Source organism: Pseudomonas sp. B7(2017) (genome assembly GCF_002112745.1).
GTDB lineage: Bacteria > Pseudomonadota > Gammaproteobacteria > Pseudomonadales > Pseudomonadaceae > Aquipseudomonas > Aquipseudomonas ekonensis.
In genome coordinates this window covers 335,305-438,630 of the sequence record NZ_NEIP01000005.1, presented here as the reverse complement: position 1 = coordinate 438,630, position 103,326 = coordinate 335,305, and the positions used below count along the sequence as shown (strand labels likewise).

Sequence of the window (103,326 nt, the reverse complement as noted above, 5' to 3'; positions counted from 1 at the left end):
GGTTTCGGGTGGGTTGGGGGTGGGTTTGAACATGCTTGCATCTCCAGAGTCATGGAGCCGCCTCGATTCGCTGCGATACGAGAGGGTGGCAGCTATACGCGGGTCGCAGACCGGGACTCTAGAACCGGCAGGCCCGAAGGCCTCCCACGTACAGCCGCCATGACAGGCATGGAGGAGATTGTGCGTCCAGAGATCGACGGGCTGCGAGACCCGATCACTGATTCGTCAGTGACCGCCAAACGATAGAACCCGCCCCCCAGGCGCACAAGCCGGCGGATTCTGGCGTAGTTGTAGGCAATGGCGCAAGGCGATGTGGGTGTATGGAAACTGTGATCAACATGTTTAAACATGTCTCGCTGCAGATTAGTCAATGCAATAATCTAGAAGAGGAAATGAGGACGGATAAACACATCCATCCTCATCTCTTCGTTAACTTCAGAACTGAAAAAAATCAAAAAAACAACGCATAAATGAATCCGTCACCATTTTCATTATGGCTGACTAACTCCATCTTAGATTGTCTAGATCTACTCCTCCGCGAATATCTTTTATGACGATTTTGCTAAGGCCGGCCTGGTCGGTATGGCTGCCAGGTCTGAATGAACTTCCAGATGGCGATAGGGTGATTTCTTTGACAGCACCATCAAGGTTGAAAAAACTTATTGTTGCTGCGTTGTAGTAGATGTACTCATAGTTAAAATTCTTAATTATGCCGTCAAATGTCAGTTCTACTGTGGCGTAGTATGTTACTGACATGTATTTGGGAGATTCCTTCCATAGAATAACGCCATAATATAAGGGGTTCGGAACGGACTTCACATAGAAAGTCAATCCGCTTTGGCACCGTTTCGACTGCCCCGCGGCGAACGTTCCATGTGGTTCTGTTTCCCAATTTTCTGAACCTGAAACCCAACGCACAACTTTAAAGGTTCTGGAATCAGAAACAGGCTCGGTTCCATAGCGCGCCTTGGCCGTAAAACTGTGCGCCGCCACGCTCAGGCCCGACGCTGTCAGTGTCCACACACCCGAGGTCGCATTCGCCGTGACCTCGCCCTTGGACACATTGCCATCGAACACCTCGACCTTCTGCCCTTTCGCTGCTGCGCCGGTGAGCGTGACGCTGGTCTCAAGAGTCATACCGTCGTGCGGAATGTCCACACCCTTCGGATCTTTCACCGAGGTGATGGTCGGCGCTGTCGCCGCCGTCACGGTCAGGGTTCTGGCCGCCGACACCGGACTGGCGCCGTACAAGGCTTTCGCCGTGAATCTGTGTGCCGCGACGCTCAACCCCGATACCGTCAGCGTCCATACGCCCGATGTCGCATTCGCGGTCACTTGGCCCTTGGACACGGTGCCATCGAACACCTCGACCTTCAGGCCTTTGGCCGCCGTGCCGGTGAGCGTGACGCTGGTTGCGACCGTGATGCCGCCGTTTGCGATCTCGACGCCCTTGGGGTCCTTCACCGAAGTGATCGTCGGCGCGACCGAGGTCACTACCGTCAGCAGCCGCACATTCGAATAGGTCGCCGTGCTGTGGTACAGCGACTTGGCATACAACCGCCGCCCGCCCACGGGAACGGTGATGCTGAGTTCCCACGCACCCGTCGTTGCATGAGCCGTCACCGTGCCCTTGGACACCGCCGTCGAGCCGTTGCCGTCGAAAATCTCCACCTTCTGCCCTTTGCTCGCCGTGCCCCGCAGCTTCAGCGTGGTGCTCACGGTGCTGGTGCCTTCCGGAACCTCCACGTTGTTGGCGTCCAGCACATTGCTCAGCGTCGGCTTGATGAGCGCCACCACCGTGAAGCTGCGCGGCGTCGATACCAGTCCGTCGCCGTACATTGCCTTGGCGGTGAAGGTGTGCACCGCCGCGCTCAGCCCGCTCACGGTCAATGTCCAGCGGCCGGTCGCGGCATCGGCGGTGGCTTGGCCTTTGGATGTGACGCCATCCAGCACATCGACTTTCTGGCCCTTGCTGGCGGTGCCGCTCAGCACTACCGAGGTTTCGACGATGAGGCTGCCGTCTGGAACCTCCACGCCGCTGGGCGAGCCCTTGACGGAGTCGAGCGTCGGCGGGTCGAGCGATATCGGTTGGCCGATCAAGAACGTCAACGGATTGGAATAGCTCACCTTGCCCGTCTCGGCCCGCCGGATGCTGTAGCTCGCCGTCAGCGTCTCCCCGCGCCGGGCCTCGAAGTGCTGCTGCACGAACGCGGCGCTGAGGGTGAAGACGACGTCCTTGCCGGCGCTGAGGGCGTTGAGGGTCTTGCTGTCTTCGTGGAGCACGCCGCCTGCGGCGTCGCGCAGCTGCCAGGTGACCACGTCCATGGGCTTGGTCGGGGTGGCGAGCGGGTTGGGGCAGGTGACCGCGCTGGTGCCGCCGGCCAGGTCCTTGGGTTCGAGGGCGCCGTCCTTCTCGCCGAGGACGGTGGGCTTGACCAGCTCCAGCTGCGGCGCGCCGACGTTGAGCAGCGCGGCGTGCAGGGAGCCGCGGCTGACGATGGTGCCGTTGTCGTCGGCGAGCAGGTTGTAGGACAGGTCCAGCGTGCCGCCCTCCAGCGTCTTGAGGTGCCGGCCCTCGACCGTCACCGTGAAGCCGGCCGGGTCGTCGGCCTCGGCCTTGCTGGGGAAGTACCAGTCCAGCACCGGGTCGTAGGTGGTGGTGTCGGGCCGGGTGCCCAGCCACTTGAGCTCGATGGCCATGCCTTCCTGGATGAGCGGGTCGTAGGGGATGCGCACGCGCACGACCGGCAGGTCCGGGTCGAGGGCGCCGTCCTGGGCGTCCTCGGCGACGGGCGCGGCCAGGCGCTTGGGTTCGCCGACGAGGTTGACGAAGCGGCCCTTGGAGAGCAGGTCGGGCGAGCCGCCGCGCTCCACGCGGTAGCTGAAGATCGCCTGGGTCTTGGCCAGGTCGCGCACCTTGAGGTTGGGCACCTTCAGCTCGACGATGCTGGGCAGGTTGGCCAGCGGCTGGCCGCGCACCTCGACGGCCACCGCCTCGCCTTCCAGGGTGGTGCCCTTGAGCACGGCGACGATCACGTCGCCCAGCTTGAAGTCGGGGGCCAGGGCGATGATCTGCACGGTCGCGTCGGCGTCGCCCAGGGCGTCCAGGTCCAGCGTGTTGTTGACCGCCTCCTTGACGATCGGCGCGCCCAGCCGCGAGTGGCCGGTGTCCACCACGATCCGGGTCTCCCGGCACCAGTCCTCGGCGGCGTTGTCGACCCGGTCATGCAGCGTGAAGGTCACGGCCAGGCCTTCGGGGCCCGAGTCGCCGGCCTCGAGGATCACCGCCTCGCTGACGTGGACGGTGAGGGGGTTGGCGTCCGGGTCGTCGACCTGCGCCTGGGTCACCGGCGCCGACCTCACCAGCACGCCGCCCCAGCTCAGGGTCACCACGTCGCCCACGGCGATGTTGGGGTAGACGGGCTTGGCCGGGCGGCCGGGCTTGGCCTTGATGGTGACGTCCACACCCTGGGCGGCGGTGTCCTTGTCGATGCCGCCGGCGACCAGTTCGGGGTCGATGTACTGGAAGAGTTCGGAATGGGCGCCGTCCTCCGGATCCAGGTCCTGGCCGCCGGGCAGCTCCAGCTTGACGTGGAGCTGCACCGCCGGGGCGAAGGGCTCGGGCAACTGGCTCAGGCGGGTGACGATGTAGCCCAGGGTGTGCGCGCCGCTGGCGATGCGCCCCGGCGCCACCCACAGGGTCACGCGCTCGTTGACCTCGCTGTCCTGGGTGAGGGTGTGCTGGTCGACCTTGCCGTTGTCGAACAGCAGCTCGACCTTGTCGCCGCGGCTCATGTTGGCCCAGGGCAGGATGTGCACCTTCAGGCCCTTGCCTGGGAAGTTGTCCAGGGCGGCGGCGCGGTTGATGCCCCATGAGCCGTCAGGCAGCTGGGGTTCGGTGCGGCCGGGGATCTCGGGCTCGCGCAGGGCCAGGGGGGCGACGGCTCGCAGGGGCTGGATGAGCATGGCAAAGACTCCGGTGCGGGTGGGCGACGGGGTCATTGGAAGCCGGAAGGGGCAGGGTGGCTACTGTCAGATCTGACAGGGGCGGGCGGGTTTGCGACCGGCGGTCATGCGCCTGCGGCGAGGGAGCAAGCGCCCTCGCCGCAGGTCAGGTTTTTTTCAGGGTCTTCTGCCGCAGGATGTAGACCGTCACCAGCGTTGCGCTGGTCAGCATGAACCCCCGGGCCCAAGGCAGCGGCACCAGATAGCACGACAGCAGGATGCTCGCCCACATCAGCCCGATGGCGTAGACCTTTCCCTTGAGTGGAATGCCGTTGCCGTCGAGGTAACCGCGGATCCACGGGCCCAGCTTCGGATGCTCCACCAGCCAGCGGTAGAAGCGCTCGGAGCTGCGCGCGAAGCAGGCCGCCGCGAGCAGCAGGAAAGGCGTGGTGGGCAGGACGGGCAGGAAAATCCCGATCACCCCCAATGCCACGCTGAGCCAGCCGACGGCCAGCAGGAGGTAGCGCAGCATCAGGGGGCGGTTGCCTATGGGGTTGTCCATAGGCGGGAACTCAGTGGTGGCGAGGCTTGAGGATCGCCGGTTTTTCGTCCGGCGCCTGGCACAGCAGGTACAGCGCGGTCAGGGCTTCCGGGATCTGCACGATCATGTCGTCCATCAGGTTGGCGTCCTTGGCGATGTCCTCGAACTCCGGCTGCTCGTCGAACAGGCCCGAGCCGACCATGATCGGCAGGAGCATTTCGCTGACTTCGTCTTCGGCGGTCTCGAACCAGGCCTCTTCACGCAGGAACACGCCTTCCATGAAGCCGATGCACCAGCCGCGCAACTCGGAGTCGTCCGGCTCGTCGCCCAGGTCCAGGTCGCACGGCAGCTCGAACTCTTCGTCGGAGGCCAGTTGGCGGGCGATGTGGGCCTTGAGGCCGATCAGCGTGGCTTCGATCTCTTCGCGCTGGGCGTCGCTGGTGTAGTGCGGCTCTTCGGCGAACAGCGCGTCGATCCATTCACGGTCCGGCACCACGTCCGAGCAGATCGACAGGGCGGTGAGGTAACCGTGGGCGGCCACGTAATCCAGCGCCTCTTCATGCAGCTCGTCGGCGTCGAGGAAGACTTGCAGGCGGGTCAGTTGCTCAGCGAAGGACATTACGGGGCTACCTTGGGGGAATAAACAATGCGGGAATTCTAGGCCTTCTTGAGCCCTCAAGCCAGCCGCACGGCAGATTTGCCTGAAATCCCGGTTCACGGTACAGGCCCTGTGGGAGCTGGCTTGCCAGCGATAGCGGTGGCAATGTCGGAATTGATGTTGAAGGTGCCGACGTCATCGCTGGCAAGTCGAGTCGTCGCACCGCAGCTCCCACAGGTTTTGTGTTATCCCAAGGTTTCGTGCAACCGGCTTCTCAGCGGCGCCCTGCGCAGGGAGACGCTCGGGTATACTGCCGCGCTTTGCGATCCCTGCCGGCATGACGATGATCATGCAATGCGCCCTTACGTTTTGTTTAAGCAGCCTCGGCTGCCCTGAACCAGCCTGTGCAGGGATGTTTCGGTGATTTTTGGAGTTTCTATGCTCGAACAGGCTCAGCGCGTCCTCAAGGACATCTTCGGCTACGACAGTTTCCGTGGCCGCCAGGGTGCGATCATTGAGCGCGTGGCCAGCGGCGGCGACGCCCTGGTCCTGATGCCCACCGGCGGCGGCAAGTCCCTGTGCTTCCAAGTGCCGGCGCTGCTGCGCGAAGGCTTGGCGGTGGTGGTGTCGCCGCTGATCGCGCTGATGGACGACCAGGTCGCCACCCTCGAGGAACTGGGCGTGGCCGCCGCCGCGCTGAACTCCACCCTGAGCGCCGAGCAGCAGCGCGACCTGGCGGCGCGGATCCGCCGCGGCGAAGTGAAGATGCTCTACCTGGCCCCCGAACGCCTGGTGCAGCCGCGCATGCTGAGCTTCCTGCAAGGCCTGGACATCGCCCTGTTCGCCATCGACGAAGCCCACTGCGTGTCGCAATGGGGCCACGACTTCCGCCCGGAATACCTGCAACTGGGCCAGTTGGCTGAAATGTTCCCCCACGTGCCGCGCATCGCCCTGACCGCCACGGCCGACAAGCGCACCCGCGAAGAGATCGTCACCCGTCTGCACCTGCAGAACGCCGAGCGTTTCCTGTCGAGCTTCGACCGGCCGAACATCTTCTACCGCATCGTGCCCAAGGAGCAGCCGCGCAAGCAGTTGCTGGCGTTCCTCGGCGAGCGGCGCGGCGATGCCGGCATCGTCTACTGCCTGTCGCGCAAGAAGGTCGAGGAAGTCGCGGCGTTCCTCACCGAGCAAGGGTTCCCGGCGCTGCCGTACCACGCCGGCCTGCCCAACGACCTGCGCGCGTACCACCAGCAGCGTTTCCTCAACGAGGAAGGCCTGATCATGGTCGCCACAGTGGCGTTCGGCATGGGCATCGACAAGCCCAACGTGCGGTTCGTCGCCCACCTGGACCTGCCCAAGTCCCTTGAGGCCTACTACCAGGAAACCGGGCGCGGCGGCCGTGACGGCCTGCCGGCGGATGCCTGGATGGCCTACGGCCTGCAAGACGTGGTGATGCTCAAGCAGATGCTGCAGAACTCCGAAGGCGACGAGCGCCACAAGCGCCTTGAGCAGCACAAGCTCGACGCCATGCTCTCGCTCTGCGAAGAGACCCGCTGCCGCCGCCAGGCGCTGCTGGCCTATTTCGACGAAGACATGCCCGAGCCTTGCGGCCATTGCGACAACTGCGTCGACGGCGTGCAGACCTGGGACGCCACCGAACCTGCGCGCCAGGCGTTGTCGGCGATCTACCGCACCGGCCAGCGCTACGGCGTCGGCCACCTGGTGGATGTGCTGCTGGGCAAGGACAACGAAAAGGTGCGCAGCTTCGGCCATCAGCACCTGTCGGTGTACGGCGTCGGCAAGGCGATGAGCGAGGGCGAATGGCGCTCGCTGTTCCGTCAGTTGGTGGCCCGGGGGCTGGCCGACGTCGACCACGAAGGGTACGGCGGCCTGCGCCTGAGCGACACCTGCCGGCCGCTGCTCAAGGGCGAGGTGACCCTGGAGCTGCGCCGCGACCTCAAGCCGCAGGTCAGCGCCAAGGGGCTCAGCAAGAGCCCGGCCAGCCAACTGGTGCGTGCCGAAGAGCGCGAGCAGTGGGAAGCCCTGCGCACCCTGCGGCGCAAGCTGGCCCAGGAGCACGGCGTGCCGCCTTACGTCATCTTCCCCGATTCGACCCTGGTGGAAATGCTGCGCAGCCAGCCGACCACGCTGGCGGAAATGGCCCGGGTCAGCGGCGTCGGCGCCCGCAAGCTGGAGCGCTACGGCGAGGCCTTCCTCGAAGTGCTTGGCGGCGAGGCCGAAACGCCGAAGGCCGTGGCCGACGTGCGGCATGAGCTGATCACCCTGGCCCGCGCCGGCATGACGCCGCTGCAGATCGCCGGCCAGCTGCAGTGCTCGGAAAAGAACGTCTACAGCATGCTGGCCGAGGCCATCGGTCAGCAGCAGTTGTCGCTGGAGCAGGCGCTGGATCTGCCGGAAGAACTGATGGGCGAAGTCCACGACGCCTTCCTCGACGGCGAAGGCGAACTGCCGTCGGTGGCCGAAGTGGCGGCGCTGTTCGGCAGCCGGGTGCCGGAAGGCGTGCTCTATTGCGTGCGCGCGGCGCTGCAGTCGGAATTCGAGATGTGAGCCTGGGCTTACACGACCCGTTGCTTTGATGTAACGATTCAGTGCAAGACATCCTCTTGCCTATAGCCAAATGTCATGCTTAGCTGACTAATAATTAGTTTTTTTCTATTTCTTCAGTCTAACCATGAGTGTTTTATGCCGTTAACCGATCAACACCGCTTTGGCATGCAACTGGCGCAGATGTCCCGTGGGTGGCGTGCCGAACTGGATCGCCGGCTGGCCGGCATGGGCCTGTCCCAGGCGCGCTGGCTGGTGCTGCTGCACCTGGCGCGCTTCGACGAGGCGCCGACCCAGCGCGAGCTGGCGCAGAGCGTCGGCGTCGAAGGGCCGACCCTGGCCCGCCTGCTCGACAGCCTGGAAAGCCAGGGGCTGGTGCAACGCCAGTCCGTGATGGAAGACCGCCGGGCGAAAAAGATCGTGCTGTGCCCCCCGGCCCGGCCGTTGATCGACCAGATCGAAACCATCGCCACGCAATTGCGCCACGAACTGTTCGAGGGCGTGGACGACGCGGATCTGAAGGTCTGCATGCGCGTTCACGCGCACATTCTGGGCAACCTGGAAAAATCCTGAGGCAAAACCCCGTGCCGTTTTTTTGAGGGATCGCGCTGGGCCGACTATAAGAACTACTGGGCAATATCGTGTTCGTACCGGATGTGCGAACGCATAGAAGTCGGTTTTGCTTATATAAGGGATGCTCATGCTCGGAAGTCGGCACGTGGTACTGCGTTGCGCCCGCCCGCTGGTGGTGGCCGGCGTGCTTGTCTGGTCAACCGCCTCCTTGGCGCTGGGGCTCGGTGACATCACCGTGCATTCGGGCCTCGATCAGCCGTTCAAGGCCGACATCGCCTTGCTGGACGTCGGCGGGCTCAGCCAAAGCGAACTGTCGGTCAGCCTGGCCACGGCCGACGAGTTCAGCCGGGCCGGGGTCGAGCGGGTGTTCTTTCTCAATGACCTCAGGTTCACCCCGATCCTGCGGGGCGAGCGCAAGCTGATCCGGGTGACCTCCGGCAAACCGGTCAACGAACCCTTCCTGAATTTCCTGGTGCAGGTCAATCAGCCCAACGGCCGCTTGCTGCGCGAGTACACGGTGCTGATCGACCCGCCGGGCTCGCCCGGCATCGTGCCGGCCACCGACGAACCGGACGTGCGCGCCCAGGACTCCGGTTTTCCTACCCCCGAGGCGCCTGCGCCCACCGCCCCCGGCAAGCCTGCCGCCCAACCGGCCGCCAGCGCGCCGGCCACGCCTGCGGCACCTGCCAACGACGCGTTGGCCGAACAACTGGCGGCCAGCGTCCTGCAGAACCAGCAGTTGCAGAAATCTCTCGATGAGCTGAACGCCAGGCTTCAGGCCCAGGATGTCCAGATCGCCGACGGCAAAAAGCAGGTCAGCGACCTTCAAAGCCGCCTGACCGAGCTTCAGCAGGCTCCGCCACCGCCGGTGGCGGCACCCGCGCCGGCGCCGGTCGCCGCCCCGGTCGAACCCCGGGAGGCGTCGAGCGATTGGCCGTTGTACGGCGGATTGCTGATGCTGTTTGTCGCGCTGGTGGCCGGCCTGTTCGTGCTTCGCCGGCGCCGGCAGACGACGCAAACCCAGGCTGCGCGGCCGGCCCCGGCGCTGCGCAATGAGCCCCAGGTTGAAGGGGCCGGTACATCCCCGCTCGCTGCGGTTCACCACGCCGCCGAACACCGCGAGGAATCCGGCGCCGGCCAGGTGCTGGAGGCGGTCGGCATCTATCTGGCCTACGGGCGGCTGGGCGAAGCGGCCGGCCTGCTGCGTGACGCGTTGGGCAAGGAGCCGGAGCGCACCGACCTCGGTCTGCAATTGCTTGAGGTGCTTGGCCGGCAGGGCGATGGCGCCGCCTATGACGAACAGGAAAGCCACCTGCGCGGGCAGGGGGTGACGGAGACGGCGCTGCAGGAGATCCGCAGCCGTTGTCCGAAACTGGCCCCTGTCACGCCGCTACTGCCGGTCTTGCCCGTGACGGCGGCAGCACCGCTTGTCACGGCTGCGCCACCGGTGGCATCGGAGGACAGCTTCGAGCTGAACGAAGGCGATCTGTCGATGGATTCGAGCTGGGACCTGAACGATGAACGGCCCGCTGATGCGCTTGCGCAGGAGGCGTCCACGCTGGGCGACAGCCTGGAGATTCTGCCTCAGGATTTCGAACTGCCCCAGGACGCCGAGGCCGAAGCGGCGGAGCTGGAATGGATCGCCGAACCGCAGGAACCCACGCTGGACGAAGAATTCCTCAACGCGTTCGGCGACCCCGGCAAACCGCCCGGGCCGCAGGCCGGTGCCGGGAAACTGGAGCAGGCCCAGACCTGCATCGACGACGGTGACATCGACAGCGCCATCGCCTTGCTCAACGAGTTGCTCAAGGAGGGCGACGAACCTCTCAGGCAGACGGCGCGGACGCTGTTGGCGGGGATCCGCTGAGACGTTTGGGATCTTGCCCTGCGGTGCCTGAGCTGGCGCCATCGCCAGCAGGCTGGCTCCCACAGGTATCGCGGCTGAACGCAGAATCCGTGAACACCTCGGACACTGTGGGAGCGAGCCTGCTCGCGATAGCGGTCTGTCAGCCAAACCACTGGGACTGACACTCCGCCATCGCGGGCAAGCCCGCTCCCACAGGTATTGCGGGCGAATGCCGAATCTGTGAACCCCTCGGATACTGTGGGAGCCAGCCTGCTGGCGATGGCGACAGGTCAGGCGCCGCAGAAAATCCAGGCCGGCCTCAGAACGTCTGCCCCAGATTCAGGTAAACCGCCTGCTCATTCGCATCGTTCAGCCCGTAGCTGAAGTTCAGCGGCCCCAACGGCGTGTCGAACCCGATGAACACGCTGGCCGCGTTGATGTAGCCGCTGTCGAACTCGTTGTCGTTGTTCCACGCCCGGCCGCGCTCCAGCGAGGCGCCGGCGTACAGCGGGAAGTCCAGCGGCAGGAACGAGCGCGGGGTCAGGCGGCGGTAATACACGGCGCGCATCAGGCTGACGTTCTGGCCGGAGACCGCATCTTCGCGGAACCCGGACAACTGCCGGGCGCCGCCGAGCAGAAAGCTGGAGACCACCACGTTGGCATCGTCCAGGGTGCGGCCGTAACGGCCGCCGAGCACCAGGGTGTCCGGGCCGCGGCTCATGGCCTTGTCCAGTTTGAACTCCCATTGCCGGTAGCGGGTGTCGGAGCCCAGGCCCGGCTCGAACTGCGCCAGGGTCAGGCCGATGTCCTCGCCCTCGTGGGGGAAGTACACGTTGTCCAGCGAATCGAACGAGTACTTGAGCGCATAGAAACCTTCGTTGAATTGCTCGCTGGGCTGGTTCTGATCGCCGATGCGCACGTCGGCCTTGCCCCAGGCCTCGCCGATGCCCAGCCGCACCTCGCCGCTGTTGCCGATCTGTCGGCCGACATTGAGGCCGAAGCCGTAGCGCTCGACGCGGTACTGGGCGATCGGGTCGTTGTCGAGCACCGAGTCGACGTTCTGCGCCGCGAACGCCGCGTAGGGGGCGAGGAAGTAGCGCGAGCCGACATCCAGCGGCTGATAGAACTCGGTGTACAGCTCCTGCTTGTCGCCGATCTGCGCCCGGGTCAGCCATTCGGCGCCGAGGCGGTTGATGCCGTTGACCCGGTAACTGGCGCCGAGATTGAAGGCGCTGTCGCCACGCATGTCGTCGGACAGGTTGAGGCCGATGCGCAGGTAGTCGGTGCCGCTGCGCTTGCCCCGGGCGCTGATCACCAGCGTGTGGTCCGGGCCCTTGTGCACCACGCGGTACTGCACCTGCTCGAAGTAGTCCAGGCCGTACAACGTGCCCATGTCGGTCTGCAGGCGGCCCAGGTCCAGCGGTTCGCCGATGTGCTGGCGAATGTAGTAGCGGATCACGTCGTCGCCGACCTTCGAGTCGTTCTCGACCCGGATCGCCGTGATCACCGGCGTACGTTGCCCCGGCGAGCGGGCGGCGGCCAGTTCGGTGTCCTGGGGTTGGGAGGGCTTGAGGCGGGCCAGGCGGGCGTCGAGGATCCGGGTGGCGCGGTAGCCGGCGTCGATCATCTCCTGGGCGCGGCCGAAATCGGTGACGCCGAAGCTCGCCAGCGGCGGCTGGATCAGCACGTCGTCGGGGTGCAGCGCCGCCAGTTGCTCTTCGGAATTGCGCCGGGTCATCAGGGTGATGGACTGGTTCAGCACGTCGACCACCGTGGCCAGTTGCTTGCGGTTGCGCAGCGGGGTGCCGATGTCGACGACGATGGCGACATCGACTCCCATCTCCCGGGCCACGTCGAGGGGAATGTTGTCGGTCATGCCGCCGTCCACCAGCAGGCGGCCGTCCAGTTCGACCGGGGCGAACACCGCCGGGATCGACATGCTGGCGCGGATCACCTGGGGCAGGTGGCCCTTGCGGAACACCACTTTCTCGCCGTCGGCGATGTCGGTGGCCACGGCGCGGAACGGGATCGGCAGTTTGTCGAAGTCGCGGGTGTCGCTGGTGTGGGCCAGCAGGCTTTCGAGCATCAGCGCCAGGTTCTGGCCCTGGATCACCCCCAGCGGCAGGCCGAGGCTGCCGTCGTCGCGGAAGCTGAGCTTCTGTTTCACCAGGAAGTCGCGGTCATCCTGCTTGCGCCGGAAGGGCACGTCCTCCCGGGGCGGGGCGTCGGACAGCGCCTGCTGCCAGTCGATGGACAGGGCGAGCTTCTCCAGTTCGTCGATCTTGTAGCCCGAGGCGTAGAGGCCGCCGACCACCGCCCCCATGCTGGTGCCGGCGATCGCGTCGATCTTGATGCCTTGCTCTTCCAGGGCCTTGAGCACGCCGATGTGCGCCAGCCCCCGGGCGGCGCCGCCGGACAGCACCAGGCCGACCTTGGGCCGCGCCGTTTCATCGGCATGGACGAGCAGCGGAAGGAAACCAAGCAGCAGGCAGATCAGAAGGCGACGCATGGTGAGTCTCGGGGCGAGCGATAAAGCCGGCTATTATAGCGGCGCCCTCTGCCTCAGGAGTTTCAGCGAACATGTCCGCCCCAAGACCGGAAATCGTCATCACCTATTGCACCCAATGCCAGTGGCTGCTGCGCGCCGCCTGGCTGGCGCAGGAACTGCTCAGCACCTTCGCCGACGATTTGGGCAAGGTGTCGCTGGTGCCGGGCACCGGCGGGGTGTTCCACATCGCCTGCGACGGCGTGCAGATCTGGGAGCGCAAGGCGGACGGCGGCTTCCCCGAGGCCAAGGTGCTCAAGCAGCGGGTGCGCGATCGGATCGACCCTGACCGCGACCTCGGCCACAACGACCGCACTCAGTGAGACGGCGCCTGGGCCCCGACGGTATTCTTGCCGGAACCGCCTGACAACCGGCTCGACACCACGATGGCGACGATGATCAACGCGCCGCCGGCCAGCATGCGCAGGGTCGGGTCTTCATCGAACAGCAGCCAGGCGACGGTGATGCCGTACACCGGCTCCAAGGCGAACACCACAGCGGCGGTGCGGGCTTTGATCACGGCCAGGCTGGCCACGAACAGGCTGTGGGCGACGCCGGTGCAGAACACCCCGAGCAGGGCGATCCACAGCCAGTCGATGGCCCGCACGCCGCCCAGCTGCGGCGCCGCCACCGGCAGCAGACACAGCCCCACCACCACGTTCTGGCACAGCGCCGCCTGCACCGCGGGGATGCGCCCGGAACTGGCGCGGTTGGTCAGCGACAGCAGGGAAAACAGCAGGCCCGACAGGATCGCCCAAAGCAGGCCGGCGGTGGCGCCGCTGGCCAGGTCGAACGCCGGCGTCACCAGCACCAGGCCGACGCTCACCAGCGCCACCAGCACGATTTCGTTGGTGCGGATACGTTCGCGGAAGACTAGCCCTTCGAGGATCACGGTGAACGCCGGGAAACTGGCGAAGCCCAGGGTCGCGATCGCCACCCCGGCGACCTTCACCGCCAGGAAGAAACTCACCCAGTGCCCGGCCAGCAGCACGCCGCCGAGGGCGAGGCGGCGCCAGTCCGCCGCCTGGAGCCGTTGCCAGGCGTTGTGGCTGGCGAACCGGGCGAAGAACGCCAGCGCGAGGACGGCGAAGGCGGCGCGTCCGAACACGATGACCGCAGGCGTCGCGGCGGCGAGTTTGCCGAATACGCCGGTCAGGCCGAACATCAGTGCGCCGATGTGCAGGGCGCCGAGGGCTGTGCGGGGAGTCATTGCGATCCTTGGGAATCGGGTTCAACACAACGACAGTTTAGGGACACCGCGCCCGGGATGTCTGTCGGCAGACTATTGTCCTTTGTCGCCGGCCTCGCGGCGCAGGGTGCCGGGCGAGGCGCCGAACTCGCGCAGCATGGCGGCGGCAAAGGCGCTCTGGGAGCTGTAGCCGACCCGGCTGGCGATTTCGCCGATGGGCAGGGCCGTTTCGCGCAGCAGGTCGGCGGCCTTGTGCAGGCGGCGGCTGCGGATGTAGTCCATCGGCGTCTGCCCGCATTCGGCGACGAAGCGCGCGTGCAGGCGGGCGCTGGACAGGCCGGCGATCCGCGCCAGGTCAGCCACCTGCAACGGGTAGGCGGCGTACTGATCGATGTGCGCATCCAGCGCCGCGTAGGGCAGGCGCCGTGCGGCGAGTTCGGCGGGGCGGGCGCTGTTCAGGCTGGCCAGCAGCAGAACCGCGCCCTGGCGGGCGATCAGGGGATCGCCGATCGGGCTGTTGGCCAGCCAACTGACCAACTGGCTTTGCCCGCTGTCCAGCGTCAGGCGCCCGGGACGTTCGAGCAGGCGGCGGCTGGCGTCGGCGTGGTCGCCCAGCGAGTCCGCGACCCACGGCCCCTCGGGCACGTCCAGCACCAGGCAGCGGCTGCCGTCGGGGCTGCCGCAGGCGTGGCGGGCACCGCCGGGGACCACCACGAAACTCTGCTGGCGCACCTGGCTGCCGCAGCCTTCGACCTCGAAGTCCAGCGCGCCGGACAGGCCGAACACCAGTTGCGCGTGGTCGTGGCTGTGGACGATCAGATCGTGTGTGTAGTGGCGCAGGGTCAGGATCGGTCGCATGGCCGCAGGTCTCCGAAGTGGCGTTCAGTCTACACCGCCCGGGCGTTTGTGCGCTGTCACGGGACTGACGCACGGTTGTCATGGTCGGTTCACCGCGCAGGCGCAAGCTTTGCAAAACATTGCAGAGGGTTGTCCATGACCAGCGCCGAGCTCGCCAGACCCAGCCGTAAACAACGGGTGCGCACCTTGTGGATCTCTGATGTGCACCTGGGCACGCGGGATTGCCAGGCCGAGCACCTGTCGCAGTTCCTCAAGGGCTACCATGCCGATAAGGTCTACCTGGTCGGCGACATCATCGACGGCTGGAAACTGCGCGGCGGCATGTACTGGCCCCAGGCGCACACCAACGTGATCCGCCGCCTGCTGACCATGAGCAAGCGCGGCACCGAGGTGATCTACGTCACCGGCAACCACGACGAATTCCTGCGCCGCTATTCGAAGCTGATCCTGGGCAATATCCAACTGGTGGACGAAGCGGTGCACGTCACCGCCGATGGCCGGCACCTGCTGGTGATCCACGGCGACCAGTTCGACGTGATCACCCGCTATCACCGCTGGCTGGCGTTCCTCGGCGATTCGGCCTACGAATTCACCCTGACCCTCAACCGCTGGCTCAACCATTGGCGGGCGAAGTACGGCTACGGCTACTGGTCGCTGTCGGCCTACCTCAAGCACAAGGTGAAGACGGCGGTGAACTTCATCAGCGACTTCGAGGAAGCCATCGCCCACGAATGCGTCAAACGCGAGTTGCACGGAGTGGTCTGCGGCCACATCCACCACGCCGAGATCCGTAAGGTGGGCGAGGTGGATTACCTCAACTGCGGTGACTGGGTGGAATCGTGCACGGCCCTGATCGAGCACTGGGACGGCACCATCGAGCTGTACCGGTTGGCGGATGCGCAGGCGCGGGAGGCGCAGTTGAAGGCGGCCAAGGTGGCTGAGCTGGCCTAGCTAGCTGCCCGCACTGACGCCATCGCCAGCAGGCTGGCTCCCACCGGGTTCAGGGTTGAAGGCAGAATCGGTGGTCGCCGCCAATCGAAGTGGGAGCCAGCCTGCTGGCGATGAACCGCGCAGCGGTTCCCAAGGTCACTCAGGCCGGGGTGTGTTCCTGCATCGCCGCCTTGTAGATCGAATTCTTCGGCGCGGCGAACACCCGCTCCAGCATCGGTTCGAAGAAGCTCAGCGGCAGCGTGTCATAGGCCGGGTCGAACGCGGCGGCGTCGTAGCGGGCACAGAATTCCACCGTCGCCTGGTACTGCGCGTGTCCCTTGAACTGCTCGCGCAGGTGCCGGTCCATCCCCAGATGATGGAAGAAGTAATAGCCCTGGAAAATGCCGTGCTTCTCCACCATCCACAGGTTCTCGGCGCTGACGAACGGCTTGAGGATCGCCGCCGCGATGTCCGGGTGGTTGTAGGAGCCGAGGGTGTCACCGATGTCGTGGAGCAGGGCGCAGACCACGTATTCCTCGTCGCGGCCGTCGCGCCAGGCGCGGGTCGCGGTCTGCAAGGAGTGGGTGAGGCGATCCACCGGGAACCCGCCGAAATCCCCCTCCAGCAATTTGAGGTGCGCCAGGATCCGGCCGGGCAGTTGGCGGGCGTAGGCGCTGAAATCGGCGGCGATGATCGCCCAGTCTTCCTGGGTGCCGTCCTTCATGTGGGTGAAACGGGCATTGGCGTTCATCGGCCGTCCTCGTTTGCTGGGTTCTAGAACGGCACGCGGCCCAGGATCATGTCGCGGTACATGACGAAGTCGCCGAGCAGGCTGTAGAACGGGTGCTGGAAGGTGGCGGGGCGGTTCTTCTCGAAAAAGAAATGCCCGACCCAGGCGAAGCCGTAGCCGGCCGGCGGCAGTGCCAGCAACAGCAGCCATGCGCCCTGGGCGATGGCCAGCGCCAGAATGAACAGCACCAGTGTGGTGCCGGCGAAGTGCAGGCGCCGGCAGGCGCTGTTGCTGTGCTCGCTGAGGTAATACGGATAGAACTCGGCGAAGCTGCTGAAAGGCTTGAGCGTGTCCACGACTGCGATCTCTGTGGTTATTGTTCTGATGGCGAGTTGTTCGGCGGGTAGCCTATTTGAGTCTAGAGTGATCGTCGGTGCTGGCCAGTGACAATCGGCGCCACTTTACTATCCTTGGAAAATCCGCCGTAGTATGCGGCCCGTCATGTCATTTAAGAATAAACGCCATGAGCGAACGAACGACTTCATCAAGCTGGGCGATGGGGATTGTCAAGGCACTGGAAATGGACGGCCTGGATTGCCGGGTTCTGTTCAGGCAACTGGGGCTCGACTACGCGGCGCTGGACGATCCGGACGCACGCTTCCCGCAGGACTCCATGACCCGTCTGTGGCAGCGGGCGGTCGAGCTGTCGGGCAATCCGGCGATCGGCCTGAACATGGGCAAGGTGGTGCGCCCGGCCTCCTTCCATGTCGCCGGCTACGCGCTGATGTCCAGCAACACCCTGGCCGAAGGCTTTCAGCGCCTGGTGCGTTATCAGCGGATCATCGCCGAAAGCGCCGACCTGAGTTTCCGCCTGCTCGATGAAGGCTATGCGCTGATCCTGACGGTGCACGGCGACCACCTGCCGCCGACCCGCCAGAGCGCCGAGGCCTCGTTGGCCTGCGCACTGAGCCTGTGCGGCTGGCTGACCGGGCGCACCCTGCATCCGCGCAAGGTGCTGGTGCAGGGCGACGAGCCGGACGACCTGGAGCCCTATCGGCAGGCCTTCCACGCACCACTGGTGTTCAACGCGCCGTACGATGCGCTGATCTTCGAGCGCGCCGACATGGAAGCGCCGCTGCCCACCGCCAACGAAGCGATGGCGCTGCTGCACGACCGGTTCGCCGGGGAGTACCTGGCGCGGTTCTCCGAAAGCCGCGTGACCCACAAGGCGCGCCAGGTGCTGTGCCGGCTGCTGCCCCAGGGCGAGCCCAAGCGCGATGCGGTGGCGCAGACCCTGCACCTGTCGCAGCGCACCTTGCAACGCCGTCTGCAGGAGGAGGGCACCAGCTTCCAGCAGTTGCTCGACGACACCCGCCGCGAACTGGCCGAGCAGTACCTGGCGCAGCCGAACATGACCTTGCTGGAGATTGCCTACCTGCTGGGTTTCGCCGACCCGAGCAACTTCTTCCGCGCCTTCCGGCGCTGGTTCGACACCACCCCCGGCGACTACCGCGCGCGCCTGCTGGACGCGCCGAGCGCGGTCAGTGACGCCAGAACGCCGGAATGCACAGCACAAACACCGTGATGATCTCCAGCCGGCCCAGCAGCATGCCGAACGACAGGATCCATTTGGCCGCATCCGGCAGGCTGGCGAAGTTGCCGGCCGGGCCGATGGTCTCGCCAAGGCCGGGGCCGACGCCGGACACGGTGCTGGCGGCGCCGGTCAGCGCCGTCATCCAGTCGACGCCCAGCAGCGACAGCAGCAGGGCGATCACGCAGATGGTGATGGCGAAGAAGAACGAAAAGGTCAGGATCGAGCGCACGATCTCTTCGTCGAGGCGGTGGCCGTTGTATTTCTGCTTGATCACCGCCCGCGGGTGAATCAGCTGGTTGAGGTTGGCCTTGAGCAGGATGTAGGCGACCTGGAAACGGAAGATCTTGATCCCGCCCGCCGTCGAGCCGGAGCAGCCGCCGACGAAACCCAGGTAGAAGAACAGCATCAGCGAGAAGTTGCCCCACAGGCTGTAGTCCCCCAGCGCGAATCCGGTGGTGGTGACCACCGACGTGACGTTCAGCGCCACGTGCCGCAGCGCGTCCAGCCAATGCAGGTTGGTGGTCCACCAGTACCAGGTGCCGAGCACCAGCCAGGTGACCAGCAGCATGCCGAGCAGGCCCTGCACCTGTTGGTCCTTGATCAGGGCCCGGCGGTTGCCGCGCAGGGTCGCCACGTACAGGGTGAACGGCAGGCTGCCGAGGATCATGACCACCACCGCCACCCAGTGCACCGCCGGCTGTGTCCACTTGGCCAGGGACTGGTCGGAGGTCGAGAAACCGCCGGTGGAGATCGCCGACATGGCGTGGTTGACCGCATCGAACGGGCTCATCCCGGCCCACCAGAACGCCAGGCTGCCGAGAATGGTGATGCCCACGTAGGCCGCCACGATCAGCCGCGCGACCATGTGCGAGCGGGGCATGACCTTTTCCGAGCGGTCCGAGGATTCGGTCTGGAACAGGCGCATGCCGCCGATGCGCAGCATCGGCAGGATCGCCACGGCCATGCCGATGAAGCCGATGCCGCCGATCCAGTGCAGCAGCGAGCGCCACATCAGGATGCCGGGGGACATGCTGTCCAGGCCGGTGAGCACGGTCGAGCCGGTGGCGGTGATGCCGGACATGCTCTCGAAGAACGAGTCGGTGTAGCTGATGTGCTGGGTCAGCAGGAACGGCAGCGCGGCGAAGATGCACACCACCAGCCAGCTGCTGACCGTCAGCAGGTACATGTCCCGGGGGCGCAGGTGAACGTGCTCCGGGCGGCCGGGGATCACCAGCGCCAGGCCGGCGACGAAGGTGATCATGCTCGACCAGAGGAACGACGGCATGTCGCCGGTGCGGTCGAAGATCACCAAGGTGGCCATGGGCACGATCATGGCGATGGCCAGGGTGATCAGGAAGATGCCGATGATGAAACCAATGATCCTTAAGGTCGGCAACGCCATGAAATCCACTCGGGCTGAAGGGGGAAGGGCGCCATTCTACCCGCGGGGCAGGGCATGTAAACCGGCATCGAGCGGGCACTTGCCGCTAGAATAGCCCGACATTTTTGACAGGAGGTGGCCGATGCAGGCTCTCGACGCTTTGCTCAACCGTGTTTCCGTTCCGCGACTGACCGACCCGGCCCCGACCGCCGCACAGCGCGAGGCCCTGTTCGGCGCCGCCCTGCGCGCGCCGGACCACGGGCACTTGCAGCCGTATCGTTTCCTGACCGTCGAAGGTGCCGCCCGCGAGCGGATGGGCGAGCTGCTGGCCGAGGCGGCGCAGATGCAGGACGGCGAAGTCACCGAGGCGGCCATCGACAAGGCGCGCAACGGCCCGCTGCGTGCGCCGCTGGTGGTTGTGGTGATCGCGAAACTGCAGGATCACGTCAAGTACCCGAAATCCGAGCAACTGCTGGCGGCGGGCTGCGCGGCCCACGGAATCCTGCTGGCGGCCTATGCCCAGGGAATCGGTGCGGTTTGGCGCACCGGTGAGCTGGCCTACTCGAAACACGTCGCCAAGGGCCTGGGGCTGACTGAGGACGAACAGGTGATTGCCTTCCTGTACCTGGGCACCCCGTTGAAAGAGCCGCGGGTGGCGGAGAAGGTCGAGCTGACCGAATTCGTCAGCGCCTGGCCGGCCGAGGCCTGAGCCCCGGCATCCCCGGCGCCTTGGCCGGCGCCATCGCCAGCAGGCTGGCTCCCACAAGGGATCTCGGCTGAACACTGAACCCGTGAACACCTCGGACACTGCGGGAGCGAGTCTGCTCGCGATAGCGGTCTGTCAGCCAAGAATGATGGGGCTGATGCACCGCCATCGCGGGCAAGCCCGCTCCCACAGGTATCGCGGGCGAATGCAGGATCTGTGAACCCCTCGGACACTGCGGGAGCGAGTCTGCTCGCGATAGCGGTCTGTCAGCCAAGAATGATGGTGTTGATGCACCGCCATCGCGGGCAAGCCCGCTCCCACAGGTATCGCGGGCGAATGCAGGATCTGTGAACACCTCGGACACTGCGGGAGCGAGCTTGCTCGCGATAGCGGTCTGTCAGCCAAGAATGATGGGGCTGATGCACCGCCATCGCGGGCAAGCCCGCTCCCACAGGTATCGCGGGCGAATGCAGGATCTGTGAACACCTCGGACACTGTGGGAGCGAGCTTGCTCGCGATGGCGGTCTGTCAGGCAGAAGTCATGGGGCTGATGCGCCGCCATCGCCAGCAGGCTCGCTCCTGCAGGGGGTCAGGGTTGGGTGATGGCGCCGGGCACGAGGGGCAGTTCCAGTCTGGCGATGAAGCCGCCCTGCGGGTGATTGGCCAGCACCAGCGCTCCGCCGTGCCGTTCGGCCGCACGGCGGGCGATAGCCAGGCCCAGGCCGTGGCCGGCGGCGGTCTGGCCTGGGGCGCGGTAGAACGGCTCGCCCAATTGGCTCAAATGTTCGTCCTGAACCCCCGGCCCGTGGTCGCGCACACTGACCACGATTCGCTCGCCCTGGCGCGCCGCCTGCAATTCGATCGGCTGGCCTTCTGGGTTGAAGCGCTGGGCGTTGCGCAGCAGGTTGTCCACGGCCCGTTCGATCATGGTCGGCCAGCCGGTCAGCGCCAGGTGCGGTTCGGCCTCCAGGCGCACGACCTGCTCCGGCGAGCCGAGCTGCGCATCCTTTTGCAGGGTGCCGAGCAGGGCGTTCAGGTCCACGTCTTCGGCGCTGGCGTTGTCGGCGTCGACCCGCGCCAGCACCAGGATCTCACTGATCAGCGCCTCCAGCCGGTCGCATTCGCGGGCCAGGCGCGGCCACAGCCTTTCCCGCTCTTCGGGGCTGGCCCGTTCGGCCAGCGCCAGGGCGATGCGCAGGCGGGCCAAGGGTGAGCGCAACTCATGGGAGACGTCGCGCAGCAGTTGCCGCTGACTGCCGATCAGGCTTTGCAGGCGTGCGCCCATGCGGTTGAAGTCGTTGGCCAGCACGCCGAACTCGTCGCGGCGGTTGGCCAGTTGCGCCAGGCTGTTCTGCTGATAGGTCGTCTGCCCCAGGTCGTGCACGGCGCCGCGCAGGCGGTTGAGCGGCCGGGTGATGGAAAACGTCACCAACAGGCTGAACAGGGTCAGCACCACCAGCGCGATGCCCAGCGCGCTCAACGGCCACAGCAGGCTTTCGCGGTGCCAGGCGTCGAGTTCCGGGTGCGGGATGCGGTAGATGAACAGGTAAGTGTCGCCGCTCTTGGCGCTGGTGTATTCGTCGGTCAGGCGCCGCCAGGGCAGGCGGCGGTCGTCGTTGTTCTGGCGGGCCTCGAACGCGGCGGCGCGGCGCGGGAAGGTGCCGCGCACCACCGGATCGCCGCTCTCGTTGAGCACCTGCACGTCGATGTGGTACTGGCGCTTGCGCTGCTGAAGGATGTCCTGGGCGGCGTCTTCGCCTTGGCTTTCGTAGGTCTGCGTCCACTCGGCGGCCAGGGTGTTGAGGCCCGGGTGGCGGCTGAGGATCCACGCGTCCTGGTTGAGCATGTGCCCCATCAGGATGGAGAGCCCCGCCACTAGAGCGATGGCCAGCCAGAAGCTGGCCAGGATACGCCAGAACAGTGAACGCACGGAAAATCCTCGGTCAGACCTACATCCCTGCAGTTGCGAGCCTGCTCGCGATAGCGCTGTTACAGACATGGATATGTCGAACGACACGACGCCATCGCGAGCAGGCTCGCTCCCACAGGGGAACAAACAAGACAGACCCGACGGGGGAGGCCGTCGGGTCCGGGGTTCAGGACATTATTGCGCCTTTTGCGGCTGTTGCGCTTTCCAGGCCTTGAATTCGGCCCATTCGGCGCGTCGCTCGGCCTGCTTCTTCTGGATCTCGTCGAATTTCTTCTGCTGATCCGGCTTCAGCACGGCGCGCACGTCGGCTTCGGCTTTCTTGTGGTTGGCCGCCATTTCATCCTTCATGGCTTTCTGGTCGGCCGGCGACAGCTTCTCCAGGTACTTGTCGACCACTTGACGGCGCTCGTGCATCTGCTCGCCCATGATCTTGCGGATCTGCTCGCGCTGTTCGCGGGACAGGTCCAGTTGGCTGTACGGGCCTTTGCCGTGCATGCCGTGCATCTGGCCGTGGTGCGGGCCTTCCTGCGGGCCGCCCATCGGGCCTGCGCCTTCCGGCATGGCCATGGCGACGGTCGGCAGGGCAGCGGCGAACATCAGAGCGATGAGGGTCTTGCGCATGGTGTATCTCCTTGTCTCGTTCCCGGTACGTTCCGGATGGGTACAGATTACGGAGATCAAGGTCAGCGGCGGTCAGCGCTGGGTAAAGCTTGAGTAAAGACGTTCCGGCGCCGGCCTGACAAAACTGACGCAGCGTCAGAGGCTGTAGTAGTAGCCGCGGCTGCGCAGGGCCACGATGCGCGGGCGGCCGTCGGGGTGCGGGCCGATCTTTTTGCGCAGGTTACTGACGTGCATGTCCAGGCTGCGGTCGTAGAGGGTCAGCTTGCGGCCGAGGGCGATCTGCGCCAGTTCCTGTTTGTCCAGCGGCTCGCCGGGCTGCTTGAGCAGGGCTTCGAGCAGGCGGCTTTCGGAGACGGTGAGGGTGAGCTCTTTCTCGTTGATGCTGACCACGCCGCGCACCGGGCTGAAGCTCAGGTCGCCCAGCTCAAGCTGGGTCGATACGGCGGCCGGATGGCTGCGGCGCAGCACGGCGCGCAGACGGGCGGTCAGCTCGCGGGGGTCGCAAGGCTTGGCCAGGTAGTCGTCGGCGCCCAGCTCCAGGCCGAGGATGCGGTCCAGCGGCTCGCCCCGGGCCGACAGCATCAGCACGGGCAGCTCGGCGTGTTCGCTGCGCAGTTGCTTGAGCAGTTCCAGGCCGCTGCCGTCGGGCAGCATCACGTCCAGCACCACCGCCGCCGGCGCGGATTCGGCCAAGGCCTTGCGGGCGCTCTGGCCGTCGTGGCAGGCGTGCACCTGGAAACCTTCCTGGCTCAGCCAACTGGTCAGGAGTTCGCACAACTCCTGGTCGTCATCAATCAGTAACAGCTCGCTCATGACTCACTCAATTTAGCCATTGCCGACGCGTTCTGCGTCCTCCACCGGCAAAGATACCGCACAGCAGCGCCAATAGCGCAACGGCGGCCCCAGTGACAAACCATTGCTGCTGCTCGGTCAGCAGACGCGGCAGCGGGCTGGACTGGGCTTCCTTGAGCTGCAGTTTCAGGCGCTGGTTCTCCTGACGCAACCGGGCCAGCTGCGGGCTTTCGCGTTCGCTGTCGGCATTGTGCAGCTGTTTGCTCAGTTCTTCCCGCTGCTGCTCGCTGGCCTTGAGACGCTGCTGCAACTCGGTGATCTGCGTGCCGGCGCTCAGCGACAGCGGCGTGGAATTGCCGTTTTCGACGCTTTCTTCGCCATGGGCAGGCGCCATGACCGACAGCGTGACCCACATCAGACACAACGGACCCTTGCGCATCGCGACTCCTGTTTCCCATTGGATAGTGGGCAGGTTGTCGGCCGGCAAACGAGAATAATGAGCGATTGAGAACGCGATGAACCGGGAAGGTTCATCGCGTGGGGACGTCGGAGGGAAAAGTTACGGCAGGACTTGCTTGAACGGCTTGACGATGACGCTGGCGTAGACGCCGGCGGCGATGTACGGGTCGGCGTCGGCCCAGGCCTGCGCGGCGGCCAGGGAATCGAATTCGGCGACGATCAGGCTGCCGGAGAAGCCCGCTGCGCCCGGATCATTGCTGTCGACCGCCGGGTGCGGGCCGGCCAGCACGATGCGGCCTTCGCCCTTGAGCGCTTGCAGGCGCTCCAGGTGTGCAGGGCGCGCGGCCAGGCGGGCATCCAGGGAGTTGGCGACGTCGGTGGCAATGATGGCGTAAAGCATGTCAGTCCTCGGTTTTTGGCGTTGTGGTATCGGCGTCGTGCAGGTGACGGGACAGGTAGATGCCCTGGCCGACCAGGAACAGCACGGTCATGCCCAGGCTGCCGAACACCTTGAAGTCGACCCAGATGCTCTGGAAGGTGAAGGCGACGAACAGGTTGGCGGCCCCGCAGAACAGGAAGAACGCGATCCAGGCGATGTTCAGGCGCAGCCACACCGGTTCCGGCAGGCTCAGGGCGTGGCCCATGATGCGCTTGATCAGCAGGCGGTCGCCGATGAAATGGCTGCCGATGAAGGCCAGGGCGAAGAGCCAGTTGACCACCGGGGCTTTCCATTTCAGGAAGGTCTCGCTGTGGAAGGCCAGCGTCAGGCTGCCGAACACCAGGCAGGCGACGAGGGTCAGCCACTGGCTCTTCTCCAGCTTGCGCTGCTTGATGAACAGCGCGCCGTAGACCACCAGGGAGCTGACGATCAGCATCGCGGTGGCGCTGTAGATGCCGCCTACGGTCAGCTCGTGGCCGGCGACGTCGACGGTGCGCGGATCGAGTTTGTAGACGATGAAGAACAGCAGGAGCGGGATGAAATCGATGAATTGTTTCACAGTGAGAGCCAGAAGCTGGATGTGGCGGCATAATAACAAACATACGGGCGCGCGATAGCGCCAGCTGATTTGAGGTTACACATCCCCGTGAATGTCGATTTGCACTGCCACAGCACAGCCTCCGACGGCGCCCTGGCGCCGGCGGCACTGGTTGCGCGAGCGTTCGAGAACGGCGTGCGGATCCTGTCCCTGACCGATCACGACACCCTGGAAGGCCTGGCCGAAGCGCGCACCGCCGCCGAAGGCCTGGGCATGCAACTGATCAACGGCGTCGAGCTGTCGTGCACCTGGGGCGGGGCGACCATTCATGTGCTGGGCTACGGCTTCGACGTCGACGCCGCACCGTTGGTCGAGGCCATCGCCAAACTGCGCGACGGCCGCTGGCTGCGTTCCGAGGAGATCGGCCGCAAGCTGGCCCAGAAGGGCATGCCCGGCGCGTTCGAAGGCGCCCGGCAGATCCAGCAGGCGCTGGGCGACAGCGGCAACGCGCCGGCCCGTCCGCATTTTGCCGACTGGATGGTGCGCGAAGGTTTCGTCAAGGATCGCGCCGAGGCGTTCCGCAAATGGCTGGGCGCCGGCAAGCTGGGGGACGTCAAACAGCACTGGCCGACCCTGGAGGACACCGTCGCGACCCTGCGGGACGCCGGGGCCTGGGTCAGTCTGGCGCATCCCTGGCACTACGATTTCACCCGCAGCAAGCGCCGCCGGCTGATTGCCGACTATATTCAAGCGGGCGGACAGGCGCTTGAGGTGGTCAACGGCCACCAACCGGCGGAGCAGGTGGGCAGCCTCTCGATCCTGGCCCGCGAATTCGGTCTGCTGGTCACCGCCGGCAGTGATTTCCATGGCCCTGGTGGCTGGTCCGAGATCGGCCAGTACCGGCCGGTGCCGGAGGACCTGCCGCCCCTGTGGCGCCGGTTCAAACATGACCCAGTTATCGCGGCCGTCTGAACAGGAAGAGAATGTGAGTCAATTTTTCCAGATCCATCCGGAAAACCCGCAGGCGCGCCTGATCAAACAGGCGGTCGAGATCATCCGCAAGGGCGGGGTGGTGATTTATCCCACGGACTCTTCCTACGCCATCGGTTGCCAGATCGGCGACAAGAGCGCCATCGAGCGCGTCCGCCGTCTGCGCCAACTGGATGACAAGCACAACTTTGCGCTGATCTGCAGCGATCTGTCGCAACTGGGCAATTACGCCAAGATCGACACCGGCACGTTCCGCATCCTCAAGGCCCACCTGCCGGGGCCGTACACGTTCATCCTCAACGCCACCCGCGAAGTGCCGCGCCTGCTGCTGCACCCCAAGAAGCGCACCATCGGTCTGCGGGTGCCGAGCCATCCGATCGCCCTGGCGCTGCTGGACGAGCTGGGCGAACCGCTGATGAGCGTGACCCTGATCATGCCCGGCGACGAAGATCCGTTGAGCGATCCCTACGAGATGCGCCAACTGCTTGAGCACCAAGTGGACCTGATCATCGACGGCGGCTTCGGCGGCATCAAGGCCTCCACCGTGATCGACCTGACCGGCGACGATCCGGAAGTGATCCGCGTCGGCTGCGGCGACCCGACCCCGTTCATGGTCGAGGCCTGAATGTCCGCCGTCGAAACCGTCGATCCCCAAGCCGGAGCCCAGCAGGAACTGCCGTTCGCCATGGTCTATGGCCAGGCCGTCACGCAGTTGCCGATTGACCTGTACATCCCGCCGGACGCGCTGGAGGTTTTCCTCGAAGCCTTCGAGGGCCCGCTCGACCTGCTGCTGTACCTGATCCGCAAGCAGAACATCGACATCCTCGACATCCCGGTGGCGGAGATCACCCGCCAGTACATGGGCTACGTCGAGCTGATGCAGTCGGTGCGCCTGGAACTGGCCGCCGAGTACCTGGTGATGGCCGCGATGCTGGCCGAGATCAAGTCGCGGATGCTGCTGCCCCGGGCCGAGACCGTCGAGGACGAGGAAGAAGACCCCCGCGCCGAGCTGATCCGCCGCCTGCAGGAGTACGAGCGCTTCAAGTCCGCCGCCGAAGGCATCGACGAGCTGAGCCGGGTCGGCCGCGACGTGATCGTGCCCAAGCTCGATGCCCCCCAGGCCCAGGTGCGCAAGCTGCACCCGGACGTGATCCTGGATGAGCTGCTGATGTCCATGTCCGAGGTGCTGCGCCGGGGCGACATGTTCGAAAGCCACCAGGTCAGCCGCGAGGCGCTGTCCACCCGCGAACGCATGAGCGATGTGCTCGAACGCCTCAAGGGCGGCGGGTTTGTGCCGTTCGTCGAGCTGTTCACCGCCGAGGAAGGCCGGCTCGGGGTGGTGGTGACCTTCATGGCGGTCCTTGAGCTGGTCAAGGAATCCTTGGTCGAGCTGGTGCAGAATGAGCCGTTCGCCGCGATCCACGTGCGAGCCCGAGCCGAATAACGAGTCGAAACATGAACCTGACTGAACCCCGCGAGCTGGCCCCCCTGCTTGAAGCCTTCCTGTTGGCTTCGGGAAAGCCGCAATCCCTTGAGCGCCTGTTCGAACTGTTCGAGGAGGGCGAACGGCCGGAGCCGGCGGTCTTCAAGAAGGCCCTGACCCTGCTGGGCAAGTCCTGCGAAGGCCGGGCGTTCGAGCTCAAGGAGGTGGCCTCCGGCTACCGCCTGCAGATCCGCGAGAAGTTTTCGCCGTGGGTCGGCCGCCTGTGGGAGGAGCGCCCGCAGCGCTATTCCCGTGCCTTGCTGGAAACCATGGCGCTGATCGCCTACCGCCAGCCGATCACCCGTGGCGAAATCGAGGACGTGCGGGGCGTGGCGGTCAACAGCAACATCGTCAAGACCTTGATCGAACGCGAGTGGATCCGCATCGTCGGCTACCGCGACGTGCCGGGCAAACCGGCGATGTTCGCCACCACCAAGTTGTTCCTCGATCACTTCAACCTCAAGAGCCTCGACGAACTGCCGCCGTTGGCCGAGCTGCGCGAGATCGAGCCGGAACCGATGCTCGACTTCGACGACGCCCCGGTGCCGCCGGGCCTCCAGGAACAGGCCGACGCCAGCGCCGAGCCGGAGGAGCCGAAGGAGGAAACCAGCTTCCACACCCTGCTGCTGGAGCTGGACAGCATGGAGGAGGGGATCAAGACCGACTTCGACGACCTGCTGCGCGACGGACTGGAAGAGGGCGGGGCGCCGGACGGTTTCGAAGACGTGCCGGAACCTGAGTCGGCGTTTGAGCCCGAACCTGAACCTGAGTCGGTGTTTGAGCCAGAGCCAGAGCCCGAAGAGGACATCCTCGGCGTCGCCGAAGCCCGGGAAAAGCTGCTGGCCGCCGTCGCCGCCCTTGAACAGCCGGAGCCCGAACTGAGCGACGAAGAAGCCGAAGCCCGCGCCCTGGCCGAAGCCATCGAAGCCGAGCGCCTCGAACGCGAAGACTGACGCCAACCCCCTGTGGGAGCGAGCCTGCTCGCGAAGGCGGCGGTCCATTCGCCATTGATGTGTCAGGCAGACCGCCATCGCCAGCAGGCTGGCTCCCACAGGTTTGCCTGCATCATGACCCTTGTGGAATGGCATTGAAGGGAGATGTTCATGAGCTCAACCAAAGACCCCTGCATCGATGTCTGCAAGTTCAGCGACGACATCTGCCTGGGCTGCGGCCGCAGCAAGCGCGAGATCAAGGCCTGGAAGAAACTCGACAAGGACGACAGGCGCACGGTGCTGGCCGAGGCCGCGTTGCGCCTGGCCCGGTTGGGCGGCGCCGGTCGGCGGAAAAAGAAATGAACGGGCGCGCGTCAGCTAGTCTCTGATGCGCGAACGGCCAGATCCGCGTATGATTCGCGACCCTTCGGCGAACCCTTCGCCCGAACACACTGTTTCCAATGCTTCAGGGCACCCGTTCCGGGGCCCTGGACAGACCACACCGGGAGGTGCCCAGATGAGCGACATCGAACAGCAAGACGATCAGCCAACCCCACCTGCAGGCGAAAAGCTGCAGAAGGTCCTCGCCCGCATCGGCGTGGGCTCGCGCCGTGACGTCGAGGCCTGGATCAGCCAGGGCCGGATCAAGGTCAACGGCAAGGACGCGACCCTCGGCGTGCGGGTCGACCTGCACGACGCCATCACCATCGACGGCAAAGTGATCAAGCGCGAAGAGTCCGCCGAGTCCGTGCGCCGCGTGATCATGTACAACAAGCCCGACGGCGAGATCTGCACCCGCGACGACCCGGAAGGCCGCCCGACCGTGTTCGACAAGCTGCCGCGTCCGAAAGAAGGCCGCTGGATCAACATCGGCCGCCTCGACATCAACACCACCGGCCTTCTGATGTTCACCACCGACGGTGAGCTGGCCAACCGCCTGATGCACCCGTCCTACGAGATGGACCGCGAATACGCGGTACGTGTGCGCGGCGAGGTGGACGACGAAATGATCGACCGGCTCAAGGCCGGCGTCATGCTCGAAGACGGTCCGGCGAAGTTCACCGACATTCAGCAGGCACCGGGCGGTGAAGGCTTCAACCACTGGTATCACTGCGTGGTGATGGAAGGCCGCAACCGTGAAGTGCGTCGTCTGTGGGAATCCCAGGGCCTGGTGGTCAGCCGCCTGAAGCGCGTGCGTTTCGGCCCGGTGTTCCTCAACTCCGACCTGCCGATGGGCCGCTGGCGCGAAATGAGCCAGTACGAAATCGACATCCTGAGCGCCGAGGTCGGCCTGACCCCGGTGGCGTTGCCGCAGTTGAACGCCAAGAGCAAGGACAAGATGGAGCGCCTGCAGCGCAAGTCGTCGCGGCCGATGGCCCGGGCCGACCGGGTGCGCACCCTGCGCCCGGCCAACGGTGCGCCGGCCACGCCGCGCACGGGTCGTGAGCCGCAGCTGGAAGGCGAGCGTCCTGGCCGCAAGCCGGCCGCCCGTGGGGACGGTGAGCGTGCTCCGCGTGGCCGCAGCGAGCGTGGCGAAGGCCGCGGTGCGCCAGCCGGCCGCGGTACGCCGGTGGCCGAGCGTCCGGCCGACACCAAGCGCCCGGCCAAGCCGGCGGCGAAGCGTCCGGGGATCAAGCTGACCGACGGCGACAAGCCAGCGGGCAAGCGCCGCAGCACGCCGAAGCCGCGTTAAGCTCCAGCCGATGCAATAAACGAAAAACGCCAACCTCAGGGTTGGCGTTTTTTTTGCCCGGCGTTCAGCCTTGTGGTGTCCGCAGATTGCGCATTCACCCAAGATCCCTGTGGGAGCCAGCCTGCTGGCGATGACGGCGGCACATCCGGCATCGATGCGTCAGGCAGACCGCTATCGCCAGAAGGCTGGCTCCCACAGGTTGTCCTCCAACAGCCGGGTTCAGAGCACAAACCGCCCGTCGAACACCGGCTTGTCATCCAGCGCCAGCACGCCGCCGGAGAAGATCAGGTCCAGGTGATGGCTGCCCTTGGCGCCGCCGCCCAGGCCTAGGTGCAGGCCGCAATGGCGTTCCTCGAACCCGGCGTTGCGCGCATACAGCGACTTCACGCCTTCGTTGGTGCCGATGCCCAGCTCCTCGATCCGCCGGTTCGACGGGTTGGCGTCCAGGTACTTGTTGAAGTCGTGCTGCAGGCCCGGCACGTCGGTGGCGATGCGCTGGATGGTCGAGTTCTCGATCCACAGTTCCAGCGGCGATTCCAGCACGCCGTACTTGCGGGCGAACGGAATGGTGCTGAGGAAGGTGCCCTTGAACTTCACGTGGCCGTTGATGGCCTCGCTGTGGGTGGCGATCTCGCCGGGGGCCAGGTCGAAGTTGCCGACGCCGTTGATGTCGGTCCACTTCTTGATGCTGCTCAGGGGCGTTTCGAACCACGAGCCGTGCTCGTCGCTGAAACTCAAGGTGGTGGCCTGGGACATGCGCTGGATCAGGTGGCTGTTGAGACCGGCGATCCGTTGCGGCGCGATGCTGAAGGTGTCGTAGAAATAATCGCCGTAGTCCTTGAACAGCAGCGACTTCTTCCAGTTCTCCGCCATCACCCCTTGCAGGGCGCGCACGAAGTCCGGGCCGTCGGGGCGCGGGTTGGGCAGGGTGGAGGAGTCGTAGAAGAAAATGTAGAGATCGGTGTCGGCGATCGCCGAGGCCAGCACGGCGGTGGATTCCAGGTCCAGGCGCATGGCGTTGAAGCTGAAGCGCAGGTGGTCGCCGGCCTGTTCGGCGATGGCGCCGGTCAGCGCTTCGTAGTCGGCGGTGTGGCCGAGCAGTACCTTCGCCGATTCGAGGCCGGCAAGGGCAGGATGATGTTCGAGGTAGTACAGGAAATGCGCTATCGCGCGTGGCTTGTCCATGAATGCTCCCTGACAGACCGTGTGGAATGCGGCGGGCACGACCGGCCGATCGTGCCCGCCCGGGAATGGCTTACAGAGGCCACATCGCCGTGCCGAACGGTACGACCGCGTCGGCTTGCATCATTTCCACGGCGGCTTCATGGGTCGGGGCTTCGAACCATTCGTCCAGTTGCAGTTCGGAGTCCAGGTCTTTTTCGATCGCTTGCATGGTCTATCTCCTAGATAACGTTCACGGTGGGAGCAACAGTACGGCCCAAGGGCGGGTCACGCACTGACTCGCCGGTCGATGCGGCTCGGCGAGACGTGAAGAACGTAGACCAGCGCTTTTTGCATTGCAAAAAATCCTCTATTTAATTTTTAAATGGACTTTTTATTCCATTTTTCCGGGTGAATCTTTCTCATTGCAAAACAGTGACTAAATCGATTCACCTGACCGTTAGCCTCCTACCGTCAATTTGCAGACGGCTGTCGGAATTTTCTGAAATGGAATTTTTTCGTTACGGCTTGTACAGAAATATTTACGCAAATACCGAGGAAACGACCTGAGTGCCGCGTGTTTTTCGGGGTGTAAGGAAAACCTGCCGAAGTGCCCGCCCCCGGGGGCTTCCCAAGGCTCTGGCGTGCTTGTTTCAGGGGCGTTTGGCAGGTGAGATGCGCCCCATGCCTGTCGTGCAGGTGCATAACAAGAAGGAGGCGCAATGAACGCCGCAATCCGTTTTTTCTCACCCCGTGGGACGTGTTTTCCGACGTCCGCGCCGATGGCCCGCAAAGGCCTGACCCTTCTTTTGCAGCCGCCCGGGCCTCCCGTGGAGGACACGTGCAATCCCGGCCCAAGGCAACGCTGATCCAGTGATGTCTGGCAGCAGGGGGTTGGCGGTGTACAATGCGCCGCGTTTGAACTGTGACTCCCTGCGTAATCGCGCAAACCTCAAGGCTATCCGCCTTGTTCACTCCGTCGCGCCACAAGCGTGCCGGGTTCGATTTCGTCACAGACAAGAACAAACAGGTGACGCATGAGTGTTGTTAAAGAGCTTAATTCCTGGTGCCTGCGCTGGGGTTTGATCGGGGTCGCCTGAAAATCGCGACCGTGCAGCAACGTCTACTGACCAACATCAAACCCTGCGTGAGACCCTTTTCATGAGTGGACAAAACCCGCAATCAGGCGAACTGAAACGCGGCCTGAAAAATCGCCACATTCAACTGATCGCCCTCGGCGGCGCCATCGGCACCGGCCTGTTCCTCGGCTCGGCCGGGGTGCTGAAGTCCGCCGGCCCGTCGATGATCCTCGGTTACGCCATCTGCGGCTTCATCGCGTTCATGATCATGCGCCAGCTGGGCGAGATGATCGTCGAAGAGCCGGTGGCCGGTTCCTTCAGCCATTTCGCGCACAAGTACTGGGGCGGCTTCGCCGGCTTCCTGTCGGGCTGGAACTGCTGGATCCTGTACATCCTGGTGGGCATGTCGGAGCTGACGGCGGTCGGCAAGTACATCCATTACTGGGCGCCGGAGATCCCGAGCTGGGTCACCGCAGCGGCCTTCTTCCTGCTGATCAACGCGATCAACCTGGCCAACGTCAAGGTCTTCGGCGAGGCCGAGTTCTGGTTCGCGATCATCAAGGTCGTGGCCATCGTCGGCATGATCGCCCTGGGCAGCTACCTGCTGGTCAGCGGCCACGGCGGCGAACAGGCCTCGGTGAGCAACCTGTGGTCCCACGGCGGGTTCTTCCCCAACGGCGTCAGCGGCCTGGTGATGGCCATGGCGATCATCATGTTCTCCTTCGGTGGCCTGGAGATGCTCGGTTTCACCGCAGCCGAAGCCGACAAGCCGAAGACCGTGATCCCGAAAGCGATCAACCAGGTGATCTACCGCATCCTGATCTTCTACATCGGCGCCCTGGTGATCCTGCTGTCCCTGACCCCGTGGGACACGCTGCTGGCGACCCTGAACGCTTCCGGCGACTCCTACAGCGGCAGCCCGTTCGTGCAGGTGTTCTCGATGCTCGGCAGCAACACCGCCGCGCACATCCTCAACTTCGTGGTGCTGACCGCCGCGCTGTCGGTGTACAACAGCGGCACCTACTGCAACAGCCGCATGCTGCTGGGCATGGCCGAGCAGGGCGACGCGCCGAAAGGTCTGGCCAAGATCGACAAGCGCGGCGTGCCGGTGCGTTCGATCCTTGCCTCGGCCGCTGTGACGCTGGTGGCGGTGCTGCTCAACTACCTGATGCCGCAGCACGCGCTGGAGCTGCTGATGTCGCTGGTGGTGGCCACCCTGGTGATCAACTGGGCGATGATCAGCTACTCGCACTTCAAGTTCCGCCAGCACATGGACAAGACCGGCCAGAAGCCGCTGTTCAAGGCGCTGTGGTACCCGTACGGCAACTATGTCTGCCTGGCGTTCGTCCTGTTCATCCTGGGCGTGATGCTGCTGATCCCTGGCATCCAGGTGTCGGTGTACGCGATTCCGGTGTGGGTCGTGTTCATGTGGGTCTGCTACGTGATCAAGAACAAGCGCAGCGCGCAGCACGCCGTGCCTGCGGCGGGCATCGCCAAGTAAGCGTCAGATGCAGAAACGACAAACCCGGCCCCGTGCCGGGTTTGTCGTTTCTGGCCTTTGCGCAATGGATTGGCGGCAAGGGCGGGGCGGTTTCGCGGTATCCTGCGCGCTCTGAATCCGGACGCTTTTCCATGCTGGCGATTTCCAACAACGTGCACCTGCCCGACGCCGAGATCGAGCTGACCTACATCCGCGCCCAGGGCGCGGGCGGGCAGAACGTCAACAAGGTCTCCAGCGCCGTGCACCTGCGCTTCGACATCCCGGCCTCGTCGTTGCCGGAGTTCTACAAGGAGCGCCTGCTGGCGCTGCGCGACAGTCGCATCACCGCCGACGGCGTGCTGATCATCAAGGCCCAGCAGTACCGCACCCAGGAGCAGAACCGCGCCGATGCGCTGGAGCGCCTCGCCGAGCTGATCCAGGGCGCCGTCAAGGTCGAGAAGAAACGCCGTCCGACCAAGCCGACCCTGGGTTCCAAGAAGCGTCGGCTGGAGTCCAAGGCCAAGCGCGGCAACATCAAGGCCGGACGGGGCAAGGTGGACTTCTAGTCCTGCGGATATTTGCGCGTGTGCCGGTACAGGTAGACGCTCAGCGCCAGGCCGCTCAGCGCCGCCAGCGCCGCGAACAGAAAGATCGAAGCGAAGCCGAACCCTGCCGCGATCGCCCCGGCCAGCGGCCCGGTGATCCCCAGCGACAGGTCGATGAACAGCGAGTAGGCGCCCACCGCCGCGCCGCGGCTGGAGGCCGGTACGAGGTTCACCGCCTCGACGCCCAGCGCCGGGAACACCAGCGAGAAACCGAAGCCGCTGAGCGCCGCCCCGGCCAACGCCCAGTGGGCGTCCGGCGCCAGCCACAGCAGCAACAGGCCGAGGGTTTCCACCGACAGGCAGGCGATCGCCACCCGGAAGCCGCCGAGGCGGTTGATCAGGTTGCCGAACAGCAGCCGCGCGCCGATGAAGCTGGCGCCGAACAGGCTCAGGCACAGCACGGCGTTGTCCCACTGGCGGGTGGCGTAGTACAGGGTGATGAAGGTGGCAATGGTGCCGAAGCCGATCGAGCCCAGCGCCAGGCCGCAGCCGTGGGGAAAGACGCGCCCCAGCACATGCATGAACGGCAGGCGTTCGCCGGCGACGATAGGCGCGGCGGTCTTCGGCCAGGCCAGCAGCAGCCCCAGCGCCGCCAGCAGGATGATGCTCACGCCCATGCTCCACAGGCCCAGGCGGCTGACCAGCCACACCCCCAGCGGCGCGCCGACCGCGAGGGCGCCGTAGCTGGCGATGCCGTTCCAGGAAATGACCTTGGCGGTGTTCGCCGCGCCGACCCGGCCTATTCCCCAGCCGATGGAGCCCGAGCCCACCAGGCTTTCCGCGCTGCCCAGCACCAGCCGGCCGATGAACAGGCTGATCAGGCTGAGCAGCGGCAGATGGGGCGTCCACGCCGAAATCAGCATGAACACGCCGCTCAGGCCACAGCCCGCCAGCCCGATCATTACGGCACGCTTGCTGCCCTTGTTGTCGATGATCTTGCCGGCATAGGGGCGGCTGAGCAGGGTGGCCAGGTATTGCACGCTGATCACCAGGCCCGCGATCACCGCACCGAAGCCCAGGTCGCTGTGGACGTAGCCGGGCAGCACGGCGAGCGGAATGCCGATGTTGAGGTAGCCGATGAAGGTGAACAGGACGATGGAGACGACTTGCAGCGTGACCGCCAAGGGGCGCCGGGTTTCTGACATGGGGAACGATCCACGGGACAGGCAGGATAGATAGGCTGCTTATGATACCGGCGTGGATGGGGCAGGGGCGTGCAAAAGTAAAACTATTTGTCGGGTGCGACCAGTTGCGTGGTGACCAATGCGGCCAGGGCGTTCTCTTCGCTGCCGAAGCGGGCGAGCAGGGCGGCCTGTTTTTCCGGCGGCAGACGGCTCCAGATCTCGATCATGCGCTCGGTGGCGTCGATCAGGACGGCGGCCTGCTGTTCGTTGAAGGATTCGTCGGTCATGGCGGAGTCGGCTTTCAGGCAGTGTGGAAAGCGCATGTTAGCGCTTTCCACACGGTCTGTACGGCGGGGTTTACTCTTCGCTGTCGGCCGGGCGGCCTTCGGCGGCTTCTTTGGGCTCGGGCTGTTGGGCGCCGGCCTGTTGCGTGGTCGTCTGCTCAGGTACGTGCAGGCTTGGGAAGGGGAGATTCGGAATCTCGTGCATGGTTGCGCTCCTCGCTAAGTCTGTTGATAGATCTGGTAGATCCGCGCTTTGAAAAAGCCTGGGAAGGATACAGCACTGAAAATGACAATCAGGCTTTTATGTCCGTTTATTTCGACGGGCGGGATTGTCTAGACAGGTCAATGGCGGGAGTGTGGAAGCCGATGCCTGGATCCTGTTCGGCGGTGCCTGGGCTGACGTCATCGCGGGCAAGCCCGCTCCCACAGGTATTGGTGGCGCATGCAACGCTTGTGAGCGACAGGGGAGGTTGCGAACCCTTGCGGGGGCGGATTTTTCCGCCCCCGCAAGGGTTTTAGCGGCAGACCTTGGCGATGGCCTCGGCCAGCAGGACCAGGCGGGTGGCGTCGATGCCGGCCACGTTGGCCCGGCCCGAGCTGACCATGTACACGCTGTGGTGGTCGCGCAGCTGCTTCACTTGCTCCGGCGACAGGCCGGTGTAGGAGAACATCCCGCGCTGCACGCCGATGTGGGCGAAGCGCTCACGCAGGCCATGGGGCTCCAGTGCCTCGACCAGGCCGCTGCGCAGCTGGGCGATGCGCAGGCGCATGGCTTCCACTTCGTCGGCCCAGCGGCGTTTGAGCTCCGGGTCGTCGAGGATGGTCGCCACCACCGCCGCGCCATGGTCCGGCGGCGTCGACCACAGGTTGCGGGCGATGTGGGCCAGTTGGCTGCGCACGTCGGTCAGCTTGTCGGCGGTTTTCGCGCAGACGATCAACGCGCCGGTGCGGTCGCGGTACAGGCCGAAGTTCTTCGAGCAGGAACTGGTGATCAGCAGCTCCGGCAGTTCGGCGGCGAACAGCCGGGTCGACCAGGCGTCCTGCTCCAGGCCGTCGCCGAAGCCTTGGTAGGCGAAGTCGATCAGCGGCAGCAGGTCGCGGCTGCGCACCACCTCCAGCACCCGGTGCCAGTCGTCGTGGCTCAGGTCGAAGCCGGTCGGGTTGTGGCAGCAGGCGTGCAGCAGCACCACATCGCCCTTCGGCGCCTGGTTGAGCGCGGCGATCATCGCGTCCACGTCGAGGCGGTTGTCGGCGCCGACGTAAGGGTAATGGCTGATCTTGACGCCGGCCGCCGCGAAAATGGTCTCGTGGATCGGCCAGGTCGGGTCGCTCAGCCACACACCACGGCCCGGCAGGCAGTGGGCGATGAAGTCGGCGGCCAGGCGCAGGGCACCGGTGCCGCCCGGGGTCTGGGTGGCGCCGGCGCGCTGCTGGGCGATCAGGGCGGAGTCTGCGCCCAGCACCAGTTCATTGATGACCTTGCCGAACAGCGGGTTGCCGTGGCCGCCGATGTAAGTCTTGGTGGTCTGGCTGTCCACCAGGCGCGCCTCGGCGATCTTCACTGCTTCTGGGATCGGCGTCAGGCCCTGGGCATCCTTGTAGACGCCCACGCCGAGGTCGAACTTGCGCGGGTTGGGATCCTGCGCGTAGGCCTCCATCAGGCCGAGGATCGGGTCGCCGGGCACCCGGCCGATGGCGTCGAAGTGCATCACTTGCGTCCTTCTGCGGTCTTGGCCACGTCGTCGGTGCGGGCGGCCATGATGAAGTCGTTGCGGTGCAGGCCTTTGATCGAGTGGCTCCACCAGGTCACGGTGACCTTGCCCCATTCGGTCAGCAGGCCAGGGTGGTGGCCTTCGGCCTCGGAGATGTCGCCCACGGCGTTGGTGAAGGCCAGCGCGTGCTTGAAGTTCTTGAACAGGTAGACCTTTTCCAGCTGCATGATCCCGTCGCGCACTTCGATGTTCCAGTCAGGGATCTGCTTGATCAGGATCGGCAGCTCTTCGTCGCTGACTTGTGGCGCATCGGCACGGCAGGCTTCGCAATGGGCTTGGTTCAAACTGGACATGGCATGTTTCCTGAAATCGGGTGTGTGTTTTTTTTATGGGGCGTATCGGTCGTCTGTGTCGCCACGCTAAACCAAAGCGGCGGCGACGGACAGACTCACTTGCAAGTCAAAGCTGCGGGTCACGCGGCCTTGGGCTTGGGCGGAAACTTCGGTGCGTGCAGGCCCAGCTCCATGCCTTGCTTGACCATGGCCATGATGTCTTCGTGGGCCAGGTCGAACAGGCGCTTGAGGTTCGGCAGGACGAAGTACAGCGGCTGCAGGATGTCGATGCGGTAAGGGGTGCGCATGGCTTCCAGCGGGTCGAAGGCCTGGTGCTCCGGCTCGCCCGAGAGGCTGTACACGGTTTCCTTCGGCGAGGACAGGATGCCGCCGCCGTAGATGCGCTTGCCTTGCGGGGTGTCCAGCAGGCCGAACTCGATGGTCATCCAGTACAGGCGCGCCAGGTACACGCGCTCTTCCTTGGTGGCCTGCAGGCCGAGCTTGCCGTAGGTGTGGGTGAATTCGGCGAACCACGGGTTGGTCAGCAGCGGGCAGTGGCCGAAGATCTCGTGGAAGATGTCCGGCTCTTGCAGGTAGTCCAGCTCTTCACGGGTGCGGATGAAAGTGGCCACCGGAAACTGTTTGCTGGCCAGCAGTTCGAAAAAGGTCTGGAACGGGATCAGCGCCGGCACGCGGGCGACCTGCCAGCCGGTGGTCTCGCCGAGCACCTTGTTGATTTCGCCCAGCTGCGGGATGCGGTCGTGGGGCAGGCCGAGCTTTTCGATGCCGTCCAGGTATTCCTGGCACGCGCGGCCCTCGATCACTTTCATCTGACGGGTGATCAGCGTGTTCCACACCGCATGCTCTTCGGCGGGGTAGTCGATAAAACCGTTCGCATCGGGCTCGCGGGCCACGTATTGCGTGTGCTTCATACTGCTCTCCTGCGAGGGGAATTCGTTCTTGTTATGTCCTGCGATGGACTCAGAATTAGCGCAGGCGGGGCGGGAATGCAGCAGGTCGGCACGGGTTTGTCGTAGGAAAGGTCTCCATAATTCGTAAACTATTCGTTACGCTTTGTGGGGCGCGTCGCGTTTGCGGTGGTTTTCGGGTTTGAAAGCGCGCCCGTGTGTCACATAATCTTGACGACTGTTTTCGCCTCCCGACAGAAATCCAGGGCGGTGCCGCCCTCTGTAGGGGCCAGCAGGCTGGCTCCCACAGGGTTTTGCATCGGGCATTCCATCCATTCACCGCTATCCGAGCTTCCTATGCGTATCAAAGTCCACTGCCAGAACCGCATCGGCATCCTGCGCGACATTCTCAACCTGCTGGTGGAGTACGGTATCAACGTCGCCCGCGGCGAGGTGGGCGGGGAGCACGGCAACGCGATCTACCTGCATTGCCCGAACCTGATCAACCTCCAGTTCCAGGCGCTGCGACCCAAGTTCGAGGCCATCGCCGGGGTGTTCGGGGTCAAGCGGGTCGGGCTGATGCCCAGCGAGCGCCGGCACATGGAACTCAACGCGCTGCTCGGGGCCCTGGAGTTCCCGGTGCTGTCGATCGACATGGGCGGCTCGATCGTCGCGGCCAACCGCGCAGCGGCGCAACTGCTCGGGGTGCGGGTGGACGAGGTGCCGGGGATTCCCCTGTCGCGCTACGCCGAGGACTTCGACCTGCCGGAGCTGGTGCGCGCCAACAAGTCGCGGATCAACGGCATGCGGGTCAAGGTCAAGGGCGACATCTTTCTGGCCGACATCGCGCCGTTGCAATCGGAGCATGACGACAGCGAGGCCATGGCCGGGGCGGTGCTGACCCTGCACCGCGCGGACCGGGTCGGCGAGCGCATCTATAACGTGCGCAAGCAGGAGCTGCGTGGTTTCGACAGCATCTTCCAGAGTTCCAAGGTCATGGCGGCGGTGGTGCGCGAGGCCCGGCGCATGGCGCCGCTGGATGCGCCGCTGCTGATCGAAGGCGAGACCGGCACCGGCAAGGAATTGCTGGCGCGGGCCTGCCACCTGGCCAGTCCGCGCGGGCAGTCGCCGCTGATGGCGCTCAACTGCGCCGGCCTGCCGGAGTCGATGGCCGAGACCGAACTGTTCGGCTACGGCCCTGGCGCCTTCGAGGGGGCGCGGGCCGAAGGCAAGCTCGGGCTGCTGGAGCTGACGGCGGGCGGCACGCTGTTTCTCGACGGCGTGGGCGAGATGAGCCCGCGCCTGCAAGTGAAGCTGCTGCGCTTTCTGCAGGACGGCTGCTTCCGTCGGGTGGGCAGCGACGAAGAGGTGTACTTGGATGTGCGGGTGATCTGTGCGACCCAGGTGGACTTGTCCGAGCTGTGCGCCCGGGGCGAGTTCCGTCAGGACCTCTACCATCGCCTCAACGTGCTGTCGCTGCACATTCCGCCCCTGCGCGAATGCCTCGACGGCCTGACGCCCTTGGTGGAGCACTTCCTCGACCAGGCCAGCCGGCAGATCGGCTGCCCGCTGCCCAAGCTTGCGCCGGCGGCGATGGATCGCCTCAGCCATTACCACTGGCCGGGCAACGTGCGGCAACTGGAGAACGTGCTGTTCCAGGCGGTTTCCCTGTGCGACGGCGGGACGGTCAAGGCCGAGCACATCCGCCTGCCGGATTACGGCGTGCGTCAGCCGCTTGGCGATTTCTCGCTGGAGGGCGGCCTCGATGAAATCGTCGGGCGCTTCGAGAAGGCGGTGCTGGAGCGGTTGTACGCCGAGCACCCGAGCAGCCGGCAACTGGGCAAGCGGCTGGGCGTCTCGCACACCACGATCGCCAATAAACTGCGCGTGTACGAGGTGGGCAAAGACCCCGAGGCCTGAGCGAGCCCCGGAGTGGCGCGGGAGCCTGCTCCCGCTTGAGCGCAAAGCGCTCACATCCTTGGGGGACGCTGCGCAGTCCGGCGGGAGCCAGTCTCGCCACAGGTCATCTCGCCACACATTGCCGCCAAGCGGCAGGAGCGCGCCGGTTTTTCGTCTTCGATCCATTCCCCCGATTCCCCGCTGAATCCCTCAAGCCCTTTGTTTACCGGGCTGTCGGCCGCCAGAAAAAAGTTGGTCTGCAAATTGCTTATGGCTTCGCAGTACAGCAGTGGGCGGCAAACGTCCGGCAGGCAGAGGAAACAGCGTGGACAAGTACCTTTATGTGGCAATGACCGGCGCCAGCCAGAACGCACTGGCGCAGAAGGCCCATGCCAACAACCTGGCGAACATCTCCACCAACGGCTTTCAGCGCGACCTGGAACAGGCGCGTTCGATGCCGGTGTTCGGCGACAGCTTTCCGGCGCGTGCGTTTGCCATGAGCGAACGGCCTGCCACGGATTTCAGCCCGGGCTCGCTGGTGCAGACCGGGCGCGACCTGGACGTGGCCGTGAGCGGCAACGGCTGGATCGCCGTGCAGAACCCCAACGGCGGCGAGAGCTACGTGCGCACCGGCAGCCTGAACATCGACGCCCTGGGCGTGCTGCGCGCCGGCAACGGCATGCCGGTCATGGGCAACGGCGGACCGATCGCCGTGCCGCCGGAGCAGCAGGTGGAAGTCGGCGAAGACGGCACCATCAGCATCCGCGCGATGGGCGAGGGCCCGCGGGTCATGGCCGAGGTCGACCGCATCAAGCTGGTCAATCCGGACATCAAGACCATCACCAAGGGCCTGGACGGTTCGATCCACACCAAGGACGGCCAGCCTGCGCCGGCCGACGCCAACGTCAAACTGGTGTCGGGGTTCCTGGAGTCGAGCAACGTCAACGCCGTCGAAGAGATGACCTCGGTGCTGGCCCTGGCCAAGCAGTTCGAGTTGCACGTCAAGATGATGAACACCGCCAAAGACGACGACCAGGCCATGGCTCGGGTCTTGCAGATCAGCTAATTATCAGAACGTCGCGCCGTAAAACAGGCGCACGAGGAGAATCGAATGCTTCCGGCTCTATGGGTTGCCAAAACCGGTCTGTCCGCCCAGGACACCAACCTGACCACCATTTCCAACAACTTGGCCAACGTGTCGACCACGGGCTTCAAGCGCGACCGCGCCGAGTTCCAGGACCTGCTGTACCAGATCAAGCGTCAGCCAGGCGCCCAGTCGACCCAGGACAGCGAACTGCCGTCGGGCCTGCAAGTGGGCACCGGTGTGCGCATCGTCGGCACCCAGAAGAACTTCACCGCCGGCAGCCTGCAGACCACCGAGCAGCCGCTGGACATGGCCATCGACGGCCGCGGTTTCTTCCAGATCCTGCAGCCGGACGGCACCACGTCCTACACCCGTGACGGTACGTTCCACCTGGACGCCAACGGCCAGATCGTCAACGCCAACGGTTTCGCCCTGGAGCCGGCCATCGTCATCCCGGACAACGCCAAGACCTTCACCGTGGGCAAGGACGGCACCGTGTCGATCACCGTCGCCGGCAACCCGGCCTCCCAAGTGATCGGCAACCTGCAGACCGCCGACTTCATCAACCCGGCCGGCCTGCAGGCCATCGGCAGCAACCTGTTCCTGGAGACCGCCGCCTCCGGCGCGCCGCAAGTCGGCACCCCGGGCCTGAACGGCTTCGGCACCACCGAGCAGAACATGCTGGAAACCTCCAACGTCAGCACCGTGGAAGAGATGGTCAACATGATCACCACCCAGCGCGCGTACGAGATGAACTCCAAGGTGATCTCCACCGCCGACCAGATGCTCTCGTTCGTAACGCAGAATCTGTAATCAAGTCCGAACGGCGGCCATGAGGCCGCCGGCAACACCGTGAGGTAAGGGTCATGAATCGCTTTGTATCCGTTCTGGCATTGAGTGGGGCGGTCTCGCTCGCGGGCTGCGTCGCGCCGACGCCCAAGCCCAATGACCCTTATTACGCCCCGGTGCTGCCGCGCACGCCGCTGCCGTCGGCGGCCAACAACGGCTCGATCTATCAGGCCGGCTTCGAGCAGAACCTGTACAGCGACCGCAAGGCGTTCCGGGTCGGTGACATCATCACCATCACCCTGAACGAGAAGACCCAGGCCAGCAAGAACGCCAACTCCCAGGTGGCCAAGAACAGCAAGACCGGCATCGGCCTGACTTCGCTGTTCGGCGGCAGCGGCACCACCAACAACCCGTTGGGCGGCAATGACTTGAGCCTGGACGTCGGCTACAGCGGCGACCGCGCGACCAAGGGCGACAGCAAGGCGGCCCAGGGCAACACCCTGACCGGCTCGATCACCGTGACCGTGGCCGACGTGCTGCCCAACGGCATCATCGCCGTGCGCGGCGAGAAGTGGATGACCCTCAACACCGGCGACGAGCTGGTGCGGATCGCAGGCCTGGTGCGTGCCGATGACATCTCCACCGACAACACCGTGTCCTCGACCCGGGTCGCCGATGCGCGCATCACCTATTCGGGCACCGGTTCGTTCGCCGATGCGAGCCAGCCAGGCTGGTTCGACCGTTTCTTCCTCAGCCCGCTGTTCCCTTTCTAGGTGGCTACTTTGAATTTCAAGCGCCTCATGATGGCCGCGCTGTTGTTGTCGGCGGCCTTCAACGCACACGCCGAACGGCTGAAGGACATCGCCAGCATCTCCGGCGTGCGTTCCAACCAGTTGATCGGCTACGGCCTGGTGGTCGGCCTCAACGGCACCGGCGACCAGACCACGCAGACCCCGTTCACCCTGCAGACCTTCAACAACATGCTCTCGCAGTTCGGCATCAAGGTGCCGCCGGGATCGGGCAACGTGCAGCTCAAGAACGTCGCGGCCGTGTCGGTCAGCGCCGACCTGCCGGCGTTCGCCAAGCCGGGTCAGCAGATCGACATCACCGTCTCGTCCATCGGCAACTCCAAGAGCCTGCGCGGCGGCACGCTGCTGCTGACCCCGCTCAAGGGCATCGACGGCAACGTCTATGCCGTGGCCCAGGGCAACCTGGTGGTCGGCGGCTTCGACGCCGAAGGCCGTGACGGCTCCAAGATCACCGTCAACGTTCCGTCGGCCGGCCGGATCCCCGGCGGCGCCTCGGTGGAGCGTGCGGTGCCGAGCGGTTTCAACCAGGGCAACAGCCTGACCCTGAACCTGAACCGTTCCGACTTCACCACCGCCAAGCGCATCGTCGACAAGATCAACGACATGCTCGGCCCGGGCGTGGCCCAGGCCATCGACGGCGGCTCGATCCGCGTCACCGCGCCGCTGGATCCGAGCCAGCGCGTGGACTATCTGTCGATCCTGGAGAACCTGGAAATCGATCCGGGCCAGGCCGTGGCGAAGGTCATCATCAACTCGCGCACCGGCACCATCGTCATCGGTCAGAACGTGAAAGTGGCACCGGCCGCCGTGACCCACGGCAGCCTGACCGTGACCATCACCGAAGACCCGATCGTCAGCCAGCCGGGCCCGCTGTCCAACGGCCAGACTGCCGTGGTGCCGCGCTCGCGGGTCAACGCCGAGCAGGAAGCCAAGCCGATGTTCAAGTTCGGCCCGGGCACCACCCTCGACGAGATCGTGCGTGCGGTGAACCAGGTCGGCGCAGCGCCGGGCGACCTGATGGCGATCCTTGAAGCATTGAAACAGGCCGGCGCGCTGCAAGCCGATCTGATCGTGATCTGAGGACGGCGACCATGGATATGCGCAAGAGCGGTCTGGTCAGCAGCAGCGACTCGGGGGCCTACTCGGACCTCAATCGCCTGAACCAGCTCAAGGTCGGCGACAAGAACAGCGACGCGAACATGCGCAAGGTGGCGCAGGAGTTCGAATCGCTGTTTCTGGGCGAAATGCTCAAGTCGATGCGATCGGCCACCGAGGCTCTCGGGAAGGACAACCCGATGAACACCGCGGAAGCCAAGCAGTACCAGGAAATGTACGACCAGCAGTTGGCGGTGTCGCTGTCCCGCGAGGGCGGCGGCATCGGCCTGGCCGACGTGCTGATGCGGCAGATGACCAAGAACAAGCCGGTGGCGCCGGGGGAGGCGGCGGCCAAGGCGGCCGCGGTGGAAACGCCGATCGCCGCCGGCACCGCCGCCACCGGCCCGCTGTCGCGCGTCAGCGGCGAGCGTCCGCTGTGGGCATCGCGTTCGCTGCGTGCGCCGAACGTCGAGCTTTCCCACCGCAACGACATGGAAATGATCAACCGGCGCCGTCTGGCCCTGCCGCCGAAGCTGGCCGACCGCTTGCTCGCCGGCCTGGTGCCGTCCGCCTCGACGGCCACGAACACCGTGTTGCCGCAGCGCAGCACTGTCGGCGCCAACACCAATGCCATGGCCGCCAACACCGGCGCAGGCCCGCTGTACAACGGCGACTGGCTGGCGCGGGCCGAGGCGGACAAGGCCTCGGGCGGGCAGATGCAGATTTACGGCCGCGCCATGGCGCAGATCCCGCTGGCGCCGGCGAAACGCGCGTTCAGCGACGCCGACGAATTCGTCAACACCATGCTGCCGATGGCCAAAGAGGCCGCCGCGCGCATCGGCGTCGACCCGCGCTACCTGGTGGCCCAGGCCGCGCTGGAGACCGGCTGGGGCAAGTCGGTCATGCGCGCCCAGGACGGCAGCAGCAGCCACAACCTGTTCGGCATCAAGGCCAGCGGCAACTGGAAGGGCGATTCGGCCCGGGCGATCACCAGCGAGTTCCGCAACGGCCAGATGGTCAAGGAGACGGCCGAGTTCCGTTCCTACGCCTCCTACAAGGACAGCTTCCACGATCTGGTGACGATGCTGCAGAGCAACAATCGCTATCAAGAAGTGCTGAAGTCGGCCGATAACCCAGAACAGTTTGTACGCGAGTTGCAAAAGGCCGGTTACGCGACCGACCCGAACTACGCGACCAAGATTTCGCAGATAGCCAGGCAGATGGGCAGTTACCCCAACTACGCTGCGGCGGGTGCCTCCACCACGCCTCTCTAGGGCATAAGGAATAAGGTTTAAATCATGAGTTTGCTCAATATCGGGATGTCGGGGCTGTCCGCCAGCCAAGCCTCGCTGGCGACGACAGGCAATAACATCGCCAACGTCGACACCGCCGGTTATTCGCGCCAGCAAACCGTGCAGGGCACCAAGTCCTCGCAGCAGTACGGCAACGTCTTCATCGGCACGGGCACGACCCTGGCCGACGTGCGCCGGGTGTACAACTCCTACCTTGAGGCCCAGCTGCACACCGCCACTTCGCTCAACAGCGAAGCGGCCGCCTACCAGGTCCAGGCCAGCGCGCTGGATGCCTCGCTGTCGGAAACCAACACCGGCCTGACGGGCGTGCTGCAGAAGTTCTTCTCGTCGATGCAGTCGGTCGCGACGTCGCCCACCGACGACACGTCCCGCCAGACCGTCCTGACCGGCGCCCAGGCCCTGACCAGCCGCTTCAACGCGCTGGCCAAGCAACTGAACGACCAGAACACCACGATCAACGGCAACCTGTCGGACATGGCGTCCCAGGTGAACAAGCTGGCGACCTCGATCGCCACGCTGAACCAGAAGATCGGCGAGATCTCCACCAGCGGCGGCCAGCCGAACGACCTGCTCGACAGCCGCAACGAGGCCGTGCGCCAGTTGTCCGAGCTGGTCGGCGCCCAGGTCGTCGAGCGTGGCACCAGCCTCGACGTCTATGTCGGCAGCGGCCAGCCGCTGGTCGTCGGCAACACCATCAATACCCTGAGCACCGTGCCGAGCAAGGACGACCCGTCGCGCGTGGCGCTGCAGATGGACCGCGGCTCGAGCACCATCGACATCACCTCGGTGGTCAGCGGCGGCGAAATCGGCGGCCTGCTCACCTACCGCAAAGAAGTGCTCGACCCGTCGCTCAACGAGCTGGGCCGCGTCGCACTGGTGGTGGCCGACCAGATGAACCGCCAGCAGGCCCAGGGCATCGACAAGAACGGTGACTTCGGCGCGGCGATCTTCAACAACATCAACAGCGCCGCGCTGATCAGCCAGCGCAGCATCGGCAAAGACGGCAACAGCGCCGGCTCCGGCAACCTCGATGTGACCATCAAGGACACCGGCAAGCTGACCACCAGCGATTACCAGGTGACCTTCACCAGCGCCACCGACTACACCGTCAAGCGCTCCGACGGCACTGACCTGGGCACGTTCAGCACCACCACCACGCCGCCTCCGGTGATCGACGGCTTCACCCTGTCGCTCAACGGCGGTGCCCTGAGCGCCGGCGACTCGTTCAAGGTGACGCCGACCCGCAACGCGGCCGCCAGCATCCAGACCGTGCTGACCGATCCGAAGAAAATCGCCGCAGCCGGCCCGCTGACCGGCGTGGCCAGCGCCAACAACTCGGGCACCTACACCCAGCCGACGCTGACCAGCACCATCGACATCTACAACCCGGCCGCCCAGGCGGAAATGCAGACCGCGCTCAAGTACTCGACGCCGGTCAAGCTGGTGTTCGGCGCGGTGAGCGGCGGTAGCCAGTCGTACAGCATGGTCGACGCCAAGGGCAACAGCATCGGCACCGGCACCATCGTGCCGGGCCAGGCCAACACCCTGAACCTGAACGTGGGCATGGTCGACGCCACCGGCGCGCCGGTGATGGACAACAGCGTCGTGCCGCCGGTGCAGAAGACCTTCACCGTGCAGACCACCGTGGGCGCCACGCCGAAGGCCGGCGAGACCTTCACGATGAACCTGACCGGCGCGGCGTCCTCGGACAACCGCAACGCCCAGGCGCTGGTCGGCCTGCAGACCAAGCAGACCGTGGACACCGGTTCGGCGAGCAAGGGCATCAGCCTGACCGACGCCTACAACAAGCTGGTGACCAACGTCGGCACCCAGGCGGCCCAGGGCAAGTCCGACAGCGCCGCCACCACGGTGATCCTGAACCAGGCCAAGGGCGCCCGCGACTCGCTGTCCGGCGTCGTCCTGGACGAAGAGGCCGCCAACCTGGTCAAGTACCAGCAGTACTACACCGCGTCTTCGCAGATCATCAAGGCTGCGCAGGAAACTTTCAGCACGCTGATCAACAGCCTTTAAGGAGTCGTAATCCATGCGCATTTCCACCGCCCAGTATTACGAGACGCAAGCTGCGAACTACCAGCGCAACTACAGCAACGCCGTGGCGACCAGCAACGAAGCCAGCAACCTGACCAAAATCAACACCGCCGCCGACGATCCGGTCGGCGCCGGCCGCCTGCTGGCTCTGGGTCAGCAGAGCGCGATCCTGGAGCAGTACAAGGGCAACATCAGCAGCACCAAGAGCGCGCTGAACCTGCAGGAATCCACCCTGGACGCGATCAACACCGCGTTGGCGCGCGCCAAGGAACTGGGCCTGGCCGCCAACAACGGATTCAAGACCGACGCCGACCGCAGCGCCTACGCCGAAGAACTGGGCCAGATCCAGCAACAGGTGCTGGGCCTGATGAACTCCAAGGACGCCAACGGCAACTACCTGTTCTCCGGCTCCAAGACCGACACCGCGCCGTACTCGCAGAACGCCGACGGCACCTTCACCTATAACGGCGACCAGACCCAGATCAACCTGGGCATCGGCGACGGCCTGACGGTGGGCACCAACACCACCGGCTGGGACGCGTTCCAGCAGACCATCAACACCAGCCGCACCCAGACCGCCATGACCGCCCCGGCCGTGGACGACGGCCGTGTGGTGCTGTCCAACGGCACCGTCGGCACCGCCGCGACCTACAACGCCAAGTTCAGCGGCGGCCAGCCGTACACCGTCAGCTTCCTGAGCAGCACCCAGATCAAGATCACCGATGCCCTGGGCAACGACGTGACCGCCGAAGCCAGCCAGAACGGCGTGATCAGCAACAGCAACGGCGCCAACCAGACGGTCAGCTTCCGTGGCGTGGACATGAAGCTGAACATCAACCTCAAGCCCGGCGACACCAACCCGGACGCCGTCATCGCCGGCCACAGCTTCCAGCTGTCGGCCAGCCCTGACTCGTTCACCACGGCGCGCAGCCCGGGCAACCCGTCGACGGCGGTGATCACCGGTTCCACCATCACCAACCCGTCGGACTACACCAACACCTTCCCGGCGAACGGCAGCACGGTGCTCAAGTTCACCAGCGCCACCGCCTTCGACCTGTATGCCGCGCCGATCACGGCCGACAGCAAGCCGATCTCGTCGGGCACCATGGTAGGCGGCAACGCCGTCGCCGCCGGCGTGACCTTCGCCATCGGCGGCACACCGGCCAACGGCGACCAGTTCTCGATCCAGTCGAACAACCACCAGACCCAGAACGTGCTCGACACCCTGGGGCAGATGATCACCGCGCTGAAGGCGCCGATCGACGGCGATCCGGTGGCCAAGCAGAAGTTCCAGGGCACCATGGAGTCGGCGCTGGGCAACATCGACAGCGCCGTGAACCAGATCGGCTCTGCGGTCACCTCGATCGGTGCCCGCGGGCAGGCGCTGGAAGAGCAGACCACCACCAACGACAGCCTGACCGCGGCGAACGCCACCACCCAGAGCTCGATCCGCGATTCGGATCCGGCCGAGGTGATGACCCGCCTGACCCTGCAGCAGACCATGCTGCAGGCCGCCCAACTGGCGTTCAGCAAGATCTCCCAGTTGAGCCTGTTCGACAGGATCTGAGGATGAGCGGGCGCGCGAGCGCCCGTTTCCCCACCGTTCTTTCTTTGTCTTCTTTTGCGGTTTCGAAGGGCTCGCTGTACCGGGCGGGTTCCCGCCGCTTGCGAGTCCGCCGTGAATTCACTCCCCCTTGTCAGCCTCGTCATCCCCGCCTTCAACCCGCGCTTCTTCGAGCGGACGTTGAACAGCGCCGTGAGCCAGACCTACGGTTCTCTTGAAATCATCGTCTGCGACGACAGCCGCGGCAGCCAGATCCAGGAGATCGTCGCTTCGGTGAGCGAGCAGTCCGGCGTTGCGGTGCGCTACGTGCGCAACCCGCGCACGCTGGGCATGATCGGCAACCTCAAGGCCTGCCTGGCCGAGGCGCGGGGCGAGTTCGTCAAGTTCCTGTGCGACGACGACCACCTCTACGCCTCCTGCATCGAGCAGCAGGCCCACGAGCTGGTGCGCGACGAAGTGAGCCTGGTGCTGGCCCAGCGGCTGCTCTGGGACGCGCAGGACATCATCCTGCCGGCGCGCCTGGAAAACACCTCGCTGTCACCGGCCAGCGGCCTGTTCAAGGGCGACGACCTGCTGGCGATCTTCGAGAAGTTCCCGGTGAACGTCCTGGGCGGCTTCAGCAACGCCCTGTTCCGGCGCACCGATCTTGAGGAACTGTTGCCGGCGCTGACCCAGGAAGGCCACTGCTTCACCGCGTCTCTGGATTTCGCCCTGTACATCTGCCTGATGCGGCGCGGCAACGTGGCGATCTCCAACAACGTGCTCAGCGCCGAGCGGCTGTACCCCGAGCGCCTGAGCGCCAGCCAGCCGATGAAGGATGCGGTGGAGGTCGAGCGCGAGTGGATGACGCAGATGCTCAAGGCCCGCAGCGGCGAATCGGCGCCGGCCCCGGGTTGGGTGCGTTATGTGCCGCTGGCCAAGGCCGACGAGTCGCCGCGCGCCTGGGAAGAGCTGCCCCTGAGCCGCACCCTGGGCTCCAAGCAGAGCCGTCAGGAGTGGTGCGTCGGCATCGACAGCTGGAGCTTTGCCGAGCTCTACGCGCAATGGCTGGGCTGCCGCGTGCTCAGCGAAGCCCAGCGCCGACTGCTGCCGGAGACCTTCGCCAGTTGGTCGCACAAGCCGCGGATCGTGCCGGTGGTCATCGACGCAGAAGGCAGCCGCGACGGCGTCGAGCGCACGCTGGAGGCGCTGGCCGCCCAAGACTATCCGCCGGAACTGATCCTGGTGCTGTCCGCCGACTGTTCCGAGCCGGCGCTGGACGGCCAGGTCTTCCGCATGCCGTTGCAGGGCGACGGCCTGGAGCAGGTCAATGCGCTGTTGCCGCAACTGGAAGGGGCCGACTGGTTCTACCTGCTGCAGGCGGGTGACCGTCCGGTGGCCCCGGCGCTGTTGGTCATGGCCGAGCGGATCGTGCACAACCCTTCGCTGACCTGCCTGTACGGCGACGAAGGCAGCCTGCGCAACGGCGAGTCGGCGGAGCCGGCGTTCAAGCCGGACTTCAACCTCGACCTCATGCGCAGTTACCCCTACGTCGGACGTGCGCTGGCGTTCCAGCGCGAGCGCTTCCTGGACCTGGGCGGCTTTGCGCCGGAGTTCGCAGAGCTTGCGCCTCACGATGTGCTGTGGCGCATGGTCGAAAGCGGCGGCACGCACGTGGTCGGCCACATTGCCGAAGTGATGCTGGAATCGGTCTTCGACCTGGCCAAATGGCTGGCCGAACCGGGCGTCGTCGAACAGAGCCCGCGGGTGCTCGAAGCGCACCTGCAACGCCTGGGCGTTGCCCATGAGCTGCGCCGCGGCAGCATCGACCTGCTCAACCGCATCGACTATCGCCATGCCCGCCGCCCATTGGTGTCTGTGGTCATCGTCACCAAGGACCAGACGGCGGCCTTGCAGCGCTGCGTCGAGACGCTGCTGGAAAAGACCGCCTACAGCGAGTACGAACTGCTGTTGGTCGACAACGGCAGCGAAAGCGCCGAGGCGTTGGCGTGGCTGGACGGCATGGCGCAGTTGGGCAGCGACCGGCTGCGCGTGTTGCGTTACCCGCAGCAGGGCAACCCGGCCGCCACCTACAACTTCGCGGTGGGCCAGGCCCGCGGCGAATACGTGCTGATGCTTAACTCCTTTGCGGTGATCACCCAGGCGGACTGGCTGGACGAACTGCTCAATCACGCCCAGCGCCCGGAAGTCGGCGTGGTCGGCGCCAAGATCTACAATCCGGACGGCTGCGTGTTGCACGCCGGCCTGGTGCTGGGCATGCAAGGGGCCGTCGGGCTGCCGTTCTACGGTCAGCCGATGCAGGCGGACGGCTACATGTACCGCTTGCAGACGGCCCACGATTTGAGTGCCGTCGGCGGCGATTGCCTGATGATTCGCAAGGCGCTGTTCCAGGCAGCGGGAGGGCTGGACGAGCAGGAACTGACCCAGACGCTCAACGTCGTGGATCTGTGCCTGCGGGTCGGTCAGGACGGCTATCTGGTGGTCTGGAACCCTTACGCCAAGCTGGCGTTGGGCGCGCGTCCTACCGTGGAGGCGACGGAGCAAGAGCAGCAACTGCACGTGCAAGAGCACGAAACGTTCTACCAGCGCTGGTTGCCGGTCATCGCGCGCGACCCGGCCTTCAACGTCAACCTGGCGCTGCAGGGCGTCGGGGCGACCAGTTTCAGCCTGGAGCCGGGCCTGCGCACCGGCTGGACGCCGTTCTCCAGGAAACTGCTGCCCAATGTGCTGGCCGTGCCGATCAACGCGTCCGCCATCGGCCACTACCGCATCAGCCAGCCGATGATCGAGCTGGAAGCGGCGAACCGGGCCGAAGGGCGCATTTGCTACGGCTTGCCGTCGATCATTGAGATCGAACGCCAATCCCCCGACGTGATCGTGCTGCAAGGGCGTTACTCGAAACACGCCATCGATGAGATCCCGCCGCTGAAGCAATTCTCCAATGCGCGGAGGATCTTCGAGCTCGACGACAACGTCATCGACGTGCCTCAGCGCAATGCGCACATCCGCAACATGCCCAAGCGCGATGAAATGGAGCAACTGGTGCGCCGTGCCATCGGCTACTGCGACCGCGTGGTCGTGTCCACCGCGCCTTTGGCCAACGTCCTGTCGGACATGCACCACGACATCCGCGTCGTGCCCAACATGCTGTCCCGGCACCTGTGGACCGGCCTGCGCAGCCAGCGCCGCACCTCGAAGAAGCCGCGGGTCGGCTGGGGCGGCGGAACCAGCCACCACGGCGACCTGGCGGTGATCGCCGACGTGGTGCGCGAGCTGGCCAACGAGGTCGACTGGGTGTTCTTCGGCATGTGCCCGGACGACCTGCTGCCGTACATGCACGAGTTCCACGGCGTGATCGGGCTCGACGTGTACCCGGCGAAACTGGCCAGCCTCAACCTGGACCTGGCCTTGGCGCCGCTGGAGTTCCACATCTTCAACGACTGCAAGAGCAACCTGCGTCTGCTGGAGTACGGCGCCTGCGGCTACCCGGTCATCTGCACCGACACCGAGGCCTACCGCGGCTACTTGCCGTGCACCCGGATCAAGACCAACACCACTGACGAATGGCTGCAAGCCATCCGCATGCACCTGGCCGACCCGGACGCCAGCTACCGCATGGGCGACGAGTTGCGCGAGGTCGTGTTGCGCGACTACGTGCTGCGCGACGAGAACCTGCGTTATTGGGAAAACGGCTGGCTGGCGGACTGACCGGTTCGAGACGGCATGCTGTCAAAAAGAGGCGACCTTTGGGGGTCGCCTCTTTTTTTTGCTGTGACAAACCTCTCTATTTCGGGTTTTTCAATGGGCAGTCTGTTCAAGGTTTGGGATTTTCCTGTCGATAACACCTCAATCGTTCGTTCGGAATGGACGGCTGGAACGTCCCGCCGGCGAGTACCGGATCAATCAAAAGGCAAGGAAGAAACACATGGCAGTCATCAACGGAACAAACGGCGCGGATACGCTGACAGGTACGGACGGGGACGACGAAATCAATGCCCTGGGCGGCAACGATGTGATCAAGGGCAGCGCCGGCGCCGACAAGATCAATGGTGGTGACGGAACCGGTGACGTGATGGACTACTCGGGCTCGTCGCAAGCCATCAACGTCGATCTGATCCAGGGCGGCGGAACGGGGCGGGCCGGCATCGGAGGCGATGCCGAGGGCGACACGCTGACCAACATCGAAAAGGTGATCGGCACCGCGTTCAACGACACGTTCAGCGTCGACAAGGGCACCGCGACCTTTGAGGGCGGCGCAGGCGACGACGTGTACATCATCAACGGGAGCAACCTCACCAACGTGATCGAGCTGGCCGGCGGCGGCAACGACGAGGTGCGCACGAGCTTCGACATCCAGTCGCTTCGGGACAACATCGAACGCCTGACCTACACCGGCAGCGGAGCGTTCACCGGCTACGGCAACGCCAGCGACAACGTCATCACGGGCGGGGCCGGCAACGACACGCTGTTTGGCGGCGCGGGTGCCGACCAGTTCATCGGCGGAGCCGGCATGGACACCGTCGGCTACACGGACAGCGCCGTCGGCGTGACGCTGAACTTCAAGACCGGCGTCAACTCCGGCATCGCGGCGGGGGACACCTACACCGGCATCGAAAGAATCCTCGGATCTAACGTCAACGATACGTTCGTCGCCGACAGCCGTGCATTTGCCTTCGACGGCGGTGGCGGAACCGGTGACGTGGTGGACTACTCGGGCTCGTCGCAAGCCATCAACGTCGATCTGATCCAGGGCGGCGGAACGGGACGGGCCGGCATCGGAGGCGATGCCGAGGGCGACACGCTGACCAACATCGAAAAGGTGATCGGCACCGCGTTCAACGACACGTTCAGCGTCGACAAGGGCACCGCGACCTTTGAGGGCGGCGCAGGCGACGACGTGTACATCATCAACGGGAGCAACCTCACCAACGTGATCGAGCTGGCCGGCGGCGGCAACGACGAGGTGCGCACCAGCTTCGACATCCAGTCGCTTCGGGACAACATCGAACGCCTGACCTACACCGGCAGCGGAGCGTTCACCGGTTACGGCAACGCCAGCGACAACGTCATCACGGGCGGGGCCGGCAACGACATCCTGTTTGGCGGCGCGGGCGCCGACCAGTTCATCGGCGGAGCCGGCATGGACACCGTCGGCTACACGGACAGCGCCGTCGGCGTGACGCTGAACTTCAAGACCGGCGTCAACTCCGGCATCGCGGCAGGGGACACCTACACCGGCATCGAAAGAATCCTCGGTTCGAACGTCAACGATATCTTCGTCGCCGACAGCCGTGCATTTGCCTTCGACGGCGGTGGCGGAACCGGTGACGTGATGGACTACTCGGGCTCGTCAGAGGCCATCAACGTCGATATCCGCGCCACCGGTCCGGGGCGGGCCGGTATCGGAGGGGATGCTCAAGGCGATACGTTAGCCAACATCGAGAAAGTCATCGGTACGGCGTTCAATGACACGTTCAATCTCGATACGGCCACTGCGACGTTCGAGGGCGGTCTTGGTGACGATGTCTACATTCTCAACGGCAGCGGGGGCACCGTCATCGAGCAGGCTGGCGGAGGCAATGATGAGGTGCGCTCCAACTTCGGCCAGATATTCTTGAGCGCCAATGTTGAACGTCTGACCTATACCGGCACCGGGTCTTTCACCGGTTGGGGGAATGCGGACGACAATATCATCACCGGCGGGGTCGGCAACGACATCCTGTATGGCGGTGCGGGTGCCGACCAGTTCATCGGTGGTGCAGGCACAGACACCGTCGGCTACATCGACAGTCCGGTAGGGGTCAGCATCAATCTGAAGACCGGCGTCAATTCCGGCATCGCGGCCGGGGATACCTACATCGGTATCGAGGGCCTGCGCGGCACAGGTTTCGGTGACATTTTCGTAGGCGCGAGCGCGCCCATGGCCTTTGACGGCATGGGCGGCATGGATCTGGTCAGTTACGAGTCATCTGACAGTGCCGTATCCATCGATCTGAAAAACTATGCCAACAACACCGGCGACGCCTCCGGCGATACCTACACAGGGATCGAGCTGTTCCAGGGCAGCCGCTTTGCCGACACGCTTTCGGGTTCGACCGTCAACGACATCTTCATCGGCGGAGCGGGTGCCGATGTGATCGACGGCCGGGAAGGGAACGATTCGGCCTGGTACGTCAACAGCGCCACGGCCGTGAACATCAACCTGCTGACCGGCGTCAATCAGGGCGGGGATGCCGAGGGCGATGTGCTGATCAACATCGAGAGTGTCATCGGCAGCCGCTTCAACGACACGCTGGTCGGCAATGCAGGGGACAACGGTTTTGAAGGTGGCCTCGGCAATGATGTGATTAATGGCGGCGACGGCAACGACACACTCTACGGCAGCCTGTACAGCCCGCTCGGGCCGTTCGCCGTTGATGTCGCTGCCGGCGGGCCGCAAGCCGATATGCTGTACGGCGGCAACGGGAACGACATCATCGTCAGCGCTCCGGACGACCGCGGAACCATGGCTTTCGGCGAGGCCGGCAATGACACCATCACAGTGGTCAGCGGCACCGCCGACGGCGGTGACGGAGCCGACACCTTGACCGGAACCGGCGACAACTTCGTGCTGCTGGGCGGTGCGGGCAACGACAAGTTGATCTTGGGGTCGCAGAACGGCAGTTCGGGCCAGCTCCTGTCCGGAAGTTTCGCCAACGGCGGTGAGGGTGACGACACCTACATCATCAACACCAGCAAACTGGTGACCCTGCGGGATGACGGAAGCAGCACCAACGACACGCTGATCCTGAACAACGTCCACTCGGCTGCGTCGCTGCAACTGACGCGGATCGGCGATGACCTGCTCCTCAATGAAACCGGGGACCGGGCCGATCGGGGCGTGAAGCTTCAGGACTGGTTCGCCGGCCACAACACCATCGAGCACTTCAAGGCCGCCAACGGCGACGTTCTGCCGATCAATGGTGATGCGTTCAGCGTATTCGGCTGATACCCGGGTGCGATGCCTTTCAGGCCGTTTTTGAAAGGCATCGGCCATTTGAGGCAGGCGACTTTATGTCGCCTGTTTTTGTTTGGGGTTCAGGGGGATGCTTTTTCTCCAGGTGCATGAGGCACTCCCTTCAGACGATCTCATCACCGTGACCTACGGCATGGCCGACGGCGGCGAGGGCAATGACCTGCTGACCGGCACGGGCACCGGCTGGGCCAACGGCGGTGAAGGTGACGACACCTATACCGTCAACACCCGGGCGTTGGTCTCGATCCAGGATGACGGCGCCAGCCGTGGCGACACAGTGGTCCTGTCGTTCATCCGCAGTACGGACTTGCTTGCTGACCGCGTCGGCGACGACCTCTATCTGCACGAGTCGAAGTTCGTGGCCGGGCAGACGCCGCAGGAGGGTGTGCTGCTCAAGGACTGGTTCGCCGGCTCCGCCACCATCGAACAGATCCAGACGGCCACCGCAAGGTTTTTTTCGCGGTGGGTCTCAAGCTTTGGTTTTGTCGAATCGATAGCTTCGTATTCGCCGTTTAGGTGATCAGGTGGCAGGCCTGGGAGAGAGGTCTGCGCCACCGGTTCAGGATTCAACAACCACGCAAGGAAGAAACACATGGCAGTGATAAATGGAACGAGTGATGCGGATTTCATGGGCGGCACTCAAGACAATGACGAACTCTACGGACTGGAGTCGGACGATCGGCTTTGGGCCAGCGCCGGCTCGGATCTTCTGGATGGCGGGGAAGGGTTCGATGCAGCGGACTATGGGCTGATGCAGGCGGGTGTCAGTGTCGATCTGCGCGAAACGCTGGCGACGGTCACCAAGGCGGATGGATCCGTCGATACGCTGGTCAATATCGAGAAAGTCATCGGCAGCTCCAACAACGACACGCTGGCCAGTTCGGTTGCCGGGGTGACGCTGGAGGGTGCTGGCGGTGACGATATCTACATTATCGACAGCGAAGGCGTGACGATCATTGAAGAGGAACGGGGCGGCTATGACGAGCTGCGCACCAGCGTCAACACCATGAAGCTTGATCCGTTCCTGGAGAAACTCACTTTCACCGGCACGGGCGACTTCAAGGGTTACGGCAATGCCCAGATGAACGTGATTGTTGGCGGTGCCGGCAATGACGTGCTGTGGGGCGGCGATGGCGGCGATCAGTTCGTGGGCGGTGAAGGCTTCGATACTGTCAGCTACACCGACAGCCCTGAAGGGCTCAGTATTGAGTTGTCCAGCATCTGGGGCGCCACCGGTTTCGCTTTCGGCGATACCTACTCGAGTATCGAGGGCGTGCAGGGTTCGAATTTCAACGATGTGATCTTTGCCGGCGAGAGCGCCATGGTCATGGACGGCGCCGATGGTTTCGACGCTGCCGACTACAGCCGTTCGAACGATGCGGTCACCTTCGAATTTCACGATGGCAAGGCCTTTGGAACGGGTGGCTACGCCGAAGGCGACACGCTGGTCAACGTGGAAAAAATCGTCGGTTCGGATCTGGCCGACCACTTCACTGCCAATTCGGCGGGCATCACCTTCGAAGGTGGCCGAGGCGGTGACATCTACACGGTGAACAGCATTGGCGTGAGCATCATCGAGGGCGAGACTGATGGCTTTGACGAGCTGTACACCAACCTGTCGCTGATGAAGATGGATCCGTTCATCGAAAAAATGACCTACACCGGCACTGCCGATTTCACAGGTTATGGCAATGACGGTGCCAACATCATCGTCGGCGGCGTCGGTAATGACGTGTTCTACGGTGGTCTCGGTCAGGATGTCTTCGACGGCGGCGAGGGGATGGATACCGTCAGCTATGAGGACAGCGATGTCGGTGTGGCGGTCGGGATGTGGCAACTGGGCCAGAACGGCACGGCCCAGGGCGACATGTATCTGAACATCGAGGCGCTGCGTGGCAGTCACTTCGACGACGTCATGACGGGCAGCATGGGCGACGATATCTTCGAAGGCAGCGACGGCAACGACACGCTGAACGGCGACTACGGCAACGACTACCTCTATGGCGGTCTGAAGTCGGGGCTCGACAGCGATGTCGCGCAGGCTGACATCCTCAATGGCGGTGCCGGCGACGACGTGATCGTCGGCGCCAAAAATGACTTGGGCACCCTCGCCTACGGTGGCGATGGCAATGACACCATCACGGTCGGCAGTGGCAGTGCCTTTGGTGAGGAGGGCTTTGACCTGCTCACCGGTACCGGCAGCCATTACCTGTTGTCCGGTGGCGGCGGCAACGACGTGCTGGTGCTCAACCTTGCCGGGCAGTCGAACAGCGGCGGCGTCGCGATGGGCGGCAGCGGGGATGATACCTACATCGTCAACACGACCGGTCTGGTGACGATTCAGGACCAGCCCGGCTGGGAGATCAACGACACCCTGATCCTCAATACCATTGCCAACATCAGCCAGTTGAACGTCACCCGTGTCGGCGACGACGCGTACCTGCACAGCGTCAATGATGGCAGCGCCGGTGTTCCGGACAGCGGCGTCAAGCTGCAGGGTTGGTATGCCGGGAATGACAATATCGAGATCCTGCAGACCGCCGACGGCCAGTCTTACGACCTGCGTGCCACTGTCGACGGGTTCGCGCTTTTCGGCTGATCCACCGATGCATTGATGCAGCCACACGAAAGGGATGGCCCCGGCGACGGATCCATCCCTTTTTCATGCCCGTGTCCCCGCCGACGCAACGCCCGCAGAGCTGGCGCGTTTCCTGCAAGTCCCCCTCAAATCGCCATAAAACGAGCGCTCGCGGCCATTGCCCAAGCGCCCGCACCGGCAAAAAGGTTTAGCCAGAAGGCCCGCCAGGCTCAAGAACGCCGCGCGCAGCCCTGTGACGAACGAGAGGGGAGACGATGAAGGCAGTTATTTTGGCGGGTGGGCTCGGTACGCGCATCAGCGAGGAGTCGCACCTCAAGCCCAAGCCGATGATCGAGATCGGCGGCAAGCCAATTCTCTGGCACATCATGAAGCAGTATTCCGCCCACGGGATCCACGACTTCGTGATCTGCCTCGGCTACAAGGGCTACGCGATCAAGGACTTCTTCGCCAACTACTTCCTGCACACCTCCGACGTCACCTTCGACATGCGCAACAACCGCATGGACGTGCACCAGAACTACAGCGAACCATGGCGCGTGACGCTGGTGGACACCGGCGAAGACACCATGACCGGCGGCCGCCTGCGCCGCGCCGCGCGCTACCTGGAAGACGAAGAGGCGTTCTGCTTCACCTACGGCGACGGTGTGTCCGACCTCAACATCGGCGAGCTGGTGGACTTCCACCTGAGCCACGGCAAGCTGGCCACCGTCACCGCCGTGCAGCCGCCGGGCCGCTACGGCGCGCTGGAGCGCGACGGCGACCGCGTGCTGGGCTTCACCGAAAAGCCCAGGGGCGACGGTGGCTGGATCAATGGCGGCTTCTTCGTGCTGTCGCCCAAGGTGCTGCCTTACATCGCTGACGATCAGACTTCCTGGGAGGCCGAGCCGCTGGCCGACCTCGCCGCCGAAGAGCAGTTGCAGGCGTTCCAGCACGAAGGCTTCTGGCACCCGATGGACACCCTGCGCGACAAGAACCACCTCGAAGCGCTGTGGCACAGCGGGGAGGCCCCATGGAAGCAATGGGCCTGAGTCCGGAGTTCTGGCGTGGCAAGCGGGTCCTGGTCACCGGCCACACCGGTTTCAAGGGCAGCTGGCTGACCCTCTGGCTGCAGAACCTGGGCGCACAGGTCAGCGGCTTCGCCCTCGATCCGGCGACCGAGCCGAACCTGTTCGGACTGGCGCGGGTGCACGAAGGCATCAACGATCAGCGCGGCGACCTGCGCGACCTGGGCGCCTTGCTGGAAGTCATCGCCGACACCGAGCCTGAGATCGTCCTGCACCTGGCGGCCCAGCCGTTGGTGCGCGAAGGCTACCGCGATCCGCTGGGCACCTACTCCAGCAACGTCATGGGCACCCTCAATCTGCTCGAAGCGATCCGTCAGGTCGGCTGCGTGCGCGCCTGCGTGCTGGTGACCACCGACAAGGTCTACGCCAACAAGGAATGGCTGTGGCCCTACCGCGAGGATGAAGCCCTCGGCGGCCACGACCCTTACAGCAGCAGCAAGGCCTGCTGCGAACTGTTGGCACAGTCTTACGCGGCGTCGTTCTTTCCGGCGGACAAGTACGCCGAACACGGCCTGGCGCTGGCCACCGCCCGCGCCGGCAACGTGCTGGGCGGCGGCGACTTTGCCCCGGAGCGCCTGATTCCCGATGTGCTCAAGGCCTGGACGGCGGACGAGCCGGTGACCCTGCGCTACCCGCAGGCCGTGCGCCCGTGGCAGCACGCGCTGGAGCCGCTGGCCGGCTACCTGCAACTGGCGGCCGGCCTCTACGAAGAGGGCCCGGAGTACGCCGGTGCGTGGAACTTCGGCCCGGGCGAGGCGGACATGTGCAGCGTCGGCGAAGTGGTCGAACTGCTCGCCAACCGCTGGCCCCAGGCCCGTGGCCTGCGCATCGAACCGAGCGAGCTGCACGAGGCCGGCCTGCTGCGCCTGGACAGCAGCCGCGCCCGTCAGGTGCTGGGCTGGCAGCCGCGCTGGACCTTGCAGCAATGCCTGACCCAGACCCTCGACTGGCACCTGGCCTGGCAGAACGGCGATGACATGCGCCGGGTCTCCCTCGGCCAACTGAACCTGTACCGGGGCGCGCTGTGAGTGAATTCTCCTTGCAGGCCCTGCCGCTGGCCGGGCTGTTCAACGTCCGCCACAAGCGCTTCGAAGACCAGCGCGGGCACTTCGCCCGGCTGTTCTGCGAGGGCAGCCTGAGTGCGTTCGGCCGCGAGTTCCATATCCGTCAGATCAACCATTCCTGCACCCGCGAGAAGGGCAGCGTGCGCGGCCTGCATTACCAGAACGCCAATGCGCCGGAAGCCAAGCTGATCACCTGCCTGCGCGGTGAGGTGTGGGACGTGGCGGTGGACCTGCGCCCGGACTCCGAGACCTTCCTGCATTGGCACGCCGAACACCTGAAGGCCGGCGACGGTCGCAGCCTGCTGATCCCGGCCGGCTTCGCCCACGGTTTCCAGACCCTGACCGACGACGCCGAACTGCTTTACCTGCACAGCGCCGACTACGCGCCGGAGCACGAGGGCGGGCTGTCGGTGAACGATCCGCGGCTGGCCATCGCCTGGCCGCTGCCTGTCAATAATTTGTCGGCACGGGACTCCAGCCATCCCGCGCTCGATCAACACTTCGCTGGAGTGCGTCTATGAATTGCCGTGGGTGCGCCGCACCGCTGAGCCTGCCGCTGATCGACCTCGGCACTTCGCCGCCGTCCAACGCCTACGTGCATGCCGACCGCCTGGAGCAGGCCGAGCAATGGGTACCGCTGAAGGTCGCCGTGTGCCAGCAATGCTGGCTGGTGCAGACCGAGGACTACACCCGCGCCGACAGCCTGTTCGATGCCGAGTACGCCTATTTCAGCTCGTTCTCCAGCACCTGGCTGGCCCATGCCGAGCGCTATGTGGCCGAGATGGCCGAGCGCTTCGGCCTGAACGCCGACAGCCGTGTGGTGGAGGTGGCCGCCAACGACGGCTACCTGCTGCAGTACGTGGCCGGTCGCGGCATCCCGTGCCTGGGCGTCGAACCGACCCGCAGCACTGCCCAGGCAGCGCGGGAAAAGGGCCTGGAGATCCGTGAGCTGTTCTTCGGCCGCGACACCGCCGCGCAACTGAAGGCCGACGGCTGGGCCGCCGACCTGATGGCCGCCAACAACGTGCTGGCCCACGTGCCGGACATCAACGATTTCCTTGGCGGTTTCGCCGCGTTGCTCAAGCCCACCGGCGTGGCCACGTTCGAATTCCCGCAACTGCTGACGCTGATGGCCGGCGCGCAGTTCGACACGCTGTACCACGAGCACTATTCCTACCTGTCCCTGACCGCCGTGCAGACCCTGTGCGAGCGCAACGGCCTGGAAGTGTTCGACGTCAGCCAGTTGAGCACCCATGGCGGTTCGCTGCGGGTGTTCGTTCAGCGCCGGGACGGCGAGCGCCGCGCCGTGCAGCCGGCCGTGCAGCAGCAGTTGCAGGCCGAGCTCGACGCCGGGGTGAAGACCGCCGGCTACTACGCGACGCTGGCGCCCGCCGCCGAACGCATCAAGCATGACCTGTTGCGCTTCCTGCTTAAGGCCAAGGCCGACGGCAAGCGCGTGGTCGGCTACGGCGCCGCCGCCAAGGGCAACACGCTGCTCAACTACGCCGGGGTCAAGCCGGACCTGCTGGCGTGGGTGGCCGACGCCAACCCGCACAAGCAGGGCAAGCTGTTGCCGGGCAGCCGCATTCCGATCGTGGCGCCTGAACGCATCGATCTTGAGAAACCGGACTACGTGCTGGTGCTGCCGTGGAACCTGCTGCACGAAGTCAGCCAGCAACTGGCGCACGTGCGTCAGTGGGACGGGCGCTTCGTGATCGCCGTGCCGGAGATGAAAGTCCTGTGAAGGTCCTGGTCACCGGAGCCACCGGCTTCGTCGGTCGCCACCTGGTCGCGGCGCTGCTTGCCCGCGGCTGCACGGTGCGGGCGGTGGCGCGCAATGCGCAGACTGCGCAAGGCATGCCGTGGATCAACGACGTCGAGTTCGTGGCGGCGGATATTCACGCACCGGGCCTGGATGCCGCAGCCTTGGCCGATGGCGTCGATGCCCTCGCGCACCTGGCCTGGCCGGGGTTGCCGAACTACCGCGCGCTGTTCCATTTCGAACACAACCTGATGGCCGACTACCGCTTCGTCAAAAGCGTGGTGGAGGCGGGCGTGAAGCAAGTGCTGGTGACCGGCACCTGCTTCGAGTACGGCATGCAGAGCGGGCCCCTCAGCGAAGAGGCCGCGCCGCAGCCGGCCAACCCGTACGGCCTGGCCAAGCACACGCTGCACCTGTTCCTGCGCAACCTGCAGCAAGAGCTGCCGTTCACCCTGCAATGGGCGCGGCTGTTCTACTTGCACGGCGAAGGGCAGAACCCCAACAGCCTGCTGGCGGCGCTGGATCGGGCCATCGAGGCCGGGGCGCCGTCGTTCGACATGTCGGCGGGTGAGCAACTGCGGGATTTCCTGGCGATCGAGACGGCCGCCGGGCACCTCGCCGCGATCCTCCAGCGGCGCGGTTTCGACGGCGCGGTCAACTGCGCCAGCGGCCGGCCGGTGTCGGTGCGTTCGCTGGTCGAGCAACGCCTGCGCGAGCGCGGCGCCCGACTGGACCTGAACCTGGGCCACTACCCGTACCCGACCCACGAGCCGATGGCGTTCTGGGCGGTGACCGAGCGTCTGCAACAGTTACTGGGAGACCGCCATGAAGCATGAGTTGTACCGCGCCACCGACCTGCCGGTGCTGCAGAACCGCACTTTCGCCGATCCCGAGTCGGCGAAGGCGTCGGCCCGCGCCGACATGCTGCTGGTTCAGGACGAGCGCAGCGGCTTGATCTTCAACGCGGCGTTCGACGCCGACAAGCTCAGCTACGACGCCGACTACCAGAACGAGCAGGCCCACTCCGGCCAGTTCCAGAAGCACCTGCACGACGTCGAAGGCATCATCGCCAAGCACTTCAAGGGCCGGGAACTGATCGAGGTCGGCTGCGGCAAGGGCTACTTCCTTGAGCTGCTCAAGGGCCTGGGCTACCGCATCACCGGCATCGACCCGGCCTACGAAGGCGACAACGCCGACGTGATCAAGGCCCCGTTCACCCGTGGCCTGGGCCTGGCGGCGGACGCCGTGGTGCTGCGCCACGTGCTGGAGCACATCCAGGATCCGGTGAGCTTTCTGGCGGTGATCGCCGAAGCCAACCAGGGCGGGCAGATCTACATCGAAGTGCCGTGCTTCGACTGGATCCTCGAACACCGCGCTTGGTTCGACCTGTTCTACGAGCACGTCAACTATTTCCGCCTCGACGACCTGCGCCGGATGTTCGGCACCGTGCACGAGGCCGGCCACCTGTTCGGCGGCCAATACCTGTACATCGTCGCCGACCTGGCCACGCTGCGCCTGGCCCCGGAGCAACCGGTGCCGCGCCTGGCCCTGCCGGACGGCTTCACCGCCAGCCTCGAACGGGCGGTGCAGATCATCCAGGCCGCGCCCGGCCAGGGTTCGGCGATCTGGGGCGCGTCCTCCAAGGGCGTGATCTATTCGCTGTTCCTGCAACGGGCGGGCGTGGCGGTGGACCGCGTGGTGGACATCAACCCGGCCAAGCAGGGGCGCTTCCTGCCCCTGAGCGGCGCGCGGGTGTCCTCGCCGCAAGAGGCGATGGACGCCTTGCCCGAAGGCGCCAACCTGTTTGTGATGAATTCCAATTACCTCGAAGAGATCAAGCGGATGACCGATGGACGCTACGTCTATCACGCCGTTGACAGCGCTTCGTTCCAGTGACTACCGAGATCGTGAACATGACCGACAACAGCATCAACAAAGCCTTCGAAGCCGAATGCCGCGAGCAGATCGCCCAGCAGGGCGACGACCAGAAACTCACTGGCCTGGCCCGGGACTTCTTCAACGAATCGGCCAAGCACAAGTACAGCTACCACTTCTCGTGGATGGGCCGTCCGATCATCCAGCTGCCGCAAGACATGATGGCGATGCAGGAGATCATCTGGCAGGTCAAGCCGGATCTGGTCATCGAGTGCGGCATCGCCCACGGCGGTTCGATCATCTACTACGCCTCGCTGCTGGAGCTGCAAGGCCACGGCGAAGTGCTGGGCATCGACCTGGACATCCGCCCGCACAACCGCGAAGCCATCGAGAGCCACCCGATGAGCAAGCGCATCTCCATGATCGAAGGTTCGAGCATCGACCCTGAGATCGCCGCCAAGGTGCGCGCCGCCGCCGAAGGCAAGAAGGTCATCCTGGTGCTGGACTCCAACCACACCCACGACCACGTGCTCGAAGAGCTGCGCCTGTACGCGCCGCTGGTGTCCGTGGACAGCTACTGCGTGGTGATGGACACCGTGGTCGAAGACATGCCGGCCGACTTCTTCCCGGACCGTCCGTGGGGCCCGGGCGATAACCCGAAGACCGCCGTGTGGAAGTACCTGGAAGAGAACAAGGATTTCGAGATCGACGTTCAGCTGCAGAACAAGCTGCTGATCACCGTGGCGCCGGACGGCTACCTGCGTCGCGTGCGTTAATCGAAACATCATCAAAGCGTAGATTTGGCGATTCGCCGGTAGTGGGGAGAGGTTATGCAAGGCAAGTACGGTTCGGAACAGGCGCCGGTGCTCAATGAGCTGTTGACCGTGGTGCTGTTTACCCATAATCGTCCGGCGTTCCTGCGCCGGGCGGTGAAGTATTACAGCGCCTTGCCTTGCAGGATCATGGTGCTGGACTCGAGTCCGGAACTGCCCGAAGGCGACTTTTCCGCCGTCGACTATCACCACGTGCCGCAGTTCGCCTACTGGGGCATGCAGGCCAAGCTGGCCTATGGCGTGGAGCGCGTGACCACGCCGTACACCGTGCTGGCGGCGGACGACGACTTCATCCTGCACGATTCGCTGGCCGAGTCCGTGGGCTTCCTGCAAGACCATCCCGACTACGGCATGTGCCACGGCTACTGCCTGATGTACCTGACCCTGGCCGGCGACGTGAGCTACTACCGCCGCGACAAGAAGGTCTGCGAGGACTACGGCTCCGAGCGGGCCCAGGACCGCGTCATCGATTACATGAGCCAGTACATCCCGCCGTTCTACGCGGTGACCCGCACCGACCTGATGAAGTCCTGGCACGCGGCGATGCCGGCGGGCACCAGCTTCCAGTGGCAGGAGATCGGCCATGTGTACTACATGCTGGCCTGCGCCAAGGCGCGGATCCTGCCGATCCCTTACGTGGTGCGCGAAATCAACTACGGCAACTCCGAGCACAGCACCGAGGTGTACCACTCGCTGACGTACATGGACGCCAAGTCGGTGGCCGAGCGCGAGGCGTTCGCCGAGTTCCTGGCATCGTTGCCCACCGGCATCCAGGGACTGGACGCCGAGCAGGGCAAGGCCTTCGCCCTGGAGAGTTTCGAGGCGATGGTCGACAGCCTGCAATCGGGGCGCGCACTGACCGCCGAGCTGATTTTCCAATCCACCTGGCACCAGGCGCTCAAGCGTCCGGATCGTCGGTTCGGACCGTTGCAGTATGTGGAAATGCCGTTCTACAACCAGGCCTTCTTCGATCGCCTGGAGCAGATCGAATTCATGCTCCACACCATGCCGGCCGGCCGCGTTCAGCTGAACGGGCTGGAGGGCGTGTGGACCCGTCAGGCGCACCTGCTGCAGGCGCGCAACAACGACACCGCCGAGAGCGTGCTGGACCGTCTGTGGCAGGCCCACGACCTCAACGCCTTCAACCGTGAAGTGCTCAAGCGCCTGCTGGCGCAGCTGGAGCAGGCGGGCGAAGACGAAGAGGCGCAGAAGACCCGCGACTGGCTCGCGCGCCTGGAGGCTGTGACCCTGGAGGATCACCGTCAGACGTTCGGGAAGATGCAGTCCGGCAAGCTGCTCAAGTGGCTGGCCGCGCGTCAGCCGGATGCGCAGCAACGCGAAGCGATTGCCGGGCACCTGGCGGTCAACGGCGGCGGCCCGCAGTTCGGCGTGTTCCTGCTGGATCTGGACAACGACATCGACAAGGTGCAAGTCACCCTCGACAGCCTGCTCGAAGGCCAGTGCAAGGCGTTCCGGATCGTCGTGTTCACCACCGGTGAGCCGCCGGCCGCCACCACGGCGCAGAACACCCTGCACTTTGTCCGCGTCACGCCGGGCAACCTGGTCGAGAAGCTCAACCAGAGCGCCCGCCAGTCGCCGTGCGACTGGGTGCTGCTGGCCGAAGCGGGCGACGAGTTCACCGCCGGCGGCCTGCTGCGCGCCAGCCTGGAACTGATGGCCGCTGACGGCTGCAGCGCGGTGTCCACCGACGAGATTCAGCGTCAGGACAGCGGCGCACTGGCGGATGTGTTCCGTCCGGGCTTCAACCTGGACTTGCTGCTGAGCCTGCCGGGCATGATGGCGCGCCACTGGCTGATCCGCCGCGAGGCGCTGGTCGCGGTCGGCGGCTATCGGGCGGACTTCAGCAAGGCGCTGGAGTTCGACCTGCTGCTGCGCATCCTCGAACAGGACGGCCTCAACAGCCTGGCCCACCTCGACGAGCCGCTGCTGATCGCCCGCGCGCCGAAGCTTGAGGAGAACCCTCACGAGCGCCTGGCCCTGCTGCGTCACCTGGGCACCCGCGGCTACAAGGCCAAGGTCACGTCCTCGACGCCGGGGATCTACCAGATCGACTACCACCACACTGAGCGTCCGCTGGTGTCGGTGATCGTGCCGGCCGGCAACGACTTGCCTGCCTTGCAGCGCTGCCTGGAAGGCGTGCTCCTGCGTACCCGTTATCACCATTACGAGATCCTGGTGGCCGCGACGACGCAGCAGACGGCCGAGGTCAACGACTGGCTGGGCGCCTATCAGCATCCGAAGGTTCAGGTGCTGCGCGCCGAGCAGCCGTTGAGCGAACCGGCGCTGATCAATGCCGCCAGCCGGCAGGCCCAGGGTGAGTACCTGGTGCTGCTCGCCGCCGACGCGGAGGTGGTCAACCCGAACTGGCTCGACTCGCTGCTCAACCACGCGCTGCGTCCGGAAGTCGGCGTGGTCGGCCCGAAACTGGTCGACCGCGACGGCAAGGTCAGCCAGGCCGGCCTGATCCTGGGCCTGAACGGCGGGGTCGGTTCGGCCTTCATCGGCGAGAAGCACGACGCTGACGGTTACCTGTACCGCCTCTCGGTGGAGCACGGCTATTCGGCGGTGTCGGGCGTCTGCCTGATGGTGCGCAAGGCGCTGTTCGATGGTCTGGACGGTCTGGACGACAGCACCTTCGCCGACGGCTTCAGCGACGTCGACCTGTGCCTGAAAGCCGGGCAGGCCGGCTATCTCACCGTGTGGACGCCGTCGGTGCAGGTGCTGCATCCGGGCCAACTGCCGCAGGCGCCGCAAGCGCTTGAGGCGCTGCGGGAAAAATGGGCCGCGGCCTTCGCCGGGGATCAGGCCTACAACGCGAACCTGAGCCTGACCGGCAAAGGCTACACCCTCAACGAAAGCGCTTCGCTGGACTGGGCGCAACTGCTTGCCTAAGCCTTCGCGCAGGGGACGGGACTCAAGACATGTTCAACGGTAAATCGATCTTCATCTCCGGCGGCACCGGCTCGTTCGGCCGCCAGTTCATCCGCCGCCTGCTGGAGCAGTACCAGCCCAAGCGGGTGGTGGTGTTCTCCCGGGATGAGCTCAAGCAATACGAAATGCAGCAGACGTTCAACGCGCCGTGCATGCGCTATTTCCTGGGCGACGTGCGCGACGCCGACCGCCTGCGCCAGGCCATGCGCGGCATCGACTACGTGGTGCATGCCGCGGCGCTCAAGCAGGTGCCGGCGGCGGAGTACAACCCCACCGAATGCATCCGCACCAACGTCAACGGCGCGGAGAATATCATCGCCGCGGCCATCGACAACGGTGTGAAGAAAGTCGTGGCGCTGTCCACCGACAAGGCCGCCAGCCCGATCAACCTGTACGGCGCGACCAAGCTGCTGTCGGACAAACTGTTCGTCGCCGCCAACAACATCGCCGGCGAGCAGCAGACCCGTTTCGCCGTGGTGCGCTACGGCAACGTGGCCGGCTCGCGGGGCTCGGTGGTGCCGTTCTTCAGCAAACTGATCGCCGAGGGCGCCCGGGAGCTGCCGATCACCGACGAGCGCATGACCCGCTTCTGGATCACCCTCGACCACGGCGTGCAGTTCGTCCTCGACAGTTTTGCGCGGATGCACGGCGGCGAAGTGTTCGTGCCGAAGATCCCGTCGATCCGCATCGTCGACCTGGCCCTGGGCATGGCCGAACACCTGCCGCACAAGCATGTCGGCATCCGTCCGGGGGAAAAGCTGCATGAGCTGATGGTGCCGCTGGACGATGCGCGGATGACCCTGGAGTTCGACGACCACTACACGATCCAGCCATCGATCCGCTTCACCAGCGTCGACGTGGACTTCTCCGTGGACAAGCTCGGCGAGCGCGGCCGGCCGGTGGGCGAGGACTTCGAGTACCGCTCCGACACCAACCCGCACTTCCTGTCCGTGGGCCAGATCGCCGACCTGCACGCGAAGCTCTCGGCATGATCCCGTACGGTCGGCAGAGCCTCGACCAAGCGGACATCGATGCGGTGGTGGAGGTGCTGCGTTCGGACTGGCTGACCCAAGGGCCGACCATCGAGCGCTTCGAGCAGGCCGTGGCCGAGCGTTGCCAGGCCGATTTCGCCGTGGCGGTGAGCAACGCCACGGCGGCGCTGCACATCGCCTGCGTGGCGGCGGGGCTGGGGCCGGGCGACCGCCTGTGGACGACGCCGAACACCTTTCTGGCGTCGGCCAACTGCGGGCGCTACTGCGGCGCCGAGGTCGATTTCGTCGACATCGATCCGCTGACCTGGAACCTCGACGCCGAGGTGCTGGCCGCCAAGCTGGATGAGGCCGAAGGCAACGGCACGCTGCCCAAGGTGCTGGTGGCGGTGGCGTTCTCCGGGCAGAGCAGCGACATGCGGCGCATCGCCGGGCTGGCCGAGCGCTACGGCTTCACCGTGATCGAAGACGCCTCCCACGCGGTGGGGGCGAGCTACGCCGGGCGGCCGGTCGGCTGCGGCGAGTTCGCCGCCATGACCGTGTTCAGCTTCCACCCGGTGAAGATCATCACCAGCGCCGAGGGCGGCATGGTGCTGACCAACCGTCGGGAACTGGCCGAGCGCCTGCAACGCCTGCGCAGCCATGGCATGACCCGCGACCCGCAGCAGATGACCGAACCCAGCCACGGCCCCTGGTACTACCAGCAGGTGGAACTGGGCTTCAACTACCGCATCACCGACTTGCAGGCCGCCCTGGGGCTCTCGCAACTGGGCAAGCTGGACGCCTTCGTCGCCCGCCGCCGCGAGCTGGCGGCGCGCTACGACCGTCTGCTGGCGTACCTGCCGCTGACGTTGCCCAGCGCCCAGGCCGAGGCCGAGTCCGCCTGGCACCTGTACGTGGTGCGCCTGCAGACCGAGCGCATCGGCCGCAGCCACCGCGAGGTGTTCGAAGGCTTGCGGGCGGCCGGGATCGGCGCGAACCTGCACTACATTCCGGTGCACCTGCAGCCGTACTACCGTGAGCTCGGATTCGCCGAAGGGGATTTCCCCGAGGCCGAGCGCTATTACACCGAGGCCATCAGCCTGCCGATGTTCCCGTTGCTGACCGACGCGCAGCAGGATCATGTGGTCGAGCAGTTGCGCCGCCTGACCGAATGAATGCCGCTGCGGCGGACGGGTATCTGAAATGCGTGATTTGAGCGAACAGGAAAAGTTCTGGCAGGGCGAGTTCGGCAACCAGTATGTCGGTCGCAACGTCGGCCAGCCGCTGGTGGCGGCCAACCTGGCGCTGTTCGCCAAGGCGCTGGCCCGCGCCGGGCGCATCGACAGCCTGGTGGAGCTGGGCACCAACGCCGGCAACAACCTGCAGGCATTGCGCCAGTTGCTGCCGGGGTGCGAGCTGTTCGGCGTCGAGATCAACGCCAGCGCCTGCGAGCAGGCGAGGGCGCTGGACATCGCGCAGATCTGGCACGGCTCGCTGTTCGACTTCCCCTGCGAGCGCAGCTACGACCTGACCCTGAGCAAGGGCGTGCTGATCCATCTGGCGCCCGAATTGCTGGCGAATGCCTACGAACAGCTGTATCGGCTGAGCCGTCGCTACATCCTGATCGCCGAGTACTACAACCCGGCGCCGGTGGAGGTGCCCTACCGCGGCAACAGCGGCAAGCTGTTCAAGCGTGACTTCGCCGGCGAAATGCTCGACCGCTACGCCGACCTGCACCTGCTGGACTACGGCTTCGCCTACCACCGCGACCCGCAGTTCCCGGTGGATGACATCACCTGGTTCCTGCTGGAAAAACGCCCTTGAGCAACGTGGCGATCATCCCGGCCCGGGGCGGCAGCAAGCGCATCCCGCGCAAGAACCTCAAGCCGTTCGACGGCGTGCCGATGATCGTCCGTTCGATCCGCACGGCGCTCGAATCGGGGCTGTTCGACCAGGTCGTCGTCAGCACCGACGATCAGGAGATCGCCGAAGTCGCACAGTCCCATGGCGCGCAGGTGCCGTTCTTGCGCCCGGCGAGCCTGGCCGATGACTTCACCGGCACCGCTGCGGTGATCGAACACGCGTTGCGGCAACTGCCGGCGTTCGATTACGCCTGCTGCGTATACGCCACCGCGCCGCTGTTGCAGGCGCGCTATCTGCGCGAAGGGTTCGACGCGCTGGAGCGCCATCCGGACAAGTCGTTCGCCTTCTCCGTGTGCGGCTTCGGCTTCCCGGTGCAGCGCGCGCTGACCCTCGACGGACAGGGCGCCCTGACGGCGTTGTACCCTGAGTTTCGCAACACCCGTTCGCAGGATCTGCCCGAGGCGTTCCAGGATGCCGGTCAGTTCTATTGGGGCCGCCGTGAGGCTTGGCTGCGTGGCGAGGTGCTGTATTCGCCGGCCAGCCTGCCGGTGATCCTGCCCCGGCACCTGGTGCAGGACATCGACACCCCGGAAGACTGGATGCGGGCCGAGTACCTCTACGCCGCGCTCAAGGCCGGCGGAGAACTGACATGAGAGTCCTGATCCGCGCCGACGCCTCGCCGACCATCGGCAGTGGCCACATCGCCCGCTGCCTGCCGCTGGCCCGGGTGCTGCGCGCGCAGGGCAGCCATGTGGCGTTCGCCTGCCGCCGGTTGCCGGGCCATCGGCTGGAGGCTTTGCAGGCCGAGGGCTTCGAGACCTTCGCGCTACCGGAACGCTATCCTGGCGAAGACCCGCACCAGGCCATCGAATCGATGCTGCCGTGGCAGGCGGACATCGACGCGCTGGCCGCGCAGCTGGAAGGCCAGGCCGGGTTCGACTGGATCATCGCCGACCATTACGGCCTCGACCACCATTGGCAGACCGCCGCCCGCCGCTGGGCGCCCCGGATCGCGGCGGTGGACGACCTGGCGACCCGCCGCTACAGCGTCGACCTGCTGCTCAACCAGAACCTCTCCGGCCTGCACGAAGACTACCGGCCGCTGCTGCCTGCGCACTGCCGCACGCTGCTCGGCCCGCGCTACGCCATGCTGCGCGAGGAATTCAGTTGCCCGCCCATCGCCATCAAGCCTGTGGCCAAGCGTGTGCTGGTGAACTTCGGCGGCTTCGATGCGGCCCGGCAGACCCATCACGCGATGCTGGCGCTGGCGGACTTTCCCGAGCTGGACGTGGACTTCGTCGCCGGCGCCGACAACCCGGCCTGGGCGCAGATGCAGGCGTTGGCCGAGACGCGGCCGTACTGGCGCCTGCACAGTTTCGTCAGTGACTTCCACCGACGCATGACCGAAGCCGACCTGTTCATCGGCGCCGGCGGCGGCACCAGTTGGGAGCGGGCGGCCCTGGGCCTGCCGACGATCTGCATCGCGGTGTCGAACAACCAGCAGGCCAACGGCGAAGTGATGGCAGCGGCGGGCGCGCATGTGTTCATGGGCGCCCGCGAGCAAGTCAGCGTCGAGCAACTGCGCCAGGCGGTCGGCTTTGTGGTGAACAACCCTTACCTGCGCCAGAGCCTGGCCGAGCGTTCGCGCACACTGGTGGACGGGCGCGGTGCCCTGCGGGTCGCGGCCGCGCTGGCCGGCGCGGTGCTCAAGGTGCGGCCGGCGACGACGGACGATGCGCAATTGCTGTTCGACGGACGCAATGCCGAGCCGGTGCGGCGCTGGTCACTGGAGTCCGGCGTGATCGAATGGCCGCAGCACCTGAACTGGCTGACGGCGAGCTTGAGCAATCCCCGGCGTCTGTTGCTGATCGCCGAGGCCGACGACGGCCCGGTCGGCGTGCTGCGCTATGATTTGCGCGGTTTCGAGGCCGAAGTGTCGATCTACCTGCTGGAGGGGCGTTTCGGTCTCGGCTGGGGGCGGGCGCTGCTGGAACGGGGCGAAGCGTTCGTCACCGCGCACTGGCCGCAGCTGACCGCCGTCACCGCCCAGGTGCTGCCCGCCAACCAGGCCTCATTGAATGTGTTTCGCGACGCCGGTTTCACCCAGAGTGCCTGTGCGTTCACCCGTGAGTTGAAGGAATCCCGCCCATGAGCCGTTTCAAGATCGGTGACCGCCTGATCGGTGCCGACGCGCCGCCGTTCATCATTGCCGAGATGAGCGGCAACCATAACCAGTCGCTGGACGTGGCCCTGCAGATTGTCGAAGCGGCGGCCAAGGCCGGCGCCCACGCCCTGAAACTGCAGACCTACACCGCCCAGACCATGACGCTGGACCTGGCCGAAGGCGAGTTCTTCATCAAGGATCCCGGCAGCCTGTGGGCCGGCACCTCGCTGTACGACCTGTACGAAAAGGCCCACACCCCGTGGGAGTGGCACGCGCCGATCTTCGCCCGGGCCAAGGAACTGGGCATGCTCGCGTTCTCGACGCCGTTCGACGACACGGCGGTGGACTTCCTGGAAAGCCTCGATGTGCCGGCCTACAAGATCGCCAGTTTCGAGAACACCGACCTGCCGCTGATTCGTCGGGTGGCGGCCACCGGCAAGCCGCTGATCATCTCCACCGGCATGGCCAGCCTCGCCGAGCTGGACGAGACCGTGCGCGCCGCCCGCGAGGCCGGCTGCAAGGATCTGGTGCTGCTCAAGTGCACCAGCACCTACCCGGCCACGCCGCTCAACAGCAACGTGCGCACGATTCCCCATCTGCGCGAACTATTCGGCTGCGAAGTAGGGCTGTCCGACCACTCCATGGGCGTCGGCGTGTCCGTCGCCGCCGTGGCGCTGGGGGCGACGGTGGTGGAGAAGCATTTCACCCTCGACCGCTCGGCCGGCGGGGTGGACGCCAGCTTCTCGCTGGAGCCGGCCGAACTGGCCAGCCTGGTGGTGGAGACCGAGCGCGCCTGGCAGGCCCTGGGCCAGGTGCATTACGGCGTCACCGAGGCCGAGCGCAAGTCGCTGGTCTATCGCCGCTCGCTGTACGTCACCGCCGACATGGCGGCCGGCGAACCCTTCACGGCGGCCAACCTGCGCGCCATCCGTCCCGGCCTGGGCCTGGCGCCCAAGCACGCCGAAAACGTCCTCGGGCGCCGTGCGCGCCAGCCGATCAAACGCGGCACGCCGCTGGACTGGTCCTTGGTCGAATGACCTGATCCGCACCGATTCGGCAAAATAGCGTGACCTGCGAGTCATAACGCGCATCTTCACTGTATTGTATTGACCGGGGAGATGGCGCCTGGCCCGTGATTCGGTTCCAGTGATAGCCCTTTGCGCTCCCCGTGGCTGCCCTTTGCGGCGGCCGTTTTCTGTTTGTCGGCGCCCCTCGAAATCCTTGCGAGCGGTGGTATTGGGCTGTTTATTATTGGGAAGCCGTAATGATTGGCATAAAAAGCATTGCGAGCTACGTTCCTGTAGCCGGCGTGGACAATTACGCACAAGGTGCAAAATTCGAGAAGGATGAAGAGTTCATCCTCGGCAAGATCGGTTCGGCCTTCCTGCCGCGCAAGGACGCAGAACAGGAAACCTCCGACCTGTGCGTCGAAGCGGCCAATGCGCTGTTTGCCAGCAACCCTGACCTGAAACGCGAATCCATCGACGCCCTGATCGTCGTCACCCAGAACGGCGACGAAGAAGGCCTGCCGCACACCGCGGCCATCGTCCAGGACAAACTGGGCCTGCCGACCCACGTCGCGGCGTTCGACATTTCCCTGGGCTGCTCGGGCTACGTCTACGGCATCTATGCGATCAAGGGCTTCATGGAAGCCGCCGGCCTGAAGAACGGCCTGCTGATCACCGCCGACCCGTACTCCAAGATCGTCGATCCGCAAGACCGCAACACCACCATGCTGTTCGGCGACGCCGCCACCGCCACCTGGATGGGCGAAGACCCGACCTGGGCGCTGGGCAAGTCCAAGTTCGGCACCGACGGTTCCGGCGCGCCGCACCTGAAGGTCACCGACGGCGTGTTCTTCATGAACGGCCGCCAGGTGTTCAACTTCGCGCTGCTCAAGGTGCCGGCGCACCTGCATGAGCTGCTCGACGATTCGGGCCTCAAGGCCGACGACATCGACGCGTTCTGCATCCACCAGGGCAGCGCGGCCATCGTCGATGCCGTGGCGCGGCGCTTCGAGGGCGACCCGGAGAAGTTCGTCAAGGACATGGTCGAGACCGGCAACACCGTGTCGTCGAGCATTCCGCTGCTGCTGGAGAAGCATGCGCTGGACTCGTCGTGGCAGCGTGTGGCGCTCAGCGGCTTCGGCGTCGGGCTGTCGTGGGGTTCGGCGATCATCTACCGTCCCTGAGCCCGGCCGGAAACAACGGATACAAAAATGGCGTTCAAGGGTTAACCTTGAACGCCATTTTTTTGCCTGAACGAAATGCGAGGTGCCAGTGAGCGAGTTTTTCCGGGATAACGCCGAGGTCATCGAACGCCGTTGGCCGGCGCTGTCCGCGCGGTTGATGGCCGAGGACAGTTCGGCGGTCCAGGCAGAGTTGACGCAGGGGCTGGGGTCGACACTGAGCGTGGCCGGCATCCAGCTCACCAGCCGCCACGACCGTGTGCACGAGGCCCGGATCCAGGCGGCGAGCCTGCCGGCCGACAAGGCGCAACTGCATGTCTACGGCACGGGCCTGGGGGACTTGCCGGCGGTATTGCTGGAGCGCCCGGGGCTTGAGCGGCTGTACGTGCACATCCTCAACGGAGCGCTGTTCTCGCTGGTGCTGCAACTGCTCGATCAGCGCCACTGGCTGGACGATGCCCGGGTGGAACTGTTGTACGCCGGGGATCTCTCCGACATCTGCACGCCGTTCTTTGCCCTGCCGGCGGAGATGCTGCTGGCCGACGACTTCAACGCGAAGATCCGCGATCGGCTGGTCAGCGAGGTGCACCTGAGCTTCAACAACCGCGAGTTCGACCCGCAGTCGCCGTTCATTGTCCAGCGCTTGCAGGATTGTCTGCCGGTGCTGCTGGCGGACGACGATGTGGCGCAACTGTTCGGCACCTGCGCCGGCCGTGAGGTCTATGTGATCGCCACCGGGCCGACCCTGGAGGGACACCTTGAGCAGTTGGCGCAGATTCGCGCTCAGGCCGAGCGCCCGCTGTTCATTTGCGTCGACACCGCTTACCGGCCGCTGCGCGAGCACGGGATCGTGCCGGATCTCGTGGTGAGCATCGATCAGCGCATCAGCTTCCGGCATTTGCCGTTCGAAGGCTCCGACGGCATTGCGCTGGTGTACCTGCCGATGAGCGATCCGCAGGTGCTGAAGGCGTGGAAGGGCAAGCGCTACGGCGGCTACTCGCTCAGCCCGGTCTATGCCGAGCTGCGCGAGCGGCACCCGCGGGCCTTGCTGCATGTGGGTGGCAGCGTGATCCATCCCGCCGTGGACCTGGCGGTGAAGATGGGCGCGGCAAGCATCACGCTGTTCGGCGCCGACTTCGCCTTTCCGATGAACAAGACCCACGCCGGTTGGGACGACGGCGACCTGGGGCCGTCGGTCAACCAGGCGCGGCACTGGGTGCATGACGGCAACGGCGAGCGGGTCAAGACCCAGCTCAACTTCCGCGGCTACCTCTGCGTGCTGGAGCGCTACATCGCCCGACACCCGCAGGTGACATTCCTCAACAGCAGCCGGGCGGGGGCGAGGATCGCCGGAACGGGGTTCAACCAGGAGTTCGTGCAATGAGTGCGTTGCAGCAGTGCGTCGACGAGTGTCGACAATGTGCCGGGCTGTTCCGGTTGGGGCGGGATGTCGAAGCGGCGCTGGAGATGGTCGATGTGTTCGAGAAAGCGCAGCGGTTGATGGTCGGCGCAACGGCAGAAAACCAGCAGGGGTGGATGCAGGTGCTGACGCGCATCCTGGCGTGCCAGGAGCGCCAGGATTGGCTGGGGCTGGCCGATTACATGGAATGTGAACTGGTCGACCTTCTGCAAAACCTGCCGGGCTGAACGGCAGCGGAGGCGCTAGCCCGCAGGTTTGCGCCGCGGACGGTTTTATGACGTCATTTTTTCGTGGGTAAAGGACGGCTAAGTCCTTGTTTTCTGAGGGGTGGCAGGTTGATGGCAAATTTTTTGAAAAAAGCCCTCAAGCAACCTGCGATCCCGACGATAACTATTACGAAGGTTCTCTAGGCCATACCCGGCGGTTGCCAGGGCCGGAAGCCGCAGTACCCAACCAACGAGGAATTCGTCATGGCTTTAACTGTAAACACCAACACCACGTCGCTGAACGTTCAGAAAAACCTGAACCGCGCTTCCGACGCTCTGTCGACTTCGATGCAGCGCCTGTCTTCCGGCCTGAAAATCAACAGCGCCAAAGACGACGCCGCTGGCCTGCAAATCTCCAACCGCATGTCTTCGCAGATCCGCGGTAACACCCAGGCCATCCAGAACGCCAACGACGGTATCTCCGTTGCCCAGACCGCTGAAGGCGCTCTGCAAGCTTCGACCGACATCCTGCAGCGTATGCGTGAACTGGCTGTTAAAGCCCGTAACGGAACCAACGGCACCGCTGACCAGACCGCGACCAACGCCGAATTCGCTCAGATGTCTGACGAACTGACCCGTATCGCTCAGTCCACCAACCTGAACGGCAAGTTCCTGCTGGACGGTTCGGCTGGTACTGTGACCCTGCAAGTGGGCGCGAACACTGGCTCCGCCAACCACATCGACCTGGTGCTGAGCGCCAAGTTCGACGCCGCCAGCCTGTCCGTAGGCAGCGGTACTGTGGTTCTGACCGGTGCTACCGTAACTGGCGCTGCACAGAACATCGACAACGCGATCACCGCTATCGACGCCGCTATCGCCACCATCGGTGCAACCCGTGCAAACCTGGGTGCTTCGCAGAACCGTCTGACCAGCACCATCCAGAACCTGCAGAACATCAACGAAAACACCACCGCTGCACAAGGTCGCGTACAAGACACCGACTTCGCCGCGGAAACTGCTAACCTGACCAAGCAGCAGACTCTGCAGCAGGCTTCGACCTCCGTTCTGGCTCAAGCCAACCAACTGCCTTCCGCCGTACTGAAGCTGCTTCAGTAATTTCGGAATGAGTTTAGGCGGGGGAGTGCGCTGGTCGTGCTCTCTCGCTTTTTCACGTTAGGAGGTGATGGACATGGACATGAGCGTCAAGCTTAACGTGTCTTATCCGGCTCCCAAGCCAGCGAATACCGTTGCTGAAAAATCGTCCGAGCCTGCCAAGGCGGCTGAAGTCACCCCCGTCGCGGACAAGAAGACCCGTGAAACCGAGGAGACCAAGTTGAAGCTGGCCGTGCAGGAGATCGAGAAGTTCGTGCAGTCGATCAAGCGCAACCTCGAGTTTTCGATCGACGAGAACTCCGGGAAGGTCATCGTCAAGGTGATCGCGAGCGAGACGGGCGAGGTCGTTCGACAGATCCCCTCCGCGGAGGCGCTCAAGCTGGCAGACAGCCTAGCCAACGCGAGCCACGTGTTGTTCGACGCCAAAGTCTGACAACTGGCATGAATAGTGTTTGAAGTGTCTTAGGCGCTGGCAAAGGTCAAAAGACCGGCAGCAAACTGAAGGGAGATGCACATGGCAAGTCCAATTCTACCGGGTACCGGCCTGGGTTCCGGCCTGGACATCGGTGCGATCGTCACCGCGCTGGTCAATGCCGACAAGGCAGCGAAGCAGACGCAGCTCGATACCCAGACAAAAAACAACACCCTGAAGATTTCGGGTGTGGGCACGCTCAAGAGCGCGCTGACCACATTCCAGTCGACGCTGGCCACCCTGGGCAGCAAGACCAACCCTGCGTTCGCCGGTTACACGGCCACGTCGAGCAAGCCTGAAACGCTGACCGTCACCTCCGACAACACCGCGGTGTCCGGCTCCTACAGCGTCGTCGTGAACAATCTGGCCACAGGTTCGAAAGTCGCCAGCGCGGCCTTCGCCGGCGGTGCGTCCAGTGCCATTCCGAGTGGTACCCTGAAAATCAGTCAGAATGGCACTGATTACAATGTCACCATTCCGGCCAACGCCACCTTGCAGAGCACCCGCGACGCCATCAACACGGCCCAGGGCAGCAATGGCATTTCCGCCAACATCGTGACCGACGCCAGCGGCGCCTCGCGCCTGGTGATCAGCTCGAACAAGACCGGTGCGGGCTCCGACCTGAGTGTCAGCGGCATCGCCGGCCTGGAAATCGACGGCACCAAGGTCATGTCGGCCACTCCGGCGGCCGGTGACTCGGGCTCTGTCGGCGGTCTCGCCAAGGATGCGTCGCTGACCATCGACGGTCTGCCGGTGACCAGCAAGAGCAACACGGTTTCCGGTGCGATCAGCGGCATGACCCTGAACCTGGTGGCCGCCAACGCGACGCCGACCACGATCACCGTCGACAACAACACCAAGGGCCTGCAGACGTCGCTCCAGACCTTCATCGACGCCTACAACACGCTCAAGAGCACTGTCGACAGCCTGTCCAAGGCGACGCCGGACGAAGACGGCAAACTGACCGTGCAGGCCGCCTTCACGGGCGACTCCTTGCCGCGCTCGCTGATCGCCGGCATCCGTGCCGAGTTCACCAACACGAAGACCAACGGCAAGATTTCGTTCCTGTCGGAAATCGGCGTGAATACCGATCCCCTCACCGGTAACCTGAAGCTCGACACCACCGCCTTCAACAAGGCGATGGCGGTTCCGGGGGCGTCCGGCCAGGTGCAGCTATTGTTCACCGGCACGGACGACACCAACGGTCTGCTGGCGCGGGTGAGCAAGTCCGTGGATCCGTACCTCAAGGCTTCGGCCGACGGTAAGACCAAGGGCTTGCTGGATCAGCGGCTCGCGATCCTGAACAACAATACCCGGGACATCTCCGACCAGCAGAAAGCGTTGGATATCCGGGTGGCCGCCCTGACCAAGACGCTGACCGCAAAATACAACGCCATGGACTTGCTCGTAGGGCAAATGAAAGCCACGGCGAGCAACATCACGTCGTTCTTCACGTCGCTGACCGCTCAGCAATCTGCGAAGTAACGCGCAAGAATGACAAAAACCCGGCTACGCACTTGAGCGTGCGCCGGGTTTTTGTCTTATGGTCTAAAGTTTCCCGGCTCGCTGGCGATATATTGGCCATACGAGTCATTGTGGCAAATGAGGTAGAACATGAATCCGATGTTAGCCCTTCGGCAGTACCAGAAGGTCGGCTCCCACGCCCAGACGTCCGAAGCCAGCCCGCACCGTCTGGTGCAGATGCTGATGGAAGGCGGCCTGTCGCGCATCGCCCAGGCCAAGGGCGCCATCGAGCGCAAGGACATCCCGGCCAAGTGCACGGCGATCAGCAAGGCGATCGGCATCGTCAGCGGCCTGCGCGAAGGCCTGGACCTTGAGAACAGCGCCGAGGCGCTGGCCGACCTGGACGGTCTTTACATCTACATGATGAAGCGTCTGGCCGAGGCGAACATCAGCAGCGATCCGCGCATCCTGGACGAAGTGGCAGGCCTGCTGACCACCGTCAAGGAAGGCTGGGACGCCATTGCGCCTGCGCCCGGTGCGCAGCCCTGAGGAGGCCATCATGAGCCCTGTGTTGCAGCGAATCGAAGATACCCGCATGGCGCTCGTCAGCGCGCTGGCCGAGCGCAACTGGGAGGCCATCGGGCAATTGGACCTCGATTGCCGGTCCTGCATGGAAGATGTCTTGAGCGAAGCGTCGCTGGACGAGGAAGAGTTGCGCAGCAACCTTGAGCAACTGCTGCACGTGTACAAGGATCTGCTGGAAGTGGCGATGGGGGAGCGTCAGGCTATAGTCGACGAGATGACGCAGATCAACCAAGCCAAGAACGCGGCAAAGGTTTACCATCTGTTTGGTTAATTAACCCTCAGTTAATCCAGATGTGTGCGCCATAAATTTGACTGTGCACGGTTTTTTGACTTAACTAGTGGCTGTTTTCAGATTTCGGACGTCTACGGGCACAAGGTGTCCTGCAAGCGTCTCGCTTGCCCCTCGTTTCGGGCATTGAGTTGACTAGGGAAGTTGCTATTGCATGTGGCGTGAAACCAAAATTCTGCTGATCGATGACGATAGCGTCCGCCGCCGCGATTTGGCGGTGATCTTGAATTTTCTCGGCGAAGAAAATTTGCCCTGCGGCAGCCATGACTGGCAGCAGGCTGTCGGCTCTTTGTCGTCGAGCCGTGAGGTCATTTGCGTGCTGATCGGGACGGTCAATGCTCCGGGTGCGCTGATGGGCTTGTTAAAGACACTCTCAACCTGGGATGAGTTCCTTCCGGTTTTGCTGATGGGCGAAAATTCTTCCGTGGACCTTCCGGAAGACCAGCGCCGCCGCGTGCTGTCCACCCTCGAAATGCCGCCCAGCTACAGCAAGCTGCTCGACTCCCTGCACCGTGCCCAGGTCTACCGCGAGATGTACGACCAGGCCCGCGAGCGCGGCCGTCACCGCGAACCCAACCTGTTCCGCAGCCTCGTCGGCACCAGCCGGGCGATCCAGCATGTGCGCCAGATGATGCAGCAGGTGGCCGACACCGACGCCAGCGTGCTGATCCTCGGCGAGTCCGGCACCGGCAAGGAAGTGGTCGCGCGCAACCTGCATTACCATTCCAAGCGCCGCGACGCGCCGTTCGTGCCGGTCAACTGCGGCGCGATTCCGGCCGAGCTGCTGGAAAGCGAACTGTTCGGCCACGAGAAGGGCGCCTTCACCGGCGCGATCACCAGCCGTGCCGGCCGCTTCGAGCTGGCCAACGGCGGTACGCTGTTCCTCGACGAGATCGGCGACATGCCGCTGCCGATGCAGGTCAAGCTGCTGCGCGTGCTGCAGGAGCGCACCTTCGAGCGCGTGGGCAGCAACAAGACCCAAAGCATCGACGTGCGCATCATCGCCGCGACCCACAAGAACCTCGAAAGCATGATCGAGATCGGCACCTTCCGCGAAGACCTCTACTATCGCCTGAACGTGTTCCCGATCGAGATGGCGCCGCTGCGCGAGCGCGTCGAGGACATCCCGCTGCTGATGAACGAGCTGATCTCGCGCATGGAGCACGAGAAGCGCGGTTCGATCCGCTTCAACTCGGCGGCGATCATGTCGCTGTGCCGTCACGGCTGGCCGGGCAACGTCCGCGAGCTGGCCAACCTGGTCGAGCGCATGGCGATCATGCACCCGTACGGGGTGATCGGCGTGGCCGAGCTGCCGAAGAAATTCCGCTACGTCGACGACGAAGACGAGCAGATGGTCGACAGCCTGCGCAGCGACCTGGAAGAGCGCGTCGCGATCAACGGCCACACGCCGGACTTCACCGCCAACGCCATGCTGCCGCCGGAAGGCCTGGACCTGAAGGACTACCTCGGTGGCCTGGAGCAGGGCCTGATCCAGCAGGCGCTGGATGACGCCAACGGCATCGTCGCCCGTGCCGCCGAGCGTCTGCGCATCCGTCGCACCACCCTGGTGGAGAAGATGCGCAAGTACGGCATGAGCCGGCGTGACGGAGACGAACAGGCGGATGATTGACGCCTGTTTTTCAAGTGCTTCATTTGTAGGCGGTTTTTTTTAGGCACGGGTATTGCTACAGCCCTCGCAACGTTCCGTTTAACTGACGGTCAGCCATGCGAGAGAGCACAATGCCCCAAGCCGCCCAGATGTCTTCTGCCCCCAACGCTTCGGGGCAACCGTCGTCCGTAGAGCAGGCGAGCCGGCAGGGGCTTGAGCAGGCGTTTGCGCTGTTCAATCAGATGTCGAGCCAACTGACCGATTCCTACAGCATGCTCGAAGCCCGGGTCACCGAGCTCAAGGGCGAGCTGGCGGTGGTCAGCGCCCAGCGCATGCAGGAGCTGGCGGAGAAGGAGCGTCTGGCCAACCGTCTGCAGAACCTCCTCGACCTGTTGCCCGGCGGCGTGATCGTCATCGACGGCCACGGCATTGTCTGCGAAGCCAACCCGGCGGCCACCGAGCTGCTGGGGCTGCCGCTGGAAGGCGAGCTGTGGCGCCATGTCATTGCCCGTTGCTTTGCGCCGCGCGAAGACGACGGCCACGAAATCTCCCTGAAGAACGGTCGGCGCCTGTCGATCGCCACCCGCTCGCTGGATGCCGAGCCGGGGCAGTTGGTGCTGCTCAACGACCTGACTGAAACCCGTCACCTGCAGGATCAGCTGGCGCGCCACGAGCGTTTGTCCTCCCTGGGGCGCATGGTGGCGTCGCTGGCCCATCAGATCCGCACGCCGCTGTCCGCCGCCTTGCTTTACGCCAGTCATCTGACCGAACAGGAACTGCCGGTCGCCACCCAGCAGCGCTTCGCCGGGCGCCTCAAGGAGCGCCTGCATGAGCTGGAGCACCAGGTGCGCGACATGCTGGTGTTCGCCCGCGGCGAGCTGCCGCTGACCGACCGGGTCACGCCCCATGCCTTGATGCAGTCGTTGCAGGCGGCGGCGCTGACCCATGTGCAGGACTTGCCGATCCGCTGGCAGTGCGACAGCCATGCCGGCGAATTGCTGTGCAACCGCGACACCCTGGTCGGGGCCATCCTCAATCTGATCGAAAACGCGGTTCAGGCCAGCGGCGGCGACGTGCGCCTGAAAGTGCATGGCTACACCCGCGACAACACATTGCGCCTGTGCGTCAGCGACAACGGCAGCGGCATCGAACCGGCGGTGCTGGAGCGCTTGGGCGAGCCGTTCTTCACCACCAAGGTCACCGGCACGGGGTTGGGGCTGACGGTGGTCAAGGCGGTCGCCCGGGCGCATCAGGGAGAATTGCGGCTGCGCTCGCGCATCGGGCGCGGCACGTGCGCGCAGGTGATCCTGCCGTTGTTTTCCGCAGGACAAGGAGCTGAGTGAAGGACATGGGCATCAAGGTTTTGCTGGTCGAGGATGACCGCTCGTTGCGCGAAGCGCTGGCCGACACGCTGCTGCTTGCCGGTCACGACCATCATGCGGTGGGTTCGGCCGAAGAAGCGCTGAAAGCCGTTGAGCGCGAGCCGTTCAGTCTGGTGGTCAGCGACGTCAACATGCCGGGCATGGATGGCCACCAGTTGCTGAGTCTGTTGCGCGTCCGTCAGCCGCAACTGCCGGTGCTGCTGATGACGGCGCACGGCGCGGTCGAGCGGGCCGTGGACGCCATGCGCCAAGGCGCGGCGGACTACCTGGTCAAGCCGTTCGAGCCCGGTGCCTTGCTGGCGCTGGTGGCGCGGCATGCGTCGGGTGCGCTGGAGGCTGCGGACGACGAAGGCCCGGTGGCGGTCGAGCCGGCCAGCGCGCAATTGCTCGACCTGGCGGCGCGGGTGGCGCGCAGCGATTCCACGGTGTTGATCTCCGGCGAGTCCGGCACCGGCAAGGAAGTGCTGGCGCGTTACATTCACCAGCAGTCGCACCGCGCCAGCCAGCCGTTCATTGCGATCAACTGCGCGGCGATTCCCGACAACATGCTGGAGGCCACGCTGTTCGGCCACGAGAAAGGCTCGTTCACCGGCGCCATCGCGACCCAGGCCGGCAAGTTCGAGCAGGCGAACGGTGGCACCATTCTGCTGGATGAGATTTCCGAGATGCCCATGGGCTTGCAGGCCAAGCTGCTGCGGGTCCTGCAGGAGCGGGAAGTGGAGCGGGTCGGGGCGCGCAAGCCGATCAGCCTCGACATCCGGGTGGTGGCGACCACCAACCGCGACCTGGCGGGGGAGGTGGCTGCCGGGCGTTTCCGCGAAGACCTCTATTACCGCCTGTCGGTTTTTCCGCTGGCCTGGCGTCCGCTGCGCGAGCGCACCGCCGATATCCTGCCGCTGGCCGAGCGTCTGCTGGCCAAGCACGTCAATAAAATGAAACACGCCACGGCGAAGCTCTCGGCTGAGGCTCGGGCGTGCCTGGTCGCCTATCCGTGGCCGGGCAATGTGCGGGAACTGGACAACGCGATCCAGCGTGCGTTGATCCTGCAGCAGGGCGGCCTGATCCAGCCGCAGGATTTCTGCCTGGCCGGTCCCGTGACGTTCGCCCCGTCGCCGGCGGCTGCCATGGCGACTCCTGTGGTGCGCGACGTCGAGATCGAAGCGGATTCGGCCGGCGCCCTGGGCGACGACCTGCGCCGCCACGAATTCCAGATGATCATCGACACCCTGCGGGCCGAGCGCGGCCGGCGCAAGGAGGCGGCGGAAAAGCTCGGCATCAGCCCCCGCACCCTGCGCTACAAACTGGCGCAGATGCGTGACGCGGGTATGGATGTCGAAGGGTATCTGTTCGCCACGTAAGCGGCGCTGCGTTTGTCTGAAGCAAGGTTTCTGAAGAGGGTGCCCGTGAGCTGGCACCCTTGTTGCTAATACCTGTGTACCCGCCGAGTGAGCGTCAAAAAATTGCGGGCCGCCCAAGAGAGTAGACCATGAGCCAAGGTATTGAATTTAATCGGTTGATGCTGGATATGCGCGCCATGCAAATGGACGCCATGTCTGCGCCGAAATCGACTGCCGCCGTCCCTGAAATGGCGGGCAGCAGCTTTTCCGACATGCTCGGTCAGGCCATCAATAAAGTGAGCGACACCCAGCAGGCCTCGACCCAGTTGGCCAATGCGTTCGAGATCGGCAAGAGCAGCGTCGACCTGACGGACGTGATGATTGCCTCGCAGAAGGCCAGCGTGTCGTTCCAGGCTCTGACCCAGGTGCGCAACAAGCTGGTTCAGGCCTATCAAGACATCATGCAGATGCCGGTTTAAGGACGAGATTGAGTCATGGCAGAAGCAGTCGCCGATAACGTTCCGGCCAAGGCCACCCCGATAGACGGCAAACCGCCGCTGTTCGGCCTGTCCTTCCTGGAAAACCTCTCCGAGATGACCATGCTGCGTCAGGTGGGCCTGTTGGTCGGCCTGGCCGCGAGCGTGGCGATCGGCTTTGCCGTGGTGCTGTGGTCGCAGCAGCCGGACTACCGGCCGCTGTACGGCAGCCTCGCCGGCATGGACGCCAAGCAGGTCATGGACACCCTGGCCTCCGCCGACATTCCCTACACCGTCGAGCCGAACTCTGGCGCCTTGCTGGTCAAGGCCGATGACCTGTCCCGTGCGCGGCTCAAGCTCGCGGCCGCTGGTGTCACTCCCAGCGACGGCAACATCGGTTTCGAGATCCTGGACAAGGAACAGGGTCTGGGCACCAGCCAGTTCATGGAAGCGACCCGCTACCGTCGCGGCCTGGAAGGCGAGCTGGCACGCACCATCTCCAGCCTGAACAACGTCAAGGGCGCACGTGTTCACCTGGCGATCCCGAAAAGCTCCGTGTTCGTGCGCGACGACCGCAAGCCGAGCGCCTCGGTGCTGGTCGAGCTGTATTCCGGCCGCTCGCTGGAGCCGGGCCAGGTGGTGGCCATCGTCAATCTGGTGGCGACCTCCGTTCCTGAGCTGAGCAAGTCGCAGATCACCGTCGTCGACCAGAAGGGCAACCTGCTGTCGGACCAGGCGGAAAACTCCGAAATGACCATGGCCGGCAAGCAGTTCGACTACAGCCGCCGCATGGAAAGCATGCTCACCCAGCGCGTGCACAACATCCTGCAGCCGGTGCTGGGCAACGACCGCTACAAGGCCGAAGTGTCGGCCGACATCGACTTCAGCGCCGTCGAGTCCACCGCCGAACAGTTCAACCCGGATCAGCCGGCGCTGCGCAGCGAGCAGTCGGTCAACGAACAGCGCACCGCCAGCAACGGCCCGCAAGGCGTGCCGGGTGCCCTGAGCAACCAGCCGCCGTCGCCGGCCTCGGCGCCGCAGACCACCGGCGGCGCCCAAGCGGCCGCCGGCATGGTGCAGCCGGGCCAGCCATTGGTCGACGCCAACGGCCAGCAGATCATGGATCCGGCCACCGGCCAGCCGATGCTCGCGCCGTACCCGGCGGACAAGCGTCAGCAATCCACCAAGAACTTCGAGCTCGACCGTTCCATCAGCCACACCAAGCAGCAGCAGGGTCGCCTGAACCGCCTGTCGGTGTCGGTGGTGGTGGATGATCAGGTCAAGGTCAATCCGGCCAACGGCGAAACCACCCGTGCGCCGTGGAGCGCCGACGAATTGGCGCGCTTCACCCGCCTGGTGCAGGACGCCGTCGGCTTCGACGCCAGCCGCGGCGACAGCGTCAGCGTGATCAACATGCCGTTCTCCGCCGATCGCGGTGAAGTGGTCGCCGACATTCCGTTCTACTCGCAACCGTGGTTCTGGGACATCGTCAAGCAAGTGCTGGGCGTGCTGTTCATCCTGGTGCTGGTGTTCGGCGTGCTGCGTCCGGTGCTCAACAACATCACCGGCGGCGGCAAGAGCAAAGAACTGGCGGCCCTGGGCGACGTGGAGCTGGGCGGCATGGGCGGTCTGGACGGCGAGCTGGCCAACGACCGCGTGAGCCTCGGCGGTCCGCAGAGCATTCTGCTGCCGAGCCCGAGCGAAGGCTATGACGCCCAGTTGAACGCAATCAAGAGTCTGGTGGCAGAAGACCCGGGCCGTGTGGCCCAGGTCGTGAAAGAGTGGATTAACGCAGATGAGTGATAACCGAGCCGCCGTCGCCAAACTGTCCCGGGTCGATAAAGCCGCGATCCTGCTGCTGTCCCTGGGCTCCACCGATGCTGCACAAGTGCTGCGCCACATGGGCCCCAAAGAGGTTCAGCGGGTCGGTGTGGCCATGGCCCAGATGGGCAACGTCCACCGTGAGCAGGTCGAGCAGGTGATGAGCGAGTTCGTCGACATCGTCGGCGACCAGACCAGCCTGGGCGTGGGCTCCGACGACTACGTGCGCAAGATGCTCACCCAGGCCCTGGGCGAGGACAAGGCCAACGGCCTGATCGACCGCATCCTGCTGGGCGGCAACACCAGCGGCCTGGACAGCCTCAAGTGGATGGAGCCGCGCGCCGTCGCCGACGTGATCCGTTACGAACACCCGCAGATCCAGGCGATCGTGGTGGCGTACCTGGACCCGGATCAGGCCGGCGAGGTGCTGGGCAACTTCGACCATAAGGTGCGCCTGGACATCATCCTGCGCGTCTCGTCGCTGAATACCGTGCAACCGGCGGCGCTGAAGGAACTGAACCAGATCCTGGAGAAGCAGTTCTCCGGCAACTCCAACGCTTCGCGCACCACCCTGGGCGGCATCAAGCGTGCGGCGGACATCATGAACTTCCTCGACAGCTCGATCGAAGGCCAGCTCATGGACTCGATCCGCGAGGTCGACGAAGACCTGTCCACGCAGATCGAAGACCTCATGTTCGTGTTCAACAACCTGGCCGACGTCGACGACCGCGGTATCCAGGCGCTGCTGCGCGAAGTGTCTTCCGACGTGCTGGTGCTGGCCCTCAAGGGTTCGGACGAAAGCGTCAAGGAAAAGATCTTCAAAAACATGTCCAAGCGTGCCGCCGAACTGCTGCGCGACGACCTCGAGGCCAAGGGCCCGGTGCGCGTCAGCGACGTGGAGACCGCGCAGAAGGAAATCCTCACCATCGCCCGCCGTATGGCCGAAGCCGGAGAGATCGTGCTCGGCGGCAAGGGCGGCGAGGAAATGATCTAAGCCCATGGACAAGCATGACGACGACGTGACGGATCTGATCCGCGCCCGGGATGTCCGCGGTTTCGATACCTGGGCGCTGCCCAGCTTCGATCCGCCGCCGCCGGAACCTGAGCCGGAGCCGGAGCCTGAACCGCCGGAAATCGAGGAAGTGCCGCTGGAGGAAGTCCAGCCGCTGACCCTGGAAGAGCTCGAAAGCATCCGTCAGGAAGCCTACAACGAGGGCTTCGCCATCGGCGAGAAGGAAGGCTTCCACAGCACGACCCTCAAGGTGCGTCAGGAGGCCGAGGTGGCGTTGGCGGCGAAAGTCGCCAGCCTCGAGCAACTGATGGGCCATCTGTTCGAGCCGATTGCCGAGCAGGACACCCAGATCGAGAAGTCGCTGGTCGACCTCGTGCGGCACATCGCCAAACAGGTGATCCAGCGCGAACTGGCCATCGACTCGACGCAGATCGAACGCGTCATGCGCGACGCCCTCAAGCTGCTGCCGCTGGGCGTCGGCAATGTGCGGCTGTACGTCAATCCGCAAGATTTCGCCCAGGTCAAAGCGTTGCGCGAGCGCCACGAAGAGACCTGGCGCATCGTCGAGGACGAGACCTTGCTGCCGGGCGGCTGCCGGGTCGAGACCGATCACAGCCGCATCGACGCCAGCATCGAGACCCGCATCGCCCAGGTCATGGACAAACTGTTCGACCAACTGCACGAGCAGGCCCTGCACCCGGCCGCGCCGGACTTGAGCCTGGACCTGTCGGAAGACGCCAAGCCGGCGCCCACCGCCGAGCCGTCCGCGGACGCCCCCGATGCGCCTTGAACGCACCAGTTTCGCCAAGCGCCTGAGCACCTACGCCGAGGCCACCGAGCTTGCCGGTGCGCCGATCCTCGAAGGGCGCCTGCTGCGCATGGTCGGCCTCACCCTCGAAGCCGAGGGGCTGCGGGCCGCCATGGGCACCCGCTGCATGGTGATCAACGACGACACCTACCATCCGTCCCAGGTCGAAGCCGAAGTCATGGGCTTTTCCGGCAACAAGGTCTTTCTGATGCCGGTCGGCAGCGTGGCCGGCATTGCGCCGGGCGCCCGGGTGGTGCCGCTGGCCGATGCCGGCCGCTTGCCGATGGGCATGAGCATGCTCGGCCGGGTGCTGGACGGCGCCGGCCGCGCGCTGGACGGCAAGGGCGGCATGAAGGCCGAAGACTGGGTGCCGATGGACGGCCCGACGATCAACCCGCTCAACCGCGACCCGATCAGCGTGCCGCTGGACGTGGGCATCCGTTGCATCAACGGAATGCTGACGGTGGGCCGCGGCCAGCGTCTGGGCCTGTTCGCCGGTACCGGCGTCGGTAAGTCGGTGCTGCTGGGCATGATGACTCGCTTCACTGAGGCGGACATCATCGTCGTCGGCCTGATCGGCGAGCGGGGCCGCGAGGTGAAGGAATTCATCGAGCACATCCTCGGCGAAGAAGGCCTCAAGCGTTCGGTGGTGGTGGCGTCCCCGGCGGACGATGCGCCGCTGATGCGCATGCGCGCCGCCATGTATTGCACGCGCATCGCCGAGTATTTCCGCGACAAGGGCAAGAACGTCCTGCTGCTGATGGACTCGCTGACCCGTTTCGCCCAGGCCCAGCGGGAAATCGCCCTGGCCATCGGCGAGCCGCCGGCGACCAAGGGCTATCCGCCGTCGGTGTTCGCCAAGCTGCCGAAGCTGGTGGAGCGCGCCGGCAACGCGGAGAAGGGCGGCGGTTCGATCACGGCGTTCTACACCGTGCTGTCCGAGGGTGACGACCAGCAGGATCCGATCGCCGACTCGGCGCGGGGCGTGCTGGACGGGCATATCGTGCTGTCCCGGCGCCTGGCCGAGGAAGGCCATTACCCGGCCATCGACATCGAAGCCTCGATCAGCCGGGTGATGCCGGCGGTGGTGTCGCCGGAGCACATGACCCGTGCGCAGTACTTCAAGCAACTGTGGTCGCGCTATCAGCAGAGCCGCGACCTGATCAGCGTCGGCGCCTACGTGGCCGGCGGCGACCGCGAGACCGACCTTGCGATTTCGCTGCAGCCGCAAATGGTCAGGTACTTGCGTCAGGGCCTGAACGACAGCATCAGCCTGGGCGAAAGCGAAGCCTACCTCGAAACCCTGTTCGCCCCGGCGGCCGGCGGGTAACCGGTCATGGCCCTGAGTCGAGCCGCGCGCCTGGCGCCGGTGGTGGACATGGCCGAAAAGGCCGAGAAGACCGCCGTGCAGCGCCTGGGCTACTTTCAGGGGCAGGTCAAGGTCGCTGAAAGCAAGCTCGCCGACCTTCAGGCGTTTCGCCTGGACTATTCCGAGCAATGGATCGTGCGGGGCAGCACCGGCGTGACCGGGCAGTGGCTGCTGGGCTTCCAGGGCTTCCTGGCCCAGCTCGACACCGCGGTCGACCAGCAGCGCCAGAGCTTGAACTGGCATCAGAACAACCTGAACAAGGCCCGCGAGACCTGGCAAGAGGCCTTTGCGCGGGTCGAAGGCCTGCGCAAGCTTGTACAGCGCTACCGCGACGAGGCGCAGCGGGCCGAAGACAAGCGCGAGCAGAAGCTCCTGGACGAACTGTCCCAGCGTTTGCCGCGGCACGAGGCCTTTTGACGGGGCGATCGCTGACAGCGGCCGGCGGCATCATGCCTTGCCGCCGCCCCCGGCAAGTGCTAAACCTTGTACAGGTTCGTCAATGACAAGGAAGCCAGCGCATGTCAGTCGTTACAGATCTCTCTCCGGATGGGCAAAAGCTGACGATCTCGATCAAGGGTCGGTTCGATTTCGGTCGCCATCAGGAGTTTCGCGAGTCCTATGAGCGACTCGATAAGAAACCCGATTCCATTGTGGTGGATCTCAAAGAAGCCACGTACCTCGACAGCTCGGCCCTGGGCATGCTGCTGTTGCTGCGCGACCACGCCGGCGGCGATCATTCCGACGTGCGGGTGATCAACAGCAATTCGGACGTGCGCAAGATCCTCGCCATTTCCAATTTCGACAAGTTGTTCGACATCGCTTGACGGCCATGCAGCCGCAGGAGCCGTTGACCATCCTGATCGCCGAGGACAGCGCCGCCGACCGCCTGCTGCTCTCGACCATCGTCCGCCGCCAGGGGCATGAGGTGCTGACCGCCGGCAACGGCGAGGAAGCGCTGGAGGTGTTCCGCCGCGATCATCCGCAACTGGTGCTGATGGACGCGATGATGCCGGTGATGGACGGCTTCGAGGCGGCGCGCCGGATCAAGGCGCTGGCGGGGGAAACCCTGGTGCCGATCATCTTCCTCACGTCGCTCACCGAAAGCGAGGCGCTGGCACGCTGTCTGGATGCCGGTGGCGACGATTTTCTGGCGAAACCCTACAACCCGGTGATCCTCTCCGCCAAAATCAAGGCGATGGATCGCCTGCGACGGCTGCAGGCCACGGTGCTGGAGCAGCGCGACCTGATCGCCCGGCATCACGATTACCTGATCAACGAGCAACGGGTCGCCAAGGCGGTGTTCGACAAGGTCGCCCATTCCGGCTGCCTGAATGCGCCGAACATCCGCTACCTGCAATCTCCCTACGCTCTGTTCAACGGCGACTTGCTGCTGGCGGCGTACACGCCGGCCGGCGACATGCATGTGCTGCTCGGGGATTTCACCGGTCACGGCTTGCCGGCGGCGGTCGGCGCCATGCCGCTGGCTGAGGTGTTCTACGGTATGACCGCCAAGGGCTACGGGCTGGCCGAGACCCTGCGGGAAATGAACGCCAAGCTCAAGCGCATCCTGCCGGTGGACATGTTCTGCTGCGCGACCCTGCTGTGCCTGAGCGCACAGCGCCGTTCGGTGGAGTACTGGAACGGCGGCCTGCCCGACGGCTACCTGCACCGCATCGCCACGGGGGAGCGTACGCCGCTGGCGGCACGGCATCTGCCGTTGGGCGTGCTCAGCCCGCAAGCGTTCGACGACTGCACCGAGGTGCTGCCGATGGCGGTGGGGGACCGGGTGTTCCTGCTCTCCGACGGGGTGATCGACACCTGCGACGCCAACGACCAGTTGTTCGGCGTCGAGCGGCTGCGGCAGGTGTTTGCGGCCAACCGTGAGCCGGACCGGCTCTTCGAGGACATCGAGCAAGCGCTCCAGGCATTCCGTGGCGAGGCCCGGGACGATGTCAGCATGGTCGAGATCAGCCTGCTGGAGGCGGCGCAGGTGCATGCGCCGGTGCCGGTGTACTCCGACAGCGGCCAGTCCTGTCCGCTCGACTGGTCGGCGAGCTTCGAGTTCCGGGGCGCGACGCTCAAACGCTTCAACCCGTTGCCGTACCTGCTGCAACTGCTGCTGGAGGTGCACGGGCTGCGGGCGCAGAGCGGGGCGCTGTACAGTGTGCTGGCCGAGCTGTACTCCAATGCCCTGGAGCACGGCGTCCTGGGGCTCGACTCCAGCCTCAAGCGCGATGCCAGCGGGTTTGCGCGTTACTATGAGCTGCGCAACGCCCGGCTCGACGCCCTGCGGGACGGCCATGTGCGGGTGCATTTCGACGTGGTGCCGCAGGGCTCGGGCGGAACCCTGGTGATCCGGGTCGAGGACAGCGGCAACGGGTTCGACGTGGCGCGGGTGATGGACCGGCCCCCGGACGGGATCCGCCTGTCCGGGCGTGGGGTCGGCCTGGTCCGTCAGCTGACGCGCAGCGCCCATTGGTCGGACGACGGCCGCAGTGTCCGCGTGGAGTTTTCCTGGGAGGCTCTGGCATAATCCGCGCATTCTTGATCAAGGAGTGAACAAGTGGCTGACAAACATGTAGATCGCGACGTACTGAACTCGATGGCCGAAGTCATGGAGGCCAGCTATCCGGAATTGCTGGACATCTTCCTGGCGGATTCCGAGAACCGGCTGCGGGAGCTGCAAAAGACCGTCGACGCCGAAGTGCTGTCGGTTGTGGCCCACAGCTTCAAGGGCAGCAGCAGCAACATGGGCGCGACCCGCCTCGCCGAGCTCTGCAGTGAGCTCGAACAGCAGGCCAAGAACAAGAGCCCTGCCGAAATCATTAAGCTGGTGGCGGACATCAACAGCGAGTTCGCCGATGTGCGCCCCGTCTACGAAGCCGAACGACAGCGTTCCCTGACCCATTGAGCCTGCCGTCCGGCGCTTTTTCGCCCCTGCGGCTAAAGCTGGCCCGGCACTTGCAGTCATCTCGCTCAACTGTACCTACGATCCCAGTGCAGCGGAGACCGTACCATGCCTGCAACCCCCAACATCCTTCTTCAGGCTGCCGCCCAGGCCAAGGCGCAAGCCGCCTCCGCCAAAGCGCCGGCCCTGGCCGCAGAGCCCGGGGACAAGGCCTCCAGCTTCGCCCAAGTGTTTGCCGACCAGGGGCCGGCAAAGGCTTCGGCCGCCAGCGCCGCGCCGGTGAAACCTGCGCGCGACAGCGGCGCGGACAGCGGCGGCAAAAAGGACGTCGGCAAGGATCAGTCTGCCGCTCCCGAACCTGCGGTTGCCGATAGCGGCAAACCCTTGCCCGCCGACAAGCCGGCTTCCGGCGCGACGGACGAGCGCAGCGCCAGCGACGACGATTCGACGCAAACCCCTCAAACGCCTGTGGCGGATGCGCCGCCCGTGGATCCGACGCTGGATCCGGCCCTGGTCGAGGCGGTGCAGCCGCCCGTGACCGTACCGGTCGAGCCTGCGCCCGTAGTGGAGACGCCCGCACCCGCCAAGGCCGAAACCCCGGCGGTGGCAGCGCTGCCGACGCCGGCCCCGGCGCCGATCGCCGACAGCGGTTTCGACCCGGAAGCCGATCCGCTCGACAACCTGCCGGCCGTGCGCCTGGCGATGGAGCAGAGCGGCCACATTTCCGCGTCCAGCCAGCCCAAGGCTGCGCCGACCCCGGCACAGGCTCAGGCCGACGGCGAATTGACTGCCGCGCAGAACTTCGCCGCCGGCATGGCCAACATGCTCGATGTGCAGGCGGACAAGGACAGCACCAGCCAGGGCGGCGAGAAGGCCTTCAGCGGCCTGCTCGACGAGGGTCTCAAGGATCTGAAATCCGCCAGCAGCGACACCCGCGTCGATGATTTCGCCAACCGTCTGGCGGCGCTGACGCAGGCCGCCACGCCGAAGACCGCCAACGCCTTGCCGGTGAACCAGCCGATCGCCATGCACCAGAGCGGCTGGACCGAGGAAGTGGTGAACCGCGTCATGTACCTGTCGAGCGCCAACCTCAAGGCGGCCGACATCCAGCTGCAGCCGGCCGAGCTCGGCCGCCTCGACATCCGGGTGAACATGGTGCCGGACCAGCAGACCCAGGTGACGTTCATGAGCGCTCACCCGAGCGTGCGCGAAGCGCTGGACGGTCAGATGCACCGCCTGCGCGAGATGTTCACCCAGCAGGGGATGGGCCAGGTCGACGTCAATGTGTCCGACCAGAACCGTGGCTGGCAGGGTCAGGAACAGGCGCAGCAGGGGCAGGGCGGTCGCACCAACGCCGCCGGCGGGCGTCTGGATTCGGCCGAAGAAGAGTTGACGCCGGCGACCGTCGCTGAAGCGGCGGCCACGGCCACTCACGTGATCGGCTCCAGCGCCGTCGACTACTACGCCTGACGCAACACCCTGAGACCTGTGGGAGCTGGCTTGCCAGCGATAGCGGCGGCACATTCAAAACCAATGTGTCAGATAAATCGCCATCGCTGGCAAGCCAGCTCCCACAGGGTTTTGCATCGGCTCGCGATTCCCTCTCGTTCTCCCCTCCGACACTTCTGGCATAACACTTGCTCTTGCCTTGCCGTGCGACTGTGAAAACCCGATTAATGACGGATTATTGGCATGGCGAAGAGCGAAGCAGCAGCTGTAAAAGACCCCGCAACCAAAGGCAAACTCAAGCTGATCATCCTGATCGTGGTGGCGCTGCTGCTGGCGATCGGTGCCTCCGTGGGCGCGACCTGGTACTTCATGCACAGCGCGCAGAGCAAGCCTGCCCCGGCGGCCGAAGCGGCTCCGGCGGGCAAGCAGCCGGCGATCTTCGAGCCGATGGCGCCGGCCTTCGTGGCCAACTACAACCAGAACGGCCGTCAGCGCTACATGCAGGTGAGCATCACCATGCTGGCGCGCAACCAGGCGGACCTGGACGCGCTCAAGGTGCACATGCCGGTGATCCGCAACAACCTGGTGATGCTCTTCTCCGGTCAGGACTTCGCCACCCTGGCGACGCCGGTCGGTCAGGAAATGCTGCGTCAGAAGGCCACCGCCAGCGTGCAGGAAGTGGCGCAGAAGGAACTGGGCAAAGTGGTGATCGAACAGTTGCTTTTCACTAATTTCGTATTGCAGTAGGAACACGACATGGCCGTGCAGGATCTGCTGTCCCAGGATGAGATCGACGCGCTGTTGCATGGCGTCGACGACGGTCTGGTACAGACCGATAACGCCGCCGAGCCTGGCAGCGTCAAAAGCTACGACCTGACCAGCCAGGATCGCATCGTCCGCGGACGCATGCCGACCCTGGAGATGATCAACGAGCGTTTTGCCCGCTACACCCGCATCAGCATGTTCAACATGCTGCGCCGTTCGGCGGACGTTGCCGTGGGCGGCGTGCAGGTGATGAAGTTCGGCGAGTACGTACACTCGCTGTACGTGCCGACCAGCCTCAATCTGGTCAAGATCAAACCGTTGCGCGGCACCGCGCTGTTCATCTTGGACGCCAAGCTGGTGTTCAAGCTGGTGGACAACTTCTTCGGCGGCGACGGCCGTCACGCCAAGATCGAGGGGCGTGAGTTCACCCCCACCGAGCTGCGCGTGGTGCGCATGGTGCTGGAGCAGGCCTTCGTCGACCTGAAGGAGGCCTGGCAGGCGATCATGGAAGTCAACTTCGAGTACATCAACTCGGAAGTGAACCCGGCCATGGCCAACATCGTAGGTCCGAGCGAAGCCATCGTGGTGTCCACGTTCCACATCGAACTGGACGGCGGCGGCGGCGACCTGCACGTGACCATGCCGTACTCGATGATCGAACCGGTGCGCGAGATGCTCGACGCCGGCTTCCAGTCGGACCTGGACGACCAGGACGAGCGCTGGGTCAACGCCCTGCGTCAGGACGTGCTCGACGTGGCGGTGCCGATCGGCGCCACCGTCGCCCGCCGCCAGCTGAAGCTGCGCGACATCCTGCACATGCAGCCGGGCGACGTGATCCCGGTCGAGATGCCGGAAGACATGATCATGCGCGCCAACGGCGTGCCGGCCTTCAAGGTCAAGATGGGCTCGCACAAGGGCAACCTCGCGTTGCAAGTGATCGAGCCGATCGAGCGGCGCTGAGCCGCGCCTCCACTCCCTTTTGGTTTTTACCGGTTTTTTTGCCCGCCGAGGACAAATGATGAACGACGATATGAACACCCAGGACGACCAGGCGCTGGCCGACGAGTGGGCTGCGGCCCTGGAAGAGACCGGCGAGGGCGGCCAGGCCGACATCGACGCGCTGCTGGCGGCCGACGCCGGTGTGTCCAGCTCCAACCGTGTGCCGATGGAAGAGTTCGGCAGCCACCCGAAGAACAATGAGCCGGTGTCGCTGGACGGCCCCAACCTGGACGTGATCCTCGACATCCCGGTGTCGATCTCGATGGAAGTGGGCAGCACCGACATCAACATCCGCAACCTGCTGCAGCTCAACCAAGGCTCGGTGATCGAACTGGACCGTCTGGCCGGCGAGCCGCTGGACGTGCTGGTCAACGGCACCCTGATCGCCCACGGCGAGGTGGTGGTGGTCAACGAAAAGTTCGGCATCCGCCTGACCGACGTGATCAGCCCAAGCGAACGCATCAAGAAGCTGCGCTGAGTGAACAAGGCGCTCGGTTTCTTGTTGGCAATGGCGTTGCCGGTCGCGGCGCTGGCGGTCGAGCCGGCGGCGACTGCCGCCACGGCGGCCGCGCCTGCGGTCAGCGGCGGCGTCGCCGGCCAGCTGACGCAACTGGTGCTCGGCCTGCTGCTGGTGCTCGGCCTGATCTTCTTTCTCGCCTGGCTGCTGCGCCGGGTGCAGCAGGCCGGTCCCGCCGGCAAGGGTCAGGTGATCGAGCTGATCGGCTCCCGCGCGCTCGGCCCCCGCGACCGTCTGGTGCTGGTGCAGGTCGGCAACGAGCAGATCCTGCTTGGCCTGAGCCCCGGCACCATCACCGCGCTGCATGTGCTCAAGGAGCCGGTCGACGTGCCGGCCGCCGCCGAAAAGGCCACTCCGGAGTTTGCCCAGCATCTGTTGAAGGTGCTCGGCAAGGATCAGAAGGATAAGAAGTAATGGGTGCGTTGCGCATCGTCTTGACCCTGGCCCTGATGCTGGCCGCGCCGCTGGCGTTTGCCGCCGATCCGCTGTCGATCCCGGCGATCACGCTGGGCACCAACGCCGAGGGCGCACAGGAGTATTCGGTCAGCCTGCAGATCCTGCTGATCATGACGGCGCTGAGCTTCATTCCGGCGTTCGTCATCCTGATGACCAGCTTCACCCGGATCATCATCGTCTTCTCGATCCTGCGTCAGGCCCTGGGCCTGCAGCAGACGCCGTCGAACCAGATCCTCACCGGCATGGCGCTGTTCCTGACCCTGTTCATCATGGCGCCGGTGTTCGACCGGGTGAACAACGACGCGCTGCAGCCTTACCTGGCGGAGAAGTTGACCGCCCAGCAGGCGGTGGAAAAGGCCCAGGTGCCGATCAAGGACTTCATGCTGGCCCAGACCCGCTCCACGGACCTTGAGCTGTTCATGCGCCTGTCCAAGCGCACCGACATCGCGACGCCGGAGCAGGCGCCGCTGACGATCCTGGTGCCGGCCTTCGTGACGTCCGAGCTCAAGACCGCGTTCCAGATCGGCTTCATGATCTTCATCCCGTTCCTGATCATCGACCTGGTGGTCGCGAGCGTGCTGATGGCGATGGGCATGATGATGCTGTCGCCGCTGATCATTTCCCTGCCGTTCAAAATCATGCTGTTCGTGCTGGTCGATGGCTGGGCGCTGATCATCGGCACCCTGGCCAGCAGTTTCGGAGGTGTATCGCCATGACGCCTGAAGTTGCGGTCGACATCTTTCGCGAGGCCCTGTGGCTGACCACCATGATGGTCGCGATCCTGGTGGTGCCGAGCCTGCTGGTGGGGCTTCTGGTGTCGATGTTCCAGGCGGCGACGCAGATCAACGAACAGACGCTCAGCTTCCTGCCGCGCCTGCTGGTGATGCTGGTCACCCTGATCGTCGCCGGGCCTTGGCTGGTGCAGACGTTCATGGAATACATCACTCAGCTGTACAAAAACATTCCGCTGGTCATCGGCTGAGCCATGTCGTCGCTGCTTCAGTTGACGGACACCCAGATCAGCACCTGGGTGGCGACGTTCATGCTGCCGCTGTTTCGCATCGGTTCGATGCTGATGGTGATGCCGGTGTTCGGCACCACCCTCGTGCCCAGGCGCATCCGTCTCTACCTGGCGTTGGCGATCACCGTGGTGATCTCGCCGAACCTGCCGCCGATGCCGGCGGTCAGCCCGCTGGACCTTGGCGGTCTGCTGATGATCGCCGAGCAGATCCTGGTCGGTGCGGTGCTGGGCTTCTCCCTGCAATTGTTCTTTCAGGCGTTCGTGGTGGCGGGGCAGATCGTCGCCATTCAGATGGGCATGGGCTTCGCCTCGATGATCGATCCCACCAACGGCGTGTCGGTGGCGGTGATCGGGCAGTTCTTCACCATGCTGGTGACGTTGCTGTTCCTGGCGATGAACGGCCACCTGGTGGTGTTCGAGGTCCTGACGGAAAGCTTCACCACGCTGCCGGTCGGCGGCGGCCTGATGACCGCCCACTACTGGGAGCTGGCCGGCAAGCTCGGCTGGGTGCTCGGGGCGGCGCTGCTGCTGGTGCTGCCGGCGGTCACGGCGCTGTTGGTGGTCAACATCGCGTTCGGCATCATGACCCGGGCGGCGCCGCAGCTGAACATCTTCTCCATCGGCTTTCCGCTGACCCTGGTGCTCGGCCTGTTCATCGTCTGGGTGGGTCTTGCGGACATTCTCAATCAGTATCAACCGCTGGCCGCCGAGTCCTTGCAGTTGCTGCGCGAACTGGCACGGGCACGCTGAGCCATGGCTGAGAGCGAGAGCGGTCAGGACAAGACAGAAGACCCCACGGAGAAACGCAAGAAGGATTCCCGTGAGAAGGGTGAGATCGCGCGCTCCAAGGAGCTCAACACCCTGGCGATCATGCTCGCCGGCTCCGCCGCGCTGCTGATCTTCGGCGGCATGCTGGCCGAGGACTTGATGGAACTGATGCGGGTGAACTTCACGCTCTCGCGGGAAGTGATCATGGATCAGGGTTCCATGGGTCGGTTCCTGATGAGTTCGGGGCTGATGGCCCTGCTGGCGATCCAGCCGATCATGATCACCTTGCTGCTCGCCGCGCTGCTGGGGCCGATCGCGCTCGGCGGCTGGCTGTTCGCCGCCGGCTCCATGGCGCCCAAGTTCAGCCGGATGAATCCGCTGTCCGGGATCAAGCGCATGTTCTCGGCCAAGTCGGTGGTCGAGTTGCTCAAGGCGCTGGCCAAGTTCCTGATCACCCTGGCGGTGGCGTTGGTGGTGCTGTCCGGCGACGTCGACGACCTGTTGCGCATCGCTCACGAGCCGCTCGAGAAGGCGATCATCCATAGCGTGCTGCTGGTGGGCTGGAGCACCTTGTGGATGGCCTGCGGGCTGATCGTCATTGCGGCGGTGGACGTGCCGGTGCAGATCTGGGAGAGCATCAAGAAGCTCAAGATGACCAAGCAGGAAGTGCGCGACGAGCACAAGGACCAGGAGGGTCGGCCGGAGGTCAAGCAGCGCATCCGCCAGGTGCAGCGCGAGATGTCCCAGCGGCGGATGATGGCGGCCATTCCCCAGGCCGACGTGGTCATCACCAACCCGACCCACTACGCCGTGGCGCTCAAGTACGACGCCGACAAGGGCGGCGCGCCGGTGCTGCTGGCCAAGGGGACTGACTTCCTGGCGTTGAAGATCCGCGAGATCGCCACGGCCAACGAGATCATGCTGCTCGAATCGCCGGCCCTGGCGCGTTCGATCTACCACTCCACCGAACTGGAAGAAGAAATCCCGGGTGGGTTGTACCTGGCGGTCGCCCAGGTGCTGGCCTACGTCTACCAGATTCGCCAGTACCGCGCGGGCAAGGGCAAGCCGCCGGAGCCGCTCAAGGACGACCTGCCGATTCCGCCGGACCTGCGGCGCGATTCCTGAGCCGGCTCTGCGGCGCCTTGACGGGCGCCATCGCCAGCGGGCTGGCGCCCGCGATGGGTGTTCCCCGCAGGACCTTGTGGGAGCGAGCCTGCTCGCGATGGCGGTGGCGTGTTCGGCCTCCGGGTGTCAGGCGGATCGCCATAGGCCGCGGGGCATGCGGAAAATCACCTGATAAACCCTTCTGTTTCAGTCCCGTGCAAAAGTTGGAAGGCTTCTTGCAGTAGCCGCCGTGCGCCCGCTTCGGGCGTCAAAAGTTTGCTTGAAAGGAACGGGGAAAACCGGTGGATCGCTCTCAGTTAATCAACAGTGCCCGCAGCAACCTGTCGGAGCTCAGCCGGGGCAATCTGGGTGTGCCGCTGTTGCTGCTGGTCATGTTGGCGATGATGATGTTGCCGGTGCCGCCGTTCCTGCTGGACGTGTTCTTCACCTTCAACATCGCCCTGTCCATCGTCGTGCTGCTGGTGTGCGTGTACGCCTTGCGGCCGCTGGATTTCGCCGTGTTCCCGACGATCCTGCTGGTGGCGACGCTGCTGCGCCTGGCGCTGAACGTGGCGTCGACGCGGGTGGTGATGCTCCACGGCCAGGACGGCCATGCCGCCGCCGGCAAGGTGATCCAGGCCTTCGGCGAGGTGGTGATCGGCGGCAACTACGTGGTCGGCATCGTGGTGTTCGCCATCTTGATGATCATCAACTTCGTCGTGGTGACCAAGGGTGCCGGGCGGATCTCCGAGGTGAGCGCGCGTTTCACCCTCGATGCGATGCCCGGCAAGCAGATGGCGATCGACGCCGACCTCAACGCCGGCCTGATCGACCAGACCCAGGCCAAGGCCCGCCGGGCGGAAGTGGCCCAGGAGGCGGAGTTCTACGGTTCGATGGACGGTGCCAGCAAGTTCGTGCGCGGCGACGCCATCGCCGGCCTGCTGATCCTGTTCATCAACCTGATCGGCGGCATGGCCGTCGGCATCTTCCAGCACAACATGACCTTCGCCGACGCCGGCAAGGTGTACGCCCTGCTGACCATCGGTGACGGTTTGGTGGCGCAATTGCCATCACTGCTGCTGTCCACCGCCGCTGCGATCATGGTGACCCGTGCCTCGGGCTCCGAAGACATGGGCAAGCAGATCAACCGTCAGATGTTCGCCTCGCCCAAGGCGCTGGCCGTCGCGGCCGGCCTGATGGCCATCATGGGCCTGGTGCCGGGCATGCCGCACTTCTCCTTCCTGACCATGGCGGCCCTGGCGGCCGGCGGCGCCTACCTGTTCTGGAAGAAGCAGAACGTGGCCAAGGTGCAGGCGCTGGAAGAGGTCAAGCGTCAGCAGGAGCTGCTGCCGTCGCCGGCCCGCGCCATGGAGACCAAGGAACTGGGCTGGGACGACGTGACCCCGATCGACATGATCGGCCTGGAAGTCGGCTACCGCCTGATCCCGCTGGTGGACCGCAACCAGGGCGGGCAACTGCTGGCGCGGATCAAGGGCGTGCGCAAGAAGCTTTCCCAGGACCTGGGCTTCCTGATGCCCACCGTGCACATCCGCGACAACCTCGACCTGGCGCCGAGCGCCTACCGCCTGACCCTGATGGGCGTGATCCTCGCCGAGGCGGAGATCTACCCGGAGCGCGAACTGGCGATCAACCCGGGCCAGGTCTACGGCTCGCTCAACGGCATCACCGCCAAAGATCCGGCTTTCGGCCTTGAGGCGGTGTGGATCGAAGTCAGCCAGCGCGCCCAGGCGCAATCGCTCGGCTACACCGTGGTCGACGCCAGCACCGTGGTGGCGACCCACCTGAACCAGATTCTGTACAAGCACTCCAGCGAGCTGATCGGCCACGAGGAAGTGCAGCAACTGATGACCCTGCTGGCCAAGAGCTCGCCGAAACTGGCCGAAGAGCTGGTGCCGGGGGTCGTCACCCTGTCGCAGCTGCTCAAGGTGCTGCAGGCGCTGCTGGCCGAACACGTGCCGGTGCGCGACATCCGCAGCATCGCCGAAGCGATCGCCAACAACGCCGCCAAGAGTCAAGATACCGCCGCGCTGGTGGCGGCCGTGCGGGTCGGCGTATCCCGCGCCATCGTCCAAAGCATTGTAGGCACTGAGTCCGAGCTGCCTGTGATCACCTTGGAACCAAGGTTGGAACAAATTTTGCTCAATAGTCTGCAAAAGGCAGGACAAGGCTCGGAAGAGGGCGTTCTGCTGGAGCCGAGCATGGCCGAGAAGCTGCAGCGCTCGCTGATCGAAGCGGCCCAGCGTCAGGAAATGCAAGGCCAACCGGTGATCCTGCTGGTGGCAGGCCCGGTTCGCGCGATGCTCTCGCGCTTCGGTCGCCTGGCAGTTCCCGGACTGCATGTGCTGGCCTACCAGGAAATTCCGGACAACAAGCAAGTGACCATCGTTGCGACAGTAGGGCCCAACGGCTGAGGTAGTGGTTTATGCAAGTTAAGCGTTTT

At 64.9% G+C, this 103,326-nt stretch carries 95 protein-coding genes (1 of these 95 only partly in view); 72 read left to right on the top strand and 23 right to left on the bottom strand.

The window, feature by feature from the left end:
* Positions 1 to 501: 501 nt before the first annotated feature.
* From CAG29_RS13340 to CAG29_RS13330, 3 genes are all read right to left on the bottom strand, one after another.
* Positions 502 to 3,966, bottom strand: coding sequence for a hypothetical protein (locus tag CAG29_RS13340; protein ID WP_085694634.1), 3,465 nt, complete (start codon positions 3,964 to 3,966; stop codon positions 502 to 504).
* A gap of 145 nt (positions 3,967 to 4,111) precedes the next feature.
* On the bottom strand, positions 4,112 to 4,507 hold the full coding sequence (locus CAG29_RS13335) for a YbaN family protein (RefSeq protein WP_085577879.1): 396 nt from the start codon (positions 4,505 to 4,507) through the stop codon (positions 4,112 to 4,114).
* 10 nt (positions 4,508 to 4,517) lie between these two features.
* Positions 4,518 to 5,105 (bottom strand): YecA family protein, encoded by a 588-nt coding sequence (locus CAG29_RS13330; protein ID WP_085577878.1) that lies wholly within the window; start codon positions 5,103 to 5,105, stop codon positions 4,518 to 4,520.
* A 417-nt stretch (positions 5,106 to 5,522) separates the two neighbouring features.
* Between CAG29_RS13330 and recQ the strand changes: the two genes are divergently transcribed.
* The 3 genes from recQ (at position 5,523) to CAG29_RS13315 (ending at position 10,089) form a co-directional block, all read left to right on the top strand.
* Positions 5,523 to 7,652 (top strand): DNA helicase RecQ, encoded by a 2,130-nt coding sequence (gene recQ / locus CAG29_RS13325; protein ID WP_085577877.1) that lies wholly within the window; start codon positions 5,523 to 5,525, stop codon positions 7,650 to 7,652.
* 135 nt (positions 7,653 to 7,787) lie between these two features.
* Complete coding sequence (locus CAG29_RS13320; protein ID WP_085577876.1) at positions 7,788 to 8,222, top strand: MarR family transcriptional regulator; 435 nt, start codon at positions 7,788 to 7,790, stop codon at positions 8,220 to 8,222.
* Between the two features lie 127 nt (positions 8,223 to 8,349).
* Positions 8,350 to 10,089, top strand: coding sequence for a FimV/HubP family polar landmark protein (locus CAG29_RS13315; RefSeq protein ID WP_085694638.1), 1,740 nt, complete (start codon positions 8,350 to 8,352; stop codon positions 10,087 to 10,089).
* Positions 10,090 to 10,387: 298 nt separating this feature from the next.
* Here CAG29_RS13315 and CAG29_RS13310 read toward each other — a convergent pair whose 3' ends face one another.
* Positions 10,388 to 12,577, bottom strand: coding sequence for a patatin-like phospholipase family protein (locus CAG29_RS13310; protein WP_085694633.1), 2,190 nt, complete (start codon positions 12,575 to 12,577; stop codon positions 10,388 to 10,390).
* Between the two features lie 71 nt (positions 12,578 to 12,648).
* Here CAG29_RS13310 and CAG29_RS13305 point away from each other — a divergent pair, with 71 nt between their 5' ends.
* The gene (locus tag CAG29_RS13305) at positions 12,649 to 12,936 is read left to right on the top strand and encodes a SelT/SelW/SelH family protein (RefSeq protein ID WP_085577874.1); all 288 of its coding nucleotides are present in this window, start codon (positions 12,649 to 12,651) and stop codon (positions 12,934 to 12,936) included.
* Here CAG29_RS13305 and CAG29_RS13300 read toward each other — a convergent pair.
* Positions 12,930 to 13,823, bottom strand: coding sequence for a DMT family transporter (locus CAG29_RS13300; RefSeq protein WP_085694632.1), 894 nt, complete (start codon positions 13,821 to 13,823; stop codon positions 12,930 to 12,932). The genes CAG29_RS13305 and CAG29_RS13300 overlap by 7 nt on opposite strands.
* Positions 13,824 to 13,895: 72 nt before the next feature.
* Entirely contained in the window at positions 13,896 to 14,660 is a 765-nt protein-coding gene (locus CAG29_RS13295; RefSeq protein ID WP_085577872.1) for a helix-turn-helix domain-containing protein, read from the bottom strand.
* Between the two features lie 135 nt (positions 14,661 to 14,795).
* On the opposite strand from CAG29_RS13295, the gene CAG29_RS13290 reads away from it, so the two are divergent.
* A complete protein-coding gene (locus CAG29_RS13290) occupies positions 14,796 to 15,611 on the top strand; it encodes a UDP-2,3-diacylglucosamine diphosphatase (protein WP_085577871.1) in 816 nt (271 codons plus the stop codon).
* Positions 15,612 to 15,750: 139 nt separating this feature from the next.
* Here the strand turns inward: CAG29_RS13290 and CAG29_RS13285 are convergent, their stop codons facing one another.
* Both CAG29_RS13285 and CAG29_RS13280 read right to left on the bottom strand, forming a co-directional pair.
* Positions 15,751 to 16,341 (bottom strand): HD domain-containing protein, encoded by a 591-nt coding sequence (locus tag CAG29_RS13285; RefSeq protein WP_085640337.1) that lies wholly within the window; start codon positions 16,339 to 16,341, stop codon positions 15,751 to 15,753.
* 23 nt (positions 16,342 to 16,364) lie between these two features.
* Positions 16,365 to 16,676: a DUF962 domain-containing protein gene (locus CAG29_RS13280; protein WP_085631090.1), complete on the bottom strand. Its 312-nt coding sequence runs from the start codon at positions 16,674 to 16,676 to the stop codon at positions 16,365 to 16,367.
* A 167-nt stretch (positions 16,677 to 16,843) separates the two neighbouring features.
* Here CAG29_RS13280 and CAG29_RS13275 point away from each other — a divergent pair, with 167 nt between their 5' ends.
* Positions 16,844 to 17,905, top strand: a complete 1,062-nt coding sequence (locus tag CAG29_RS13275; RefSeq protein WP_170930045.1) for an AraC family transcriptional regulator — start codon at positions 16,844 to 16,846, stop codon at positions 17,903 to 17,905.
* Here CAG29_RS13275 and CAG29_RS13270 read toward each other — a convergent pair.
* The gene (locus tag CAG29_RS13270; RefSeq protein WP_085577867.1) at positions 17,862 to 19,316 is read right to left on the bottom strand and encodes a TrkH family potassium uptake protein; all 1,455 of its coding nucleotides are present in this window, start codon (positions 19,314 to 19,316) and stop codon (positions 17,862 to 17,864) included. The two genes, CAG29_RS13275 and CAG29_RS13270, sit on opposite strands and share 44 nt — an antisense overlap.
* A gap of 121 nt (positions 19,317 to 19,437) precedes the next feature.
* On the opposite strand from CAG29_RS13270, the gene CAG29_RS13265 reads away from it, so the two are divergent.
* Complete coding sequence (locus CAG29_RS13265) at positions 19,438 to 20,004, top strand: nitroreductase family protein (protein WP_085577866.1); 567 nt, start codon at positions 19,438 to 19,440, stop codon at positions 20,002 to 20,004.
* Between the two features lie 586 nt (positions 20,005 to 20,590).
* Here the strand turns inward: CAG29_RS13265 and CAG29_RS13260 are convergent.
* The 6 genes from CAG29_RS13260 to CAG29_RS13235 form a co-directional block, all read right to left on the bottom strand.
* Positions 20,591 to 21,931, bottom strand: coding sequence for a HAMP domain-containing sensor histidine kinase (locus tag CAG29_RS13260; protein WP_085694631.1), 1,341 nt, complete (start codon positions 21,929 to 21,931; stop codon positions 20,591 to 20,593).
* A gap of 174 nt (positions 21,932 to 22,105) precedes the next feature.
* Positions 22,106 to 22,552, bottom strand: a complete 447-nt coding sequence (locus CAG29_RS13255) for a Spy/CpxP family protein refolding chaperone (RefSeq protein ID WP_085577864.1) — start codon at positions 22,550 to 22,552, stop codon at positions 22,106 to 22,108.
* A gap of 135 nt (positions 22,553 to 22,687) precedes the next feature.
* Complete coding sequence (locus tag CAG29_RS13250; RefSeq protein WP_085577863.1) at positions 22,688 to 23,365, bottom strand: response regulator transcription factor; 678 nt, start codon at positions 23,363 to 23,365, stop codon at positions 22,688 to 22,690.
* A gap of 7 nt (positions 23,366 to 23,372) precedes the next feature.
* Positions 23,373 to 23,783: a translation initiation factor 2 gene (locus CAG29_RS13245; RefSeq protein WP_085577862.1), complete on the bottom strand. Its 411-nt coding sequence runs from the start codon at positions 23,781 to 23,783 to the stop codon at positions 23,373 to 23,375.
* 120 nt (positions 23,784 to 23,903) lie between these two features.
* The gene (locus tag CAG29_RS13240) at positions 23,904 to 24,203 is read right to left on the bottom strand and encodes a YciI family protein (protein WP_085631096.1); all 300 of its coding nucleotides are present in this window, start codon (positions 24,201 to 24,203) and stop codon (positions 23,904 to 23,906) included.
* Position 24,204: 1 nt separating this feature from the next.
* The gene (locus CAG29_RS13235; protein WP_085577860.1) at positions 24,205 to 24,801 is read right to left on the bottom strand and encodes a septation protein A; all 597 of its coding nucleotides are present in this window, start codon (positions 24,799 to 24,801) and stop codon (positions 24,205 to 24,207) included.
* 87 nt (positions 24,802 to 24,888) lie between these two features.
* Here CAG29_RS13235 and CAG29_RS13230 point away from each other — a divergent pair, with 87 nt between their 5' ends.
* The 6 genes from CAG29_RS13230 to rluB all read left to right on the top strand — a co-directional run bounded on the left by CAG29_RS13230 (position 24,889) and on the right by rluB (position 29,878).
* A complete protein-coding gene (locus CAG29_RS13230; RefSeq protein WP_085694630.1) occupies positions 24,889 to 25,752 on the top strand; it encodes a PHP domain-containing protein in 864 nt (287 codons plus the stop codon).
* A 13-nt stretch (positions 25,753 to 25,765) separates the two neighbouring features.
* Positions 25,766 to 26,395 (top strand): L-threonylcarbamoyladenylate synthase, encoded by a 630-nt coding sequence (locus tag CAG29_RS13225; protein ID WP_139831323.1) that lies wholly within the window; start codon positions 25,766 to 25,768, stop codon positions 26,393 to 26,395.
* A 120-nt stretch (positions 26,396 to 26,515) separates the two neighbouring features.
* A complete protein-coding gene (locus CAG29_RS13220) occupies positions 26,516 to 27,214 on the top strand; it encodes a ScpA family protein (RefSeq protein WP_170930049.1) in 699 nt (232 codons plus the stop codon).
* An 11-nt stretch (positions 27,215 to 27,225) separates the two neighbouring features.
* On the top strand, positions 27,226 to 28,206 hold the full coding sequence (gene scpB, locus CAG29_RS13215; protein ID WP_085694629.1) for an SMC-Scp complex subunit ScpB: 981 nt from the start codon (positions 27,226 to 27,228) through the stop codon (positions 28,204 to 28,206).
* Positions 28,207 to 28,356: 150 nt separating this feature from the next.
* Positions 28,357 to 28,548, top strand: coding sequence for a DUF1289 domain-containing protein (locus CAG29_RS13210; protein WP_085577893.1), 192 nt, complete (start codon positions 28,357 to 28,359; stop codon positions 28,546 to 28,548).
* Between the two features lie 154 nt (positions 28,549 to 28,702).
* The gene (rluB, locus tag CAG29_RS13205) at positions 28,703 to 29,878 is read left to right on the top strand and encodes a 23S rRNA pseudouridine(2605) synthase RluB (RefSeq protein ID WP_085631100.1); all 1,176 of its coding nucleotides are present in this window, start codon (positions 28,703 to 28,705) and stop codon (positions 29,876 to 29,878) included.
* Positions 29,879 to 30,097: 219 nt separating this feature from the next.
* Here the strand turns inward: rluB and CAG29_RS13200 are convergent, their stop codons facing one another.
* Together CAG29_RS13200 and CAG29_RS28510 are read right to left on the bottom strand one after the other, a co-directional pair.
* Positions 30,098 to 31,063: a leucyl aminopeptidase gene (locus CAG29_RS13200; protein WP_085694628.1), complete on the bottom strand. Its 966-nt coding sequence runs from the start codon at positions 31,061 to 31,063 to the stop codon at positions 30,098 to 30,100.
* A gap of 70 nt (positions 31,064 to 31,133) precedes the next feature.
* On the bottom strand, positions 31,134 to 31,271 hold the full coding sequence (locus CAG29_RS28510; RefSeq protein WP_170930044.1) for a hypothetical protein: 138 nt from the start codon (positions 31,269 to 31,271) through the stop codon (positions 31,134 to 31,136).
* A 929-nt stretch (positions 31,272 to 32,200) separates the two neighbouring features.
* Between CAG29_RS28510 and CAG29_RS13195 the strand changes: the two genes are divergently transcribed.
* The gene (locus CAG29_RS13195) at positions 32,201 to 33,619 is read left to right on the top strand and encodes an amino acid permease (protein WP_085577853.1); all 1,419 of its coding nucleotides are present in this window, start codon (positions 32,201 to 32,203) and stop codon (positions 33,617 to 33,619) included.
* A gap of 131 nt (positions 33,620 to 33,750) precedes the next feature.
* Positions 33,751 to 34,164 (top strand): alternative ribosome rescue aminoacyl-tRNA hydrolase ArfB, encoded by a 414-nt coding sequence (arfB, locus tag CAG29_RS13190; protein WP_085577852.1) that lies wholly within the window; start codon positions 33,751 to 33,753, stop codon positions 34,162 to 34,164.
* On the opposite strand, the gene CAG29_RS13185 is transcribed toward arfB, so the two are convergent.
* The 6 genes from CAG29_RS13185 to phhA form a co-directional block, all read right to left on the bottom strand.
* Positions 34,161 to 35,348, bottom strand: a complete 1,188-nt coding sequence (locus CAG29_RS13185) for an MFS transporter (RefSeq protein WP_085577851.1) — start codon at positions 35,346 to 35,348, stop codon at positions 34,161 to 34,163. The two genes, arfB and CAG29_RS13185, sit on opposite strands and share 4 nt — an antisense overlap.
* Positions 35,349 to 35,431: 83 nt before the next feature.
* Entirely contained in the window at positions 35,432 to 35,650 is a 219-nt protein-coding gene (locus tag CAG29_RS13180; protein WP_085631102.1) for a hypothetical protein, read from the bottom strand.
* Between the two features lie 34 nt (positions 35,651 to 35,684).
* On the bottom strand, positions 35,685 to 35,816 hold the full coding sequence (locus tag CAG29_RS28775; protein ID WP_256575451.1) for a hypothetical protein: 132 nt from the start codon (positions 35,814 to 35,816) through the stop codon (positions 35,685 to 35,687).
* A 310-nt stretch (positions 35,817 to 36,126) separates the two neighbouring features.
* Positions 36,127 to 37,320 (bottom strand): amino acid aminotransferase, encoded by a 1,194-nt coding sequence (locus tag CAG29_RS13175; RefSeq protein WP_085694627.1) that lies wholly within the window; start codon positions 37,318 to 37,320, stop codon positions 36,127 to 36,129.
* The gene (locus CAG29_RS13170) at positions 37,320 to 37,676 is read right to left on the bottom strand and encodes a 4a-hydroxytetrahydrobiopterin dehydratase (RefSeq protein ID WP_085577848.1); all 357 of its coding nucleotides are present in this window, start codon (positions 37,674 to 37,676) and stop codon (positions 37,320 to 37,322) included. Before CAG29_RS13170 ends, CAG29_RS13175 begins: the two co-directional genes overlap by 1 nt.
* 119 nt (positions 37,677 to 37,795) lie before the next feature.
* The gene (phhA, locus tag CAG29_RS13165; protein WP_256575465.1) at positions 37,796 to 38,632 is read right to left on the bottom strand and encodes a phenylalanine 4-monooxygenase; all 837 of its coding nucleotides are present in this window, start codon (positions 38,630 to 38,632) and stop codon (positions 37,796 to 37,798) included.
* Between the two features lie 288 nt (positions 38,633 to 38,920).
* Between phhA and CAG29_RS13160 the strand changes: the two genes are divergently transcribed.
* The 57 genes from CAG29_RS13160 to flhF form a co-directional block, all read left to right on the top strand.
* Entirely contained in the window at positions 38,921 to 40,483 is a 1,563-nt protein-coding gene (locus tag CAG29_RS13160) for a sigma-54-dependent transcriptional regulator (RefSeq protein ID WP_085577846.1), read from the top strand.
* A gap of 304 nt (positions 40,484 to 40,787) precedes the next feature.
* Positions 40,788 to 41,528: a flagellar basal body rod protein FlgF gene (locus CAG29_RS13155; RefSeq protein WP_085577845.1), complete on the top strand. Its 741-nt coding sequence runs from the start codon at positions 40,788 to 40,790 to the stop codon at positions 41,526 to 41,528.
* A 45-nt stretch (positions 41,529 to 41,573) separates the two neighbouring features.
* Positions 41,574 to 42,359 (top strand): flagellar basal-body rod protein FlgG, encoded by a 786-nt coding sequence (gene flgG, locus CAG29_RS13150; RefSeq protein WP_085577844.1) that lies wholly within the window; start codon positions 41,574 to 41,576, stop codon positions 42,357 to 42,359.
* A 53-nt stretch (positions 42,360 to 42,412) separates the two neighbouring features.
* Positions 42,413 to 43,108: a flagellar basal body L-ring protein FlgH gene (flgH, locus tag CAG29_RS13145; protein WP_085577843.1), complete on the top strand. Its 696-nt coding sequence runs from the start codon at positions 42,413 to 42,415 to the stop codon at positions 43,106 to 43,108.
* A 27-nt stretch (positions 43,109 to 43,135) separates the two neighbouring features.
* Positions 43,136 to 44,224: a flagellar basal body P-ring protein FlgI gene (locus CAG29_RS13140; protein WP_085577892.1), complete on the top strand. Its 1,089-nt coding sequence runs from the start codon at positions 43,136 to 43,138 to the stop codon at positions 44,222 to 44,224.
* An 11-nt stretch (positions 44,225 to 44,235) separates the two neighbouring features.
* Positions 44,236 to 45,513, top strand: coding sequence for a flagellar assembly peptidoglycan hydrolase FlgJ (gene flgJ / locus CAG29_RS13135; RefSeq protein WP_085577842.1), 1,278 nt, complete (start codon positions 44,236 to 44,238; stop codon positions 45,511 to 45,513).
* Positions 45,514 to 45,537: 24 nt separating this feature from the next.
* Positions 45,538 to 47,583, top strand: a complete 2,046-nt coding sequence (gene flgK, locus CAG29_RS13130; RefSeq protein ID WP_085694626.1) for a flagellar hook-associated protein FlgK — start codon at positions 45,538 to 45,540, stop codon at positions 47,581 to 47,583.
* A 13-nt stretch (positions 47,584 to 47,596) separates the two neighbouring features.
* The gene (locus CAG29_RS13125) at positions 47,597 to 49,168 is read left to right on the top strand and encodes a flagellar hook-associated protein 3 (RefSeq protein WP_085640322.1); all 1,572 of its coding nucleotides are present in this window, start codon (positions 47,597 to 47,599) and stop codon (positions 49,166 to 49,168) included.
* A 111-nt stretch (positions 49,169 to 49,279) separates the two neighbouring features.
* A complete protein-coding gene (locus tag CAG29_RS13120) occupies positions 49,280 to 52,873 on the top strand; it encodes a glycosyltransferase (protein WP_085694625.1) in 3,594 nt (1,197 codons plus the stop codon).
* A gap of 217 nt (positions 52,874 to 53,090) precedes the next feature.
* Complete coding sequence (locus CAG29_RS13115; RefSeq protein WP_085694624.1) at positions 53,091 to 56,153, top strand: calcium-binding protein; 3,063 nt, start codon at positions 53,091 to 53,093, stop codon at positions 56,151 to 56,153.
* 97 nt (positions 56,154 to 56,250) lie between these two features.
* A complete protein-coding gene (locus tag CAG29_RS13110; protein ID WP_256575692.1) occupies positions 56,251 to 56,700 on the top strand; it encodes a hypothetical protein in 450 nt (149 codons plus the stop codon).
* A 72-nt stretch (positions 56,701 to 56,772) separates the two neighbouring features.
* Positions 56,773 to 58,779, top strand: a complete 2,007-nt coding sequence (locus CAG29_RS13105; RefSeq protein WP_085640310.1) for a calcium-binding protein — start codon at positions 56,773 to 56,775, stop codon at positions 58,777 to 58,779.
* 254 nt (positions 58,780 to 59,033) lie between these two features.
* The gene (gene rfbF / locus CAG29_RS13100) at positions 59,034 to 59,807 is read left to right on the top strand and encodes a glucose-1-phosphate cytidylyltransferase (protein WP_085577835.1); all 774 of its coding nucleotides are present in this window, start codon (positions 59,034 to 59,036) and stop codon (positions 59,805 to 59,807) included.
* Positions 59,789 to 60,871: a CDP-glucose 4,6-dehydratase gene (gene rfbG / locus CAG29_RS13095; RefSeq protein WP_085577834.1), complete on the top strand. Its 1,083-nt coding sequence runs from the start codon at positions 59,789 to 59,791 to the stop codon at positions 60,869 to 60,871. Before rfbF ends, rfbG begins: the two co-directional genes overlap by 19 nt.
* Positions 60,868 to 61,428 (top strand): dTDP-4-dehydrorhamnose 3,5-epimerase family protein, encoded by a 561-nt coding sequence (locus tag CAG29_RS13090; protein WP_085631121.1) that lies wholly within the window; start codon positions 60,868 to 60,870, stop codon positions 61,426 to 61,428. The genes rfbG and CAG29_RS13090 overlap by 4 nt, the downstream gene beginning before the upstream one ends.
* Positions 61,425 to 62,651 carry a class I SAM-dependent methyltransferase gene (locus tag CAG29_RS13085; RefSeq protein ID WP_085577832.1) on the top strand — a complete coding sequence of 409 codons (1,227 nt, stop codon included), beginning with the start codon at positions 61,425 to 61,427 and terminating at the stop codon, positions 62,649 to 62,651. Before CAG29_RS13090 ends, CAG29_RS13085 begins: the two co-directional genes overlap by 4 nt.
* Positions 62,648 to 63,505, top strand: a complete 858-nt coding sequence (locus CAG29_RS13080; protein ID WP_085656684.1) for an NAD(P)-dependent oxidoreductase — start codon at positions 62,648 to 62,650, stop codon at positions 63,503 to 63,505. The genes CAG29_RS13085 and CAG29_RS13080 overlap by 4 nt, the downstream gene beginning before the upstream one ends.
* Positions 63,495 to 64,565: a class I SAM-dependent methyltransferase gene (locus CAG29_RS13075; RefSeq protein WP_085640298.1), complete on the top strand. Its 1,071-nt coding sequence runs from the start codon at positions 63,495 to 63,497 to the stop codon at positions 64,563 to 64,565. The genes CAG29_RS13080 and CAG29_RS13075 overlap by 11 nt, the downstream gene beginning before the upstream one ends.
* 17 nt (positions 64,566 to 64,582) lie before the next feature.
* On the top strand, positions 64,583 to 65,320 hold the full coding sequence (locus CAG29_RS13070) for a cephalosporin hydroxylase family protein (protein ID WP_085577829.1): 738 nt from the start codon (positions 64,583 to 64,585) through the stop codon (positions 65,318 to 65,320).
* Between the two features lie 54 nt (positions 65,321 to 65,374).
* Positions 65,375 to 68,290 (top strand): TIGR00180 family glycosyltransferase, encoded by a 2,916-nt coding sequence (locus CAG29_RS13065; RefSeq protein WP_085694623.1) that lies wholly within the window; start codon positions 65,375 to 65,377, stop codon positions 68,288 to 68,290.
* A 29-nt stretch (positions 68,291 to 68,319) separates the two neighbouring features.
* On the top strand, positions 68,320 to 69,321 hold the full coding sequence (gene pseB / locus CAG29_RS13060; RefSeq protein WP_085577827.1) for a UDP-N-acetylglucosamine 4,6-dehydratase (inverting): 1,002 nt from the start codon (positions 68,320 to 68,322) through the stop codon (positions 69,319 to 69,321).
* Positions 69,318 to 70,475: a UDP-4-amino-4,6-dideoxy-N-acetyl-beta-L-altrosamine transaminase gene (pseC, locus tag CAG29_RS13055; RefSeq protein WP_085694622.1), complete on the top strand. Its 1,158-nt coding sequence runs from the start codon at positions 69,318 to 69,320 to the stop codon at positions 70,473 to 70,475. The genes pseB and pseC overlap by 4 nt, the downstream gene beginning before the upstream one ends.
* Before the next feature lie 28 nt (positions 70,476 to 70,503).
* Entirely contained in the window at positions 70,504 to 71,124 is a 621-nt protein-coding gene (locus CAG29_RS13050) for a pseudaminic acid biosynthesis-associated methylase (RefSeq protein WP_085577825.1), read from the top strand.
* On the top strand, positions 71,121 to 71,816 hold the full coding sequence (gene pseF / locus CAG29_RS13045) for a pseudaminic acid cytidylyltransferase (RefSeq protein ID WP_085694621.1): 696 nt from the start codon (positions 71,121 to 71,123) through the stop codon (positions 71,814 to 71,816). Before CAG29_RS13050 ends, pseF begins: the two co-directional genes overlap by 4 nt.
* Complete coding sequence (gene pseG / locus CAG29_RS13040; RefSeq protein WP_085694620.1) at positions 71,813 to 73,315, top strand: UDP-2,4-diacetamido-2,4,6-trideoxy-beta-L-altropyranose hydrolase; 1,503 nt, start codon at positions 71,813 to 71,815, stop codon at positions 73,313 to 73,315. The genes pseF and pseG overlap by 4 nt, the downstream gene beginning before the upstream one ends.
* Positions 73,312 to 74,364, top strand: a complete 1,053-nt coding sequence (gene pseI, locus CAG29_RS13035; protein ID WP_085577822.1) for a pseudaminic acid synthase — start codon at positions 73,312 to 73,314, stop codon at positions 74,362 to 74,364. The genes pseG and pseI overlap by 4 nt, the downstream gene beginning before the upstream one ends.
* 227 nt (positions 74,365 to 74,591) lie before the next feature.
* On the top strand, positions 74,592 to 75,518 hold the full coding sequence (locus tag CAG29_RS13030; protein WP_085694619.1) for a ketoacyl-ACP synthase III: 927 nt from the start codon (positions 74,592 to 74,594) through the stop codon (positions 75,516 to 75,518).
* An 88-nt stretch (positions 75,519 to 75,606) separates the two neighbouring features.
* Positions 75,607 to 76,899 (top strand): motility associated factor glycosyltransferase family protein, encoded by a 1,293-nt coding sequence (locus CAG29_RS13025; RefSeq protein ID WP_085694618.1) that lies wholly within the window; start codon positions 75,607 to 75,609, stop codon positions 76,897 to 76,899.
* Positions 76,896 to 77,162 carry a hypothetical protein gene (locus CAG29_RS13020; protein WP_085577819.1) on the top strand — a complete coding sequence of 89 codons (267 nt, stop codon included), beginning with the start codon at positions 76,896 to 76,898 and terminating at the stop codon, positions 77,160 to 77,162. The genes CAG29_RS13025 and CAG29_RS13020 overlap by 4 nt, the downstream gene beginning before the upstream one ends.
* 243 nt (positions 77,163 to 77,405) lie before the next feature.
* The gene (locus CAG29_RS13015; protein WP_085577818.1) at positions 77,406 to 78,257 is read left to right on the top strand and encodes a flagellin domain-containing protein; all 852 of its coding nucleotides are present in this window, start codon (positions 77,406 to 77,408) and stop codon (positions 78,255 to 78,257) included.
* Positions 78,258 to 78,330: 73 nt separating this feature from the next.
* A complete protein-coding gene (locus CAG29_RS13010) occupies positions 78,331 to 78,687 on the top strand; it encodes a flagellar protein FlaG (protein ID WP_085577891.1) in 357 nt (118 codons plus the stop codon).
* Positions 78,688 to 78,768: 81 nt separating this feature from the next.
* On the top strand, positions 78,769 to 80,211 hold the full coding sequence (fliD, locus tag CAG29_RS13005; protein ID WP_085577890.1) for a flagellar filament capping protein FliD: 1,443 nt from the start codon (positions 78,769 to 78,771) through the stop codon (positions 80,209 to 80,211).
* Between the two features lie 129 nt (positions 80,212 to 80,340).
* A complete protein-coding gene (fliS, locus tag CAG29_RS13000) occupies positions 80,341 to 80,739 on the top strand; it encodes a flagellar export chaperone FliS (RefSeq protein ID WP_085577817.1) in 399 nt (132 codons plus the stop codon).
* Positions 80,740 to 80,749: 10 nt separating this feature from the next.
* Positions 80,750 to 81,046, top strand: a complete 297-nt coding sequence (locus CAG29_RS12995) for a flagellar protein FliT (protein WP_085577889.1) — start codon at positions 80,750 to 80,752, stop codon at positions 81,044 to 81,046.
* A 172-nt stretch (positions 81,047 to 81,218) separates the two neighbouring features.
* Positions 81,219 to 82,694, top strand: coding sequence for a sigma-54 dependent transcriptional regulator (locus CAG29_RS12990; protein ID WP_085577816.1), 1,476 nt, complete (start codon positions 81,219 to 81,221; stop codon positions 82,692 to 82,694).
* A gap of 128 nt (positions 82,695 to 82,822) precedes the next feature.
* Positions 82,823 to 84,016 carry a PAS domain-containing sensor histidine kinase gene (locus CAG29_RS12985; protein ID WP_170930372.1) on the top strand — a complete coding sequence of 398 codons (1,194 nt, stop codon included), beginning with the start codon at positions 82,823 to 82,825 and terminating at the stop codon, positions 84,014 to 84,016.
* 5 nt (positions 84,017 to 84,021) lie between these two features.
* Positions 84,022 to 85,413 carry a sigma-54 dependent transcriptional regulator gene (locus CAG29_RS12980; RefSeq protein WP_085694637.1) on the top strand — a complete coding sequence of 464 codons (1,392 nt, stop codon included), beginning with the start codon at positions 84,022 to 84,024 and terminating at the stop codon, positions 85,411 to 85,413.
* A gap of 128 nt (positions 85,414 to 85,541) precedes the next feature.
* Positions 85,542 to 85,871, top strand: coding sequence for a flagellar hook-basal body complex protein FliE (gene fliE / locus CAG29_RS12975; protein WP_085694616.1), 330 nt, complete (start codon positions 85,542 to 85,544; stop codon positions 85,869 to 85,871).
* A 15-nt stretch (positions 85,872 to 85,886) separates the two neighbouring features.
* Positions 85,887 to 87,671, top strand: a complete 1,785-nt coding sequence (gene fliF / locus CAG29_RS12970) for a flagellar basal-body MS-ring/collar protein FliF (RefSeq protein ID WP_085577813.1) — start codon at positions 85,887 to 85,889, stop codon at positions 87,669 to 87,671.
* Entirely contained in the window at positions 87,664 to 88,683 is a 1,020-nt protein-coding gene (fliG, locus tag CAG29_RS12965; RefSeq protein ID WP_085577812.1) for a flagellar motor switch protein FliG, read from the top strand. Before fliF ends, fliG begins: the two co-directional genes overlap by 8 nt.
* Positions 88,684 to 88,687: 4 nt before the next feature.
* Positions 88,688 to 89,491, top strand: coding sequence for a flagellar assembly protein FliH (gene fliH / locus CAG29_RS12960; RefSeq protein WP_085694615.1), 804 nt, complete (start codon positions 88,688 to 88,690; stop codon positions 89,489 to 89,491).
* Positions 89,481 to 90,839 (top strand): flagellar protein export ATPase FliI, encoded by a 1,359-nt coding sequence (gene fliI / locus CAG29_RS12955; RefSeq protein ID WP_085577810.1) that lies wholly within the window; start codon positions 89,481 to 89,483, stop codon positions 90,837 to 90,839. The genes fliH and fliI overlap by 11 nt, the downstream gene beginning before the upstream one ends.
* A 6-nt stretch (positions 90,840 to 90,845) precedes the next feature.
* Positions 90,846 to 91,295, top strand: a complete 450-nt coding sequence (fliJ, locus tag CAG29_RS12950; RefSeq protein WP_085577809.1) for a flagellar export protein FliJ — start codon at positions 90,846 to 90,848, stop codon at positions 91,293 to 91,295.
* A gap of 101 nt (positions 91,296 to 91,396) precedes the next feature.
* Positions 91,397 to 91,702, top strand: a complete 306-nt coding sequence (locus tag CAG29_RS12945; RefSeq protein ID WP_085577808.1) for an STAS domain-containing protein — start codon at positions 91,397 to 91,399, stop codon at positions 91,700 to 91,702.
* Between the two features lie 5 nt (positions 91,703 to 91,707).
* The gene (locus CAG29_RS12940) at positions 91,708 to 93,411 is read left to right on the top strand and encodes a fused response regulator/phosphatase (RefSeq protein WP_085694614.1); all 1,704 of its coding nucleotides are present in this window, start codon (positions 91,708 to 91,710) and stop codon (positions 93,409 to 93,411) included.
* A 30-nt stretch (positions 93,412 to 93,441) separates the two neighbouring features.
* Positions 93,442 to 93,789, top strand: a complete 348-nt coding sequence (locus tag CAG29_RS12935) for an Hpt domain-containing protein (RefSeq protein WP_085656688.1) — start codon at positions 93,442 to 93,444, stop codon at positions 93,787 to 93,789.
* A 105-nt stretch (positions 93,790 to 93,894) separates the two neighbouring features.
* Entirely contained in the window at positions 93,895 to 95,256 is a 1,362-nt protein-coding gene (locus tag CAG29_RS12930) for a flagellar hook-length control protein FliK (RefSeq protein WP_085656689.1), read from the top strand.
* Positions 95,257 to 95,478: 222 nt separating this feature from the next.
* Entirely contained in the window at positions 95,479 to 95,982 is a 504-nt protein-coding gene (gene fliL / locus CAG29_RS12925; protein WP_085577804.1) for a flagellar basal body-associated protein FliL, read from the top strand.
* A 9-nt stretch (positions 95,983 to 95,991) separates the two neighbouring features.
* A complete protein-coding gene (fliM, locus tag CAG29_RS12920) occupies positions 95,992 to 96,960 on the top strand; it encodes a flagellar motor switch protein FliM (protein ID WP_085577803.1) in 969 nt (322 codons plus the stop codon).
* Positions 96,961 to 97,018: 58 nt separating this feature from the next.
* Positions 97,019 to 97,477: a flagellar motor switch protein FliN gene (gene fliN / locus CAG29_RS12915; RefSeq protein ID WP_085577802.1), complete on the top strand. Its 459-nt coding sequence runs from the start codon at positions 97,019 to 97,021 to the stop codon at positions 97,475 to 97,477.
* Entirely contained in the window at positions 97,478 to 97,930 is a 453-nt protein-coding gene (gene fliO, locus CAG29_RS12910) for a flagellar biosynthetic protein FliO (RefSeq protein ID WP_085577801.1), read from the top strand.
* Positions 97,930 to 98,688 (top strand): flagellar type III secretion system pore protein FliP, encoded by a 759-nt coding sequence (gene fliP, locus CAG29_RS12905; protein WP_085631148.1) that lies wholly within the window; start codon positions 97,930 to 97,932, stop codon positions 98,686 to 98,688. Before fliO ends, fliP begins: the two co-directional genes overlap by 1 nt.
* Positions 98,685 to 98,954: a flagellar biosynthesis protein FliQ gene (fliQ, locus tag CAG29_RS12900; RefSeq protein ID WP_085577799.1), complete on the top strand. Its 270-nt coding sequence runs from the start codon at positions 98,685 to 98,687 to the stop codon at positions 98,952 to 98,954. The genes fliP and fliQ overlap by 4 nt, the downstream gene beginning before the upstream one ends.
* A gap of 3 nt (positions 98,955 to 98,957) precedes the next feature.
* A complete protein-coding gene (gene fliR / locus CAG29_RS12895; protein ID WP_085631150.1) occupies positions 98,958 to 99,743 on the top strand; it encodes a flagellar biosynthetic protein FliR in 786 nt (261 codons plus the stop codon).
* A gap of 3 nt (positions 99,744 to 99,746) precedes the next feature.
* Complete coding sequence (gene flhB, locus CAG29_RS12890; RefSeq protein ID WP_085577797.1) at positions 99,747 to 100,886, top strand: flagellar biosynthesis protein FlhB; 1,140 nt, start codon at positions 99,747 to 99,749, stop codon at positions 100,884 to 100,886.
* Between the two features lie 281 nt (positions 100,887 to 101,167).
* Positions 101,168 to 103,297 (top strand): flagellar biosynthesis protein FlhA, encoded by a 2,130-nt coding sequence (gene flhA / locus CAG29_RS12885; RefSeq protein ID WP_085577796.1) that lies wholly within the window; start codon positions 101,168 to 101,170, stop codon positions 103,295 to 103,297.
* Positions 103,298 to 103,308: 11 nt separating this feature from the next.
* Positions 103,309 to 103,326: the 5' end (the start) of a flagellar biosynthesis protein FlhF gene (gene flhF, locus CAG29_RS12880; protein WP_085577795.1), read on the top strand. Its footprint extends 1,323 nt past the window's final position; only the first 18 of its 1,341 coding nucleotides appear in the window; the start codon lies at positions 103,309 to 103,311; its stop codon lies beyond the right edge, outside the window.

Bases quoted from the DNA above. Each gene is read 5' to 3' on its own strand.
- CAG29_RS13340 (WP_085694634.1), bottom strand. From the start codon at position 3,966: ATGCTCATCCAGCCCCTGCGAGCCGTCGCCCCCCTGGCCCTGCGCGAG.
- CAG29_RS13335 (WP_085577879.1), bottom strand. From the start codon at position 4,507: ATGGACAACCCCATAGGCAACCGCCCCCTGATGCTGCGCTACCTCCTG.
- CAG29_RS13330 (WP_085577878.1), bottom strand. From the start codon at position 5,105: ATGTCCTTCGCTGAGCAACTGACCCGCCTGCAAGTCTTCCTCGACGCC.
- recQ (WP_085577877.1), top strand. From the start codon at position 5,523: ATGCTCGAACAGGCTCAGCGCGTCCTCAAGGACATCTTCGGCTACGAC.
- CAG29_RS13320 (WP_085577876.1), top strand. From the start codon at position 7,788: ATGCCGTTAACCGATCAACACCGCTTTGGCATGCAACTGGCGCAGATG.
- CAG29_RS13315 (WP_085694638.1), top strand. From the start codon at position 8,350: ATGCTCGGAAGTCGGCACGTGGTACTGCGTTGCGCCCGCCCGCTGGTG.
- CAG29_RS13310 (WP_085694633.1), bottom strand. From the start codon at position 12,577: ATGCGTCGCCTTCTGATCTGCCTGCTGCTTGGTTTCCTTCCGCTGCTC.
- CAG29_RS13305 (WP_085577874.1), top strand. From the start codon at position 12,649: ATGTCCGCCCCAAGACCGGAAATCGTCATCACCTATTGCACCCAATGC.
- CAG29_RS13300 (WP_085694632.1), bottom strand. From the start codon at position 13,823: ATGACTCCCCGCACAGCCCTCGGCGCCCTGCACATCGGCGCACTGATG.
- CAG29_RS13295 (WP_085577872.1), bottom strand. From the start codon at position 14,660: ATGCGACCGATCCTGACCCTGCGCCACTACACACACGATCTGATCGTC.
- CAG29_RS13290 (WP_085577871.1), top strand. From the start codon at position 14,796: ATGACCAGCGCCGAGCTCGCCAGACCCAGCCGTAAACAACGGGTGCGC.
- CAG29_RS13285 (WP_085640337.1), bottom strand. From the start codon at position 16,341: ATGAACGCCAATGCCCGTTTCACCCACATGAAGGACGGCACCCAGGAA.
- CAG29_RS13275 (WP_170930045.1), top strand. From the start codon at position 16,844: ATGAGCGAACGAACGACTTCATCAAGCTGGGCGATGGGGATTGTCAAG.
- CAG29_RS13270 (WP_085577867.1), bottom strand. From the start codon at position 19,316: ATGGCGTTGCCGACCTTAAGGATCATTGGTTTCATCATCGGCATCTTC.
- CAG29_RS13265 (WP_085577866.1), top strand. From the start codon at position 19,438: ATGCAGGCTCTCGACGCTTTGCTCAACCGTGTTTCCGTTCCGCGACTG.
- CAG29_RS13255 (WP_085577864.1), bottom strand. From the start codon at position 22,552: ATGCGCAAGACCCTCATCGCTCTGATGTTCGCCGCTGCCCTGCCGACC.
- CAG29_RS13250 (WP_085577863.1), bottom strand. From the start codon at position 23,365: ATGAGCGAGCTGTTACTGATTGATGACGACCAGGAGTTGTGCGAACTC.
- CAG29_RS13245 (WP_085577862.1), bottom strand. From the start codon at position 23,783: ATGCGCAAGGGTCCGTTGTGTCTGATGTGGGTCACGCTGTCGGTCATG.
- CAG29_RS13240 (WP_085631096.1), bottom strand. From the start codon at position 24,203: ATGCTTTACGCCATCATTGCCACCGACGTCGCCAACTCCCTGGATGCC.
- scpB (WP_085694629.1), top strand. From the start codon at position 27,226: ATGAACCTGACTGAACCCCGCGAGCTGGCCCCCCTGCTTGAAGCCTTC.
- CAG29_RS13210 (WP_085577893.1), top strand. From the start codon at position 28,357: ATGAGCTCAACCAAAGACCCCTGCATCGATGTCTGCAAGTTCAGCGAC.
- rluB (WP_085631100.1), top strand. From the start codon at position 28,703: ATGAGCGACATCGAACAGCAAGACGATCAGCCAACCCCACCTGCAGGC.
- CAG29_RS13200 (WP_085694628.1), bottom strand. From the start codon at position 31,063: ATGGACAAGCCACGCGCGATAGCGCATTTCCTGTACTACCTCGAACAT.
- CAG29_RS28510 (WP_170930044.1), bottom strand. From the start codon at position 31,271: ATGCAAGCGATCGAAAAAGACCTGGACTCCGAACTGCAACTGGACGAA.
- CAG29_RS13195 (WP_085577853.1), top strand. From the start codon at position 32,201: ATGAGTGGACAAAACCCGCAATCAGGCGAACTGAAACGCGGCCTGAAA.
- arfB (WP_085577852.1), top strand. From the start codon at position 33,751: ATGCTGGCGATTTCCAACAACGTGCACCTGCCCGACGCCGAGATCGAG.
- CAG29_RS13185 (WP_085577851.1), bottom strand. From the start codon at position 35,348: ATGTCAGAAACCCGGCGCCCCTTGGCGGTCACGCTGCAAGTCGTCTCC.
- CAG29_RS13180 (WP_085631102.1), bottom strand. From the start codon at position 35,650: ATGCGCTTTCCACACTGCCTGAAAGCCGACTCCGCCATGACCGACGAA.
- CAG29_RS28775 (WP_256575451.1), bottom strand. From the start codon at position 35,816: ATGCACGAGATTCCGAATCTCCCCTTCCCAAGCCTGCACGTACCTGAG.
- CAG29_RS13175 (WP_085694627.1), bottom strand. From the start codon at position 37,320: ATGCACTTCGACGCCATCGGCCGGGTGCCCGGCGACCCGATCCTCGGC.
- CAG29_RS13170 (WP_085577848.1), bottom strand. From the start codon at position 37,676: ATGTCCAGTTTGAACCAAGCCCATTGCGAAGCCTGCCGTGCCGATGCG.
- CAG29_RS13160 (WP_085577846.1), top strand. From the start codon at position 38,921: ATGCGTATCAAAGTCCACTGCCAGAACCGCATCGGCATCCTGCGCGAC.
- flgG (WP_085577844.1), top strand. From the start codon at position 41,574: ATGCTTCCGGCTCTATGGGTTGCCAAAACCGGTCTGTCCGCCCAGGAC.
- flgH (WP_085577843.1), top strand. From the start codon at position 42,413: ATGAATCGCTTTGTATCCGTTCTGGCATTGAGTGGGGCGGTCTCGCTC.
- CAG29_RS13140 (WP_085577892.1), top strand. From the start codon at position 43,136: ATGATGGCCGCGCTGTTGTTGTCGGCGGCCTTCAACGCACACGCCGAA.
- flgJ (WP_085577842.1), top strand. From the start codon at position 44,236: ATGGATATGCGCAAGAGCGGTCTGGTCAGCAGCAGCGACTCGGGGGCC.
- flgK (WP_085694626.1), top strand. From the start codon at position 45,538: ATGAGTTTGCTCAATATCGGGATGTCGGGGCTGTCCGCCAGCCAAGCC.
- CAG29_RS13125 (WP_085640322.1), top strand. From the start codon at position 47,597: ATGCGCATTTCCACCGCCCAGTATTACGAGACGCAAGCTGCGAACTAC.
- CAG29_RS13115 (WP_085694624.1), top strand. From the start codon at position 53,091: ATGGCAGTCATCAACGGAACAAACGGCGCGGATACGCTGACAGGTACG.
- CAG29_RS13110 (WP_256575692.1), top strand. From the start codon at position 56,251: ATGCTTTTTCTCCAGGTGCATGAGGCACTCCCTTCAGACGATCTCATC.
- CAG29_RS13105 (WP_085640310.1), top strand. From the start codon at position 56,773: ATGGCAGTGATAAATGGAACGAGTGATGCGGATTTCATGGGCGGCACT.
- rfbF (WP_085577835.1), top strand. From the start codon at position 59,034: ATGAAGGCAGTTATTTTGGCGGGTGGGCTCGGTACGCGCATCAGCGAG.
- rfbG (WP_085577834.1), top strand. From the start codon at position 59,789: ATGGAAGCAATGGGCCTGAGTCCGGAGTTCTGGCGTGGCAAGCGGGTC.
- CAG29_RS13085 (WP_085577832.1), top strand. From the start codon at position 61,425: ATGAATTGCCGTGGGTGCGCCGCACCGCTGAGCCTGCCGCTGATCGAC.
- CAG29_RS13075 (WP_085640298.1), top strand. From the start codon at position 63,495: ATGAAGCATGAGTTGTACCGCGCCACCGACCTGCCGGTGCTGCAGAAC.
- CAG29_RS13070 (WP_085577829.1), top strand. From the start codon at position 64,583: ATGACCGACAACAGCATCAACAAAGCCTTCGAAGCCGAATGCCGCGAG.
- CAG29_RS13065 (WP_085694623.1), top strand. From the start codon at position 65,375: ATGCAAGGCAAGTACGGTTCGGAACAGGCGCCGGTGCTCAATGAGCTG.
- pseB (WP_085577827.1), top strand. From the start codon at position 68,320: ATGTTCAACGGTAAATCGATCTTCATCTCCGGCGGCACCGGCTCGTTC.
- pseC (WP_085694622.1), top strand. From the start codon at position 69,318: ATGATCCCGTACGGTCGGCAGAGCCTCGACCAAGCGGACATCGATGCG.
- CAG29_RS13050 (WP_085577825.1), top strand. From the start codon at position 70,504: ATGCGTGATTTGAGCGAACAGGAAAAGTTCTGGCAGGGCGAGTTCGGC.
- pseG (WP_085694620.1), top strand. From the start codon at position 71,813: ATGAGAGTCCTGATCCGCGCCGACGCCTCGCCGACCATCGGCAGTGGC.
- pseI (WP_085577822.1), top strand. From the start codon at position 73,312: ATGAGCCGTTTCAAGATCGGTGACCGCCTGATCGGTGCCGACGCGCCG.
- CAG29_RS13030 (WP_085694619.1), top strand. From the start codon at position 74,592: ATGATTGGCATAAAAAGCATTGCGAGCTACGTTCCTGTAGCCGGCGTG.
- CAG29_RS13020 (WP_085577819.1), top strand. From the start codon at position 76,896: ATGAGTGCGTTGCAGCAGTGCGTCGACGAGTGTCGACAATGTGCCGGG.
- CAG29_RS13015 (WP_085577818.1), top strand. From the start codon at position 77,406: ATGGCTTTAACTGTAAACACCAACACCACGTCGCTGAACGTTCAGAAA.
- CAG29_RS13010 (WP_085577891.1), top strand. From the start codon at position 78,331: ATGGACATGAGCGTCAAGCTTAACGTGTCTTATCCGGCTCCCAAGCCA.
- fliD (WP_085577890.1), top strand. From the start codon at position 78,769: ATGGCAAGTCCAATTCTACCGGGTACCGGCCTGGGTTCCGGCCTGGAC.
- fliS (WP_085577817.1), top strand. From the start codon at position 80,341: ATGAATCCGATGTTAGCCCTTCGGCAGTACCAGAAGGTCGGCTCCCAC.
- CAG29_RS12995 (WP_085577889.1), top strand. From the start codon at position 80,750: ATGAGCCCTGTGTTGCAGCGAATCGAAGATACCCGCATGGCGCTCGTC.
- CAG29_RS12990 (WP_085577816.1), top strand. From the start codon at position 81,219: ATGTGGCGTGAAACCAAAATTCTGCTGATCGATGACGATAGCGTCCGC.
- CAG29_RS12985 (WP_170930372.1), top strand. From the start codon at position 82,823: ATGTCTTCTGCCCCCAACGCTTCGGGGCAACCGTCGTCCGTAGAGCAG.
- CAG29_RS12980 (WP_085694637.1), top strand. From the start codon at position 84,022: ATGGGCATCAAGGTTTTGCTGGTCGAGGATGACCGCTCGTTGCGCGAA.
- fliE (WP_085694616.1), top strand. From the start codon at position 85,542: ATGAGCCAAGGTATTGAATTTAATCGGTTGATGCTGGATATGCGCGCC.
- fliF (WP_085577813.1), top strand. From the start codon at position 85,887: ATGGCAGAAGCAGTCGCCGATAACGTTCCGGCCAAGGCCACCCCGATA.
- fliG (WP_085577812.1), top strand. From the start codon at position 87,664: ATGAGTGATAACCGAGCCGCCGTCGCCAAACTGTCCCGGGTCGATAAA.
- fliH (WP_085694615.1), top strand. From the start codon at position 88,688: ATGGACAAGCATGACGACGACGTGACGGATCTGATCCGCGCCCGGGAT.
- fliI (WP_085577810.1), top strand. From the start codon at position 89,481: ATGCGCCTTGAACGCACCAGTTTCGCCAAGCGCCTGAGCACCTACGCC.
- fliJ (WP_085577809.1), top strand. From the start codon at position 90,846: ATGGCCCTGAGTCGAGCCGCGCGCCTGGCGCCGGTGGTGGACATGGCC.
- CAG29_RS12945 (WP_085577808.1), top strand. From the start codon at position 91,397: ATGTCAGTCGTTACAGATCTCTCTCCGGATGGGCAAAAGCTGACGATC.
- CAG29_RS12940 (WP_085694614.1), top strand. From the start codon at position 91,708: ATGCAGCCGCAGGAGCCGTTGACCATCCTGATCGCCGAGGACAGCGCC.
- CAG29_RS12930 (WP_085656689.1), top strand. From the start codon at position 93,895: ATGCCTGCAACCCCCAACATCCTTCTTCAGGCTGCCGCCCAGGCCAAG.
- fliL (WP_085577804.1), top strand. From the start codon at position 95,479: ATGGCGAAGAGCGAAGCAGCAGCTGTAAAAGACCCCGCAACCAAAGGC.
- fliM (WP_085577803.1), top strand. From the start codon at position 95,992: ATGGCCGTGCAGGATCTGCTGTCCCAGGATGAGATCGACGCGCTGTTG.
- fliN (WP_085577802.1), top strand. From the start codon at position 97,019: ATGAACGACGATATGAACACCCAGGACGACCAGGCGCTGGCCGACGAG.
- fliP (WP_085631148.1), top strand. From the start codon at position 97,930: ATGGGTGCGTTGCGCATCGTCTTGACCCTGGCCCTGATGCTGGCCGCG.
- fliQ (WP_085577799.1), top strand. From the start codon at position 98,685: ATGACGCCTGAAGTTGCGGTCGACATCTTTCGCGAGGCCCTGTGGCTG.
- fliR (WP_085631150.1), top strand. From the start codon at position 98,958: ATGTCGTCGCTGCTTCAGTTGACGGACACCCAGATCAGCACCTGGGTG.
- flhB (WP_085577797.1), top strand. From the start codon at position 99,747: ATGGCTGAGAGCGAGAGCGGTCAGGACAAGACAGAAGACCCCACGGAG.